Source organism: Actinomadura napierensis, assembly GCF_039529375.1.
GTDB classification, from domain to species: Bacteria; Actinomycetota; Actinomycetes; order Streptosporangiales; family Streptosporangiaceae; genus Spirillospora; species Spirillospora napierensis.
The window spans coordinates 1-99196 of record NZ_BAAAMR010000026.1; the positions used below are offsets into that span (position 1 = coordinate 1).

The 99196-nt window shown below is 72.7% G+C and carries 88 protein-coding genes and 1 tRNA gene; 38 read left to right on the forward strand and 51 right to left on the reverse strand.

The features are described from left to right. Window positions 1–712: 712 nt before the first annotated feature. Complete coding sequence (gene ychF, locus ABD296_RS16760) at window positions 713–1804, reverse strand: redox-regulated ATPase YchF (protein ID WP_344267494.1); 1092 nt, start codon at window positions 1802–1804, stop codon at window positions 713–715. Between the two features lie 154 nt (window positions 1805–1958). On the opposite strand from ychF, the gene rmuC reads away from it, so the two are divergent. Further along, window positions 1959–3308 (forward strand): DNA recombination protein RmuC, encoded by a 1350-nt coding sequence (rmuC, locus tag ABD296_RS16765; protein ID WP_344267496.1) that lies wholly within the window; start codon window positions 1959–1961, stop codon window positions 3306–3308. A gap of 56 nt (window positions 3309–3364) precedes the next feature. After that, a complete protein-coding gene (locus tag ABD296_RS16770) occupies window positions 3365–3913 on the forward strand; it encodes a DUF6542 domain-containing protein (protein ID WP_344267498.1) in 549 nt (182 codons plus the stop codon). A gap of 9 nt (window positions 3914–3922) precedes the next feature. Here ABD296_RS16770 and ABD296_RS16775 read toward each other — a convergent pair whose 3' ends face one another. Beyond that, on the reverse strand, window positions 3923–4888 hold the full coding sequence (locus ABD296_RS16775; RefSeq protein WP_344267500.1) for a 4-hydroxy-3-methylbut-2-enyl diphosphate reductase: 966 nt from the start codon (window positions 4886–4888) through the stop codon (window positions 3923–3925). Between the two features lie 239 nt (window positions 4889–5127). Here ABD296_RS16775 and ABD296_RS16780 point away from each other — a divergent pair, with 239 nt between their 5' ends. After that, a complete protein-coding gene (locus ABD296_RS16780; RefSeq protein ID WP_344267502.1) occupies window positions 5128–5955 on the forward strand; it encodes a hypothetical protein in 828 nt (275 codons plus the stop codon). 162 nt (window positions 5956–6117) lie between these two features. Here ABD296_RS16780 and ABD296_RS16785 read toward each other — a convergent pair whose 3' ends face one another. The 9 genes from ABD296_RS16785 to ABD296_RS16825 all read right to left on the reverse strand — a co-directional run bounded on the left by ABD296_RS16785 (window position 6118) and on the right by ABD296_RS16825 (window position 15526). After that, the gene (locus ABD296_RS16785) at window positions 6118–7368 is read right to left on the reverse strand and encodes a serine hydrolase domain-containing protein (RefSeq protein ID WP_344267504.1); all 1251 of its coding nucleotides are present in this window, start codon (window positions 7366–7368) and stop codon (window positions 6118–6120) included. A 169-nt stretch (window positions 7369–7537) separates the two neighbouring features. Next, window positions 7538–8764 carry a cytochrome P450 gene (locus ABD296_RS16790; RefSeq protein WP_344267506.1) on the reverse strand — a complete coding sequence of 409 codons (1227 nt, stop codon included), beginning with the start codon at window positions 8762–8764 and terminating at the stop codon, window positions 7538–7540. After that, a complete protein-coding gene (locus tag ABD296_RS16795) occupies window positions 8761–9423 on the reverse strand; it encodes a GTP-binding protein (RefSeq protein ID WP_407061480.1) in 663 nt (220 codons plus the stop codon). The genes ABD296_RS16790 and ABD296_RS16795 overlap by 4 nt, the downstream gene beginning before the upstream one ends. Next, window positions 9404–9766, reverse strand: coding sequence for a DUF742 domain-containing protein (locus ABD296_RS16800; RefSeq protein ID WP_344267508.1), 363 nt, complete (start codon window positions 9764–9766; stop codon window positions 9404–9406). The genes ABD296_RS16795 and ABD296_RS16800 overlap by 20 nt, the downstream gene beginning before the upstream one ends. Beyond that, complete coding sequence (locus tag ABD296_RS16805) at window positions 9763–10167, reverse strand: roadblock/LC7 domain-containing protein (protein WP_344267510.1); 405 nt, start codon at window positions 10165–10167, stop codon at window positions 9763–9765. The genes ABD296_RS16800 and ABD296_RS16805 overlap by 4 nt, the downstream gene beginning before the upstream one ends. Before the next feature lie 144 nt (window positions 10168–10311). Beyond that, the gene (locus ABD296_RS16810; protein ID WP_344267512.1) at window positions 10312–11997 is read right to left on the reverse strand and encodes a sensor histidine kinase; all 1686 of its coding nucleotides are present in this window, start codon (window positions 11995–11997) and stop codon (window positions 10312–10314) included. 236 nt (window positions 11998–12233) lie between these two features. Next, on the reverse strand, window positions 12234–13454 hold the full coding sequence (locus ABD296_RS16815; protein WP_344267514.1) for a cytochrome P450 family protein: 1221 nt from the start codon (window positions 13452–13454) through the stop codon (window positions 12234–12236). A gap of 355 nt (window positions 13455–13809) precedes the next feature. Continuing rightward, entirely contained in the window at window positions 13810–14985 is a 1176-nt protein-coding gene (locus tag ABD296_RS16820; protein ID WP_344267516.1) for an MFS transporter, read from the reverse strand. Window positions 14986–15100: 115 nt separating this feature from the next. Continuing rightward, window positions 15101–15526, reverse strand: a complete 426-nt coding sequence (locus ABD296_RS16825; protein ID WP_344267518.1) for a MarR family winged helix-turn-helix transcriptional regulator — start codon at window positions 15524–15526, stop codon at window positions 15101–15103. 118 nt (window positions 15527–15644) lie between these two features. Here ABD296_RS16825 and xseA point away from each other — a divergent pair, with 118 nt between their 5' ends. Together xseA and ABD296_RS16835 are read left to right on the forward strand one after the other, a co-directional pair. Further along, complete coding sequence (gene xseA / locus ABD296_RS16830; protein WP_344267520.1) at window positions 15645–16859, forward strand: exodeoxyribonuclease VII large subunit; 1215 nt, start codon at window positions 15645–15647, stop codon at window positions 16857–16859. 10 nt (window positions 16860–16869) lie between these two features. Continuing rightward, window positions 16870–17106 (forward strand): exodeoxyribonuclease VII small subunit, encoded by a 237-nt coding sequence (locus ABD296_RS16835; RefSeq protein WP_407061481.1) that lies wholly within the window; start codon window positions 16870–16872, stop codon window positions 17104–17106. 42 nt (window positions 17107–17148) lie between these two features. Here ABD296_RS16835 and ABD296_RS16840 read toward each other — a convergent pair whose 3' ends face one another. Together ABD296_RS16840 and ABD296_RS16845 are read right to left on the reverse strand one after the other, a co-directional pair. Beyond that, window positions 17149–17997, reverse strand: a complete 849-nt coding sequence (locus tag ABD296_RS16840) for a DUF4245 domain-containing protein (protein ID WP_344267523.1) — start codon at window positions 17995–17997, stop codon at window positions 17149–17151. A gap of 127 nt (window positions 17998–18124) precedes the next feature. After that, window positions 18125–18778: a TetR/AcrR family transcriptional regulator gene (locus ABD296_RS16845; protein ID WP_344267525.1), complete on the reverse strand. Its 654-nt coding sequence runs from the start codon at window positions 18776–18778 to the stop codon at window positions 18125–18127. A gap of 179 nt (window positions 18779–18957) precedes the next feature. Between ABD296_RS16845 and glpX the strand changes: the two genes are divergently transcribed. Beyond that, the gene (gene glpX, locus ABD296_RS16850; protein ID WP_344267527.1) at window positions 18958–19992 is read left to right on the forward strand and encodes a class II fructose-bisphosphatase; all 1035 of its coding nucleotides are present in this window, start codon (window positions 18958–18960) and stop codon (window positions 19990–19992) included. A gap of 10 nt (window positions 19993–20002) precedes the next feature. Here glpX and ABD296_RS16855 read toward each other — a convergent pair whose 3' ends face one another. Beyond that, complete coding sequence (locus tag ABD296_RS16855) at window positions 20003–20410, reverse strand: ASCH domain-containing protein (protein WP_344267529.1); 408 nt, start codon at window positions 20408–20410, stop codon at window positions 20003–20005. Between the two features lie 5 nt (window positions 20411–20415). After that, window positions 20416–21015: a DUF1707 SHOCT-like domain-containing protein gene (locus ABD296_RS16860; RefSeq protein WP_344267531.1), complete on the reverse strand. Its 600-nt coding sequence runs from the start codon at window positions 21013–21015 to the stop codon at window positions 20416–20418. Window positions 21016–21099: 84 nt separating this feature from the next. On the opposite strand from ABD296_RS16860, the gene ABD296_RS16865 reads away from it, so the two are divergent. The 3 genes from ABD296_RS16865 to ABD296_RS16875 all read left to right on the forward strand — a co-directional run bounded on the left by ABD296_RS16865 (window position 21100) and on the right by ABD296_RS16875 (window position 24160). Continuing rightward, entirely contained in the window at window positions 21100–22053 is a 954-nt protein-coding gene (locus tag ABD296_RS16865) for an ABC transporter ATP-binding protein (protein WP_344267533.1), read from the forward strand. After that, on the forward strand, window positions 22050–22847 hold the full coding sequence (locus ABD296_RS16870; RefSeq protein ID WP_344267535.1) for an ABC transporter permease: 798 nt from the start codon (window positions 22050–22052) through the stop codon (window positions 22845–22847). Before ABD296_RS16865 ends, ABD296_RS16870 begins: the two co-directional genes overlap by 4 nt. A gap of 83 nt (window positions 22848–22930) precedes the next feature. After that, window positions 22931–24160: an MFS transporter gene (locus ABD296_RS16875; protein ID WP_344267537.1), complete on the forward strand. Its 1230-nt coding sequence runs from the start codon at window positions 22931–22933 to the stop codon at window positions 24158–24160. 158 nt (window positions 24161–24318) lie between these two features. Here the strand turns inward: ABD296_RS16875 and ABD296_RS16880 are convergent, their stop codons facing one another. Continuing rightward, window positions 24319–24552: a hypothetical protein gene (locus ABD296_RS16880; protein ID WP_344267539.1), complete on the reverse strand. Its 234-nt coding sequence runs from the start codon at window positions 24550–24552 to the stop codon at window positions 24319–24321. A 29-nt stretch (window positions 24553–24581) separates the two neighbouring features. Then, entirely contained in the window at window positions 24582–26015 is a 1434-nt protein-coding gene (pdxR, locus tag ABD296_RS16885; protein WP_344267541.1) for a MocR-like pyridoxine biosynthesis transcription factor PdxR, read from the reverse strand. 113 nt (window positions 26016–26128) lie between these two features. Here pdxR and ABD296_RS16890 point away from each other — a divergent pair, with 113 nt between their 5' ends. From ABD296_RS16890 to ABD296_RS16905, 4 genes are all read left to right on the forward strand, one after another. Beyond that, window positions 26129–27058 carry a DMT family transporter gene (locus tag ABD296_RS16890; protein ID WP_344267543.1) on the forward strand — a complete coding sequence of 310 codons (930 nt, stop codon included), beginning with the start codon at window positions 26129–26131 and terminating at the stop codon, window positions 27056–27058. Between the two features lies 1 nt (window position 27059). Then, window positions 27060–28700 carry a fumarate hydratase gene (locus tag ABD296_RS16895; RefSeq protein ID WP_344267545.1) on the forward strand — a complete coding sequence of 547 codons (1641 nt, stop codon included), beginning with the start codon at window positions 27060–27062 and terminating at the stop codon, window positions 28698–28700. A 186-nt stretch (window positions 28701–28886) separates the two neighbouring features. Beyond that, entirely contained in the window at window positions 28887–30161 is a 1275-nt protein-coding gene (locus ABD296_RS16900) for a serine/threonine-protein kinase (protein WP_344267547.1), read from the forward strand. A 113-nt stretch (window positions 30162–30274) separates the two neighbouring features. Further along, the gene (locus tag ABD296_RS16905) at window positions 30275–31675 is read left to right on the forward strand and encodes a class II fumarate hydratase (protein WP_344267549.1); all 1401 of its coding nucleotides are present in this window, start codon (window positions 30275–30277) and stop codon (window positions 31673–31675) included. A gap of 152 nt (window positions 31676–31827) precedes the next feature. Here the strand turns inward: ABD296_RS16905 and ABD296_RS16910 are convergent, their stop codons facing one another. The 5 genes from ABD296_RS16910 to ABD296_RS16930 all read right to left on the reverse strand — a co-directional run bounded on the left by ABD296_RS16910 (window position 31828) and on the right by ABD296_RS16930 (window position 37081). Then, window positions 31828–32904, reverse strand: coding sequence for an aggregation-promoting factor C-terminal-like domain-containing protein (locus ABD296_RS16910; RefSeq protein ID WP_344267551.1), 1077 nt, complete (start codon window positions 32902–32904; stop codon window positions 31828–31830). A gap of 468 nt (window positions 32905–33372) precedes the next feature. After that, window positions 33373–34701 (reverse strand): PhoH family protein, encoded by a 1329-nt coding sequence (locus ABD296_RS16915; protein WP_344267646.1) that lies wholly within the window; start codon window positions 34699–34701, stop codon window positions 33373–33375. Window positions 34702–34863: 162 nt separating this feature from the next. Beyond that, the gene (locus tag ABD296_RS16920) at window positions 34864–35751 is read right to left on the reverse strand and encodes an isoprenyl transferase (protein WP_344267552.1); all 888 of its coding nucleotides are present in this window, start codon (window positions 35749–35751) and stop codon (window positions 34864–34866) included. A 115-nt stretch (window positions 35752–35866) separates the two neighbouring features. Next, the gene (locus ABD296_RS16925) at window positions 35867–36433 is read right to left on the reverse strand and encodes a hypothetical protein (RefSeq protein ID WP_344267553.1); all 567 of its coding nucleotides are present in this window, start codon (window positions 36431–36433) and stop codon (window positions 35867–35869) included. 126 nt (window positions 36434–36559) lie between these two features. After that, on the reverse strand, window positions 36560–37081 hold the full coding sequence (locus ABD296_RS16930; RefSeq protein WP_344267554.1) for a hypothetical protein: 522 nt from the start codon (window positions 37079–37081) through the stop codon (window positions 36560–36562). 115 nt (window positions 37082–37196) lie between these two features. Here ABD296_RS16930 and ABD296_RS16935 point away from each other — a divergent pair, with 115 nt between their 5' ends. Next, on the forward strand, window positions 37197–38729 hold the full coding sequence (locus tag ABD296_RS16935; protein ID WP_344267556.1) for an MFS transporter: 1533 nt from the start codon (window positions 37197–37199) through the stop codon (window positions 38727–38729). Then, complete coding sequence (locus ABD296_RS16940; RefSeq protein ID WP_344267558.1) at window positions 38710–39351, forward strand: acyl-CoA-like ligand-binding transcription factor; 642 nt, start codon at window positions 38710–38712, stop codon at window positions 39349–39351. The genes ABD296_RS16935 and ABD296_RS16940 overlap by 20 nt, the downstream gene beginning before the upstream one ends. A 224-nt stretch (window positions 39352–39575) precedes the next feature. Here the strand turns inward: ABD296_RS16940 and ABD296_RS16945 are convergent, their stop codons facing one another. Together ABD296_RS16945 and ABD296_RS16950 are read right to left on the reverse strand one after the other, a co-directional pair. Then, window positions 39576–40757: a C40 family peptidase gene (locus tag ABD296_RS16945; RefSeq protein WP_344267560.1), complete on the reverse strand. Its 1182-nt coding sequence runs from the start codon at window positions 40755–40757 to the stop codon at window positions 39576–39578. A gap of 193 nt (window positions 40758–40950) precedes the next feature. Then, window positions 40951–42936 carry a thioredoxin domain-containing protein gene (locus tag ABD296_RS16950; protein ID WP_344267562.1) on the reverse strand — a complete coding sequence of 662 codons (1986 nt, stop codon included), beginning with the start codon at window positions 42934–42936 and terminating at the stop codon, window positions 40951–40953. A 196-nt stretch (window positions 42937–43132) separates the two neighbouring features. Here ABD296_RS16950 and ABD296_RS16955 point away from each other — a divergent pair, with 196 nt between their 5' ends. Next, window positions 43133–44035 (forward strand): class I SAM-dependent methyltransferase, encoded by a 903-nt coding sequence (locus ABD296_RS16955; protein WP_344267563.1) that lies wholly within the window; start codon window positions 43133–43135, stop codon window positions 44033–44035. An 8-nt stretch (window positions 44036–44043) separates the two neighbouring features. On the opposite strand, the gene ABD296_RS16960 is transcribed toward ABD296_RS16955, so the two are convergent. Beyond that, complete coding sequence (locus ABD296_RS16960; protein ID WP_344267564.1) at window positions 44044–45402, reverse strand: dihydrolipoyl dehydrogenase family protein; 1359 nt, start codon at window positions 45400–45402, stop codon at window positions 44044–44046. A 31-nt stretch (window positions 45403–45433) separates the two neighbouring features. Next, window positions 45434–46387 carry a ribonuclease Z gene (locus ABD296_RS16965; RefSeq protein WP_344267565.1) on the reverse strand — a complete coding sequence of 318 codons (954 nt, stop codon included), beginning with the start codon at window positions 46385–46387 and terminating at the stop codon, window positions 45434–45436. 85 nt (window positions 46388–46472) lie between these two features. Here ABD296_RS16965 and ABD296_RS16970 point away from each other — a divergent pair, with 85 nt between their 5' ends. After that, the gene (locus tag ABD296_RS16970) at window positions 46473–46949 is read left to right on the forward strand and encodes a pyridoxamine 5'-phosphate oxidase family protein (RefSeq protein ID WP_344267566.1); all 477 of its coding nucleotides are present in this window, start codon (window positions 46473–46475) and stop codon (window positions 46947–46949) included. A 272-nt stretch (window positions 46950–47221) separates the two neighbouring features. Here the strand turns inward: ABD296_RS16970 and ABD296_RS16975 are convergent, their stop codons facing one another. From ABD296_RS16975 to mca, 4 genes are read right to left on the reverse strand one after another with little or no spacing between them, the layout of a single operon-like run. Next, window positions 47222–48064 (reverse strand): tetratricopeptide repeat protein, encoded by an 843-nt coding sequence (locus tag ABD296_RS16975; protein ID WP_344267567.1) that lies wholly within the window; start codon window positions 48062–48064, stop codon window positions 47222–47224. Window positions 48065–48105: 41 nt separating this feature from the next. Next, window positions 48106–49386 (reverse strand): low temperature requirement protein A, encoded by a 1281-nt coding sequence (locus ABD296_RS16980; RefSeq protein ID WP_344267568.1) that lies wholly within the window; start codon window positions 49384–49386, stop codon window positions 48106–48108. 19 nt (window positions 49387–49405) lie between these two features. Beyond that, the gene (locus ABD296_RS16985) at window positions 49406–49654 is read right to left on the reverse strand and encodes a hypothetical protein (protein WP_344267569.1); all 249 of its coding nucleotides are present in this window, start codon (window positions 49652–49654) and stop codon (window positions 49406–49408) included. Continuing rightward, the gene (gene mca, locus ABD296_RS16990) at window positions 49654–50517 is read right to left on the reverse strand and encodes a mycothiol conjugate amidase Mca (RefSeq protein ID WP_344267648.1); all 864 of its coding nucleotides are present in this window, start codon (window positions 50515–50517) and stop codon (window positions 49654–49656) included. The genes ABD296_RS16985 and mca overlap by 1 nt, the downstream gene beginning before the upstream one ends. 185 nt (window positions 50518–50702) lie before the next feature. Between mca and ABD296_RS16995 the strand changes: the two genes are divergently transcribed. Both ABD296_RS16995 and greA read left to right on the forward strand, forming a co-directional pair. Beyond that, on the forward strand, window positions 50703–51086 hold the full coding sequence (locus ABD296_RS16995) for a DUF4307 domain-containing protein (protein ID WP_344267570.1): 384 nt from the start codon (window positions 50703–50705) through the stop codon (window positions 51084–51086). Window positions 51087–51284: 198 nt separating this feature from the next. Further along, window positions 51285–51782, forward strand: a complete 498-nt coding sequence (greA, locus tag ABD296_RS17000; protein WP_344267571.1) for a transcription elongation factor GreA — start codon at window positions 51285–51287, stop codon at window positions 51780–51782. A gap of 197 nt (window positions 51783–51979) precedes the next feature. Here greA and ABD296_RS17005 read toward each other — a convergent pair whose 3' ends face one another. Beyond that, window positions 51980–52480, reverse strand: coding sequence for an Lrp/AsnC family transcriptional regulator (locus tag ABD296_RS17005; RefSeq protein ID WP_344267573.1), 501 nt, complete (start codon window positions 52478–52480; stop codon window positions 51980–51982). 136 nt (window positions 52481–52616) lie between these two features. On the opposite strand from ABD296_RS17005, the gene hppD reads away from it, so the two are divergent. From hppD to ABD296_RS17030, 5 genes are all read left to right on the forward strand, one after another. After that, a complete protein-coding gene (hppD, locus tag ABD296_RS17010) occupies window positions 52617–53708 on the forward strand; it encodes a 4-hydroxyphenylpyruvate dioxygenase (protein ID WP_344267575.1) in 1092 nt (363 codons plus the stop codon). 104 nt (window positions 53709–53812) lie between these two features. Beyond that, entirely contained in the window at window positions 53813–54805 is a 993-nt protein-coding gene (locus ABD296_RS17015) for an RDD family protein (protein WP_344267577.1), read from the forward strand. A 103-nt stretch (window positions 54806–54908) separates the two neighbouring features. Then, window positions 54909–55745: an RDD family protein gene (locus ABD296_RS17020; RefSeq protein ID WP_344267579.1), complete on the forward strand. Its 837-nt coding sequence runs from the start codon at window positions 54909–54911 to the stop codon at window positions 55743–55745. Window positions 55746–55800: 55 nt separating this feature from the next. Beyond that, window positions 55801–57390, forward strand: coding sequence for a M1 family metallopeptidase (locus ABD296_RS17025; protein ID WP_344267650.1), 1590 nt, complete (start codon window positions 55801–55803; stop codon window positions 57388–57390). A gap of 146 nt (window positions 57391–57536) precedes the next feature. Next, the gene (locus ABD296_RS17030; RefSeq protein WP_344267581.1) at window positions 57537–58964 is read left to right on the forward strand and encodes a M1 family metallopeptidase; all 1428 of its coding nucleotides are present in this window, start codon (window positions 57537–57539) and stop codon (window positions 58962–58964) included. Between the two features lie 205 nt (window positions 58965–59169). On the opposite strand, the gene ilvA is transcribed toward ABD296_RS17030, so the two are convergent. From ilvA to ABD296_RS17045, 3 genes are read right to left on the reverse strand one after another with little or no spacing between them, the layout of a single operon-like run. After that, window positions 59170–60396 carry a threonine ammonia-lyase gene (gene ilvA / locus ABD296_RS17035; RefSeq protein ID WP_344267583.1) on the reverse strand — a complete coding sequence of 409 codons (1227 nt, stop codon included), beginning with the start codon at window positions 60394–60396 and terminating at the stop codon, window positions 59170–59172. Window positions 60397–60422: 26 nt separating this feature from the next. Then, a complete protein-coding gene (locus ABD296_RS17040) occupies window positions 60423–61367 on the reverse strand; it encodes an ROK family protein (protein ID WP_344267585.1) in 945 nt (314 codons plus the stop codon). After that, entirely contained in the window at window positions 61364–62545 is a 1182-nt protein-coding gene (locus tag ABD296_RS17045) for an FIST signal transduction protein (protein WP_344267587.1), read from the reverse strand. Before ABD296_RS17045 ends, ABD296_RS17040 begins: the two co-directional genes overlap by 4 nt. Window positions 62546–62725: 180 nt before the next feature. Between ABD296_RS17045 and ABD296_RS17050 the strand changes: the two genes are divergently transcribed. From ABD296_RS17050 to ABD296_RS17060, 3 genes are read left to right on the forward strand one after another with little or no spacing between them, the layout of a single operon-like run. Next, entirely contained in the window at window positions 62726–64147 is a 1422-nt protein-coding gene (locus ABD296_RS17050) for a sigma 54-interacting transcriptional regulator (RefSeq protein WP_344267589.1), read from the forward strand. A 37-nt stretch (window positions 64148–64184) separates the two neighbouring features. Beyond that, window positions 64185–66266: a vWA domain-containing protein gene (locus tag ABD296_RS17055; RefSeq protein WP_344267591.1), complete on the forward strand. Its 2082-nt coding sequence runs from the start codon at window positions 64185–64187 to the stop codon at window positions 66264–66266. A gap of 27 nt (window positions 66267–66293) precedes the next feature. Continuing rightward, window positions 66294–66836 (forward strand): hypothetical protein, encoded by a 543-nt coding sequence (locus ABD296_RS17060; RefSeq protein ID WP_344267593.1) that lies wholly within the window; start codon window positions 66294–66296, stop codon window positions 66834–66836. 34 nt (window positions 66837–66870) lie between these two features. Here the strand turns inward: ABD296_RS17060 and ABD296_RS17065 are convergent, their stop codons facing one another. Together ABD296_RS17065 and ABD296_RS17070 are read right to left on the reverse strand one after the other, a co-directional pair. Continuing rightward, window positions 66871–68025 (reverse strand): alpha/beta hydrolase, encoded by a 1155-nt coding sequence (locus ABD296_RS17065; protein WP_344267595.1) that lies wholly within the window; start codon window positions 68023–68025, stop codon window positions 66871–66873. 148 nt (window positions 68026–68173) lie between these two features. Beyond that, on the reverse strand, window positions 68174–69322 hold the full coding sequence (locus ABD296_RS17070; protein ID WP_344267597.1) for a cystathionine gamma-synthase: 1149 nt from the start codon (window positions 69320–69322) through the stop codon (window positions 68174–68176). 209 nt (window positions 69323–69531) lie between these two features. Between ABD296_RS17070 and ABD296_RS17075 the strand changes: the two genes are divergently transcribed. After that, the gene (locus tag ABD296_RS17075) at window positions 69532–71643 is read left to right on the forward strand and encodes an MMPL family transporter (RefSeq protein WP_344267599.1); all 2112 of its coding nucleotides are present in this window, start codon (window positions 69532–69534) and stop codon (window positions 71641–71643) included. Between the two features lie 264 nt (window positions 71644–71907). On the opposite strand, the gene ABD296_RS17080 is transcribed toward ABD296_RS17075, so the two are convergent. Beyond that, window positions 71908–73296 carry a cystathionine beta-synthase gene (locus tag ABD296_RS17080; protein ID WP_344267601.1) on the reverse strand — a complete coding sequence of 463 codons (1389 nt, stop codon included), beginning with the start codon at window positions 73294–73296 and terminating at the stop codon, window positions 71908–71910. 187 nt (window positions 73297–73483) lie between these two features. Between ABD296_RS17080 and ABD296_RS17085 the strand changes: the two genes are divergently transcribed. From ABD296_RS17085 to ABD296_RS17095, 3 genes are all read left to right on the forward strand, one after another. Beyond that, window positions 73484–74503 (forward strand): SGNH/GDSL hydrolase family protein, encoded by a 1020-nt coding sequence (locus ABD296_RS17085; RefSeq protein ID WP_344267603.1) that lies wholly within the window; start codon window positions 73484–73486, stop codon window positions 74501–74503. 199 nt (window positions 74504–74702) lie between these two features. Next, window positions 74703–75923 (forward strand): acetyl-CoA C-acetyltransferase, encoded by a 1221-nt coding sequence (locus ABD296_RS17090; protein WP_344267605.1) that lies wholly within the window; start codon window positions 74703–74705, stop codon window positions 75921–75923. Window positions 75924–76112: 189 nt separating this feature from the next. Further along, window positions 76113–76340: a DUF4287 domain-containing protein gene (locus ABD296_RS17095; RefSeq protein WP_344267607.1), complete on the forward strand. Its 228-nt coding sequence runs from the start codon at window positions 76113–76115 to the stop codon at window positions 76338–76340. A 219-nt stretch (window positions 76341–76559) separates the two neighbouring features. Here ABD296_RS17095 and ABD296_RS17100 read toward each other — a convergent pair. Continuing rightward, window positions 76560–76632 (reverse strand) — tRNA-Leu (locus tag ABD296_RS17100). 41 nt (window positions 76633–76673) lie between these two features. Then, a complete protein-coding gene (locus ABD296_RS17105; RefSeq protein ID WP_344267609.1) occupies window positions 76674–78023 on the reverse strand; it encodes an NAD(P)/FAD-dependent oxidoreductase in 1350 nt (449 codons plus the stop codon). Between the two features lie 267 nt (window positions 78024–78290). Between ABD296_RS17105 and ABD296_RS17110 the strand changes: the two genes are divergently transcribed. Next, complete coding sequence (locus ABD296_RS17110; protein ID WP_344267611.1) at window positions 78291–78935, forward strand: DUF4232 domain-containing protein; 645 nt, start codon at window positions 78291–78293, stop codon at window positions 78933–78935. Between the two features lie 16 nt (window positions 78936–78951). On the opposite strand, the gene ABD296_RS17115 is transcribed toward ABD296_RS17110, so the two are convergent. Continuing rightward, on the reverse strand, window positions 78952–79749 hold the full coding sequence (locus ABD296_RS17115; RefSeq protein ID WP_407061482.1) for a uracil-DNA glycosylase: 798 nt from the start codon (window positions 79747–79749) through the stop codon (window positions 78952–78954). 173 nt (window positions 79750–79922) lie between these two features. On the opposite strand from ABD296_RS17115, the gene ABD296_RS17120 reads away from it, so the two are divergent. Next, window positions 79923–80681, forward strand: coding sequence for a DUF2510 domain-containing protein (locus ABD296_RS17120; protein ID WP_344267613.1), 759 nt, complete (start codon window positions 79923–79925; stop codon window positions 80679–80681). A 34-nt stretch (window positions 80682–80715) separates the two neighbouring features. Here the strand turns inward: ABD296_RS17120 and ABD296_RS17125 are convergent, their stop codons facing one another. From ABD296_RS17125 to eno, 4 genes are all read right to left on the reverse strand, one after another. Further along, window positions 80716–81666, reverse strand: a complete 951-nt coding sequence (locus ABD296_RS17125) for a Ppx/GppA phosphatase family protein (protein ID WP_344267614.1) — start codon at window positions 81664–81666, stop codon at window positions 80716–80718. Continuing rightward, entirely contained in the window at window positions 81663–82325 is a 663-nt protein-coding gene (locus ABD296_RS17130; RefSeq protein WP_344267616.1) for a DUF501 domain-containing protein, read from the reverse strand. Before ABD296_RS17130 ends, ABD296_RS17125 begins: the two co-directional genes overlap by 4 nt. A gap of 112 nt (window positions 82326–82437) precedes the next feature. Then, window positions 82438–82875: an FtsB family cell division protein gene (locus ABD296_RS17135; protein WP_344267618.1), complete on the reverse strand. Its 438-nt coding sequence runs from the start codon at window positions 82873–82875 to the stop codon at window positions 82438–82440. 7 nt (window positions 82876–82882) lie between these two features. Then, window positions 82883–84169 (reverse strand): phosphopyruvate hydratase, encoded by a 1287-nt coding sequence (gene eno, locus ABD296_RS17140; RefSeq protein ID WP_344267619.1) that lies wholly within the window; start codon window positions 84167–84169, stop codon window positions 82883–82885. Window positions 84170–84388: 219 nt separating this feature from the next. On the opposite strand from eno, the gene ABD296_RS17145 reads away from it, so the two are divergent. The 4 genes from ABD296_RS17145 to ABD296_RS17160 all read left to right on the forward strand — a co-directional run bounded on the left by ABD296_RS17145 (window position 84389) and on the right by ABD296_RS17160 (window position 88722). Then, window positions 84389–85438: an ABC transporter substrate-binding protein gene (locus ABD296_RS17145; protein ID WP_344267621.1), complete on the forward strand. Its 1050-nt coding sequence runs from the start codon at window positions 84389–84391 to the stop codon at window positions 85436–85438. Next, window positions 85435–86253 (forward strand): ABC transporter ATP-binding protein, encoded by an 819-nt coding sequence (locus tag ABD296_RS17150; RefSeq protein WP_344267623.1) that lies wholly within the window; start codon window positions 85435–85437, stop codon window positions 86251–86253. Before ABD296_RS17145 ends, ABD296_RS17150 begins: the two co-directional genes overlap by 4 nt. Beyond that, complete coding sequence (locus tag ABD296_RS17155; RefSeq protein ID WP_344267625.1) at window positions 86243–87157, forward strand: ABC transporter permease; 915 nt, start codon at window positions 86243–86245, stop codon at window positions 87155–87157. Before ABD296_RS17150 ends, ABD296_RS17155 begins: the two co-directional genes overlap by 11 nt. Window positions 87158–87375: 218 nt before the next feature. Beyond that, on the forward strand, window positions 87376–88722 hold the full coding sequence (locus tag ABD296_RS17160; RefSeq protein ID WP_344267627.1) for a sensor histidine kinase: 1347 nt from the start codon (window positions 87376–87378) through the stop codon (window positions 88720–88722). A gap of 169 nt (window positions 88723–88891) precedes the next feature. Here ABD296_RS17160 and ABD296_RS17165 read toward each other — a convergent pair whose 3' ends face one another. The 7 genes from ABD296_RS17165 to mfd form a co-directional block, all read right to left on the reverse strand. Further along, on the reverse strand, window positions 88892–89248 hold the full coding sequence (locus ABD296_RS17165; RefSeq protein WP_344267629.1) for a tetratricopeptide repeat protein: 357 nt from the start codon (window positions 89246–89248) through the stop codon (window positions 88892–88894). A gap of 66 nt (window positions 89249–89314) precedes the next feature. Beyond that, complete coding sequence (locus ABD296_RS17170; protein WP_344267631.1) at window positions 89315–89524, reverse strand: hypothetical protein; 210 nt, start codon at window positions 89522–89524, stop codon at window positions 89315–89317. Window positions 89525–89583: 59 nt separating this feature from the next. Next, entirely contained in the window at window positions 89584–90528 is a 945-nt protein-coding gene (locus tag ABD296_RS17175; protein WP_344267633.1) for an NADP-dependent oxidoreductase, read from the reverse strand. 81 nt (window positions 90529–90609) lie between these two features. Beyond that, window positions 90610–92994 (reverse strand): penicillin-binding protein, encoded by a 2385-nt coding sequence (locus ABD296_RS17180; protein WP_344267635.1) that lies wholly within the window; start codon window positions 92992–92994, stop codon window positions 90610–90612. Window positions 92995–93064: 70 nt separating this feature from the next. After that, the gene (locus ABD296_RS17185) at window positions 93065–94048 is read right to left on the reverse strand and encodes a MazG family protein (RefSeq protein WP_344267637.1); all 984 of its coding nucleotides are present in this window, start codon (window positions 94046–94048) and stop codon (window positions 93065–93067) included. Beyond that, entirely contained in the window at window positions 94045–94713 is a 669-nt protein-coding gene (locus tag ABD296_RS17190) for a hypothetical protein (protein WP_344267638.1), read from the reverse strand. The genes ABD296_RS17185 and ABD296_RS17190 overlap by 4 nt, the downstream gene beginning before the upstream one ends. An 86-nt stretch (window positions 94714–94799) precedes the next feature. Further along, window positions 94800–98426 carry a transcription-repair coupling factor gene (mfd, locus tag ABD296_RS17195; RefSeq protein ID WP_344267640.1) on the reverse strand — a complete coding sequence of 1209 codons (3627 nt, stop codon included), beginning with the start codon at window positions 98424–98426 and terminating at the stop codon, window positions 94800–94802. A gap of 251 nt (window positions 98427–98677) precedes the next feature. Here mfd and ABD296_RS17200 point away from each other — a divergent pair. Further along, window positions 98678–99196: class I SAM-dependent methyltransferase (locus ABD296_RS17200; protein ID WP_344267642.1), on the forward strand; the 519-nt coding region annotated here is incomplete at its 3' end.

Genomic DNA, 99196 nt, shown 5'->3' on the forward strand with positions numbered 1-99196 from the left:
CCCCCCCCCCCCCCCCCCCCCCCCCCCCCCCCCCCCCCCGCCCCCCCCCCCGCCCCCCCCCCCGCCCCCGCCGCCGCCGGAACCGCCGGAGCGGCCGCGGCGCCGTTCGGGCGCGGGCGCGTCCCACGGGTCGGCGGACGCGGCGAGCGCCGCGGGCGCCGCCGTCTCCTCGACCACGGCCGTGTCACGGCCGCGTCCTACGGCCGACCTGCGAGCCATCCTGCCTCCGCTCGCGCCTCGCCCCCGGTCGGCGCGGTCTGTTGCCTGGGTCCTGTGCGGGTGGTCCTTTCTGAACCCCACCCCGGGCCCAGCGTAACCACGAGCGTCAATTGTTCCAGCGCATCGCGGCGAAGCACACCCCCGGCGCGCGGTTGCGGATAATGCAATCCAGCTCAACAGGAACGGGGAAGATTGCCAAACGGTGACGATCCCCTATCCAAGGCTACGAACGGCGCGCCTGACCAGGTTTCCGGCAAGCGGCACGACTCGGCGGTTGCTTGGTTACCGGGTGACCGTTCCGACCGCAATCTGTTCCCGAGAGAATCCGGCAAAGTGTCGGCTTCGGGACATATCGCCACAGAACACCCGAGGCGGGCGGGGCGTGGCACCACATGCAACACCTGTATCGCAAATCACACAAGGCTCATGAGACGCCACAGGCCCCACCGGAACCCGGTGGGGCCTGCCTGTGGCCTACAGCGCGCGAGCCGCCTCAGACGTTGAAGCGGAACTCGACGACGTCGCCGTCCTGCATGACGTAGTCCTTGCCCTCCATGCGGACCTTGCCGGCGGTGCGGGCCGCGGCCATTGAGCCGGCCTCGGTGAGGTCGTCGTAGGAGACGATCTCGGCCTTGATGAAGCCGCGCTGGAAGTCGGTGTGGATAACGCCCGCGGCCTCCGGCGCGGTGGCGCCCTTGCGGATCGTCCAGGCCCGCGACTCCTTGGGGCCAGCCGTCAGGTAGGTCTGCAGGCCGAGGGTCGCGAACCCGATCCGGACGAGCTGCGACAGCCCGGACTCCTCCTGCCCCATCCCCTGCAGCAGTTCGAGCGCCTCGTCGTCGGGCAGCTCGATCAGCTCCGCCTCGATCTTGGCGTCCAGGAAGATCGCCTCGGCGGGCGCGACGAGGTCGCGCAGCCGGCCGCGCAGCGCCTCGTCGGTCAGCTCGCTCTCGTCGAGGTTGAACACGTAGAGGAACGGCTTGGCGGTGAGCAGGTGCAGCTCGCGCAGCAGCGCCAGGTCGATGCCGGCCTTCTCGGCGCCCGCGAACAGCGTGACGCCCTCGTCCAGCAGCTTCTGCGCGGCGTTGACGGCGTCGACGACCGCGAGCTTGTCCTTGTCCTTCCTGGTCCGGGCCTCCTTGTCGAGCCGCGGCAGCGCCCGCTCGATCGTCTGCAGGTCCGCCAGGATCAGCTCGGTGTTGATCGTCTCGATGTCGCGGGACGGCGCGACGTCGCCGTCCACATGGGTGACGTCGGGGTCCTCGAACGCGCGGATGACCTGGCAGATCGCGTTGGTCTCGCGGATGTTGGCGAGGAACTTGTTGCCGAGGCCCTGCCCCTCGGACGCGCCCTTGACGATGCCCGCGATGTCGAGGAACTCCATCGTCGCCGGGATGACCTTCTGCGAGTCGAACATCCCGGCCAGCACGCCGAGCCGCGGGTCGGGCACCCCGACGACGCCGACGTTGGGCTCGATGGTCGCGAACGGGTAGTTGGCGGCGAGCGCGTCGTTCTTGGTCAGCGCGTTGAAGAGGGTGGACTTGCCGACGTTGGGCAGCCCGACGATTCCGATGGAGAGGCTCACGGCGGTCAAGTTTACGGACCCCGCGGACCCGCCGGGCTGCCCGGACGGGACGCGCGTCCGGGGCCGTTGGCGAACAGTGGGACGATTGTCCGTTCCGGCGGGCATTCCGGCGCGTCGCGGTCGCGCTTCGCGAGTCCGCTGTCACGATGAAGTAATGGACCTCGCGCTGTTCGCCGGACTGCTCGTCGGCGCCGTCTTCGGCGCCGTCGCCGGGTACGCGCTGGCGACGGGCCGGCAAGGGTCGCTGATCGCGCGGGCGAAGGCCGCGGAGGAGAAGCTCGCCTACGCCGAGGAGCGGATGGCCGAGCACTTCGAGAACCTGTCGGCCAAGGCGCTGGACGCCAGCAACCAGCGGTTCCTGGAGCTGGCGGACGCCCGGCTGAAGGCGGCGGGCGTCGAGGCGGCGGGCGAGCTGCAGCGCCGCGAGCAGGCCGTCGAGCATCTCGTCGCGCCGCTGAAGGAGACCCTCGCGAAGGTGGAGGAGCAGCTCCGCGAAGTCGAGACGGGCCGCCGCGAGTCGCACGCGATGCTCGCCAAGCAGGTCGACTTCGTCCGGCAGAGCTCCGACCAGCTGCGCCGGGAGACGCAGGGCCTCGTCCGGGTCCTGCAACGGCCCGAGGCGCGCGGCCGGTGGGGCGAGCTCCAGCTGCGGCGCGTCGTGGAGCTGGCGGGCATGACGCACCACTGCGACTTCGACGAGCAGGCCAGCGCGGCGACCGTGAACGGAACGGTCCGTCCCGACATGGTGGTGCGGCTCGTCGGCGGCAAGAGCATCGTCGTCGACTCCAAGGTGTCGCTGGCCGCGTACCTGCAGGCCGCCGAGACCGGCGATCCCGTGCGGCTGGACGCGCACGCCCGCCATCTGCGCGACCACGTCGACCGGCTCGCCGCCAAGGCGTACTGGCAGGCGTTCAGCCCGGCGCCGGAGTTCGTCGTGCTGTTCATCCCCGGCGAGGCGTTCCTCGCGCCCGCCCTCGACCGCGATCCCGCACTGCTGGAGTACGCGATGCGGCGCCGGGTGCACATCGCCACTCCCACCACCCTGATCACCATGCTGCGGACGGCGTCGTACGCCTGGCAGCAGGCCGCCCTGTCGCGCAACGCCCGCGCCGTGTTCGAGCTGGGCAAGGAGCTGTACGAGCGGCTCGGCACCATGGGCCGGCACGTGGACGAGCTGGGCCGCGCCCTCACCGGCGCCATCAAGTCCTACAACCGGACGGTCGGCTCGCTGGAGACGCGCGTGCTGGTCAGCGCGCGGAAACTGAACGAACTGGGGGTCGTGGACGAGCTCCTCGACGGCCCCCGTCCGGTGGAGGAGAGCCCGCGCGCGCCCTCCGCCGCCGAACTCACCGCCCACGAGGACCGTCCCAATGGACAGGGCGCCTCGGGTCGCGGTGCCCCGGACGACGATGAGCGGCCTCCGCATGGCCCGGCCTCGGAACCGGTAGGTTTCGGCGGACGGGCCATCCCCGACCAGAGTGATCGTCGAGAGAGGTGGCCATGAGCTCATCGACGGCACGCGACGCGCCGGGCGGCGCCTCGCCGGCCTCAGGGGGTCCCGTGGGACGTCAGCGCGCCGGCTCCTCGCCGGGGTCGCACTCGGCCGCCGGGACGGGGCCCGTCACCCTCACCGGCCGCGGCGGTGTCGTGGTGATGTTCGGCGCGGGCCTGGTGTGCGCGCTGCTGTCGCGGTGGCTCGGCGTGCCGCTGCTGGCGGGCGCGGGCTTCGCGATCGGCTGCGCGCTCGCCGCGTTCGCCACCCGCCCGGCCGACCTGCTGACGGTCGCGGTGAGCCCGCCGCTGGTGTTCTTCTTCGCGACGGTCATCGCCGAGATCGCGGACGCGCTGGGCCACGGCTCGCTGCTGCGCGCCCTCACGGTCGGGCTGCTGACGTCGCTGGCGTCGACGGCGCCGTGGCTGTTCTTCGGCACGCTGCTGGTGCTGGTGATCACGATGGTCCGCGGGCTGCCGGCGAACGTCCGGGAGCTGCGCGGCAAGCTGGTCGGGGTCCGGTTGTTCGAGAAGGAGGACAACGAGAACCCCGTCCGCTGGGACGAGTCCCCCACCACGACCGCCGAGCGCCGCCTGCACCACGGCGACGTCGACTGACGGCGTCGACTAGACGGGCGTGATGCGGAGGTCCTTGCGGAGCTCCTTCGGCAGGGAGAAGCGCATCCGCTCCTGCACGGACTCGATCTCCTCCGCCTCGCCGAAGCCGCGCTCTGCCAGCCACGCCAGGACGCCCTGGACCAGCTCGTCCGGGACGGACGCGCCGCTGGTGACGCCGACGACGTCGACGTCCTCCAGCCAGGCCGGGTCGATCTGCTCGGCGTAGTCGACGAGGTGGGCGTCGTCGGCGCCGTGCTCCTTGGCGACCTCGACCAGCCGGACGGAGTTGGAGGAGTTCGTGGAGCCGACCACGATAACGAGCTGGGACTGCGCGGCCATCTCCTTGACGGCGGTCTGCCGGTTCTGGGTGGCGTAGCAGATGTCGTCGGACGGCGGGTCCGTCAGCTTGGGGAACCGCTCGCGGAGCTTGTCGACGGTGGCGATCGTCTCGTCCACCGACAGGGTGGTCTGCGACAGCCAGGCGACCTTCTCGGGGTCGCGGACGGTGATGTCGGCGACGTCGTCGGGGCCGTCGACGAGGTGGATGTGGTCGGGCGCCTCGCCGGTGGTGCCGATGACCTCCTCGTGGCCCTCGTGCCCGATGAGCAGGATGTCGTAGTCCTGCGCGGCGAACCGGACCGCCTCCTTGTGGACCTTGGTCACCAGCGGGCACGTGGCGTCGATGGTGCGCAGGTCCAGGCCGCGGGCCTCCTCGTGCACGACGGGGGCGACGCCGTGCGCGGAGAACACCACGATGGCGCCCTCGGGGACCTCCTCGGTCTCGTCCACGAAGATCGCGCCGCGTTCCTCCAGCGTCCTGACGACGTGGACGTTGTGCACGATCTGCTTGCGGACGTAGATCGGCGCCCCGTACTTCTCCAGGGCGATCTCGACCGTCTGGACGGCCCGGTCGACGCCCGCGCAGTAACCGCGCGGCTTGGCGAGCAGGACACGACGCTGGCTGTTGGCGGTCATGCCCCCATCGTACGAGTCGCCCCGCGCGTCCCGCGCCGCCCGTCCCGCGGCGCGCCGCACGGCGTGAGGCCTTTGCGGAAAGGGGGAAAGCTCTGGTGGAGCCCGCTGTGTGACCCACTCCACGCGGCTTTTGGACAGAAATCCATTAACCCGGGGTGACCCTGCTCGCACCCATGGGGCAGAGTGAGACACGAGCAGACGATTGCCGCATGACCCTGATCAGGACGGCAGGAAGAGGAATGACCATGACGAGATCGCCGCGCCGCCTCAAGCAGCAGGTCCAGGACGCGGTGGGCGAGCAGGTCCGCGATCTCCCGCTGCACGCCGTCCGGCTGGCGATGTTCGGCGTGGGCCGGGCGCTGCTGCTCGGCGACCGGGTCAGCCGCGACTACAAGGAGATCACCGAGGGCGACGGCGTGGGCCCGGTGATCGGGCGGCTGCGCCACGACGTCCGGCACACGGCGGAGAAGGTCGTCGGGAGGGTCGTGGAGACGGTCCGCGGCGGCGAGGAGCCCGAGCCGGAGCCGAAGCCCCGGCCGCGCACCCGTCCGGCCAGGCCGGCGGCGGAGCGCGGGACGGTCCGGACGGCGCAGCGCCGGGCGGCCGACGGGGAGATCTCCATCGGCAAGCCGGCCGCGAAGCCCGCTCCGAAGCCCGTCCGGGACGACGCTCCGGTGGCGAAGCCGGCGCCGGAGCCGAAGCCCGCCGAGCCGCGTCCGGAGCCGGAGGCGCAGGCGAAGCCGGCTCCGAACCCCGTCCCGGAGGCCGACCCGGCGCCCGCGCCGAAGGCCGCGGGCAAGCCGGAGAAGGCAGCGGCGGAGGAGGGCCCGTTCGAGCCGAAGCCCGAGCTCAAGCCCGCCGCGCCGGCGGAGGCCGCGCGGGCCGCGGAGGGCCTGCCGGTGCCGAACTACGACGAGGCCACGCTGCCGCAGCTGCGGGCCCGGCTGCGCGGCCTGTCGGCGGACCAGGTGAAGCTGCTGCGCGAGTACGAGCGCAAGCACGCCGCCCGCCCCGAAGTGATCAAGATGTACGAGAACCGCATCGCCAAACTGAACGGCCTGAACTGACCCGGGGCTTCTCCGGGCCACCGGTCACGGCTCTCCTTCAGAGGGCACCGCTCGGGCGGCGGGCGGGAGGCGCGGACCACGCGTCGACCGCCCGCCGCCCGACGTCCCGAACGCCGAGCTGGAGGAGAACTCGTGCCATCGGGCCGGCGCCGCCGGACGACCTCAGCCGCCTGATCCGCCGCCGGGCGTGGCCCCGGTGACGGCCTGTGCCTCCTGCCCGGCCATCTCCTGCAGCGGCACGCCGTCGATGTTGCTGAGGATGACGCCGACCCAGCCGGTGTAGGGGTAGATCGTCCAGTTTGCGCCGACGCCGGGATTGCCGCCGCCGCGACTCCACGCCCACTGGCCGTTGACGATACGGACCACGGGCCCGTAGGCGCCGAACGACGTCGGTCCGTGGGGGCTGTTGGCGGCGGTGAACACGTCGGCCCAGGGCCGGTCCAGGACCGTGCCGTCGCCCAGCGCGTGCGCGAACCGGACCAGGTCCGGCGCGGTGGTGAAGCCGCCGTCCCCGGGGGCATCGATGAAGGCGCGGCCCGGGTTCTTGCCCAGCGTGGACGGGTCCGGGCTGCTCTTGTCCAGGTTCCGGACGGCGTCGACCTGGCTGCCGTCGGCCAGTGTCATGTACGGGTGCGCGATGTGGGGGTCGGTGAGCCACTGCGGCCTGGTGGAGAACGCCGTGCCGGTCATGCCGCAGCGCTTGAAGATGTTCTCCTGGACGTAATCCCAGTACGTCTCGCCGGTGACGGCCTCCACGATCAGCGTGGCCATGGTGATGCCGGCGCCGGCGCCGTCGGTGTGGCCCTGGTTGCCCGAGCCGGGGACGCCCACCAGTTTCGCCTTCCGGGTCCACTGCTCGTAGTACTCGTGCACCTCGTCCCGGCTGGTGAAGATGCGTTGCAGGTCCAGCTCCGGGGCGTCCAGCCCGGCGGTGGCGGTGAGCAGGTGGTGGATGGTCACCTGCTCGGCGATGTCCGCGGGGTAGCCCTTCAGGTGGGTGCCCACCGTGTCCGCCAGCCGCAGCCTGCCCTGCTGGGCCAGCTGCAGGATGGCCACCGCGAGGAACGGCTTGCCCGCCGAGCTGAGGGTGAACGCGACGTCCTCGCCGTTGGGGATCTTCTTCTCCCTGTCGGCCATGCCGTAGCCGCGCGACAGCACGGTCCTGCCCTGGTGCGACAGCAGGACCACGCCGGAGAACCTGCCGTCGGCGGCCAGCTTCGCCACGTACCGGTCGTAGGCTCCGCCGGGCCTGGTGTCCGGCGGAATCGTGCCTGCCGGGGACGGGGCCGGGTCGGCGTGGCCGGGCCGGGCGCCCACCAGCTGCGCACCGGCCGCCACCGCGCCGGCGGCCGCCAGCCCGCTCCATCCGAGCAGCCGCCGCCGGTCGACACCACGTGCGGGATCCTCGTCCATGATCACGGCCTTCCTGGTCGACGAACCGGATCACCATCCGGCCCGCACCGTTCTAGCCAACGGGCGGTCACAGCAGGGCGCCGAAAGCTGTGACCCGGCTGTGACCCGGCTCGACGGGCTCGACGGGCTCGACCGAGCGGACGAGGGATCGGCGGCGGCGACCGGTGGGTCAGCCGGCGGCCGGGCTGAAGCGGACCGGCAGGGCCGCCAGGCGGCGCACCCAGAACGACGGGAGCCACAGGAGCTCGTCCGGCTTGACCGCGAGCTCGATGTCGGGCAGCCGGTCCAGCAGCACCTCCACCGCCGTCCTGGCGATGATCTCGGCGAGCTCCGGAGCGGGGAAGGGGCAGCCGTGGTCGCCGTGCCCGAACGACAGGTGGGCCCGGTTCCCGGCTCCGGCGCCGTGCGCGGGCGGCTGCACCTGCGGGTCCGAGTTCGCCGCGGCCCACCCGAGGATCAGCATGTCGCCGGGGCGGATCCTGCGTCCGGCCAGCTCGCTGGAGTGCACGGCGAAGCGGCCGATGTTGTTCTGCGACGGCGTGTCCTCCCACAGCACCTGGTTGAGCGCCTGGGAGACGCTGCCGCGGCCGCCCTGGAGCGTCACGGCGAACCGCTCGTCGACCAGCATCAGCCGCAGCGTGTTGCCGATCCAGTGGCCGGTGGGCAGGTGGCCGGCGCTCATCATCGGGATGAGGTCGCTGACCAGCTCGTCGACGGTGAGGTCCGCCGGGTGCTGCAGCATGCGCGAGGTGACGTCCGGGCCGGGACGCGACCGGCGCGCCTCGGCCAGCCGGCGCATGGTCTCCTGGAGCCGCTGGTACGCCGGGACGGCGTCCTCGTCGGAGCCCGCCACGGCCGTGACGTCCCGGATCATGTCGGGCGCCTCGGCCGCGGGCACCCCGAAGAGCCCGGCCATCACCAGCGGCGGGAGCCGGTCGGCGAACCGGGCGGCCAGGTCGGCCTCGCCGTCCCCGGCGAACTCGTCGATCAGCCGGTCGGCGATCCGCTCGCAGTCGCCGGCCAGCTCGGTGCGGTCGACGGCGTCGAGCGCGTCGCTGATCGCCGTGCTGCGCCGGTGGTGCTCCTCCCCCTCGGCGAGCATCACCGAGGGGTTCCAGCCGACGAACGGCAGCAGCGACCAGTTCTCCGGCACGGCGTCCCAGGCGTTCCAGCGGCGGGTGTCGCGCGCGAACAGCCCCGGGTTGCCGGTGACGTGGTTGACCTCCCGGTACCCGATCACGTACCAGGCGGGGACGTCGCCTTCGAGCAGGACGGGCACGACCGGGCCGTGCTCGCGGCGCATCCGCTCGAAGAAGTCCGCCGGCCGCTGGTCGAACTCCTCCCCGTACAGGCGGACGGCGCCGTCGGCGTGCGGCGCGGCGGTCTCGTCGGTCACTGCGCGGCCTCCTGGAGTGCGGCGGGGTCGTGGAGTGCGGTGAGGTGCCGGACGAGCGTGATCAGCACGTTCTTGGTGGAGTCGCGGAGCCGGGCGTCGCAGTCGACCAGCGGGACGTCCGCGGGGAGCGACAGCGCGTCGCGCACCCGCTCCAGGGAGGGCCGCGCGCCGGGGGCGTCGAACCGGTTGACCGCCACCACGAACGGCATCCTGTGGTGCTCGAGCCGGTCGAGCGGGTAGAAGGAGTCCTCCAGGCGGCGGGTGTCCACCAGGACCACCGCGCCCAGGCTGCCGGAGAACAGCTGGTCCCAGACGAACCAGAACCGCTTCTGGCCGGGGGCGCCGAACAGGTAGAGCACGCGGTGGGCGTCCAGGGAGATCCGGCCGAAGTCGAACGCGACCGTGGTGGTGCGCTTGTCGGCGACGCGGCTGGGGTCGTCGATGCCGACGCCGGCCTCCGTCATGACCTCCTCGGTGCTCAGCGGGCGTATCTCGGAGACCGAGCCGACCATGGTGGTCTTCCCGACCCCGAACCCGCCCACGATCACGATCTTCAGTGCGTCCCGCGCGGTGCGGCGCAGCGGCACGTCGTCCGCGGCCCCGGCCGGCGCGCCGCCGGGTCCGTGGTCCGCTGCCTGGTCAGAGGTCTTGGAGTCCAACGAGCACCTGCTTCAGCGTTTCCAGGTCGGCCATCCGGTTCGTCGCGGTGGCCGAGGTCGGATGGCGGACGGTGATGTGGCCGGCGTCGCGCAGGTCCAGCAGCAGGATCTTCACCACGCTCACCGGCAGCCTCAGATGGGAGGACAGCTCGACCACCGCCATCGGCTCGTGCCGGCACCGCCGCAGGATCGCGACGTGCTCGGACTGCATGCCGGGCGCCGGGTCGTTCTCGGCGCTGACGAGCGTGACGAGGTCGAGGGCGTCGTCGCCCGCGCGGCTGCGGCCACCCGTCACGGTGTAGAGCCGGTCGGGGTCGCCGAGGTCCAGGGGCTGGGGGGTCATCTCGGCGCGGCGGTGCGCGGTGCCGCGGTCAGGTAGCCGCCGATCTGCTCCACCAGCTCGTTCATGCTGTGCCCGACGAGGCCGACGTCGGCGTCCTCGTGGGCCACCACGGCCAGGTGCGCCCCCGCGCCCGCCGGGATGATCAGCAGCAGCCCGCCGGCGAACTCCATCATCGACTGGCCCGCGCCGACCCCGGTGCCGAACTCGTGGGAGGCGGTCAGGGACAGGCTCTGGATGCCCGAGGCGATGGCCGCCAGCTGGTCGGCCCTGTCCTCGTCCAGTCCGGGGGTGTGGCAGATCTTCAGGCCGTCCCTGGACAGCACCAGCACGTGCTGGATGCCGGGGGCCCGGTCCGCAAGGGACGTCAGAAGCCAATCGAGTTGGCGCTCATCGGTGCTCATCAAGATCACGGAACGGACCCCGCCGCGGCGCCCGCGGCGGATCGCGTCCCTGCCTCCTATCTGTGGATCCTGCGGTCCGGACGAGGGTGCCGGGACCGGCCGTCCCGGTGGCCCGTCCGCCGAACGGGCCGCGGGCCATGAGCCCTACTGATCGGGTTCTCGGGCGGATGCTGTGTCGTCGGGCGCGGTGTCGTCGTGCGCGGTGCCGTCCGCGGGATCGGACGTGCGATCGGTCATGGCGTCGTCGGTCGTTCGGTGGCGGCCCGAGGCGGACTCGCGGAAGGCGGCGAACCGCGCGCCCGGGTCGCGGGGCTTGGGCGGCGGGGCCGCGTGCTGCTCGACGGTCCCGGTGAGCGTGGCGCCGCGGCGGCGTTTGGGCAGGTGCTCCCCGTCGGCGTCGTCGGGTGCCTCGGCCAGGGCCACGGCCGTCGCCGCGGCGGGTTCACGGACCGCTGCAGGGGTGTTTCTGCGCGCGCTTCGCACGGGGTCGGCGGCGAAGGGTTCACCGGAGGCGCCGGCGGGGTGGCTGACGAGTCGGCGCGGGATCAGCACGACCACGCCGATACCGCCGCGGGAGGACGGCCGGAAGCTGATCCGCAGCCCGTGCTTGCCCGCCAGCCGCCCGACCACCGCAAGCCCCAGCCGGGTCCCGGGCAGCGAGGTCAGGTCGGCGGTCTCCGACACCAGCCGCTCGGCGCGCTCCCGCTCGCGCTGGCGCATTCCCAGCCCGCTGTCCTCGATGGTGACGACGACCCCGGCGTCCTCCTCCTCGGCGTAGACGTGCACGGCGGTGCCGTGCGGGGAGAAGTTGGCGGCGTTGTCCATCAGCTCGGCCAGCGCGTGCATGACGCCCTCGGCGGCGAACCCGGCGACGGCGGCGGTGCTGGTCGAGTGGTACTGGACGCGCTGGTAGGAGGCGATCCGGCCCATCGCGCCGCGGATGATGCTCTCCAGGACGATGGGCTTGGTCCAGCGCCGTCCCGAACGGCCGCCGCTGAGCAGCGCGATGCTGTCGGCCAGGCGTCCCATCTGGGAGACGTGGTGGTCGAGGTCGAGAAGGTCGCCGAAGACCTCGTCCTCGTTGTACTGGTCCTCCAGCTCCCGCAGCTGGGCGAGCATGCGGGTGGTCTGCGCCTGGATCCGCGCCGCGGCGCTCGCGCAGGACGCCATGGCGGCGGCCCTGGTGCGCTCGCCCGCGGCGAGGGTATCGCCGACGTCGTTGAGGAGCCGTTCCAGCGCCGCGTGGGAGGGCACCGGGAGCTCGGCGGGCGCGGACGCCGCCGAGGCGCGGTCGCCGCGGATCCGGTCGATCAGCGCGGGCAGCGTCGCGTCGGCCACCTGCGCGACCTCGTGCTCCAGGGCGGCCAGTTCGGCCCTGGCCCGGACCGCGCCGCGCTCGCTCGCGGCGACGCCTTCCGCCACCACGCGCACCAGCCGTCCCAGCAGGTGGTTCGGGACGGCCCGCACTTCGGCCAGGATCTCCTCCGGTGCCGCCCCGGCGTGCAGGCGCCCGATCAGCGCGGGCAGGGGCCCGTCGACCAGCTCCTGGAGCCGGCGCTCCAGCAGGCCGCTCTCGCTCTCCACCTGCGCCAGCCGGTCACGGACCTTCCGCGCGTACGCGGCGTAGTAGGCCGCGGCTCCGGAGGCGAGGACGAGGGCGAGCGCCGCGGCGCCGCCGCCCGCCGCGACCAGCGTGCGGGCCCGCTGGTCCACGGCCAGCAGCGCCCCCAGCCAGGCGGCGCCGGCGACGACCGCGACGACCAGCGCGACCCAGAGCGCGCGTTCCAGCGCCGCGCGCTCGATGCGTGCTCGACCGGCTTGAGATGCCATCCATCGTGTCCTTGTGAGCGTGGGTGACTGGCGCGCGGGAATCCTCGACGCGTCGCACGGGCGGCCATAACGGAATAAGGCGCGATAAGGATGCACCATAACGCTCGCGCGCGCAGGTATTTACCAAAATTGCTCGATAACGGACGCGGCGGCCGGCGCACCCGAGCATGGGCGCGCCGGCTGAACGCGCCGGTCGTCCGGCCCGGCGGACGAGCCGCGCGGGCCGCGGCGACGGGTCAGGACCGGACGGCGCCCAAGGTGACCGGAAGGGAGAGCGGGCCGACCGTGAAGAACGACGGGGAGTAGGGGATGTCGCCCGGGTCGATGGCCAGGGCGAGCTCCGGCAGGCGCCGGTACATCGTCGCGAGCGCCAGCCGGCCCTCCAGCCGGGCCAGGGACGCGCCGATGCAGTACCGCGGGCCGTGGCCGAAGGTGAGGCGCCCGTTCTGCTCCCGGGTGATGTCGAACCTGTCCGCGTCCTCGCCGTACTCGTCCGGATCGAGGCCGCTCGCCTGGTAGACGACGCCGACCGCCCGGCCCTGGGGAATGGGCACCCCGGCGACGGTCACGTCCTCCGCCGTGAAGCGGAAGCTCGTCATCATCACCGAGTGGCGGTAGCGCAGGGTCTCCTCCACCACGTCGCCCCAGCGGTCGCCGGCCTTGGCGAGTTCGAGCTGGCCGGGGTTCTGGGCCAGCGCCACGATCGCGTGGCCGAGCATGTGGACGGTTGTCTCGTGGCCGGCCACGAGCATCAGCCAGAGCACGCCGACCAGCTCGTCGGTGGTGAGCCTGTCGCCCTCGTCGCGGGCCTGGACCAGGCTGGAGGTGAGGTCGTCGCCGGGCTCCTCCTGCCTGCGCTCCACCAGCCCGTGCAGGTAGGACTGGAGGGCCCGCTGCGTCGCGAACGCCTCGTCCGGCGGGGTCGTGTGCGCCAGCAGCGCGGCGGTCCAGTCGCGCATCCGGGGCCGGTCCTCGGGCGGCACGCCGAACAGCTCGCAGATCACCCACATCGGCAGCGCCTCGGTGAAGGCGGGGACCAGGTCCACGCCGTCGCCCGTGGCGACGACGTCGTCGAGCAGGCCGTCCACGATCCGCTGGACGCGCGGCTCCAGCGCCTGCACCCGTGCGGGCGTGAACGCCTTGCCGACCAGGCCGCGCAGCCGCCGGTGGTCGGCGCCGTCCTTGGTGGACAGGTGACCGCCCTCGACGATGGCGCGCAGCGGCCAGTCCTCGGAGATCGATCCGTCGTGCAGGGCGGGCCAGTGCCGTGGCTCCCGCAGGAAGGTCCTGTTGTCGCCGGCGAGGATCTGCCGCACGGCGTCGTGGGTCAGCGCGAGGTAGGCGGGGACGCCGCCGGGGAACTCCACTTCGACCACGGGAGCGATCTCCCGCAGGCGGATACAGGTGTCGAGCGGCGCTTCGTCCGCGGCGGGGAAGGACGGCAGGTTGATTGTCATCGGTCCCATGGTGAGGTGAGGCCAGGAAGGCGGTGCATGACGGACGGGTACATCACTATCTCTTTAGATCACCCGTGACAAGTTATTCGGGGAAATAGGGAAATATGACGATTGTGCTGCATTCGTCGTCCTACCTCGACGACCTGCACAGACCCGGCGCACGGCCCCACGACGCCGGCCGGGCCCCCTTGAGCCCGGCCAGCGTGGACGGATCCGTCGCCTCCGCCGTATCGCATGAGAAACGACGGAAATGGCAGTTGAAATGTTCACCGCCCCGAACGGCGTCCTCTCTTTCCGGACCGTCCGCCCCCGCGGAGCGGCCGGGCCGAAGCCGAGGGACGCCGAGAGAGGGCGCCTAGGCCTGGGCCGGGACGGGGGCGTCCTGGAAGGTGTGGTCGATGTCGACCCGCTCCAGCGGCGCCATGTGGCGGCGGCGCGTCGCCAGAATGCCGATCGCGACGGCGCAGCAGGCCGCGCCGACGACGTAGGGCAGGTGCGGGTTCACCTCTTCGGCCAGCTTGGTGGCGAAGTAGGGGGCGAGGGCCCCGCCCATCCAGCGGACGAAGTTGTACCCGGCGGACGCGACGGGCCGCGGGTTGTCGGAGACCTCCATCGCCGCCTCGGTGAACGCGGTGTTGTTCAGCCCGATCGGGATGCCCGACAGGACCGTGCAGACGATGATCCCGTCGTGCCCGAGGAAGGCCAGGCCGAGCTGGAACAGCACCAGCAGGGCCAGCCCCAGGTACATGACCCGGACCGTTCCAACACGGCGCTGCAGCGCGGGCGCCCCGAACACCGAGGCCAGCGCGACCATCACGCCCCAGCCGAAGAACACCAGGCCGATGCCGTGCGCGCTCATCCCGAGCACGAACGGGGTGAAGGCGAGGACGGTGAAGAACGCGTAGTTGTAGAACAGCGCGGTGAACGCGGTGGTGGCCAGCCCGCCGTGCCCGAGGGCGCGGATCGGCGCGCTCAGCCGGGTCTTCTGGGCGGGCTTCGGCGGCGCCTTGAGCAGCGTGGCGATGAGCAGGAAGCCGACGGCCATCAGGACCGCGGTGCCGAAGAACGGGAACCGCCAGTTCAGGTCGCCGAGCAGCGCGCCGACGAGCGGGCCGAGCGAGATGCCGAGGCCGAGCGCGGCCTCGTACAGGACGATGGCCTTCTCGGCGCCGCCGGACGCCGCGCCGACGATGACGGCGAGCGCGGTGGCGACGAACAGCGCGTTGCCGAGGCCCCAGCCGGCCCGGAAGCCGACGAGCTGGCCGACGGTGTCGGACGTCCCGGCGAGCGCGGCGAACGCCACGACCAGGGTGAGCCCGATCATCAGCGTCCTCTTGCCGCCGATCCGGCTGGACACCCAGCCGGTGATCAGCATGGCCACCGCGGTGATCAGGAAGTAGCTGGTGAACAGCAGCGAGACCTGGCTCGGCGTCGCCCGCAGGTTCGTGGCGATCGCGGGCAGGATCGGATCGACGAGCCCGATGCCCATGAAGGCGACGACGGCGGCGAAGGCGGTGGCCCACACCGACATCGGCTGCCGGAGAATGCCGCCGCCCTTCGTGTTCGACGAGGGCAGCCTCGTGTTCGACGAAAGCCGACTCGTGTTCGACGAGGGCCGAGCGTGCATGGAGACCTTCCCTAAGGGGTCAAGGAGCGGCGAAGAGCTTGTCGAGGGCGGGCAGCGCCGCGGCGACCGCCGCGCGCTCCTCGTCCGTCAGCCCCGCGAACCGTTCGGCCAGGAAGCCGATCCGCTGCTCGCGCCCGGCGGCCAGCCGCTCGCGGCCGGCCGCGGTGAGCGCGGCGGTGACGACGCGGGCGTCCGAGCCGTCCCGGCCGCGCTCCACCAGGCCGTCGCGTTCCAGCCGGTTGATCTGCGCGGTCATGGTGGGGAGCCGGACGCCGTGCTCGGCGGCCAGCTCGGTCATCCGGCACGGCCCGTGCTCGAGCGAGCCGAGCACCGACAGCTGCTGGCTGGTGATCGCCTGGTCGGCGGTGGCGCGGCGCAGCATCAGCACGATGTGCCGGAGGCTGCGGTTGAGCTGTTCGGCCAGCGCTCGCTCGGAAACGGTCACGGTTGCTCTCCTCGAAATTACTTAGTCAGTCTAAGTTAGTGTGGCTAAGTATCAAAGCCGTCCGGCATGTCTCGTCCGTCACACGCGGCGGGGTCCGCGGCGCCCGTAGGCTTCGGGCATGGCGATGGAGACCACGGCCGAATCCCCCGTGCCGGTGCGGACCGTCCTGCAGGCGGTGGGCGGCTGGATCGGCCGCCTCGGCCGGATCTGGGTCGAGGGCCAGATCACCGACCTCAACGCCCGCGGCGGGACGGTCTACATGACGCTGCGCGACCCCGTCGCGAACATGTCGGTCCGGGTCGTCGGGCCGCGCGGGGTGTTCGAGGCCGCCGGGCCCGCCGTCACCGACGGCGCCCGCGTCGTCGTGCACGCCAAGCCGGACTTCTGGATCAACCGCGGGACGTTCTCGCTCAGCGCCATCGAGGTCCGCCCGGTCGGCGTCGGCGAGCTGCTGGCCCGGCTGGAGCGGCTCAAGCAGGTGCTCGCGTCCGAGGGCCTTTTCCGCCCCGAGCGCAAGCGGCCGCTGCCGTTCCTGCCCGGCAAGATCGGCCTGATCTGCGGACGCGACTCCGACGCCGAGCACGACGTCCTGGAGAACGCGCGGCGCCGCTGGCCCGCCGTGGCGTTCCGGGTGGAGAACACCGCCGTCCAGGGCTCCTACGCCGTCGGCGAGGTCATGGAGGCGCTGCGCAAGCTCGACGCCGACCCCGAGATCGAGGTCATCGTCATCGCGCGCGGCGGCGGCGCCATGGAGGACCTGCTGCCGTTCTCCGACGAGGCGCTGGTCCGCGCGGTCTCCGCCGCCCGCACCCCGGTCGTCAGCGCCATCGGGCACGAGCAGGACAGCCCGATCCTCGACCTCGTCGCCGACGTCCGCGCCTCCACCCCGACCGACGCGGCGAAGAAGACCGTCCCGGACGTGCGGGAGCAGCTCCAGCTCGTCCGGCAACTGCGCGACCGGGGCCGGCGCTGCCTGGGGGGCGCGGTGGAACGCGAGCTGCACTGGCTGAAGTCGGTCCGGTCGCGGCCCGCGATCGCCGACCCCGTGCGGGAGATCGAACGGCAGTCCGAGCAGGTCCTGGCGCTGCGCGACCGGGCCCGCCGGTGCCTGTCGTCCGCGCTGGACCGGGCCGGCGACGAGCTGTCGCACACCCGCGCCCGGCTGCTGGCCCTCTCCCCCGCCGCCACGCTCGACCGCGGCTACGCGATCGTCCAGCGCGAGGACGAGGCGGTCGTGCGCGAGCCGTCGGACGTCAAGGACGGCGAGAGCCTCCACGTCCGGCTGGCCGGCGGCCACCTCACCGCCACCGTCTCCGGCCGCGAGGAGCCCTAGAGTGGGGAAAGTGGCAGAAGAGAACGCGACCGAGCGCAAGCCCTCGTACGAGCAGGCGCGGGACGAGCTGACCGACGTCGTCAAGCGGCTGGAGGCCGGCGGGCTGACGCTGGAGGAGTCCCTCGCCCTGTGGGAGCGCGGCGAGAAGCTCGCCGAGGTCTGCGAGGAGTGGCTCGAAGGCGCGCGCGCGAGGCTCGCCGCCGCCATGCAGGGTCCGGAGGACGGCGAGGCCCCGACCCCGTTCTGACCGTAAGGGAACACTCACCTGAGGGTGAGCCCGCGGGCCCGGTCAGGAACCCTGGGTCGGCGACGCCGACGGCGCCGGGCCCCCGCCCTGCCGGGGCTGCGGCTTCAGCGACGCGGCCAGCACCGCCAGTTCCTCGTAGGACGCGGTGCCGGTTACCACGATGCTCATGCCCCCGGGGCCCGGCCGCGCCAGCGAGTTCGCCTTCTTGTCGTTGCGGTGGTACTTCGCCCACGACTCGCCGCCGACCAGCATCGTGCCGATCGGCTTGCTGCTGTTGGTCATCCGCGGGACGTACGCGTCCGCCTTCTCGTTGCTCTCCTCCAGCGCCGCGTACTCGCCGTCCGGCGTGACGAAGCCCAGGTGCCACGCGACCGGCTGCTTGCCGCCGGTGTCCAGGCCGTGCAGCCGCGAGCTGGTGGGACGCCAGCGCGCCGGCAGCCCCTCCGGCGCGTACACGGTGAACGGCGCGTCGCTGCGCAGCGCCCACAACTGCGAGGCGTAGTCGACGGTCGGCAGCACTTCCTTGTTGTCGCGCGGCGTGATCACGAAGATCGCCAGCACCAGCAGCAGGCACGCGCCCATCGCCAGCGTGAACCCGCCGAGCCCGGTGGTCAGCCGCTTGTACACCGCCGGGCTGACCTTGACCACGCCCCGCTCACCGGCGGACGCCGCGGCACCCTCCGCAGCGGCGGCCTCGGCCCGCGCCGGTTCGTCGACGGCCTGCTCGCCGCTCTCCGCCTGCGCGGCGCCGGCCGGGGCCTCGTCGCCTCCGGTGTCCGCGCGCGGCTCCTCCTGCGCGCCGGACGGCCCTTGCTCGGCGGTGGCGGGCTGCTCGGGCCCGGAGGCGGTGTCGGCGGCCTCCGGAGCGGGTGCGGGGCTCTTGTCGGTCACCCCTCCAGGATCCCGCACGGTCGGCGCTGCTCGGTACGGGGGTGGGAACCGGGCGCCCGCCGGAGGCCGATCGATCACACGTTCGAAAGGCCCGGGACATGGGTGCGAGCCCCTTCGCGGGGATCGTTCAGGGACGGTTCCTGATCGTGCCGACGATGCTCATGATCTTGTCCGCCAGGGTGCGGGCGGCGCCCTCGTCGTCCATCAGCGAGATCTCCGACACGGCGCCCGCCATCGCGCCCGTCAGCACCACGACCAGCGCCTCGTCCACGCCGCCGTCGGCGGTGTGGAAGAGCGCGGCGTTGCGGCGCGCCCACTTGTTGAGGCGCTGCCGCATCACCCGGTCGAACCCGGGCGGGCCGTCGCCGGAGATGAACAGCCGCGCGACGTCCCGCTCCCGCAGGCACCCGTCCAGGTAGGCGCCGGCGCCCGCGACGAACTGCCGCATCGGGTCGCCCTCGCCCGCGTCCCGCACCGCGTTGATCGCCTTGCGGGTGCGCTCCTGCTGGCGGCCCTGGAACTCCTCGAACAGCGTCAGGTACAGGTCGGCCTTGCCGTTGAAGTGGTGGTACAGGCTGCCGACGCTGGCCCCCGCCTTCGCGACGATGTCGGTCACCGCGGCCTGCGCGAAGCCCGCCTCGCAGAAGACGTCCCGGGCGGCCGACAGCAGGGCGCTGCGCGTGGCGGCCCCGCGGTCGGAGGTCCGGGCGGGCGCCTCCGCTGCCCCGGCGGCCCCGTCCTTGGCCGCCCCGTCGGACGAGACGTCGATGTCGCTGCTCATGAGCCCAGAGATTACGCCCTCTTCCCACGGGGAAACGATCCCTTGCCCGCGCGACGGTCAAATCGGCCCGCGCGCGGGCGGGACTCCCCGGCGCACCGGGCTGGTCTGGTCCAATTTGTGGCCCGGCGTCCGGTCCCCGGAGAATCCGAGTCACCATCGAACGAAGGGGCCGCCCCGTCATGTCCGAAGAGACCACCGTTTCCTCCCCGCTGACCACCGAGCCCTCGGCGCCGGACCGCAACCTGGCGATGGAGCTGGTCCGGGTCACCGAGGCCGCCGCCATGGCCGCGGCGCGCTGGGTCGGCCGCGGGGACAAGAACGGCGCCGACGGAGCCGCCGTCAACGCGATGCGGCAGCTGATCAACACCGTCTCGATGCGCGGCGTCGTCGTCATCGGCGAGGGTGAGAAGGACAACGCCCCGATGCTCTACAACGGCGAGGAGGTCGGCGACGGCTCCGGCGCCGAGTGCGACGTCGCCGTCGACCCGGTGGACGGCACCCGCCTCACCGCCCTCGGCATGAACAACGCCATCGCCGTGCTGTCGGTGGCGCCGCGCGGCTCGATGTTCGACCCGTCGGCGGTCTTCTACATGGAGAAGCTCGTCACCGGCCCCGAGGCAGCCGACGTCGTCGACATCGAGCGCCCCATCGCCGACAACATCCGCGCGATCGCCCGCGCCAAGGGCTCGTCCGCCAACGACGTGACCGTCTGCATCCTCGACCGCCCCCGCCACGAGGGGATCGTGAAGGAGGTCCGCGAGGCGGGCGCCCGGATCAAGTTCATCCTGGACGGCGACGTCGCCGGCGCGATCATGGCGTCCCGTCCCGGCACGGGCGTCGACCTGCTGCTCGGCATCGGCGGCACCCCGGAGGGCATCATCGCCGCCTGCGCGATCAAGGCCCTCGGCGGCGTCATCCAGGGACGGCTCTGGCCGCAGGACGACGCGGAGAAGCAGAAGGCGATCGACGCGGGCCACGACCTCGGCCGCGTCCTCACCACCGACGACCTCGTCACGTCCGACGATGTCTTCTTCGCCGCGACCGGCATCACCGACGGCGAGCTCGTCGACGGCGTCCGCTACAGCAAGGGCACCGCCGTCACCCACTCCCTGGTCATGCGCTCCCGCAGCGGGACGATCCGCACCATTTCCAGCGAGCACAAGCTCAACAAGCTCCGCGCCTACAGCGCCATCAACTTCGACACCGCGGTCTAGAGGGATGGATTCAGGGGTCCAGGCGGCGGAAGCGCTGAGCCACGACGAGGGTGTCGTCGGTGATGCCGGGCGTGCGGCCGAGGAACGCGGCCACGCCCTCACTCCGGAAGAAGCGCTCATGGTCGGCGCGCCATTCGGCGGCGCCGGCGTAGCCGCGGCCTTCGGCGCGGGCGTAGGCGTCGTCGATCTCCTTGATCGGGACGACGCGGACCTCGGTGAGCTCGATCGCGGCGGCGGGACGGCCGCCGGAGTCGAGGACGGCGAACCGGTCGCCCGGTGCGGGGACCGGTTCGCCCGCCTTCTCGTGGATCTCGAGGAGGCCGGTGAAGGCGGTCTTCTCGCCGTTGAGGACCGCGGCCACGCCGCGATCGCGTTCGGGGCCGGGGAAGGCGAGTTCGAGGGGCGGGAGGTCGTCCATGGCGGCTAGCGTCGCAGGCGGCCCTTGACGCGCTGGCGGAGGGTGCGTTTGGGGGCCCTGGCCTTCACCGAGCCGAGGACGAGGGTGCCGGCGATCTCGATGGTGGGGCCCTCGGCGGCCGGACGGGTGCGCAGCTCGCGGGTGCTGAGGATGGTGCGGCCCGTGATGTCGACGCGGACGCCCTCGGGGACGAGGAGGCGGACGCGGCCGGCGAGGACCATCGAGTCGAGGACGACGTGGCGGCGCTGCAGGACGGCCTCGCGCAGGTCGAGCTCGACGGTGCCGAAGAGGGCGAGCAGCGGCAGCTTCACGGGGACGACCCAGCGGCCGTCGCGGCGGACGCGGCCGAAGAAGACCGAGACCGGGCGGTCGTCCACGAGGATGGGCTGGGCCTCCTCGGGGCTGAGGTCGAGGGTGAGGCCGGTGAGCTCGCCGAGGGTGCGGGCGGCGAAGACGCGGGTCGTGCGGTCGGCGTGCTCCTGCATGGTCAGCCGGCCGTCCGCGAGGGCCTCGCCCAGCACCTCCGCGACGCGCTCCCGGTCGGCGTCGGAGGCGCGCAGGTCGCTCACGCGGGTCGCCTGTCCGGAGCGGCGGGGGATGTCCACGTTCCCGAGGGTAGCGGGCGCGCGGCGGGGTGCCCGGAGAAAAATCGGTGGGGTTCCGCCGGACCCGGTACGTAGGGTGATCGCATGACGGTGCAACGTGCGCAGCCCGCGGCCGGGGAGGGCGAGGCGGGGGCGGCGGCGATCAGCATGCGGGGGGTGGTCAAGCGCTTCGGCGGGTTCACCGCGGTGGACGGGCTCGATCTGGAGGTCCCCGCCGGGAGCTGTCTCGGGCTGCTCGGGCCGAACGGGGCCGGGAAGTCGACGACCATGAAGATGCTGACCGCGCAGGCGATCGCGGACGAGGGAAGCATCCGGGTGCTGGGGTTCGAGGTGCCCGCGCAGTCCAAGCGGGCGCGGGCGGCCATGGGCGTGGTGCCGCAGCAGGACAACCTCGACGAGGAGCTGACCGCCCGCGAGAACCTGGAGGTGTTCGCGCACCTGTACCGGGTGCCGCGGCGCGAGCGGGCCGAGGCGGTCGACGACGCGCTGGCGATCGCGCACCTGACCGAGCGGCAGCGCACGAAGGTGGACGACCTGTCGGGTGGGATGCGGCGGCGGCTGCTGATCGCGCGGGGGCTGGTGCACCGTCCGGCGCTGGTGCTGCTGGACGAGCCGACGGTGGGCCTCGACCCGCAGGTGCGGGCGGAGCTGTGGGGGCTGATCGACGGGCTGCGGTCGCGCGGGACGACGGTGCTGATGTCGACGCACTACATCGAGGAGGCCGAGCGGCTCGCCGACGCGTGCGCGCTGATGTCGCACGGCAGGGTGATCGCGCGTGGGGCGCCGGCGGAACTGGTCGCCGAGTACGCGGGCGAGCTGGTGGTGGAGCACTACGGGCCGCCGGACCGGCTCACGGAGGTGGAGCGGGCCGCGCGGGGCGCGGGGCTGCCGACCCGCCGGACGGGCCCGTCGGTGTCGGTGCTGAAGGCGGAGACGATCCCGCCGTCGCTGGAGGACGAGCTGGGCCCGGACGGCGTCCGGCGGGCGTCCAGCCTGGAGGACGTGTTCGTGGTGCTGACCGGGGAGCGGGTGGAATGACCGTCCAGGCGGAGCGCGCGCCGCGGCTGCGGCGGTTCGAGGTGGCGCCGGTGCGGGGCATCTGGCGGCACGAGCTGGCGCTGTACAAGCGGTACTGGATGACGCAGTCGTTCGCGTCGATGGTGGAGCCGACCTTCTACCTGCTGGCGTTCGGCTACGGGTTCGGGTCGATGGTCGCGATGGTCGGGCACTACCGGTACCTGGACTTCGTCGCGACGGGCGTGGTGGGGACGGCGGCGCTGTTCACCTCGGTGTTCCCGGGGATGTTCAACAGCTACATCCGGCGGTCCTTCCAGCACACGTACGACGCGATCCTGGCGGCGCCGGTGGACGTCCACGAGCTGGTGACGGCGGAGGCGCTGTGGATCGCGGCGAAGTCGTCGGTGTACTCGTGCACGCCGCTCGTGGTGGCGCTGTTCTTCGGGCTGGACGCCTCGTTCGGGATGCTGCTGGTGCCGTTCCTGGTGTTCTTCCTGGCGCTCGGGTTCGGGCTGTTCGGGATGTGGACGTCGTCGGTGGTGCCGTCGATCAACTCCTTCGACTACGTGATCACCGGCGTGGTGACGCCGCTGTTCCTGGTCGCCGGGACGTTCTTCCCGATCGACGCGCTGCCGGACTGGGCGCGGTACGCGGCGCGGCTGAACCCGCTGTACCACTGCGTGCAGCTGGTGCGGGACGCGGTGTTCGGGCTGCGGCCGCTCGCCGACCTCGGGCATCTGGGGGCGCTGGTGCTGTTCGCGGGCCTGATGTGGATACTGGCCGTCCGGGGTATGCGCAGGCGGCTCATCGACTGAGCCGGGTCATTGACCCGGCGCGTACCCTGTCTCTACGCTGACGCGAATCTTCTTCACGTTCGCTGCCAGAGAGGTCGGGCCGCATGAGCGAGCGCATCACCGAGCGGGACCGCCGGGCGCGGATCTCCGCCTATGCCGCTTTCGCCGTCCAGGGACTGTGCTTCGCCTCTCTGGTGACGCAGGTGCCGCAGATGCAGAAGGCGCACCACCTCAGCGACGCCACGCTGTCGCTCGTCCTGCTGATGGTGCCGCTGGTCGCCGGCGCCGGCAGCGTGGTGTCCGGCGCGCTGTTCAAGCGGCTCGGCAGCGGGCTCGTGCTGCGGATCGCCCAGCCCGCGGTGGCCGTCACCATCGTGCTGATCGGCGCCACCGGCGACAACGACATCGCCCTCTACGGCGCCGTCGCGCTGTTCGGCCTGTTCGTCGGCGCCGTGGACGCCTCCATGAACGCGCAGGCGATCGCGGTGGAACGCCGCTACGGAATGAGCCTGATCACCGGCTTCTACGCGGTGTGGAGCGTCGCCGGGATCATCGGCGGCCTGTGGGCGTCGGCGACCAACAAGCTGGACCTCTCGCTCCTCACCGGCTTCGGGATCGCCGCCGCCATCGGGATCGTCGCCTCCCTCGCCACCGGGCCCCGGCTCTACCGGCGCGAGGAGGAGGGCGACGGGCCGTCCGCCGAGGAGCTGAAGGCCGCCGGGCGCAGCGTCCCGTGGCGGCCGATCCTCATCGTCGGCGCCGCGATGGCCGTCGCCTACCTGGCCGACTCCGCGATCTCCAGCTACGGCGCCAAGTACCTGGACGACGAGCTGTCGGCCAGCGACTGGGTCGCGCCGCTCGGCTACGTCGCCTACCAGATCACCATGGTGATCAGCCGCGCGGTCGCCGACCTCGGCGTCCGCCGCTCCGGCCCCGTCCAGGTGGTGCGGCTGGGCGGGCTGATCGGCATCGTCGGCATGGCCGGCGTGGTGGCGGCGCCGAACGCGGCCGTCGCCATCGCCGCGTTCGCGGTCGCCGGGCTCGGCCTCAGCGTGATCGCGCCGGTGTCGTTCTCCGCCGCCGGACGCGTCGACCCGACCGGCCTCGGCGTCGCCGTGGCCCGCGTCAACATCTTCAACTACGTCGGCTTCGTGCTCGGCGCCGCCGTCGTCGGCGCGATCGCCCCGGTCAGCCACTCCCACGGCCTGCGCCTGGCGTTCATCGTCCCGACCGTGCTGATCGTGGTCGTCTTCGTCACCGCCAAGGGCTTCGCCCCCAAGCCGGTCGAAGGCGCCGACCCCAACACCCCGGCCATGGAACGCCCCATGGCGTAGTTATCCAGGGGGGCGACCCCCTGGAACCCCCGTTACGACGGACAAGGCGTTTCCCGCTCCGCTGGCGCTCCGCGCGAAACGCCTTGTCCGTCGTCGGGCAGGCCCGCTGCGCTCGCTGGCGCTCGCTCCGCGTGCCTGCCCGTGACCGGTGGCCGGGGCTACACGGGTTCCTCGAGGGCGGTTACGGCGCGTTCGCCTTCGGCTTGGGCCTCTTCCGGTGTCATGTCCGTGAGCGCACGGCTCAGCGCCACCTCGGCGGCGTCGGCGGCGGCGCGCAGGGTGACGGCGTGCTCCTGCGCGCGCTCGATGTCGCCCAGGCCGACGCAGTCGAAGGCCACCTGCGCGTCGTGACCGGCCATCTTCAGCTGCCGCGCGGCCTCTTCCAGACTCATCCATACCTCCTACACCGGGGACCTTGGTCCTACCCTTCCGTCTCCTCGGTAACCGCTTTGCCGAGCAGCTCCGCCGCCTTGACCAGGTGATTTTCGGCAAGCCGGGCATATCCCAGGACGAGGGCGGGGGGCGCGGCGGCGGCGCGTCCGGCGGACCACATCTCGCGGGCGCCGGCGGCCGACACCCCGGCCCGCGCGGCGCAGGCCAGGACGGCGTCCTCATCGCATCCGGACGGAAGCTCCACATAGAGGTGGATGCCCGCTGAGACGCCGCGAACCGTCGCGTGGGGCAGATATGCGGCGAGCGCCTCGGCGAGGGCGTCGCGGCGGGCCCGGTAACGGCGCCGCATGGTGCGCAGATGCCGGTCGTAGCCGCCGTTCCGGAGGAACTCGGCGAGCGCGTACTGCTCGAGGACGGGCGCGCCGAGGTCGGTGTGGCCGCGGTGCTCGCGCAGCCGCGTCGCGAGGGCCGGCGGGGCGACGGCCCAGCCGAGGCGCAGCGCGGGGGCGAGCGACTTGCTGACGGAGCCGAGCAGCACGACGCGGTCGGGGTCGACGCCCTGCAGGCAGCCGACGGGCTCGCGGTCGTAGCGGAACTCGGCGTCGTAGTCGTCCTCGAGGATCAGGCCGTCCACGTCCCGCGCCCAGGCGATCAGCTGGGCGCGGCGGGCCGGGGAGAGCACGACGCCGGTCGGGTACTGGTGCGCGGGGGTGACGAGGACGGCGCGGGCGCCGGTGCGGGCGAGCGCGGCGACGTCCACGCCGTCGCGGTCGACCGGGACGTGGACGAGCCGGATGCCGGCCGTCTCGAGCATCGGCACCTGCCGGACGCTGGTCGGGTCCTCGACGGCGAGGACGCGGTGGCCGTCGGCGAGCAGCAGCCGGACCAGCGCGGACAGCCCGTGCGCGACCCCGTTCATGATCACGACGCGGCCGGGGTCGGCGACGGCGGCGCGGACCCGGCCGAGGTAGCCGGCGAGCTCGGTGCGCAGCGGCCGGACGCCGCCGGGGTCGGGGTAGGTCAGCTCGTCGCTCGGGAGGGTGCGCAGCGCGGCGCGGGTGGCGGCGATCCACCGCTCCCGGGGGAAGGCGGACAGGTCGGGCTGGCTGGGCCACAGGTCGTACGGCACGCCGGGGTCGGGCGGGATGTCGCAGGACGGGAGCACGGCCGGGGCCGGTTCGGCGGTGCGGGGCTCGGGCGCGGCGTCGTCGGGGCGGGCCAGCGGTGCGATGCGGGTGCCGTCGCCGCGCCGGGCGATGAGGAAGCCCTCGGCGGTCAGCTGCTCGTAGGCGGCCACGACGACGCCGCGGGACACCTCGAGGTCGCGGGCCAGGTCGCGGCTGGAGGGGAGCCGGGTGCCGGCGGACAGCCGGCCGCTCCGCACCGCCGCGCGGAAGCCCGCGGCGATCTGGGCGGCGAGCCGTCCCGCACCGCGGTCCAGCGGGAGATGGAGGTCGGTCACATGACTCTCAGCGTCAACCGGGCGTTCATCCGTCACTAGGCCCGGATTGGACCAAGATTCTGCGGAGCTATTGGCTCTGTTTGGCGGTCCACGAGACTTCTAGCGTTCCTTCCATGAACCTGCACTCGTCTCTCCCCGGTGCCGGCGGGCGCGGCAGCGCCGCCGCCGGGACCGCGATGTTCCTCGTCGGCACGCTGACCGCGGTGTCGGCGACGATCTCGCACTACCCGGTCTTCGGCGGCCAGGCCGTCCGGTACGCGGTGGCCGCGCTGATCCTGCTGGCCGCCGCCCGGTTCCGGGGCGGCCCGGCGAGGCGTCCGGCGGCGCGGGAGTGGGCGCTGCTGGCGGCGCTGGCCGGGACGGGGCTGGTCGCGTTCAACGTGTGCATCGTCGCGGCGACGCGGGACACGAGCCCGGCCACGATCGGGACGGTGATCGGGACCGTCCCGGTGGTGCTGGCGGTCGTCGGACCGCTGCTGGAGGGCCGCCGCCCGGCGCCGTCCCTGGTCGCGGCGGCGTGCGTCGTGGCGATGGGGGCCGGGCTCGCCAGCGGGTTCGGCGGCGGCAGCGTCCGGGGGCTGCTGCTGTCGCTGGGCGCGCTCGGCGGCGAGATGTGCTTCTCGCTGCTGGCCGTCCCGCTGCTGCCGACGCTCGGCCCGTTGCGGGTGTCGGCGTACTCCGCCGCGCTGGCCGCGCCGATGCTGCTGGTGGTGGGCCTGGTCACCGAGGGATCGTCGGTGCTGCGGGCGCCGACCGGCGCCGAGTTCGCCGGGCTGGCGTACCTGTCGGTGGTCGTCACCGTGGTCGCGTTCCTGCTCTGGTACGGGGCGCTCGGCCGGCTCGGCGCCGACCGGGCGGGGCTGTTCGCCGGAATGATCCCGGTCAGCGCGGTGGTCACGACGGTGGTGCTCGGGCTGGGCCGGCCGGGCCCGGCGGACCTCGCGGGGGCGGCGCTGGTGGCGGCGGGGGTCGTCCTCGGGCTGCGGCGCCGGGTCGTACCCTGTGATGCGGCCCCCATCGGAATCGCGCGAGGATCTGCCTGAGATGCCTGAGTTCTCCTACACCGACCTGCTGCCGCTCGGCCCGGACGAGACCGACTACCGCCTCCTGACCTCCGACGGCGTGTCCACGTTCGAGGCGAACGGACGGACGTTCCTGCAGGTCGAGCCGGAGGCCCTCCGGCTGCTCACCGAGACCGCGATGCGCGACATCGCGCACCTGCTGCGGCCCGCGCACCTGGCGCAGCTGCGCCGGATCCTCGACGACCCGGAGGCGTCCCCCAACGACCGGTTCGTGGCGCTGGACCTGCTGAAGAACGCGGGCATCGCGTCCGGCGGCGTCCTGCCGATGTGCCAGGACACCGGCACCGCGATCGTGATGGGCAAGCGCGGCCAGCAGGTCCTGACCGACGGCAGCGACGAGGAGCACATCTCGCGCGGCGTGTACGACGCGTACACGAAGCTGAACCTGCGCTACTCGCAGATGGCGCCGCTGTCGATGTGGGACGAGAAGAACACCGGTAGCAACCTGCCCGCGCAGGTCGAGCTGTACGCGACGCCGGGCGACGCCTACAAGTTCCTGTTCATGGCCAAGGGCGGCGGCAGCGCGAACAAGTCGTTCCTGTACCAGGAGACCAAGGCCGTCCTGAACCCGAAGCGGATGATGTCCTTCCTGGAGGAGAAGATCCGCTCGCTGGGCACGGCCGCGTGCCCGCCGTACCACCTGGCGATCGTCGTGGGCGGGACGTCCGCGGAGTACGCGCTGAAGACCGCCAAGTACGCCTCGGCGCACTACCTGGACACGATGCCGACGGAGGGCTCGCCGCTGGGGAACGGCTTCCGCGACCTGGAGCTGGAGCTGCAGGTGTTCGAGCTGACGCAGAAGCTCGGCATCGGCGCGCAGTTCGGCGGCAAGTACTTCTGCCACGACGTGCGGGTGATCCGGCTGCCGCGGCACGGCGCGTCCTGCCCGGTGGCGATCGCGGTGTCGTGCAGCGCGGACCGGCAGGCCCTCGCCAAGATCACTGCGGAGGGCGTGTTCCTGGAGCGGCTGGAGACCGACCCGGCGCAGTACCTGCCCGACACCACCGACGCGCACCTCGACGACACCGTGGTCAAGATCGACCTGAACCGGCCGATGGCGGAGATCCGCGCCGAGCTGACCAGGTACCCGGTGAAGACGCGGCTGTCGCTGACCGGCCCGCTGGTGGTGGCGCGCGACATCGCGCACGCCAAGATCAAGGAGCGGCTGGACGCGGGCGAGCCGATGCCGCGGTACCTGCGCGACCACGCCGTCTACTACGCGGGCCCGGCCAAGACGCCGGAGGGCTACGCGTCCGGTTCGTTCGGGCCGACGACGGCCGGCCGGATGGACTCCTACGTCGAGCAGTTCCAGGCGGCGGGCGGCTCGCTGGTGATGCTGGCGAAGGGCAACCGGTCCAAGCAGGTCACCGACGCCTGCAACGAGCACGGCGGGTTCTACCTCGGCTCGATCGGCGGCCCGGCCGCGCGGCTCGCGCAGGACTGCATCAAGAAGGTCGAGGTCCTGGAGTACCCGGAGCTCGGCATGGAGGCCGTCTGGAAGATCGAGGTCGAGGACTTCCCGGCCTTCATCGTCGTGGACGACAAGGGCGGCGACTTCTTCGCCGACACGACCGGCCCCGTCCTCTCCATCGGCCGCCGCTAGGACCTCGCCCGGACGTTGCCAGGACGTCGTCCGGGCGTCGTCAGGGCCTCGCGTGCCCCGGAATCCGGTTCTCAGCAGCCTGATTCCGGGGCGATTCAGGGCGGCAGGTCACATATTGGGCCTAAATCCATCTTGGTGCCGACGTCTCCCCGATGACCGCGCGGCCACTCCGGTATCTTTTCCGCCATGTCTCAGTCAGAGCGCCTCGTGCTAGCGACGCGCTACCGGCTGGTCTCGGAAATAGGCCAGGGCGCCAACGGCACCGTCTGGCGGGGCCATGACGAGCTCCTCGATCGCGCGGTGGCGATCAAGGAGCTGCGGCTCCCCGAGGACCTTTCCCAGGACGACCGGGTGGTCTTCTTCCGCCGTACCCTGCGCGAGGCGCGCGCGCCCGCACAGCTGCGCACCCACTCCATCGTCGAGGTCTACGACGTCGTCACCGAGCAGGGGCGGCCGTGGATCGTGATGGAGATGATCGAGGCGCCCAACCTCGAGCAGCTCATCGAGCGCGACGGCCCGCTGCCGCCCGAGCGCGTCGCGCACATCGGGCGCCGGCTGCTGGACGCCCTCAACGCCGCGCACAAGGCCGGGATCGTGCACCGCGACCTCAAGCCGAGCAACGTGCTGCTGGACGGCGACCGGGTCGTGCTCACCGACTTCGGGCTGGCGTTCTCGTCCGGGTCGGCGAGCCTGACCAAGACCGGGCACTTCATGGGCTCCCCCGCCTACGTCGCGCCGGAGGTCGCCGCCGGCGAGAAGGCCACCCCGCGCTCGGACCTGTGGTCGCTCGGCGCGACGCTGTACGCCGCGCTGGAGGGGCATCCGCCGTTCGAGCGCGAGAACGTGATGGCGACGCTGTCGGCGCTGGCGAACGAGTCGACGCCGGCGCCGCAGAACGCCGGCGCGCTCGCGCCGGTGATCACCGGGCTGCTGGAGAAGAACCCGACCCGCCGGCTCAGCCACGCCCGCGCGGTGGACCGGCTGGAGCGGGCGATGGCCGGTCCGCGGGCCGGCCGCCGCCCGGCGACGCCCCGCTACCGGATGATGGCGGTGATCGCGCTGATCGGCGCGACCGTCGCGTCCTGCGGGATCGGGGCCACCGCGCTGATCGTCGGGATGATGCGGGAGAGCCCGGGGCCGTCGCCCACCACGCACGCCTCCACCCCGGCGGGCGGGCACGCGCAGGCGTCGCCGCCGCCCGGCGTCGGGGACAGCACGCTGGTCGTGCGGGCCCGCACCGGCGCCTGCCGGATCTTCGTGTCGGTGCCCGGCACCGCGATGAAGGTGCTCACCGACGGGACGATCCCGAAGGGCGAGGCGCGCCAGTACGGCGCGGACCGCATCAACGCGGTGATCTACGACGCGTCCGCCTGCGAGGTGTGGGTGAACGGCCGGGAGAAACCGCAGGGCAAGCCCGGCGAGCGCGTCAGCTACACGCTGAAGAAGGGCGCCGGAGGCTGACCCGGGCCCCTTCCCGACGGGAATGCGCGGACGCCCCGCGCCGCTGCCATGAAGGACGGCGGTGACGATTGCGCGGGGGCTCCCTGGGGACGTCCCCGCCGGGAGGTGTCCTCATGACCGAGCAGGAGTTCCGGATCGAGCACGACTCCATGGGAGAGGTCCGGGTGCCGGCGTCGGCGAAGTGGCGGGCGCAGACGCAGCGGGCGGTGGAGAACTTCCCGATCTCGGGACGGGGGCTGGAGCCGGCGCACATCGCCGCGCTGGGCCAGATCAAGGCCGCCGCCGCGGTGGTGAACGCCGAGCTGGGCGTCCTCGCCAAGGAGCCGGCGGAGGCGATCGCCGAGGCGGCGCGCGAGGTCGCGGACGGCCGGTGGAACGACCAGTTCCCGATCGACGTGTTCCAGACCGGGTCGGGGACGTCGTCGAACATGAACGCCAACGAGGTCGTGGCGACGCTGGCGCAGGAGCGGCTCGGTGAGCCCGTCCATCCGAACGACCACGTGAACGCCTCGCAGTCGTCCAACGACGTGTTCCCGTCGTCCATCCACATCGCGGCGACCGGCGCGGTCGTGCACGAGCTGATCCCCGCGCTGCGCCATCTGCACGACGCGCTGGCCCGCAAGGCGGAGGAGTTCGCGACCGTCGTGAAGTCGGGTCGCACGCACCTGATGGACGCGACGCCGGTCACGCTGGGGCAGGAGTTCGGCGGGTACGCCGCGCAGGTCGGGCACGGCGTGGAGCGGCTGGAGGCCGTGCTGCCGCGGCTGGCGGAGCTGCCGCTCGGCGGCACCGCGGTCGGCACCGGGATCAACACGCCGGAGGGGTTCGCCGCCCGCGTCATCGCGGAGATCGCGCGCGCCACCGGGCTGCCGCTGACCGAGGCGCGCGACCATTTCGAGGCGCAGGGCGCCCGGGACGGCCTGGTCGAGGCGAGCGGCGCGCTGCGCACGGTCGCGGTGAGCCTCAACAAGATCGCCAACGATCTGCGCTGGATGGGCTCGGGCCCGCGCGCCGGGCTCGCCGAGATCCGGCTGCCGGACCTGCAGCCCGGCTCGTCGATCATGCCGGGCAAGGTGAACCCGGTGATCCCCGAGGCGGTGACGCAGGTGGCGGCGCAGGTGATCGGGAACGACGCGGCGATCGCGTTCGGCGGCGCCGCGGGGAGCTTCGAGCTGAACGTGATGCTGCCGATGCTGGCCCGCAACGTGCTGGAGTCGATCACCCTGCTGGCCAACGCGTCCCGGCTGCTCGCGGACCGCTGCGTGGACGGCATCGAGGCGGACGTCGACCGGCTGCGCGAGTACGCCGAGTCGTCCCCGTCCATCGTGACGCCGCTGAACCGCTACATCGGGTACGAGGAGGCCGCGAAGGTCGCCAAGCAGGCCCTGGCGGAGCGCAAGACGATCCGGGAGGTCGTGATCGAGCGCGGCCACGTGGCCGATGGGAAGCTCACCGAGGAGCAGCTGGACGCGGCGCTGGACGTCCTCGGCATGACCAACGCGTCCCGCGGCTGAGCGCTTCAGCGTCCACTGGAGCGCCTTGCGCAGCCCGCGGCGACCGGAGGTGAGCCGGCCGGGGCTCGGCGCGCACAGACCGCTGTGGCGGCGCACAGACAGAAAGGGGCGGACCCGGCGGTCCGCCCCTCTTCGCTCGCGCTTCGTGCGGCCTAGTACCAGCCGCTGGACTCGGAATGCGACCACGCGCCGCACGGCGTGCTGTAGCGGTCCTTGATGTAGCCGAGGCCCCACTTGATCTGGGTCGTGGCACTGTTCTGCCAGTCGGGCCCCGCGCTCGCCATCTTGGAACCGGGCAGCGCCTGCGGGATCCCGTACGCGCCGGACGGGTTCGCCGCGTGGGTGTTCCAGTGGCTCTCCTTGTTCCACAGGTTCACCAGGCAGCCGAACTGGCCGGACCCGCTCATGCCGTAGCTCGGCAGCAGCTTCTTGGCGATCTGCTGCGCCTCGCCCGCCGGGACCGGGTCGCCGGAGGGGCCGCCGCTCCCGCTGCCGGAGTCCTTGGACTTCGTCGGGGTCGGCTTGGGGATCGGGTGGCCCTTCACGCGCAGCTTCGGTCCCTTGACCGGGTCCTCGCGGGTCGCGCGGGAGGCCCGCTCGTAGGCCTCCTTGCGGCGCATCTGCTCCATGACCATCGGGTCGACCTTGGGCGCGGCCGCGGCGTCCGCGAGCTTCGGCTGGACGGTCTTCGCGCCGCCGTCGCCGGAGCCGCCGGTCATCGCGAACGCGGCGGCGCCACCGCCGCCCACCACGACCACGGCGCCCGCGACCACCGCGGCGATCTTCAGGCCGTTGCGGCCGCCGCCCTTCGGGCCGGAGGAGCGCCGGGAGGAACGGGAGCCGCCGAGCCGGCGGGGGCCGGAGGACCGGGGGGCGGGCTCGGAGCCCGCGCCGAAGGCGACCTCGTCGCGGGACTCGCCCGCGGCGTCCAGGAGCTCGGTGCCCATGCCGGGGGCGCCCATGCCCGGGGATGCCATGGCGCCGGTGCCGATCGCGGGCTCGCCCGTCGCGACGGGCTGGAAGCCGAGGGTGTCGCCGGCCGGGGCCTGCGGGTACTGCGGCCCGGCGACCTTGATGTCGTCGCCGGACGGGACGGCCTGGCCGAGCGGGAAGGGCTCGGCGGGCCGGGGGGTCTCGGCGGCGGCCGGGGCCGCGTGCGACCACGGCTCCTCGGGGGCAAAGCTCTGTCGTTCGTCTCGCCTAGGGGACCCGGGACGGTCTCCGGACAAGGCGGTCCTTCCGACGGTCGCACGCGCATGGGCACGCGGGCGAACTGTTTCCACCCCGGCCCGGCGGCCCGTCCCGACTGCGGACGGCTCCGGGCCCCGAGCGGCCCGCGCCCGCGCGCTCGTTACAGGGGGGTGCGCGGCGGACGGCACCGTTCTGGGGGTGCTTACGAGGAGACACAATGCCCGAGCCCGAGCCCTGCTCCGCAACCGGAACGAGACGAATGCTGCTCCCGGTGCGCTTGTCAACTCCCCGTCCGCGTCCCCGAAAACACCCCGGGACCTGCGCTTCCACGGTGCCGCGAAGGTTGGTGTGACCTTCGTCACAACTCCACGGTACGGCGTTTACCGATCACGATCCGTAGAGCAATCCACAGGCTCGTCCACAGCCCGGCACGCGCGGACGCCCCGCCGGCCCGTCCTCGCGGAGGGGCCGGCGGGGCGCCGGACACGTCCCGTTCGTCCGGACCGTCAGACCCCGACGTCGCCGAGCATGTCGGTCACCAGCGCCGCGATCGGCGACCGCTCCGACCGCGTCAGCGTCACGTGCGCGAACAGCGGGTGGCCCTTCAGCTTCTCCACCACCGCCGCGACGCCGTCGTGCCGGCCGACCCTCAGGTTGTCGCGCTGCGCCACGTCGTGCGTCAGCACCACCCGCGAGCCCGCGCCGATCCGCGACAGCACGGTCAGCAGCACGCCGCGCTCCAGCGACTGCGCCTCGTCCACGATCACGAACGAGTCGTGCAGCGAGCGGCCCCGGATGTGGGTGAGCGGCAGGACCTCGAGCATGTCACGGTCCACGACTTCCTCGATGACCTCCGGGGTGGTCACCGCCGACAGCGTGTCGTAGACGGCCTGCGCCCACGGCGACATCTTGTCGTTCTCCGAGCCGGGCAGGTAGCCGAGCTCCTGCCCGCCGACCGCGTACAGCGGCCGGAAGACCACGACCTTGCGGTGCCGCCGCCGCTCCATCACGGCCTCCAGGCCCGCGCACAGCGCCAGCGCCGACTTGCCCGTGCCGGCCCTGCCGCCGAGCGAGACGATGCCGACGTCCTCGTCCATCAGCAGGTCGAGGGCGATGCGCTGCTCGGCGGACCGGCCGCGCAGCCCGAACACCTCCCGGTCGCCCCGCACCAGCTTCACCGACTTGTCGGGCAGCGTCCGGCCGAGCGCCGAGCCGCGCTCCGACAGCAGCCGCAGGCCGGTGTGGCACGGCAGGTCCCGCGCCTCCTCCAGCTCGGCGCCGCCCGCCTCGTACAGCTCCTCGACGACCCCGCCCGGCACCTCCAGCTCCCGCATCCCGGTCCAGCCGGACTCCACCACGGCCAGCTCCGCCCGGTACTCCTCGGCGGCGAGCCCGACCGCGGACGCCTTCACCCGCATGGGCAGGTCCTTGGAGACCAGCACCACGTCGCGTCCCTCGCGGGCCAGCCACGCGGCCACCGACAGGATGCGGGTGTCGTTGTCGCCGAGCCGGAACCCGTCCGGCAGCACGCTCGCGTCGGAGTGGTTCAGCTCGACGCGCAGCGTCCCGCCCTGGTCCCCGTTCGTGCCCTGCACCGACACCGCCTCGTCCAGCCGGCCGTGCTCCATCCGCAGGTCGTCCAGGGTGCGCAGGGCCTGCCGGGCGAAGTAGCCGAGCTCCGGATGGTGGCGCTTGGCCTCGAGCTCGGAGATGACGACGACGGGGAGCACGACCTCGTGCTCGGCGAACCGGGTCATCGCCCCCGGGTCGGCGAGCAGGACACTGGTGTCGAGGACGTACGTGCGCCGGTCCGGAACGGGCGTTCCGGCGGGGATCCCGCTGGCGGGACGGCGCGGGGAGGTTGTGGCCACTCGATCTCCCTGTTCATGGGGGATGTACCGGTGGCGCGACAGTCCGCCCCCGTACGGCCGCCGCCCCCGGACAGGGGAAGGCGACCTGGGGCGGTGGTCCCTGCGTCGGAGGCGTCAGGGAGACCGTCAGGTACCGTAGCGCCGGTGCCGCGCGGCGTAGGAACGCATGGCCCGCAGGAAGTCGACCTTGCGGAAGTCCGGCCAGTGGACCTCGCAGAAGTAGAATTCCGAGTGGGCGCTCTGCCAGAGCATGAAGCCGGACAGGCGCTGCTCCCCCGAGGTGCGGATGACCAGGTCCGGGTCCGGCTGGCCGCGCGTGTAGAGATGCTCGGCGATGTGCTCCACCTCGAGGACCTCGGCGAGTTCCTCGATGCTGGTGCCACGGCTCGCCTGCTCGATGAGCAGTGAGCGCACCGCATCAGCGATCTCACGCCTACCTCCATACCCAACGGCGACGTTCACAATCAGCCCGGGAGCGCCGGATGTCGCCTCACCCGCGTCTTTCAGGACACGGGCGGTCTTGTCGGGCAGGAGGTCGAGGGCGCCGACGGGCTTGACGTGCCATCCCTCGTCGGCGAGCTTGCGGACGGTCTTCTCGATGATCTCCAGCAGGGGGTCGAGCTGGTCCGCGGGACGGTTCAGGTTGTCGGTGGACAGCAGCCAGAGCGTGACGTGCTCCACCCCGGCCTCGGTGCTCCACTGCAGCAGCTCGGAGATCTTGTCGGCGCCGCGCTGGTGCCCGTGGTTGACGTCGGCCAGCCCCATCGACCTGGCCCAGCGCCGGTTCCCGTCGAGGATGACGCCGACGTGGCGGGGGGTGATGTCGGTGGGCAGCGACGCCTCGACGCGGTGCTCGTACATGCGGTAGACGGCGTCGCGGACGGCCGCGTACGGCCCGCTGTGGCGGATCGCGGCGGTCAGCCGGCTGCGGGCGGACGGGCTGCGGCGCGCACCGCCGCCCCGGGCCGCGCCGGCCTCGGCGCCGCCCTTCGCGGTCTCGTCGCGCCGTGACATCCCAGTACGCCGAACCCCCATGTGGGCATCCCTTCGAGCGATCCTCCCTGATGGGAACGGACGCTCAATTATGGCCCGACGGCGACACTTTTCCCGCCGTTCCGGTGATGTCAGGCTAGCGCGCAGGTCGGGAGGCCCTGCCGCGCCGCGCGTGCCCCGGGGTCCCGGCGCGGTCGGCGTCGGCGAGCACGCCGGCCAGGAACCGGGCCAGGTCGGCGGAGGTGAGCACGGCGCGCACGCCGCGTCCGCTCGCGCCCCACGCCTCGATGACGGCCCGGCGCGCCACCCGCCACCGTCCGGTGGCGGACTGCTGGCGCCCCACCCACATGGAGGACGTGCGCAGCGTGCAGCGCAGCTCGCCGGTGCTGATCACGTCGCCGCGGTCACGGTAGCGGAAGGCGAACAGCTCGGGTTCGCGGGCGGCGCCGCCGGGCGGCGGGTCGGGGAAGCGGTCGTCGGGGTCGGGCCAGCGGGCCGCCTGCGGCGAGCCGTCGGCGCGGGCGGCGGCGACCCGGCGGGCGAGGTCGGCCAGGAAGTAGCCGCACCGCTCGCCTACGGCGCCGAAGGTGTCGCCGTCGCGGCGCAGCTCCAGGGTGACCTCGAAGGGGATGCCGCCGCGGTCCAGCGAGGGGACCGGCACGACGTCCAGGACCGAGCCGTCCAGGCAGCGCAGCGTCCGCACCCCCCGTCCCCCTCCCGGCGTCGCCCGGCGCGGCGGATCCGCGCTTTCCCCGCACATTAGGCCAGGTCGGCACCATGATCACACCCATTGGACGTCGTGATCGCGTAATGATCGCCGGGGGGCCGATCAGGGGTTGGGGCCGGCGGCGCGGGCGCGCTCCACGTGTTCGAGGGCGCTGCGCAGCTCGCCGAGCCACTCGTCGGTGTTCTTGCCGACGAGCCGGACGCACCAGGCGAGCGCGTCGCTGCGGCTGCGGGCGACGCCGGCCTCGACGAGGGTGTCCAGGACGCGGCGCTCGGGCTGGCGGAGCCGGGTCATGACCGGCACCGACAGGGTCGTGAACATCTCCCGCAGGCCGCCGCACTCGACGCCCCAGGAGACCTTGTGGCCGAAGGCGTGCTCGGCCTCGCGCGCGATGGCGATGCGCTGGTCGCGGGTGTCCGCGCGGAAGCGCTGGACGTGCCCGGCGAGCAGCGCGTCGCGCTCGGCGTCCGCGACGTCGCGCGCGGCCTCCGGCTCGGGCAGCCGGCCGACCACGCTGACCTCCTCGCGGTCGACGACGACCTCGGGCGCGCCCTCGAACCAGCCGTCGGGCAGGCGCCCGGCGAACCAGCCGCGCAGCCGGTCCGCCGTTTCACTCGTATTCATGTAATCAAAATTACAACGCTCGGAGCCGCATCACCAGCATGCATCCGGATTGACATGGACCATCTTTTGAGAGTTACTCTCATTCCACATTGACTCGCAGTTGGAGGTGCGTCTCATGAGAGTGGGCAACGAGCGGCGCTGGTGGGGGCTGGGCGCGCTCGCGCTGAGCATGCTGGCGCTCGGGTTCGACATGACGATCCTCAACGTGGCGCTGACCACGATCTCGGAGAGGCTGCACGCCAGCACCAGCGAACTCCAGTGGATCGTCGACTCCTACCTGCTGGTCTTCGCCGCGCTGCTGCTCCCCGCCGGGCTGCTCGGCGACCGCATCGGCCGCAAGCGGACCCTGCTGGCCGGCATGGCGGTCTTCGGCGCCGCCTCGCTCGCCGGGGCGCTGGCCGGCGGCACCGGCGGCGTCATCGCCGCCCGCGCCTTCATGGGCCTGGGCGCGGCGATCATGATGCCGCTGTCGATGTCCATGCTCCCGGCCGTCTTCCCGCCGCACGAGCGGACCCGCGCCATCGCGGTGTGGTCGTCGGCGTCCGCCCTCGGGCTGCCGATCGGCCCGCTGCTCGGCGGCTGGCTGCTCGAGCACTTCTCCTGGGGCTCGATCTTCCTGGTCAACGTCCCGATCGTGGCGCTCGGCGGCATCGCCCTGGCGCTCACCATGCCCGAGACCAGGGACCCGGCGGCGCCCCGCGCCGACGGCCCCGGCTCGCTGCTGTCGATGGGCGGCCTCGTCGCCCTGGTGTACGGGGTCATCGAGGGGCCCGTGCGCGGCTGGAGCGACCCCGTCGTGGTCGGCGTCCTCGCCCTCGCCGCCGTCCTGCTCGCCTCGTTCGTGCTGTGGGAGCGGCGGGCGCCGCACCCGATGATGGACGTCCGGCTGTTCCGCGACGGCCGGTTCAGCTGGGCGATGGTCGCCGCCGTCGCGGCGAACCTGCTCATGGGCGGGCTGCTGTTCGTGTTCCCGCAGTACCTGCAGGCCGTCCTCGGCAACGACGCGTTCGGCACGGGCCTGCGGCTCATCCCGATGCTGCTCGGCCTGCTGGCCGGCGGCCTCACCACCGACCGGGTCGTCCCCCGCACCGGCCACAAGCCCGTCATCGTCACCGGCCTGCTCGTCCTCGCGGCGGGCCTCGGCTGGGGCGCGTTCACCGCCGCCGGCGACTCCTACGGCTCCATCGTCCCGTGGCTGCTGCTGATCGGCCTCGGCTGCGGGCTCTCGCTCATCCCCGCGATGGACGCGCTGATGGCCGCTCTCCCCGCCGACCAGGCCGGACGCGGGTCCGGGCTCGTCCAGACCCTCCGCCAGACCGGCGGCACGCTCGGCGTCGCCGGGCTCGGCAGCCTGCTGGCGGCCGTCTACCACGACCGCGTGGCCACCGGCGGCCTGCCCGGGGAGGCGGCGGACGCCGCGCACGACTCGGTCGGCGGCGCCGTCGCGGTCGCCGGGAGGCTCCACGACTCCGGCCTGCTCGCCTCCGCCCGCGACGCCTACGTCCACGGAATGGACGCGGTGCTCGCCGCCTGCGCCGCCGGGTCGCTGCTCGTCGCCGTCCTGCTCCTGCTGTTCCAGCCGGGCCGCCAGGGTGCGGACTCCGGCGCCGATGAACCAGAATCGACGCATGAGCACGTCGCACCCTGAGCACGCCCTCGACCGCCTGGACGACCGGCTCGCCCGGCTGCCGCTGAGGGAGCGCAAGAAGCTGAGGACCCGGAGGGCGATCCAGGACCACGCCCTCCGGCTCTTCAGCGAGCAGGGCTACGACCAGACCACCGTCGAGCAGATCGCGGCGGCCGCGGAGATCTCACCGAGCACGTTCTTCCGCTACTTCCCCACCAAGGAAGACGCCGTCGTCACCGACGAGTACGACCCGATCATGGCGGAGATCTTCCGCGACCAGCCGCCCGAGCTGTCCACGGTCGAGGCGCTGCGCGCGACGCTCCGCGAGATCCTCCCGCAGATGCTGGACCAGGACCTCGAGGTGATCAACACCCGGCTGCGGCTGACCGCCGAGGTCCCGGCGCTGCGCAGCCGGACCTTCGAGTCGATGCGCGAGGGCACCTCCGCGATGCTGAGCGAGGCCGTCGGCGCGCGGGTGGGGCGCCCGCCCTCCGACGGCGAGGTCCAGGCGTTCACCTGGGCCGTCATCGGCGTCATGCAGGCCGCGATGTACCAGTGGATCGACGGCAACGCCACCGCCCACGACATGCCGCACCTCATCGACCACAACCTGGAGTTCCTGTCCCGCGGCTGCCCGCTGTAATTCCCGGGGGGCGAGCCCCTGGAACCCCCGTTGCGACGGACAAGGCGTTTCCCGCTCCGCTGGCGCTCCGCGGGAAACGCCTTGTCCTTGCCGCTCGGCGGGCAGGCCCGCTCCGCTCGCTGCGCTCGCTCCGCGTGCCTGCCCGTGCCGCCGGCCGAGCCTCAACCTGCCGGGGCCGGGGTTCAAGCTGCCGGGGCCGGGGTTCAAACCGCTGGGGTCGGGGGTCAGCTCGCCAGGCGGGCGGCCAGTTTCGGGCTGACCCGGACGGCGCCCTTGAGGTTGCGGGTGTAGACGTTCTGGATCATGACGTCGAGGCCCGTGCGGGGCGCGACGACCATCTTGCCGTCGCCGATGTAGAGGGCGATGTGCGAGATGTAGCCGGGCGCGGTCGGGTCGTTGGCCCAGATCAGCATGTCGCCCGGGACGGCCTTGCTGTACGGGATGACCCAGCCGACGCGGGCCTGGTCGGCGGCGACGCGCGGGAGGCGGATGCCGGCCCGCGCGAAGGCGTACTGCATCAGGCCGGAGCAGTCGTAGCCGCCCTCGGCCTCCGACTCGCCGCCCCACACGTACGGCCAGCCGATCCGCGTGTAGGCGGCCTTGATCACCGTCTGCACCTGGCCGGCGGTCATCACCTGGCCGTGCGAGGTCGGCGCCTGGCCGGATCCGGCCTTAGGGAAGTCAATCTGCGGGTTGACCGCGACGGCCTTGGCGTGCTTCGGCAGCACCTTCTTCAGCTTCTTGACGAAGGCGGCCGGCTTGGTCTTCGGGACGCTGATCAGCATCGCGTTGCCGGTCGGCATGCCGAGGGCCTGCGCGGTCGCGTGCGAGATGACCGCGTCGACGTCGCTGACGCCCATCGTCGCGTACGCGCCGACGCGCAGGTTCGACTGGTGCTGCTTGCCGCCGACGGGCACCTGGCTGCCGAGCTTGACGCCGCCGTCGCTGCCCATCGTGAAGGAGATGGCGACGTCGCCGGACGCCACGTTGCGCCACAGGGCGTCGGACTGGGCGGTCGGCTTCGGCGTGTAGTTGCGGAACGTGGACGGGTCGACGCCCATCAGGCCGACGCGCTTGCCGGCGACCATGCCCTGCACCGCGTCGACGAGCTCGACGCCCTTCACGCCCTTGGCGTGGCGGATCTTGTCCACCGTAGCGGCGGGCAGCGTGGACGGGGCGGCGACCAGGACGTGCGGGGTGAGGCGCTTGCCGAGCGGGGCGACCGCACTGGGCGACAGGTTCGTGCTGCCGGACGCGGCGACGTAGCGGGCGTCCTTCTCCTGCGGGGACGGCGCGGGATCGCCGTCGTGGCCGCGGGCGATGAGCACCGCGGTGTTGGCCGCGAGCGTGGTCAGGACCGAAACGCCGATGATCGTCGGTAGGATCCGGCGGTTCGGCTTCCGCACTGCCACGCTCCTTTTAGGTCGGCCTGCCCGGCTCCCATGACTATGACCCAGAGGAGCGGCAACCGTCCAGATACCCGGCGCACCAGCGGGCACCCCGGCCCGTCATGCCCCATCGGGTCAGCCCCGTCTCCGCTACCCATTGGTAACACCATGCGGGAACGAGAGCAAGGTCACGCTGCCACAAAATGGACGGTTAATCCAATTGCCCACGTAGCTCGCGGGTCAGCTCGGCCGGCGTCGTCACCGGCAGGCGGCAGGTGAACATCCGGCAGACGTAGGCGGCGGGCGCGCCGTCCACCGGCTCGCGCCCCTCCAGCAGCGGGACGCCCTCCGCGCCGGGCTCGCCGACGCTCACCACCGCGCCCGGCGCGGGCGACATCAGCGCGGTCCGGTGCAGCGCCCTGGTCCGCTCGTCGTCGCGCCCGCCGATGATCGCGATCTCCACCGGCCCGGCCGCGTGCGCCTCCGCGACCGCGAGCCCCCACCCGGCGAACCGGGCGTGCTCGCCGGCGAGCGGGCCGACCGGTCCGAGCGCCGCCTCCGCCGCCTGCCGGTGCCAGTCCGACCCGGTCAGCGCCGCGAACGACAGCAGCGCGCCCGCCGCCGCGAACTGCCCGGACGGGGTGGCGTTGTCGGTCGGGTCCTGCGGGCGCCGGAACAGCCGCTCGGCGTCGTCAGCGGTGTCGTAGAAGCCGCCCGACCCGTCCGCGAAACGTTCGAGGACGGTGTTCAGCAGCTCGCCCGCGAGCCGCATGTGCACGGGGTCGCCGGTCACGGCATGCAGCGCGAGCAGGCCCTCCGCCACGTCCGCGTAGTCCTCCAGCACGCCGGCGTTGGCTCCCGCGACGCCGTCCCGCGAGGTGCGGGCGAGTCGTCCGCCGCTCTCGTGCACGTCGACGATCAGCCGCGCGACGTCCTCGGCCGCGGTGACCAGGTCCGGGCGGTCGAACAGCGCGCCGCACTCGGCCAGCGCCGCGACGGCCAGGCCGTTCCAGGCCGCGACCACCTTGTCGTCGCGCGCCGGGGGCACCCGGTGGGCGCGGGCCTCCAGCAGCAGCGTCCGGATCCGCTCGTACCGCTCGGGATCGTCCGGATCACCCAGCAGTTGCAGGACCGACGTGCCGTGCTCGAACGTCCCCGTCACCTCGAACAGCCGCTCGGCGTACGCGCCGTCGTCCTCGCCCAGGACCTCCCGCAACTGCTCCGGCGTCCAGACGTAGTACTTGCCCTCGACGCCCTCGCTGTCGGCGTCCAGCGCCGACGCCAGCCCGCCCTCGGGCGTCCGCAGGTCGCGCAGCATCCAGTCGCACGTCTCCAGCGCGACCCGGCGCGCGAACGGCGAACCGGTCAACCGCCACCAGTGCGCGTACACGCGCGCCAGCAGCGCGTTGTCGTACAGCATCTTCTCGAAATGCGGGACGACCCACTGCGCGTCCACCGAGTAGCGCGCGAACCCGCCGCCCAGCTGGTCGTACATCCCGCCCCGGGCCATCGCCTCCAGCGTGTGGCCCGCCATCGCGAGGGCCTCCGCGTCGCCCGTGCGCGTGTGGTGCCGCAGCAGGAACTCCAGCGCCATCGACGGCGGGAACTTCGGCGCGCCACCGAACCCGCCGCGCGCCGCGTCGTACGACTGCGCCAGCACCTTCACCGCATGCGCGAGCCGCTCCTCGCCGGGCGCCTCACTCCCCGGGAGACCGCTCCCGCGCGACGTCAGCGCCTCGACGACCTGCTGCCCCTGCGCGGCCACATCGTCGCGCTGCTCCCTCCACGCCTTGTGGACGGCCTGCAAGAGCGCCTGGAACTGGGCCCGGGGGAAGTACGTTCCGCAGTAGAAGGGGTGACCGTCGGGCGTCATGAACACGGTCATCGGCCACCCGCCCTGACCGGTCATCGCCTGCGTGGCCTCCATATAGACCGCGTCGATGTCGGGACGTTCCTCCCGGTCCACCTTGACGCTCACGAACATCTCGTTCATGAGCCGGGCGGTCTCACCGTCCTCGAAGGACTGGTGCGCCATCACGTGACACCAGTGGCAAGCGGCATATCCGACGGAAAGGAGCACCGGAACGTCCCGCCTGCGCGCCTCGGCGAACGCCTCGGCGCTCCACTCCCACCAGTCCACCGGGTTCCCGGCGTGCTGCAGCAGGTACGGGCTGGTCGCGTCCTTGAGGCGGTTCATGCCCCGATCCTGCCCCATCCGGCGGCCGGTTCACGGGCCGGACCGTCCCGTTTCGGCGGGTTGCCGGTGAGCAGGCCGCCCCTATGATGACGCGCGGTGATCCGGTCCGCCCCCACGGACCCTCGACTGCACGATCCGCACCGCTTCACCTCGTGCCCCCCGCTCCCCGCACACGATGATGTTGGAGCTTCACATCATGATCGAATCCCGGCCCTCCCTCCCCGCCACGCTCGACGACGTCGACGGCTGGTTCCCCAAGGTCGACCAGCGGCTGTTCACCTGGTTCCTGGAACGCCAGGACCGGCTCGGGCAGTCCGGCGACCTGGTGGAACTCGGCTCCTACCTGGGCAAGAGCGCCATCCTCATGGGCCGCCACCTGCGCGACGGCGAGAACTTCACCGTGTGCGACCTGTTCGACTCGGAGGCGCCCGACGACTCCAACCAGGCCGAGATGGAGGGGTCGTACGCCACGCTGACCCGCACCGCCTTCGAGGCCAACTACCGCGCCTTCCACGACGGCCTCCCGCAGATCGTCCAGGCCCCCACCTCGGCGATCCTCGACCACGTCCAGCCGGAGAGCTGCCGGTTCGTGCACGTGGACGCCTCCCACCTGTACGAGCACGTGCGCGGCGACATCCAGGCCGCGCACGTCATGCTGCCCGTCGAGGGCGTCATCGTCTGCGACGACTACCGCTCCGAGCACACCCCGGGCGTCTCCGCCGCCGTCTGGGAGGCGGTGGCCGTCGACGGGCTGCGCGCGGTCTGCGTCACCCCGCAGAAGTTCTACGGGACGTGGGGCGACGCGAAGCCCGTCCAGGACGACCTGCTGGAGTGGCTCGGCGCGCAGGACGACCTCTGGCACGAGACGCAGGAGGTCGCCGGGCGGCGCCTCGTGCGCGTCAAGGGCAGGCCCGCACCGAAGCCGAAGAAGAAGAACCAGGTGCGCGAGCTCAAGGAGCGCCTCGCCCGCATCGAGGACCAGCGGGCCCGCGCGCAGCACGAACTCGACTCGGTCCGGAACTCGGTCAGCTTCAAGGTCGGCCGGGCCGCCACCGCGCTGCCCCGGGTGATGCGCCGCAGGCGCCCCCCGCAGGGCTAGCCGCAGCGCTAGCCGTCCAGGGCGGCGAGGGCCGTCTCGATCGTGCGGTGGAAGGTGGGATAGGCGTAGATCATCTCGCGGAGGGCGGCGGTGGGGGCCTCGGTGTGCACGGCGACGGCGAGCGCGCCCAGGACCTCCCCGCCGGACGGCCCCGCCGCGGTGGCGCCCACCAGCACCCCCCACTCCGCGCTCTCCACCAGCTTGACGAAGCCGTCATTGCCCGCCTTGTGGATCCAGCCGCGCGTCGAGTCGGGAATCCGCGCGACGCCCGTGCGGACCGGCAGGTTCTGGTCGCGGGCCTGCGCCTCCGTGAGGCCCACGGCGGCGATCTCGGGGTCGGTGAACGTCACGCGCGGCACGGCCCGGTAGGCGGCCTGCGGGCCCTCCTCACCGAGGATGTCCCGGACGGCGACGGACGCCTGGTACATCGACACGTGCGTGAACGCGCCCTTGCCGGTGATGTCGCCGATCGCCCAGACGCCGTCGGCGGCGCGCATGTGCCCGTCCACGTCGATCTGCCGGGCGGTCTCGTCCAGGCCGACGGCCTCCAGGCCGAGGCCCCTGAGGTTGGGGCGGCGGCCGGCCGCGACGAGCAGCCGGTCGGCGGTCAGGGTCTCCTCGCCGAGATGGAGGTGGAACTCGCCGCCGGCGTAGGACGCGCCGGTGACCTTCGCGCCCGTCCGCACGCCGATTCCCTCGCGCTCGAAGACCTCGCGGAGCAGGTCGCCCGACTCCGGCTCCTCGTTCAGCAGCAGCCGGTCGGCCGCCTCCACGACCGTCACGCGGCTGTCGAAGCGGGAGAAGACCTGGGCCATCTCCACGCCGACGACGCCGCCGCCCAGCACCAGCAGCGACTCCGGCACCTCGGTGGCCTGCACGACCTCCCGGTTCGTCCAGAACGGGACGTCCGCGAGCCCGTCGACCGGCGGGGCGGTGGGCGAGGTGCCGGTGTTGATCAGGATGCCGCGGCGGGCCCGGAACACCTCGTCCCCGACCGTGACCTCGCGCGGCCCGGTGATGCGGCCCTCGCCGCGCACCAGCCGGGCGCCCCGCCCGGTGAGCCGGTCGGCGGCGGCGGTGTCGGTCCACGAGTCGGTCGCCTCGTCGCAGATCCGGGCCGCGACCGGGGCCCAGTCGGGCCGGGTGATCGAGTCGCCGGCCATCCCGGGGATGCGGGTGCCGTCGGCGAGCAGGCCCGCGGCGCGCACCATCATCTTCGTCGGGACGCACGCGTAGTACGGGCACTCCCCGCCCACCAGCCGGGACTCCACGGCCGCCACGGACAGGCCCGCCTCGGCCAGCCGGCCCGCCGCGTCCTCCCCGCCGGGCCCGAGACCGATCACGACGACATCGACTTCTTCCGCCATGCCCGGTGTTCTGCCCCGTCGCGGCGCCGTGTCACTGTGGCGGACGAGGTTTTGCCACCCGCCTCGGCGGCAGCGGGATCCGGTCCAGGTCGTGGACGAGCGACACCTCGCCGCCGAACACCGCGGCGGCCTCGTCGCGGAAGCGGTGCTCGTCCTCGGGCCGGTACCGCTCGGAGAAGTGCGTCAGGACCAGGTGCCGGACGCCGCCCTCCTTCGCGACCCGGCCCGCCTGCCCCGCCGTGAGGTGCCCGTACTCGGCGGCCAGCGCGGCGTCCTCGTCCAGGAACGTCGACTCGATGATCAGCATGTCGACGCCGTCCGCCAGTTCGCCGACGCCGTCGCAGAGCCGGGTGTCCATCACGAACGCGACCTTCTGGCCCGGCCGCCGCGTACTGCACTCCTCCAGCGTCACCGTGCGGCCGTCCGGCGCCGTCACGCGGCCGTGCTCCTGCAGTTCGCGGACGAGCGGGCCGCGCACACCGCGCTCGGCGAGCCGCTCGGGCAGCATCGTGACCCCGTCCGGCTCCTCCAGCCGGTACCCGTACGCCTCCACCGGATGCGACAACCGGCGCGCGACCAGCGAGAACGGCGCGTCGCCGGTGTCGAGCGCCATCCACTCCCCCGACACCGGCCGCTCCCGGATCACCTCGGTGTCCCGGAACACCGACGCGTGCCGCAGCCGCTCCCAGTACGGCAGGCCGCTCGCGGGGAACGCCGCGTCCACCGGGTGCGCCACCCCGTCGCGCGCGATCCGCTGCACGATCCCGGGCACGCCGAGGCAGTGGTCGCCATGGAAGTGCGTCACGCAGATCCACGTCACGTCGTTCGCGGCCGCGCCGGCGTGCGCCATCTGCCGCTGCGTCCCCTCGCCGGGGTCGAACAGCAGCCCATGGCCGTCCCAGCGGAGCAGGTAGCCGTTGTGGTTGCGGGCCTTGGTGGGCACCGCGCTGGCGGAGCCGAGGACGAGCAGATCGCGGACCGACATCCCTCCATGGTGCCGGGTGCCGGACGTTGCAAGCGCTTGGTTATTCTGGCCGCGTCCTGGACCGATGCGAGCAGAGGAGAGCCGCGTGGCCGGAAGCAAGCGCGACAAGATCAAGATGACTCCGGACGAGGTCGCCGCCTACCTCGCCGCCAACTTCAAGGTCCAGGTCGCCACCATCGGCAAGGACGGCGAACCCCACCTGGTCACCATGTTCTACGCCCTGCTCGACGGCAAGATCGCGTTCACCACGTACCACTCGTCGCAGAAGGTCGTGAACCTGCGCCGCAACCCCACGATGACCTGCCTCGTCGAGGACGGCGTCGAGTACAACGAGCTGCGCGGCGTCGCGCTCTACGGCCGCGGCCTCGTCATCGAGGACCGCGACGAGCTGCACAAGATCGGCTACGTCGTCGGCTCCCGCATGGCCGGCCTGCCCGTCCCCGAGGTCGGCGAGCCCATCGACCCCGCCATGGCCGCCGGCATCGAGCAGGCCATGTCCAAGCGCGTCCTCGTCGTCATGGACCCCGACACCATAGTCAGCTGGGACCACAGGAAGTTCTAAGCACCGCCCTAGGCGGTCGGGCCCTGGAGGCCCTCCCTTCAACGGGCGATGCGTGCGATCGCTGTGTTGATTGCACCGCCCTTGGCGGTCGGGCCCTGGGGGCCCTCCCTTCGGCGGGCAATGCGTGCGATCGCTGCATCGCTCCGACTCGGCCCTGGGGGCCTCGCTGCGCGATCGGATTCTTGCTTCGCTCGAATCCGGCTTCGCTCGCGATCGCGACGGCTTGGGTCGGCGCGTGGCTGGGGACGACCTCTCGCCCCTGTTGGGGTAGGTCAGGGGTTGAGGTTGTTGCGGCGGCGTTGTAGTTGGTCGGCTTTGGGCGTGGGGACCTTCTGGTAGAGGGCCAGCGCGTGGTCGAGGGCGGCGGCCTCGGCTGCGGCGTCGCCCCGCTCGCGGGCGGCGTCGGCGATGTGCACGAAGGCGTCGCCCTCCTGCTCCGCCGACTCCTCCCCCCGGACGATCTCCAGCGCCTGCCCGAAGAAGTTGGTCGCCGCGACGGGGCGCCCGGCGCGCAGGTACGCCTCGCCGAGCGTGGTGAGGGCGCGGGCCCGGTCGTGGTCGTCGGAGAGCGCGGCGAACTCGTCCGGGAGCGGCCCCAGCAGCCGGATGGCGCGGTCGAGGGCGCCGGTCTCCAGCAGCGCGCGGGCGAGGTTGTGGCGGGCCAGCAGGACCGTGCGGCGGTCGCCGTCCCGCTCGGCAAGCCGCAGCCCCTCTTCGAGCGCCTCGGCGGCCTCCGTCCAGCGTTCCCGGTGCAGCAGCGCGAGGCCCTCCGCCTGGAGTCCGGCCTCGCCGGAGGCGCCGCCGGCGAGGTAGTGGTCCAGGACGCGGTGGAGCGCGGCGTCCCGCTCCTGCCCGGTGTCCTCCCGCGCGGACCATTCGCGCGCGTAGTCGCCGACGGGCCCGCGCAGCCGGTACCGGCCGCCGCCCGCGTCGTCCACGAGGCCGTGTTCGGCGAGCGTCCGGAGCAGGTCGCGGGCGCCGGCCTCGGGGACGTCGGCGAGGACGGCCGCCGCGGCGGGGCCGAAGTCGTCGCCGGGCTGCAGGCCCAGCAGCCGGAGCAGCCGGGCGGCGTCCGGCGGGAGCGCCCGGTAGGAGTCCTCGAATTTCGCGCGCACGCCGGGGTCCTTCCCGGCGCGCGGCGCCGAAACCGGCAGGCTCAGTGCTCGGCCAGCGGCGCTTCCGCCTCGCGGAGCGGAGCGGACGGCATCGCGGGGACGCCGAGGTCGCGGTGGCGCAGCCGGTAGGCGCGGACGTCCCACAGCGCCAGCGCGGCCACCACGACCGTGGCGCAGATGTGCAGGGTCAGCGGGGTGAACGCGAAGGCGATCGCGGCCAGCCCGGCGAGGGCGAGCAGCGCGGTGAGGCGGGCCCGGGTGAACTCGCCGAAGACGGCCCGCTTGAACAGCGCGTGCCCGAAGACGAACAGGGCCGGGCCGCCCGCCGCGACGGCGGCGAAGCCGGTGGTCATGTGGCCGCCGGGATGCGCCATCACCAGTTCGTCCGCGACGGCGCCGACGATGATGCCGGCGACCATCACGATGTGGATGAAGGTGTAGGCGGACCGGCCGAGCCGTCCCGGGTCGGCGGACGAGGCGATCCGCTCGGCGGCCTTCTCGGCGGTGTGGTCGAAGTAGATCCACCAGAGCGCGACGGCGCCGGCGAAGGCCGACACGAACCCGGCCGCGACCCCGGCCGTGGGCGTGTGCCCGCCCAGCGTCGCGCCGGTGACCAGGACCGACTCGCCCAGCGCGATGATGATGAACAGCTGGCAGCGTTCGGCCATGTGGCCGCCGTCGATCGTCCATTCGGCGGTGCTGGACCGGCCGAGCAGCGGCGTGGCGTACCCGTGCCACGGGGCGAGGTACTCCAGGGCCACGGCCAGCAGCCACAGCCCGGCGCGGGCGCCCGGGTCGTGGACGAGGGCGCCGCCGATCCACAGGGCGGCGGCCACCACCAGCCAGAACAGGACCCGCTGGAAGTTGCGGCCGAGCTCGTGGTTCCAGGTGGCGGCGACGACGAACAGGGTCCGCCCCACCTGGATGATCACGTAGGCGGCGGCGAACCACATCCCGTTGTGCCCGAACGCGCCGGGCAGCATCGCCGCCATGAACAGCCCGGCGATCATCACGCCGGCCAGCATCAGCCGGATCGCCGGATGGTCCGGGTCGAACCAGTTGGTGGTCCAGCAGGTGTACATCCACGCCCACCAGACCGCCAGCAGGAGCAGCAGCGTCTCGGCGGCGCCGCGGGCGGTCAGGTGCTCCAGCAGCCGGTGCGACAGCTGGGTCACCGCGAAGACGAAGACCAGGTCGAAGAACAGCTCGAAGAAGGTGACGCGCGCCGCGCCGGCCCGCGGCCGCAGCAGGGCGTCCGCCCTGGACGGCCGGTCGGCGGGCACGGCTCCGCGCGCGGCGTGCTCGGGGTGCGCGTCGCTCATGGGCCGTGGTCCGCCGGGCTTAGGCGGAGCCGGCGGGCTCCTCGCCCGCCTTGTCGGCGGCCGCCGCCGCCCTCGCAGCCTGCGCCCGCTCCCACTCCTGCTGCTTGAGGTCGGCCTCGCGGGGCGCCTGGATCCTCTTCATCTGCTTGTTCATCGAGCGGACGAGGAACACCAGCGCGACCAGCAGCGCCAGGAAGACCCCGAAGCCGAGCAGGCCGGGGCTGACCGTGTCGTTGTTGAGCGGAATGGCGTGAGCGAGCGGAAGCACTAGAGACACACCTTCTCCCGGATGCCGGCGAACAGGTCGCCCTCCGGCACCTCGGTGTCGACCAGGGACCTGGCCAAATGGTAGTCCTCGGTCGGCCATGCCTCGCGTTGGACGTCCAGCGGGACGCGGAACCAGAACCCGTTGGGGTCGATCTGGGTCGCGTGGGCCAGCAGCGCGCGGTCACGGGTCTCGAAGAAGTCCGCGCACGGCACCCGGGTCGTGACCTCCCACTTCGCGCGCTTCTCCTTCTCGTCCTCGAAGCCCGCGATCCACTCGTGGTACGGCGACTCGAGGCCCGCCTTCTCCATCGCGGCGTGCAGCGCGAGGATGCGGTCCTTGCTGAAGGTCATGTGGTAGTAGAGCTTGAGCGGCTGCCACGGCTCCCCCGCGTCCGGGTAGCGCTCGGGGTCGCCGGCGGCCTCGAACGCCTCCACCGACACCTCGTGGCACTTCACGTGGTCGGGGTGGGGGTAGCCGCCCTTCTCGTCGTAGGTCAGCATCACATGCGGGCGGAACTCGCGGACGGCGCGCACCAGCGGCTCGCTCGCGGTCTCCAGCGGCTCCAGCGCGAAGCAGCCCTCGGGCAGCGGCGGCAGCGGGTCGCCCTCGGGGAAGCCGGAGTCGACGAAGCCGAGCCAGTGCTGGCGGACGCCGAGGATCTCGCGGGCCCGGGCCATCTCGGCCTCGCGCACCTTGCCGATGTCGGCCTTGATCTCCGGGCGGTCCATCGCCGGGTTCAGGATGTCGCCGCGCTCGCCGCCGGTGCACGTGACGACCAGTACCTCCACGCCGTCGGCGACGTACCTGGCCATCGTGGCCGCGCCCTTGCTGGACTCGTCGTCGGGGTGCGCGTGCACCGCCATCAGGCGCAGCGGCTGCGCGCCCCCGTCGGGCCCGGCGCATGTCGTACCGTCGATGACCTCGGACACCTGGGGATCTCCCTCTCAGCGAAAATTCCAGCGCAGGCGCACCCCGGTGCGGAGCACGCGATCGCATGGACGAGAATTGTCCCTGACAACGTCCGCACCTCGCACGGAGATTCCCCGCCATGACAACGAGTGTGTCGGAGCCGGCGGCGCCCGCCGAGCCGAAGCGGGGCCGGCTCGGCCTTGTGATCATCGGGATCGTGTGCGCGGTCGCCGCGGGCGGCTTCGGGTTCATCGCCGCGCATGTCGGGCAGACCCCCGGCATCGACGCGCAGCTGATCACCTACGACGCGCGCCCCGGCTCCATCGAGGTGAACTTCTCGATCGCCAAGCCGAAGGGGGACGTGGTGCACTGCACCCTGACCGCCTTCGACGAGAACATGACGACGATCGCGAAGAAGGACGTGACGGCGCCGGCCGGGACGTCGAAGGCGGGCCTGTCGGAGACGCTGCCGACGCCGGGCAAGGCGACCAGCGCCCAGCTGCAGGACTGCCGCAAGGCGTGAGGCCGGCCGGGCCCCGAACGCCCGGTTCGCCCCATCGGCGGGCGAAACCCGATTGGCCGGTTGCGCACGCCGAGTTCAGGGAACCTTTACCCGCACACACCGGATAGGCTTGAGGTTTCACCCGGCCGCACTTCATGTCGATGTGGCGCCCGCCCGCGAGGGCCGGCGAGGATCGCAACATGTGGATGAGGAGTACCCGTGACCGAGACCCGCGCTGACAACGTCACCTGGCTGACCCAGGAGGCGTACGACCGGCTCAAGTCCGAGCTGGACCACCTGTCGGGCCCGGGCCGCATCGAGATCGCTCAGAAGATCGAGGCGGCGCGGGAGGAAGGGGACCTGCGCGAGAACGGCGGCTACCACGCGGCCAAGGAGGAACAGGGCAAGATCGAGGGCCGCATCCTCCAGCTCCAGGGCATCCTGGAGAACGCCCGCGTGGGCGAGGCGCCGCGCACCGAGGGCGTGGTCGGCCCGGGCATGACCGTCACGGTCACCTTCGAGGGCGACGACGAGGAGGTCACGTTCCTGCTCGCCTCCCGCGAGGAGGTCGGCGCCCCCATCGACGTGTACTCGCCGAAGTCGCCGCTCGGCGCCGCGATCAACGGCAAGAAGGTCGGCGACAAGGCCACCTACACGCTGCCGAACGGCCGCAGCATGACCGTCGAGATCCTCGACGCGACCCCCTACGGCGGCTGACGCCCTATTCATTGCTTTGCCCTCGGCGTCAGGCGCTGGGGCGCCTTCCTTCAACGGGCAAAGCGGCGATCGCTGCATCGCTCCGGCTCGGCCCTGGGGGCCTCGCTGCGCGATCGGATTCTCGCTCCGCTCGAATCCGGCTTCGCACGCGATCGCAACGCTGAGGTAGTCGTCCGGCCGGGCCGCGAACAGTGTTTTCAAGGTGTCCTCGAAGGCGCACACGTGTGCGCCTCCGAGGACACCTTTCGCACGAGGGGGAGGGTGCGGTACGGGATCTGGTTGGCGAGCGAGATCACCGAGGAGGCGCGCTCGACGCCCGCCACGTCCACGACCACGTCGATGACGCGCTGCAGGTCGGCGTTGCTGCGCGCGACGATGCGGCAGAGCATGTCGCCGGGGCCGGTGATGGTGTGCGCCTCGATCACCTCGGGCACCTGGGCGAGGCGGCGGGCGACGGGGTCGTGCCCGCCGGCCTGCCGCAGCTGCAGGGTGACGAACGCGGTGACGCCGTAGCCGAGCGCGGCCGGGTCGATCTCGGGGCCGAAGCCGGCGAGGACGCCGTCGCGCGCCAGCCGGTCCAGGCGGGCCTGGACGGTGCCGCGCGCGACGCCGAGGCGGCGGGACGCCTCCAGCACCCCGACGCGGGGCTCGGCGGCGAACATCTCGATCAGCCGGCCGTCCAGCTCGTCGATGGGCACGGTGTCCTCCCGGCGTCGTGTGGCCCTGGTCACGCTGTACAGGGCGACCGGCCGTTTCCCTCGATGACTGTACAGATTGCCCAGTAGTTTCGGCGACTGTTGCGCACCTTGTAGGCGTATGCCCAGATTAGTGGGCATGGATGAGTTTCCGGTCAAGGGCATGGACGCCGTCGTCTTCGCCGTCGGCAACGCCAAGCAGGCGGCGCACTACTACTCGACCGCCTTCGGGATGCGCCGGGTCGCCTACCGCGGCCCGGAGAACGGCAGCCCGGACGAGGCGGTGCACGTGCTGGAGTCGGGCGGCGCCCGGTTCGTGTTCCGCGGCCCGGTGAAGGCGGGGACCGCGATCGGCCGGCACATCGCCGAGCACGGCGACGGGATCGTCGACCTGGCGATCGAGGTGCCGGACGTGGAGCACGCGTACCGGCACGCGCTCGCCAAGGGCGCGACGGGCGTCGAGGAGCCGCACGTCCTGGAGGACGAGCACGGCAAGGTGACGATCGCGGCGATCGCCGCCTACGGCGAGACGCGGCACTCGCTGGTCGACCGCTCCAACTACTCCGGCCCGTACCTGCCGGGCTTCGAGGCCGCCGACCCGATCGTCGAGCCGCCGGACAAGAGGTTCTTCCAGGCGATCGACCACTGCGTCGGCAACGTCGAGCGCATGGACGAGTGGGCCGAGTTCTACCACCGCGTCATGGGCTTCACCGACATGGCCGAGTTCGTCGGCGACGACATCGCGACCGAGTACTCCGCGCTGATGTCGAAGGTCGTCGCGGACGGCACCCGGAAGGTGAAGTTCCCGCTGAACGAGCCGGCGGAGAGCAGGCGCAAGTCGCAGATCGACGAGTACCTGGAGTTCTACGGCGGGCCCGGCGTCCAGCACATCGCGCTGGCCACCAACGACATCCTGGCCTCGGTGGACCGGATGCGCGCGGCCGGCGTGGAGTTCCTGGACAGCCCCGACTCCTACTACGAGGACCCGGAGCTGCGCGAGCGCATCGGGCAGGTGCGGGTGCCGATCGAGGAGCTGAAGGAGCGCCGCATCCTGGTGGACCGGGACGAGGACGGCTACCTGCTGCAGATCTTCACCAAGCCCGTCCAGGACCGTCCGACGGTGTTCTTCGAGCTGATCGAGCGGCACGGGTCGCTCGGCTTCGGCAAGGGCAACTTCAAGGCGCTGTTCGAGGCGATCGAGCGGGAGCAGGAGCGCCGCGGCAACCTGTGACGCTCCGCCGGCGCGCGGCTTGACCGGTCCCGGGACGGCGGTGTCCAGGGCCGGTCAGGGCGCCGGCGAGCGGACGCCGGCCGGGACGGGCACACTGTGGGCTCATGACCGAACCGCCGCAGAACGCCGAGCCGCCCAAGGATTCCGGGGCGCCGCCGAGCCACGAGCCGTCCGACCAGGGCTGGGCCTCCCCCGACGCGGCGGCCGCGCCGCCTGCGGAGGCCGCTGAGCCCGCCCGGCCGGACGTCCCCGCGCCGGCGGAACCGGCCGACGACCGTCCTCCGCCGTACCAGGGGTCGTACGGCGCGCCCCCCGGAGCCCCGCGGCCCGGGTTCGCGCCCCCGCCCGGTGGCGCTCCCGGGCCCGGCTACGGCCCGCCGCCCGGCGGGGCTCCCGCACCGGGTTACGGCCCGCCGCCCGGAACCGGCCAGGCCGGATATGGCCAGGCTCCCTACGGGCCGCAGGCGCCGTACGGGCAGGCGCCGCCCGGTTACGGGCCCTACGGAGGCGGCTACGGGCCGGGCGGTTACGGCCAGCCGCCCTTCGGCCCCGGGCAGGCGAACGTCCTGGCCGGGCGCGGGCTGCGGTTCGTGGCCGGGCTCCTCGACAACCTCATCGTCGGGATCTTCGGGCTGCCGGTCCTGCTGCTGTCCATCCGCTGGGACCGGATGCGGGAGGTCACCGAGAGCGGACGGACCCTCGACGACCCGCTGGACATGTACAACCTCCCGCGCCTGTTCGCCGGCTACGTCGTCGTGATCCTGCTCGGCTTCGCCTATTACACGATCCAGCACGCCAGGTGGGGGCAGACGCTCGGCAAGCGCGCGGTCGGGATCCGGGTGGTGCGGGCCGGCGACCACACGGCCGCCGGCTGGGGCCAGATCATGGTCCGGCAGGCGTTCATCTACCTGGGCGCGATCCTCACGACGGTGCTGAACATCCTGCTGCCGTTCGGCGGGCTGTTCGGGCTCATCGTGATGCTCGACGACGCGTGGATCCTGTGGGACGGCGACCGGCAGGCCGTGCACGACATGGTGGCCGGGACGGTCGTGGTGCGTGCGCCCGCATGGGCGCCCGACCCGTACGCGCGTACCTGATTCCCGCGCCGGGGGCAACCCTCGATCATCCGCGCGGTAAACATTGCGGTGCCCGAAGCGGCGGCGAGGTTTGGACGGACGCGGCGCGGCGAACCTCTCAGGCATGACGCAACCGCCCAATGACCCCCCGTCCGGGGACCAGCCGGAAGACCGGCCGCACGGGCAGCAGCAGCCCGGACCGTATGGCGGTCCGCCGTACGGCGGGCAGCAGCCGTACGGCGAACAGCCGGGCTACGGCCAGCCCGGCTACGGCCAGCCGGGCCAGGAGGGCCAGCCCGGCTACGGCCAGCCCGGCCAGGGCCAGCCCGGTTACGGTCAACCGGGTTACGGCGACCAACAGCAGTACGGACAGCAGCCCTACGGCGGCCAGCCGGGCTACGGGGAGCAGCAGCCCTACCCCGGCTACGGCGACCCCTACGGAGGACTGCCCAGGTACCAGGGCGGCGGGCAGGGCGAGTACGCCGACCCGTCCGCGGGGCTGGCCAGCCGCTGGGCGCGCCTCGGCGCGGCCGTCATCGACGCGATCATCATCGGCGTCGTCACCGGGCTGATCTCTCTGCCGTTCATCAACTGGGACAACGTGGTCAACAACAACGGGAGCATGTACAACGGCGCCCGCGTCGGCACCAACGCCGTCAGCATCGTGCTGAGCTTCCTCTACTTCTGGCTGATGACCGCCAGGTGGGGGCAGACGCTCGGCAAGATGCTGCTGAAGATCCGGGTCGTCCGGCAGGACGACGGCCTCGCGGTGAGCACCGGGCAGTCGGCGGCCCGCGCGGCGTTCTACAACATCCTCGGCGAGATCTGCTGCCTGATCTGGCTCATCGACGTGCTGTGGATCCTGTGGGACCCGCGCAAGCAGGCGCTGCACGACAAGGTCGCAAGGACGGTGGTCATCAACGCCGGCTCGCATGTTCCCAACCCGTACATGCGCAACTGAGGCGTCCCGGAGTTGCCCGGCACGGCCCGGCACGGGCAGGCTGGGCGGCGTGCATATGGCCGGATACTCCCCCAGTCCCCGCCGCGGCCGGGGCACCGCGCTCCGCGGCGCCGCCGGGCTGGCGGCGCTCGCCGTCGCGGGCTCGCTGACCGCCTGCCACGTCACGATCGGCGACGGCGACTCGGGGTCCGGGCCGTCCTCGGCCTCGTCCGCCGCCGCGGGCCCCGCCGGCCCGACGACCGCCGGCGACCCGTACGTCCCCGGCGACGGGAACGGCGGCTACGACGTGCAGAACTACAGCCTGAAGCTGAACATCACGCCGGACGCGTCCACCCAGCTGGACGCCACGGCGACGATCACCGCGACGGCCAAGGAGCAGCTGGGCCGCTTCAACCTCGACCTGACCGGCCTCACCGTCTCCTCCATCACCGTGAACGGCAAGCCCGCGCGGCAGCAGCGGGCGGGCAGCGAGCTGGAGGTCTCCCCCGCCAAGGAACTGCCGAAGGGCGCGAAGTTCACCACGGTGGTGAAGTACTCGGGGACGCCGCGCACCATCTCCGACCCGATCCTCGGCACCTACGGGTGGGTCCGCACGTCCGACGGGGTCTTCATCGCCTGCGAGCCGAGCGGCGCGCACACCTGGTTCCCGGCCAACGACCATCCGAGCGACAAGGCCACCTTCGACTTCGAGGTCACCGTGCCGCAGGGGCTGACGGCGATCGCCAACGGCGAGCCGACGACGCCCGTGACGGGATCGGGGGGCGGCGGCGCCCCCACCCTGCCCGGCGGACCCGGCGGTGGCGGGGGCGGCGGCGAGTCGCCCGGCGGCGCATCGCCGATCGGCGGCCCGTCGGTCGTCCCGGCCGCCGACCGCCGCGCCGCGACCACCACGACCTGGCACGTCAAGGAGCCGATGGCGACCTACCTCGCGACGGTCGACGTCGGCCGGTTCGAGGTCCGGACGGGCAAGACCGCGAGCGGCATCCCGGTCATCACCGCGGTCGACCCGAGCGTGCCGGGCGTGAACGTGGACGCGTTCGCCAAGCTGAACGCCGACGTCATCGACCAGTGGTCCAAGCTGTTCGGCCCGTACCCGTTCGACTCGGCCGGCGGGCTGATCGACAACGCGCAGGTCGACTTCGCGCTGGAGACCCAGACCCGGCCGGTGTACGGGGCGTTCGGGCTCCAGCCGACGGTCGTCGCGCACGAGCTGTCGCACCAGTGGTTCGGCGACAGCGTGAGTGTCGGCCGCTGGCAGGACATCTGGCTGAACGAGGGCTTCGCGACGTACGCGGAGTGGCTGTGGGGCGAGAAGTCCGGCGGGCCGAGCGTCAAGGAGCAGTTCGACGAGCGGTACCGCGAGGGGTCGGCCGGCGAGCTGTGGAGCGTCCCGCCGGGCAACCCGGGGCGCCGCCAGATGTTCGGGCGCTCGGTGTACGACCGGGGCGGCATGACGCTGGTCGCGCTGCGCGACCGGATCGGCGAGGACGCCTTCTACCGGCTGCTCCAGACCTGGACCAAGGACCGCAAGTACTCGACGGGCACGACGCAGCAGTTCATCGCGATGGCGAACAAGGTCTCCGGCAAGAGCCTGGACGCCTTCTTCGACGCCTGGCTGTACAAGAAGGGCCGCCCGGCGCGGTGAAGGAACGGTAAGACTCCCGGAAAGCCCCGGTTCCGCCGCGAAATCCGTCCCTCGGCGACGAATTCGAGATGGAAACGCGCTTGAACACCGCCCCGGCACGGGAAAGTCTTGATCCACTTGTGTCGTCTCACCCGAGGACGAGGTCGATGAGCAGATCCCCCAGAGCCCTGGCCGTCGTGGCGCTCGGCGCCGCGGCGGGCCTCCTGGTGTCGGCGGCGGCCCCCGCCGGCGCGGACGCCGTACGGTTCACCCCGGGGGCGCCCGGCGCGGGCGACCCCTATTTCCCGGACATGGGCAACGGCGGCTACGACGTCGCCCACTACGACATCGCGCTGCGCTACGACCCGAAGACGAAGGCGATCCAGGCCGTCACGACGGTCACCGCGCGGGCCACCCAGGACCTGTCGCGGTTCGACCTGGACTTCCAGGGCCCGCTGAAGATCTCGTCGCTGACGGTGGACGGGCACCCGGCGTCCTACAAGCGGACCGGGACGCAGGAGCTGGTGATCACGCCGCGGAAGGGGCTGCGCGAGCACCGCCGCTTCCAGGTCCGGGCCGTCTACTCCGGCGTCCCGCAGACGATCAACGATCCGGCGCTGGGCGTCTCCGGGTGGATCCCGACGGCCGACGGCGGGATCATGCTGAACCAGCCGATCGGCGCCGCCACCGTCTACCCGGTGAACGACCACCCGACCGACAAGGCGACGTACTCCTTCACGCTCACCGCGCCGAAGGACCTCACCACGCTCGCCAACGGCGACCTGACCGGCAGGCGCACCAGCGGCGGGCTGACCACCACGCGCTGGGAGGCGCGCAACCCGATGGCCAGCGAGCTGGCCATGGTCGCGTTCGGCAAGTACGACGTGGTCAACGGGCGCACGAAGGGCGGCGTCCCGAACCTGACCGCGACCGACCACGCGATGGGCATCTCGGCCGCGGACGCCAAGAAGTTCAACGAGCAGACCGCGCAGGTCGTGGACTTCGAGGCCGGGATCTACGGCCGCTACCCGTTCACCTCCACCGGCGGCGTCACGGTGAAGGCGGGCGTCGGGTACGCGCTGGAGACCCAGGGCCGCCCGGTGTACGACCTCGGCCGCCACCCGGGCGCGATCCCGAGCGGCGACCTGCTCGCGCACGAGCTCGGCCACCAGTGGTTCGGCGACGCGGTGTCGCCGCAGCGGTGGGCCGACATCTGGCTCAACGAGGGCTTCGCGACCTACTCGGAGTGGCTGTACTACGAGAAGTTCACCGGCAAGCCCGTCCAGGACAGCTTCAACGCCGACTACGCCACGCCCGCGAGCGACGACCTGTGGAAGGGCAAGGTCGCGGACCCGGGCCGCGACCACATCTTCGACGGCCTGGTCTACGACCGCGGCGCGATGGCCATCCACGTCCTGCGCACGACGATCGGCGACAAGGCGTTCTACAAGCTGCTGAAGGCGTGGCCCACGAGCCACCGCTACGGCAACGCCTCGACGAAGGAGTTCGTCGCGTTCGCCGAGAAGATCTCGCACAAGAACCTGGACGACTGGGCCACCAAGTGGCTCTACTCCGAGGGCAAGCCCGCCCTCTGACGAGTGCTGCGGCGAGGGAGCCCTGCTCCCTCGCCGCAAGCCCGACCACCCACGACATCAGCGTTGCGATCGCGAGCGAAGCCGGATTCGAGCGGAGCGAGAATCCGATCGCGCAGCGAGCGCTAGCGAGTCGGAGCGATGCAGCGATCGCCGCATCGCCCGTTGAAGGAAGGCGCTCCAGCGCCTGACGCCGAGGGCGGTGCAATCAACTGAGCGTGAGGGTGTAGCCCTTTTCGCGGAGGCGGCCGATGACGTCCTCGGAGTGGTCGGCGCCGCGGGTCTCCAGGTGCATCAGCACCTCGGCCTCCTCGACGTGCAGGCGCGCGGCGACCCGCTCGTGCATCACGTCCAGCACGTTGACGCCCAGCTCGGCGAGCTCGCTCAGCAGCGTGACGAGCGCGCCGGGACGGTCCTTGAGGCGGCACCGGACGACCAGGTACCGGCCGGCGCCCGCCAGGCCGTGACGCAGCACCTTCGACAGCAGCAGCGGGTCGATGTTGCCGCCCGACAGCAGCACCACGGCCGGCGGCTTCACCGCGTAGGAGTGCTCCAGCAGCGCCGCGACCCCGGCCGCGCCCGCCGGCTCGACGACCTGCTTGGCGCGCTCCAGGCACAGCAGCAGCGCCTGCGAGATCGACTCCTCGGTGACCGTGACGACGGCGTCGACGAGGTCGGTGACCAGGGCGTAGGTGAGGTCGCCGGGGCAGCCGACCGCGATGCCGTCCGCCATCGTCGGCTGGAGCTCGATGCGGGTGGGCCGGCCCGCCGCGAGCGAGGGCGGGAACGCCGCCGCCCGCTTGGCCTGCGCGCCGATCACCTTGATGCCCGCGTCGCGGCCGAGGTCCTTCGCCGCGCCCTTCAGCGCCGCGGCGACGCCGGACATCAGCCCGCCGCCGCCGACCGCGCCGACGACGGTCGCGACGTCCGGGCACTGCTCCAGGATCTCCAGCCCGATCGTGGCCTGACCGGCCACCACGTCCGGGTGGTCGAACGGGTGGATGAAGACGGCGCCGGTCTCCTCGGCGTGCTTCCGCGCGGCGACGAGGCAGTCGTCGACGGTCGGGCCGGGGAACAGCACCCGCGCGCCGTACCCCTTGGTGGCCGCGATCTTCGGCAGCGGCGCGCCGACCGGCATGAACACCGTCGACGCGCAGCCGAGCATGGACGCGGCGAGCGCGACGCCCTGCGCGTGGTTGCCGGCGCTGGCCGCGACGACCCCGCGGGCGCGCTCGGCGTCGCTCAGCCGGGCGATCCGCACGTACGCGCCGCGGATCTTGAACGAGCCGGTGCGCTGCAGGTTCTCGCACTTGAGCAGCACCGGCCCGCCGAGCAGCTCCGACAGCACCCGGGACGGGATCAGCGGGGTGGGCACCGCCACCCCGCGGAGCAGGTCGCGCGCGGCGCGGACGTCGTCGACGGAGACGGTGCTCATGCCACGATCTTCGCACGGCGCGGGGCTCAGCCGGCGCTCCAGTAACGATCTTGGGCGAAGATCAGCGCGGCGGCGCCGATCAGCCCGGCGGTCTGCCCGAGCGCGGCGGGGACGATCTGCGTCTTGCGCGCGAAGGCCATCCGGGCGTGCGCCCGGAACGCCTTGTCCAGCGGGTCGAACAGCAGCGCGCCCGCCTGCGACACCCCGCCGCCGATCGCGACGACCTCCAGGTCGCACAGGTGGGTCGCCGACGCGACCGCGACGCCGATCGCGTGGCCGGCGCGGCGCATCGCGGCGACCGCGACCGGGTGGCCGCGGCGCGCGTCGGAGGCCAGCTCGACGCCGGTGACGTCGTGGCCGCCGGGCCGCCAGCCCTCCCCGCGCGCCCACGCGACCAGGCCGGGGCCGCGGGCGATCGCCTCCAGGCAGCCGCGCCCGCCGCACTCGCACGGCGGCCCGTCCGGCTCGACGACCACATGGCCGATGTGCCCGGCGTTGCCGCTCGCGCCGTCCACGAGCCGGCCGCCGAGGATCAGGCCGCCGCCGACGCCGGTGGACACCACCATCCCCAGCAGGTTGCCGCGGCCGCGCCCGGCGCCGCGCCAGTGCTCGCCGATCGCGACGCAGATGGCGTCGTTGTGGACGTGGACGGGCAGCCCCGGGTGGCGGGCGCGCAGCCGCTCGCGCAGCGGGAACCCCCGCCACGCCGGGATGTTGAGCGGCGACACCTCGGCGGCGGGCCAGGTCATCGGGCCGCCGCAGCCGACGCCGACCCCGGCGAGCGGCGGCGACCCGGCGTCGGCGTGCACCTTGTCGAGCAGCCCGGTCAGCGTCCGCCACAGGCCCTCGGCGTCCAGGCCCTCGCCCTTCGGGGTCGCGACCCGGTCGTAGGCGGCGACCCGCCCGCCGGGCTCGACGACCGCCGCGGCCAGTTTCGTGCCGCCGATGTCCACCGCCAGCACCCGGCTCATTCCGGGTGCCCCGCGCCTTCGCGGTCCTCCGCGCGGCCGAAGGCCAGGATGGACGCGGTGAACCCGTGCACGTGGTTGCGCCCGGCGACCGGGCCGATCTCGCCCGCGGCGAAGAACCCGCCGACCCCGGCCGGCCCGAACGCCCGGTCGAGCACCTTGGCGTCGTGGTCGGAGTCGGGGAACATCGCCTGCCCCCGGCCGTTGCAGGAGATCAGCAGCGCGCCCTCGACGGGCGCGAGGTCGAACCGGTCGAGCAGCGCGCTCAGCTCCTCCTCGGCGGCGCCCGCGTCGCGGACCTGGAACCGGACGGTCCGCCCGACGTCCACCACGTCGCCGATCGCGATGGCGCCGCTGTCGGTGTCGGCGCCGACCACGCCGCGGACGAGGAAGTCGCCGCGCTCGTGCTCGTCGGCGTACTCGTCCATCGCCACGCCGATCAGCAGGCCGCTCCCGGCCAGCTCCTGCTCCTCCTCCGGCAGCTCCAGGACGATCTGCTCCAGCTTCTCCAGCGCCGGCACGCCCGCCAGCTCGTACAGCACGTTCTCGTCGGCCTTCGTGACCACCATGTCCGGGCCGATCGGGCGGGCGCCCTGGCTGACGACGGTCGCCGCGCTGACGGCGCCGCCGATGACCACGCCGACCGCGCCGTCCTCGTGCACGTCGCCGTCCACGAACAGCCGCGCGTCGCCGTGCTCGCCCGCCTCGGCGAGCCCGCCGACCAGCGCGAGCCCGGGCAGCGCGTCGTCGGAGCGCTCGACGAACGCGTCCACCGGGAAGCTGTAGGGGTCGGCCAGCAGCAGCCCGACCACGTCGTCGTCCTGCCCCTCCGGCATGCCGACCACGATCAGCTTGTCCTCGGCCTTCAGGGTCTCCAGCCGGAACGCCTCCAGCCGCGCGCCGGGCAGCACCGCCGCCCACGCGCTGACCGCGCCCGCGTCCTCCACGCCCCGGCCCCCGCCGATCACCCCGGACGCGCTGCAGCCGATCATCAGCGCGGGCGCCGCGGACAGCGCCGCGCGCCGGGCCGCCGCCGCGATCTCCTCCGGGTCGTCCCCGGAGATGAAGACGCAGACCAGGTCGGGCGCCGCGGACAGCGGCGCGAGCGCCTGCTCGACCGCGGACACGGCGGCACTGGACAGATCGGGGCCGAGGGCCAGGCCGTCACCGAATCGCGCCATCGGCGCCGCCTCCCTCACTCCGTTCACCGGGTCGCATCACATCTCCCAGTCTCCCCCGCCGGGCGCATCTGACCCAACACCCGGGTCTCGCTCGCGTCCCGGCGCGCCCGGTCGCGGGGGGCGAAGGAATCCGCGGCGGACGGGTGCGATCGCGCGCATCGGCGACGTAGTGTCGATCGCGTGCGTTCATCCACACCACGCGAGACCACACTGGGCGAGCTGCGCACCAGCGGCCACGTCCAGCGATCGGTGAAGGCCGAGATCCGCCACAACCTGCTCGCCCGGCTGAGATCCGGCGAGCCGCGCTTCCCCGGCATCCTCGGCTTCGACGACACCGTTCTCCCCCATCTCGAGCGCGCCCTGCTCGCCGGGCACGACCTCGTTCTCCTGGGCGAGCGCGGGCAGGGCAAGACGCGGCTGATCCGCACCCTCGGCGGGCTGCTGGACGAGTGGACCCCGGTGGTGGCCGGCTGCGAGATCAACGACCATCCCTACGACCCGGTGTGCGTGCGCTGCCGCCGGCTCGCCGCCGAGAAGGGCGACGAGCTGCCGGTCGAGTGGCGGCACCGCGACGACCGCTACGGCGAGAAGCTCGCCACCCCCGACACGAGCGTCGGCGACCTCATCGGCGACGTCGACCCCATCAAGGTGGCCGAGGGCCGCACCCTCGGCGACCCGGAGACCGTGCACTTCGGCCTCGTCCCGCGCACCAACCGCGGGATCTTCTCCATCAACGAGCTGCCCGACCTGGCCGAGCGGATCCAGGTGTCGCTGCTGAACGTGCTGGAGGAGCGGGACGTGCAGATCCGCGGCTACGCGCTGCGGCTGCCGCTGGACGTGCTGCTCATCGCGTCCGCCAACCCGGAGGACTACACCAACCGCGGCCGGATCATCACCCCGCTGAAGGACCGCTTCGGCGCGGAGATCCGCACCCACTACCCCCTCGAACTGGACGCCGAGCTGGCGCTGATCCGGCAGGAGTCCGACTTCGCGGACCTGGCGGGGCTGCCGGCCGAGGTGCCCGACCACCTGATCGAGATCATCGCCCGGTTCACCCGGCTCGTCCGGGAGTCGACGGCGGTGGACGCGCGGTCCGGCGTGTCGGCGCGGTTCGCGCTGGCGGGCGCGGAGACCATCGCGGCGGGTGCGGTGCGGCGCGCGGCGCTGACCGGCGAGGAGCGCGCCGTCGCGCGCGTCTGCGACCTGCCGGCCGTTGTGCCGTCGCTCATGGGCAAGGTGGAGTTCGAGGTCAGCGAGGAGGGCCGCGAGCAGGAGGTGCTGGAGCACCTGCTGCGCCGCGCCGTCGCCGAGACCTACCGGCGCACGCTCGGCCCCGCCGACCTGACCGGGCTGCTGGACAAGTTCGACTCCGGCGACACCGTCGAGTCGGGCGAGCTGGTGCCCTCCACCGAGCTGCTGCGGCGGATCGGGCAGGTGCCCGGGCTCGCCAAGATCATGGAGCGGCTCGGCATGTCCGGGGAGTCCCCCGAGCAGGCCGCGGCCGCACTGGAGTTCGCCCTGGAGGGGCTGTTCCTGACCCGGCGGCTGTCGAAGGACGTGCAGGGCGGCCGGTCCGACGGGACGGCGACGTACCGGACCTGAGCGCGGGTCCTGGAGGCGCCATGTCCGAGGAGGTTCGATGAGCCGGTACAGGTACGGCGCGTACGAGGACGGGCCCGACCCGCTCGCCCCGCCCTACGACGTCCGCGACGCGCTCGACGCGATGGGCGACTCGGTGCTGGACGGCACCCGTCCCGACGACGCGCTGCGCGAGCTGCTGCGCCGCGGGCTGCCGAACGCGCAGGGCCGCCGCGGGCTGGACGACCTGCTGCGGGAGGTGCGCGAGCGGCGCCGGGCGCTGCGCGAGCGCGGCCGTCTCGACGGCACGCTGGAGGAGGCGCGGGCGCTGCTCGACACCGCGATCGGGCAGGAGCGGGCGGAGCTGTTCCCCGACCCGTCCGACGACGCGCGGCTGCGCGAGGCGGAGCTGGACACGCTGCCGTCCGACACCTCGCAGGCGATCCGGCGGCTGTCGGACTACCAGTGGCGGTCCGACGCGGCGCGGCAGACGTTCGAGCAGCTGAAGGACCTGCTGCGGCGGGAGGTGCTGGATTCGCAGTTCCAGGGCATGAAGCAGGCCCTGCAGAACCAGGACCCGGCGGCGATGCAGCGCGTCAAGGACATGATGGCGTCGCTGAACGAGATGCTGGAGAAGGACGCGCGCGGCGAGCACACGCCGGCCGACTTCGACCGGTTCATGGACGAGTACGGGGACATGTTCCCCGAGCGTCCGGAGAACCTGGAGGAGCTGGTCGACCAGCTCGCCCGCCGCGCCGCCGCGATGGACCGGCTGCTCGCCTCGCTCAGCCCGGAGCAGCGCGCCGAGCTGGCGGGGCTGATGGAGCAGGCCATGCAGGACGCGGGCCTGGCGATGGAGATGACGCGGCTCGGTGACGCGCTGCGCGCCCGCCGTCCCGACCTCGGCTGGGGCCAGCCCGAGCAGATGGACGGCGACAACCCGCTCGGGATGGGCGACGCGACGACCGCGCTGGCGGAACTCGCCGACCTGTCGGAGCTGGAGGCGGCGCTCGGCCAGGACTATCCGGGCGCGCGGCTCGACGACGTCGACGAGGAGGCGATCCGGCGGGCGCTCGGGCGGCAGGCCGTCGACGACCTCGACGCGCTGCGCCGCATCGAGAAGGAGCTGGAGAAGCAGGGCTACCTGCGGCGCAACCGCGGGAAGCTGGAGCTGACGCCGAAGGCGGTGCGGCGGCTCGGCGAGACGGCGCTGCGCCGGGTGTTCTCGCAGCTGACGTCCGGCCGGCAGGGCGACCACGACCAGCGCGACGCCGGCCAGGCCGGCGAGCTGACCGGATCCAGCCGCGAGTGGCGGTTCGGCGACGAGCAGCCCCTCGACGTCGTCCGGACGGTGAGCAACGCGATCCGCCGCAGCGCGATGGAGGGCCCCGTGCTGGAAGACGCGGCAGGGCTCGTCGCGGCTCCCGCCCCCTCGCCCGAGGGCCTGGCGGCGGCCGAGGTGCTGGAGCCGGTCGGCGCGAACGTCGTGGAGCTGCGGCGCCCGGCACGTCCGGCGAAGGTGCGGCTCGGCGTCGACGACTTCGAGGTGCACGAGACCGAGCGGCGCACCGGCGCGGCCGTGTGCCTGCTGGTCGACCTGTCGTACTCGATGGTGCTGCGCGGGACGTGGGCCGCCGCCAAGCAGACCACGCTCGCGCTGCACACCCTCGTCACCAGCAAGTTCCCGCAGGACGCCATCCAGATCATCGGGTTCTCCAACTACGCGCGCACGCTGCACCCCGAGGAGATGGCCGGGCTCGACTGGGACATGGTGCAGGGCACCAACCTGCACCACGCGCTGATGATCGCCGGGCGGCACCTGGACCGGCACCCCGACTTCGAGCCGATCGTCCTCGTCGTCACCGACGGCGAGCCGACCGCGCACCTGCGCCCCGACGGCCGCTCGCTGTTCGACTACCCGCCGTCCACCGACACGCTGGTGCTCACGCTCGCCGAGGTCGACAAGATGACCCGGCGCGGCGCCACCATGAACTTCTTCATGCTGGCCGACGACCGGCGGCTGGTGTCGTTCGTGGAGGAGGTCGCGCGCCGCAACGGCGGCCGGGTGTTCGCGCCCGCCGCCGACCGGCTCGGCGAGTACGTCGTCAGCGACTACCTGAGGGTCCGCCGGGGCCGCCGCTAGCCGCCGTCCGGGAATAGGGTCGGCACCATGTCGACCTCCGACCGCATCCTGCTCATCCTGCACATCGGCTTCGCCATCTTCACGCTGGGCCCGCTGACGGCCGCGACGATGTCCACGCCGCGCTACATCCGCAACCGGAACGCGACGGTGGTGCGGTACCTCAACCGCACCACCCAGATCTACGGCGCCGGCGCGCTGCTGATCTTCCTGTTCGGGCTGTGGCTGGCCGAGGGCCACCTCGCGGAGGTGTGGCTGTCGGCGTCGATGACGCTGTTCATCGTCGCGCTGGTGCTGCTGCTGATCGTGGAGCGGGACCAGCGGAAGGCCGTCAAGCTGCTGGACGAGGCGGGCCCGGCACCCGCGCCCGCCGTTCCCGCCGCTGCGCCCGCGGAGGCCGAGAAGCCCGGTGAGACCGGCGGCACGGCCGCCGAGGAGACGCCGGTGGCCGGGAAGGCCGCCGCGGCCGCCCCCGAGGTCGCGCAGGTCGAGCGGGGCCGCATCGCCGCCATGTCCGGCGTCGTCGCGCTGATCTGGCTGGTGATCCTCGTCCTGATGGTGTGGAACGGCTGAGGCCGTCCGGGGGCGCCGCGGCGCCGTCCGCCGGTCAGGCGCGCGCCTTCGTGCGGGCCTTGATCCACCGGAGGATCTCCGGGGTGATGCCGGGCACGTTCAGCATGTCCGAGGCGTGCATGTCGCCCCTGACCGTCTGCACCTTCACCTGCACCCCCGAGGCGCGCAGCGCGCTCGCCAGGCCCTGGCTCTGCGTCACCGGCACGAAGTCGCCGGTGGCGTGCAGCAGCAGCATCGGCGCGTCGCCGGCGGAGGCGTGCGTCGCGCTGTCGGCGTCCTCGACCCGCTTCCAGCAGCCCGCGGCCGCCGGGGTGGCCTGCGCCGAACCGGGCGCGCAGTGCATGAGGCCGGCGACGGCGCGGCGCAGCTTGCGCTGCCTGGCCGACGCGGTGGGGTCCGCGCCGACCTTGTAGGCCAGGAACGGGTTGTTCGGCGGCGACAGCGCCACCACGCCCCGCACCAGGTCGGTGCCGGTCCCGTGGGTGCCGATCTGCGTCGCGAGCTGCCCGCCGGACGACGAGCCGAGCACCACGATGCGGTCCGGGTCGAGGTTCCACGTCGCGGCGTGCTTCTTCATGAACGCGAGCGCGCCGAGCGCGTCGTCGCGCTGCGCGGGCCACTGCGCCTTGGGCGCGAGCCGGTAGTTCGCCGCCAGCACCACGTAGCCGGCGTCGCTCAGCTTCCGCGCGAAGTACTTCCAGCTGTCCTTGTTACCGCTCAGCCAGTACCCGCCGTGGACGATCAGCACGCCCGGCCGCGCCGCGCCCGCGGCACGCGCCTGCCGGCCCGCCCCGGCGCTCCCGGCCGCGGACGGCCGCCAGTAGGCGTCGACGCGCTGGCTCGCGGACTTCCCGTAGGAGTACGTCGCGAACCGCGGGAGCTTCGGGGTGACCATGACGGCCTTCGCGCGGACGACGCCGTCGGTGTCCGTCCCGCCGGCCGGCGGCTCCCCGTCCGGGGTGCCCGTGGAGGGCGTGCCCGACGGCGAGCCCGTGCCGGGCGTCTCGGACCCGGGGGTGCCGGACCCGGGCGTGCCCGTCGGCCCGTCCGTCCCCGGGACACCCGTCGGAGCCGACACCGAGGGCGTCGGGCTCGGGCCGGGAGGGGTGGCCTGGGCGGCCATCGGCACGGCTACGGCGGAGACACACGTCGCGGCGAACGCCGCCCCACTGACCAGTACTTTGCGCACCCCGGGCCCTTTCGTGAACGAACCTGGCGGGCCGAGTATAGATGTTTGATCAACCGCATCGCGGGAACGGCACGGCGTTTCCCCCTTCTCGCCGCCCGCGCGGACGTCGTCCGCCCGCGCGGGTGACGGCGTTCCCGCAGGTCGCAGGCTAGCCGAGGGCGAGTTCGAGGTCACGCAGCAGATCGTCGGCGTCCTCGATGCCGACCGACAGCCGGACCAGGTCGGACGGGACCTCCAGCGGCGACCCGGCGGCCGAGGCGTGCGTCATCCGGCCCGGATGCTCGATCAGCGACTCGACGCCGCCGAGCGACTCGCCGAGCGTGAACAGCTTCGTCCGCTCGCACACCCGGACGGCGGCCTCCTCCGACTCCATCCGGAACGACACCATGCCGCCGAACCCCCGCATCTGCTTGGCGGCGATCTCATGGCCGGGATGGTCGGGCAGCCCCGGGTACAGCACCTGCCGGACGGCGCCGTGCCGGACCAGCATGCCGGCGACCTTCTCGGCGTTGGCGCAGTGCCGGTCCATCCGCACGCCCAGCGTCTTGATGCCGCGCAGCGTCAGCCAGGCGTCGAACGGGCCCGCGACGGCGCCCATCGCGTTCTGGTGGAACGCCAGCCGCTCGCCCAGTCCGGCGTCCGCGGCCACCAGCGCGCCGCCGATGACGTCGGAGTGCCCGCCCATGTACTTGGTGGTGGAGTGCACCACGACGTCCGCGCCGAGGTCCAGCGGCCGCTGGAGGTACGGGGACGCGAAGGTGTTGTCGACGACCAGCAGCGCGCCCGTGTCGTGCGCGACGGCCGCCAGCGCCGCGATGTCGGCGATGGCGAGCAGCGGGTTCGTCGGCGTCTCCACCCAGATGAGCCGCGTGTCCGGACGCACCGCCGCGCGCACGGCCGCCACGTCCGCGAGCGGAACCGGGTCGAACGTCACGCCCCACGGCTCGGCGACCTTCGCGAACAGCCGGTAGGTGCCGCCGTAGGCGTCGTTCGGGATGATCACATGGTCGCCGGGCCGGCAGACGGTGCGGATGAGCGCGTCCTCGGCGGCGAGCCCGGACGCGAACGCCAGCCCGCGCGCCCCCGCCTCGATCTCGGCGAGGCATACCTCCAGCGCGGTACGCGTCGGATTGGCCGATCGGGAGTACTCGTAGCCGCCGCGCAGCCCCCCGATGCCGTCCTGCTTGTACGTGGAGACCTGGTAGATCGGCGGGACGACCGCCCCCGTGGCGGGGTCGGGCTCCTGCCCCGCGTGGATGGCCAGGGTCTCGAACCCCCGGTGAACCTCGTTGTCCATGGGTACGAGGCTATCCACCCGCCGCCCCTCCTCTGGGAGGAGGCACTCCCCCGCAGGTATCAGCCGCTAATTCAGCACGCGGGTTGACCCCAACGGCATGGGCGATCTCTACCGTTTTAGAGGTACCCCGAGTTGACCCTTGATCTAAGGAAGCCCCCATGTTCGCTGGGCTCGCGCGCTTCGTCGTGAGACACCCTTGGTGGACCATCGTGGCCTGGTTGGTGGCCGCCGGTCTCATCATCACGCTGTCCCCCAAGCTCACCACCGAGTCCGACCAGGGCGACTTCCTGCCCTCCAAGTACGAGTCGGTCCAGGCGGCCAAGATCGCCCAGCAGGCGTTCCCCCAGCAGGAGGACACCTCGTCGATCGTCGTCGTCAAGCGCTCGGACGGAGGGAAGATCACACCGGCCGACACGCGGGTGATCGACAAGGCCGCCGCGTCACTGAACGCGCACAAGCCGGCCACCGTGCAGAACTTCCAGACCGGCGCGCAGTCGGTCGCGCCCAACAAGGCCGTCCAGGTGATCATGGTCCCGATGAAGGGGACCGACCAGGCGGCCAGCGAGAAGCAGGGCGACGCGGTCAAGCAGATCCGCAAGGACCTGCCGGCGCTGCTGAAGAGCGGCGGCCTGGAGGCCAAGGTCGGCGGTGACGTCGCCGGCTTCGTCGACAACGAGGACTCCTTCAACCAGTCCTTCGAGATCGTCGGCATCGCCACCTTCGTGCTGATCATCGGACTGATCCTGCTGATCTTCCGGGCCCCGATCGCCGCGATCCTGCCGATCGTCGTGATCATGCTGACCATGCAGGTCGCGCTCGGCCTGATCGGCATCGCCTCGAAGATCTTCGGCTTCTCCGGCGACGACAGTCTCAGCACCATCATCCTGATCGTCCTGTTCGGCATCGGCGCCGACTACTACCTGTTCGTCATGTTCCGGTTCCGCGAACGGCTACGCGCCGGCGAGGACAAGAAGACCGCGATGATCCACGCGGTGGAGCGCGTCGGCGAGGTCATCTCCTCGGCCGCCGCCGCCATCGCCGTCACCTTCCTCGTGCTGCTGCTGGCCACGTTCGGCGTGTTCAGCGCCTGGGGCCCGGCCCTGGCGATCTCCGTCGTCACCATGGGCATCACCTCGCTGACCCTGTTCCCGGCGATCGTGTCGCTGCTCGGCACCGCGGTGTTCTGGCCGTCCAAGGCCTGGAAGAAGCAGCCGAAGGAGCGGATCTCCGGCGCGATCGGCCGCGGCGTCGGCCGCCGCCCCGTGGTGGCCGCGCTCGCCGCCGGCGGCGTGATGGTCGTGCTCGCCATCGGCGCGCTCGGCTTCAAGTCCGACTACGACTTCGCCGCCGGGTTCCCGCAGGACACCGAGTCCGCGCAGGCCACCAAGGACATGGAGCGGGGCTTCCCGCCCGGCCTGACCCAGCCCGTCCAGGTGTTCATCAAGAGCCAGAACGGGCAGCCGATCGGCAAGCAGCAGATCGCCGAGTTCAGTAAGAAGGCCGCGGGCGCGCCCGGCGTCGGACGCGTCAACGAGGCCCTGCCCGGCAAGAACGGCGTCGTCCGCGTCGACCTGGTGCTGAAGAAGAACCCGGCGTCCAACGACGCGATCAGCCTGGTCAAGAACGACCTGGCACCGGCCGTGCACAAGATCGAACCGCCCGGGACGCGCGCCTACGTCGGCGGCGCGACCGCGACCTACGCCGACATCAACGCCGTCAACAACCGCGACCTGTCGGTGATCCTGCCGGTGGCGGCGGTGCTGATCGCACTGATCCTGGCGCTGCTGCTGCGGTCGGTGGTCGCCCCGCTCTACCTGGTCGTGTCGGTGCTGCTCGGCTTCGCCTCCACGCTCGGCTCCGCGGTGTACGTCTTCCAGTACGGGCAGGGCGAGGAGGGCGTGATCTTCCAGCTGCCGATCATCCTCTACCTGTTCGTGCTGGCCATCGGGACCGACTACAACATCCTGATGACGGCGCGGCTGCGCGAGGAGGCCAAGGAGGGCCACAGCCCCCGGGAGGCGGCGTCCCGCGCCGTCCGGCACGGCGGCCCGACGGTCGCCGCGGCGGGCCTCATCCTGGCCGGCACCTTCTCGGTGATGCTGCTGGCGCCGGTGTCGATGCTGAAGCAGATGGGCTTCTCCGTCGCGATCGGCATCGCGCTGTCGGCCTTCGTGATGTCGACCTTCCTGGTGCCGGGCATCACCGCGATGCTGGGCCACCGCGCCTGGTGGCCGGGCCACGGCGACCAGCCCGACAAGAAGCTCGGACGCCCCGACCCCATGCAGGACGACCAGTTCGCCCGCTCGGGCTACCCGTCCTAGGACGGCACGCCCCTCAGAACGTCGGGTTGCGGAGCCCCGGTCAGAAATGCCGCCCACGGACCGGGCCCCGCAACCCGACTCTTTTCTATTGCATTGCCCTGGGCGTCAGGCGCTGGAGCGCCTTCCTTCGGCGGGCAAGGCGGCGATCGCTGCATCGCTCCGACTCGCCCAGGGGGCTCGCTGCGCGATCAAGTTCTCGCAGGCTCGAACTTGGCTTCGCACGCGATCGCAACGCTCGGGTCGTTCGGCGCTGGGGCAAGGGCACTACGCGTGCGCGTCGGCGAGGTAGGCGAGGAGGTCCTGGCGGGTGATGAGGCCCTTCGGCTTGCCGTCGACGAGGACGACGGCGGCGCCCGACTTCTCCAGGACGCCGACGGCCTTGCTCACCGGCTCGCCGGACCCGATCGTCGGCAGCGGCGCCGACATGTGCGCCTCCACCGGGTCCATCAGGCCGGTGCGCTCCTTGACCAGGACGTCGAGCAGCTCGCTCTCGACGACCGAGCCGATCACCTCGGCCGCCATCACCGGCGGCTCCTCCTTCATCACCGGCAGCTGCGACACCTCGTACTCGCGCATGATCGAGATCGCGGTCTGCACGCTCTCGTGCGGGTGGACGTGCACGAACTCCGGCAGCGCCCCGCCCTTGCGGGTCAGCACCTCGTTCACGCGGGCCTCTTCGGTGGAGGAGGGCAGGAACCCGTAGTCCTCCATCCAGCTGTCGTTGAAGATCTTGCTGAGGTAGCCGCGGCCGCCGTCGGGCAGCAGCACCACGATGACGGCGTCCGGGCCGGCCTGGGCGGCGACGCGGAGCGCGGCGACGACGGCCATCCCGCACGAGCCGCCGACCAGCAGCGCCTCCTCGCGGGCCAGCCGGCGCGTCATCAGGAAGGAGTCCTTGTCGGACACCGCGATGACGTCGTCGCAGATGTCGCGGTCGTAGGTCTCCGGCCAGATGTCCTCGCCGACGCCCTCGGTCAGGTAGGGGCGGCCCGAGCCGCCGGAGTAGACCGAGCCCTCCGGGTCGGCGCCGATGATCTGGACGCGGCCGCCGGAGACCTCCTTGAGGTACCTGCCGGTGCCGCTGATGGTGCCGCCGGTGCCGATGCCCGCGACGAAGTGGGTGATGGCGCCCTCGGTCTGCTCCCACAGCTCCGGGCCGGTCGTCTCGTAGTGCGACTGCGGGTTCTGCTGGTTGGTGTACTGGTTCGGCTTCCACGCGCCGGGGAGCTCGGCGGCGAGCCGGTCGGAGACCGAGTAGTAGGAGTCCGGGTGCTCCGGCGAGACGGCCGTCGGGCACACGACGACCTCCGCGCCGTACGCGCGCAGCACGTCCACCTTGTCCTTGGCGACCTTGTCGGGGCAGACGAAGACGCACTTGTAGCCGCGCTCCTGGGCGACGATGGCCAGCCCGACGCCGGTGTTGCCGGACGTCGGCTCGACGATCGTCCCGCCCGGCTTCAGCGCGCCGGACTCCTCCGCGGCGTCGATCATCCGGACCGCGATGCGGTCCTTCACCGAGCCGCCGGGGTTGAAGTACTCCACCTTGGCCAGCACCTGCGGGCCGCGGTCCTCCGGCGAGCCGCCGGTCACCTTGCGCAGCCGAACGAGAGGGGTGTTGCCCATCAGCTCGACGAGCGAGTCGTGTACGTGCACCGCGACGTCCTTGTCGTTCAGTCTTCGGAATCGAACGGGTCGCGCCCCGGTTCCACCAGCGGGTACCGCGGGGGAGCGGACGCGTCATCGGGAGGGATGCCCCGGCTCCGACGGTAGCCGAGATCGGCGGCCCCGGGCATCAACCGCCGCCCCCGCGGGTACAACTCAATCACGGAGGGTCAACAGGATGCTGAGAGCGTTCACGGCGCGCCGGATCGCGGCGGCCGCGGCCTATGGAGGCGGTGGCATCACCGCCCTCGGCGGGATCACGTTCGGGCTGGTGGTGGCGGAGGCCAAGCTCGCCCGCAAAATCATCCAGGCGACGCCGAACGGGGACCCGCCGGTGGCGGACGGCCTCTACGGCGGGACGCTCCCCGGCCCCGCGCTGTCCCTGGTGATGCTGGGCGACTCGACGGCGGCCGGGCTCGGCGTGCACACCGCGGAGGAGACGCCGGCGGCGCGGCTGGCCGCGGGGCTGGCGGCGATCGCGGGGCGGCCGGTGCGGATGACGAACGTGGCCCGCTCGGGCGCGCAGTCGGCCGCGCTGGACGGCCAGACCGACCAGGCCCTGCAGGTCCGCCCGGACCTCGCCGTCGTCATGATCGGCGCGAACGACGTGACCGGCCGGGTGCCGCCCGGGACGTCGGTCCGGTACCTGTCGGACTCCGTGGAGCGGCTGCGCGCGGCGGGCTGCCAGGTGGTCGTCGGCACCTGCCCCGACCTCGGCACGATCAAGCCGCTGATGCAGCCGCTGAGGTGGATCGCGCGGCGCGCGAGCCGGCAGCTGGCCGCCGCGCAGACGATCGCGGTGGTCGAGCAGGGCGCTCGGTCGGTGTCGCTCGGCGACCTGCTGGGCCGCGAGTTCGCCGCCGACCCGATCTCGATGTTCAGCGAGGACCGCTACCACCCGTCCGCGCGGGGGTACGCGGCCGCGGCGGCGGCCGTGCTGCCGTCGATGGCACACGCGCTCGGCCTGCAGCCCGGCCTGGACGCGCTGCCCGAGGCGCGGCTCGGCGAGGGCGTCCTGCCGGTCTACCTGGCGGCGGCCGAGGCCGCGGAGATCTCCGGCACCGAGGTGTCGGGGGCGTCCGTCGCGGGCCGCGACCGGGGTCCCCGGGGCCGGTGGGCGACGCTGCTGCGCCGCCGTTCCGCGCCGGCCGCCGACACGCCGTCGCCGTCCACGGCGGTGGCCCCGGACGTCGCCTGACGCGCCGGGAACCGGCCGGGAGCCTTCGCGCAGGTGAGTAAGCAGGCACTTATTGGACTCACCGTCAACACAGCCGGGGGGCCGGATTGTACGCGGGTGCGAGGCGGGAGCTAGATTGCTGGTGACCGGCGAGTAACACCGTCCGCCCGCGGCGGCGCGCCGGGGACCGGAGACGGCCGCTGAGACAGGAGACCCGCACATGCCCGAGGCAGTCATCGTCGCCACCGCGCGCTCGCCGATCGGACGCGCCTTCAAGGGGTCGCTGAAGGACATCCGGCCCGACGACCTCACCGCCCAGATGATCACCGCCGCGATGGCGAAGGTCCCCCAGCTGGACCCCTCGCAGATCGACGACCTGCTGCTCGGCTGCGGGCTGCCCGGCGGCGAGCAGGGCTACAACATGGCCCGCGTGGTGTCGGTGCTGCTCGGCTGGGACAACGTGCCCGGCGCGACCGTCACCCGGTACTGCTCGTCCTCGCTGCAGACCACCCGGATGGCGCTGCACGCGATCAAGGCGGGCGAGGCCGACGTGATCATCTCGGCCGGCGTGGAGACCGTCAGCCGGTTCGCCAAGGGCAGCAGCGACGGGCTGCCCGACACCCAGAACCCGGTGTTCGGCGACGCGCAGGCCCGCACCGCCAAGGCGGCCGAGGGCGGCGCGCCGGTGTGGCACGACCCGCGCCAGGACGACCAGGTCCCCGACATCTACATCGCGATGGGGCAGACCGCCGAGAACGTCGCCGCGATCCGCGGCGTGAGCCGGCAGGCGCAGGACGAGTTCGGCGTCCGCTCGCAGAACCTGGCGGAGAAGGCCCTCTCCAACGGGTTCTGGGAGAAGGACATCACCCCGGTCACCCTGCCCGACGGCACCGTGGTGTCCAAGGACGACGGCCCGCGGCCCGGCACCAGCTACGAGAAGGTGTCGCAGCTGCAGCCGGTGTTCCGCCCGGACGGGACGGTCACGGCGGGCAACTGCTGCCCGCTGAACGACGGCGCCGCCGCGGTCGTCATCATGAGCGACGCCAAGGCCGCCGAGCTCGGCCTCACGCCGCTGGCCCGGATCGTCTCGACCGGCGTCACCGGCCTGTCCCCCGAGATCATGGGCCTCGGCCCGGTGGAGGCGTCCCGCAAGGCGCTGGCCCGCGCCGGGATGACCATCGACGACATCGACCTCGTCGAGATCAACGAGGCGTTCGCCGCGCAGGTGCTGCCGTCCGCCGAGGACCTCGGCATCGACCTCGACAAGCTGAACGTCAACGGCGGCGCGATCGCGGTCGGCCACCCGTTCGGCATGACCGGCGCCCGGATCACCTCCACGCTGCTGAACGGCCTGCAGTTCCACGACAAGCAGTTCGGGCTGGAGACCATGTGCGTCGGCGGCGGCCAGGGCATGGCGATGGTGCTGGAGCGGCTCTCCTAAGCAGAGGGCCGAGGTGGCCCGCACCGGCGCGCTCCGCGCGGCCGGTGCGGGCCACCTGCGCTTTTCCGGGGGACATCCCCGTTACGAATGATCTACGTAACGTGATAGATAGGTCCCCGTTAGGGGGTTGTCACATACGGGCCGGTGTTGCAGAGTGCCAGCAAGAGCCCCGCGACCTGGAGGTGCCAATTGTCACTGAACCACTCGCCGGAGACGCACAGCAAGCTGATCGCCCGCATCCCGTTGGTCACAGGACGTGACCTCCCCGAGTGGTTCTCCACGATCGAGAACGGCCCCTCGTTCACCCGCTGCGAGGAACGGAGCACCTGGCTGGCCGAGGAGCACAACCTCTCCCACGGCTACGCCGCGGCTCTCGTCCGAGAGCACGAGCGGGCGCGCCGCGAGCGCCACTACTGAGGGCCTCCGCGAGCCGCCACAACCGCATACGGACGAACTTCCCACTGACGTGCTCTCCGCATGGATGTGCTTCGCGCACGGACCAGGTGGGATCCCGCCAACGGATGCCCCCGCCGTCGTGCCGCTGCGCCCGAGCAGCCGCCGCGACCCCGGCGCCGAGATCCCACGCGCGATCAGCCCCCCGCCGGCCGCGGCGGGGGGCTGATCGGTGCGCGCAGGTGCCCCTGGTCGGACTCGAACCGACACAATGGCTCTTTTAGGGAGCCCGCCTCTGCCATTGGGCTACAGGGGCGGCGTCATCATACCGGGACGGTGACCTCGGGCACCGGGCCTCTAGCCGGACTCCGTCTTCCTGCCCGCCGCGAGCTCGAACTCCTGGCGCGGCCACTCCAGCTCGCCGAGCGAGACGATCTCGCGCCGGAAGAACAGCGCGAGCGTCCAGTCCGCGGTGATGCGGAACTTCCGGTTGACGGTCGGCATCCGCGACAGGTGGTAGGTGCGGTGCATGACCCAGGCGGGCAGCCCGCGCAGCTTCAGCCCGTAGACGTTCGCCACGCCCTTGTGCAGCCCCAGGCTGGCGACGGACCCGACGTACTTGTGCTCGTACCGCTTGCGGGGCCGGCCGTGCACGTCCGCCGCGATGTTGTCGGCCAGCCGCTTGGCCTGCCGCACCGCGTGCTGGGCGTTGGGCGCGGTGAACTCGGCGAAGCCGGACCGGTCCGGGACGGCCGCGTTGTCGCCGGCCGCGTAGACGCCGTCGAGCCCCTCGACGGTCAGCTCGTCGGTCGTCCTGATCCGGCTCTTGTCGTCCAGCGGCAGGTCGCTGTCCTTGACGACGGGGTGCGGCTTCACCCCGGCCGTCCACACGAGGGTGCCCGCGTCGAACTCCTCGCCGTCGCTCAGCACGATGTGCCGCTTCTCGGCGGACTTCAGCAGCGTCTCGAGCTTCACCTCGATGCCGCGGCCGCGCAGCGCCTCGGTCGTCCACCGGCCCATCTCGGGGCCGACCTCCGGCAGGATCCGGTCGGTCGCCTCGACCATCATCCACCGCATGTCGGACGGCTCGATGTCCGGATAGAACCGGCAGGCGTCGCGGGCCATGTCCTCCAGTTCGGCGAGCGCCTCGATGCCCGCGAACCCGGCGCCGACGAACACGAACGTCAGCGACCGCCTGCGGACGTCCTCGTCATCGGGGTTGGAGGCGGCGATGTCCAGCTGGTGCAGCACGTGGTTGCGCAGGAAGATGGCCTCTTCCACGGTCTTGAACCCGACCCCGCACTCGGCGAGGCCCGGGATCGGCAGCGTGCGGGAGATCGAGCCGAGGGCCACCACCAGCCGGTCGTAGCCGATCGTCCGCTCCGGCACCCCGGCGGTCTGCGCGCCGGCCGGCCGCACGGTCACGCTGCGCGAGGCGTGGTCGATCCTCGTGACGTACCCGTTGACGATCCGGCAGTGCGGCAGGACGCGGCGCAGCGGCGCCACGACGTGCCGCGGCTCCAGGTTCCCGGCCGCCGCCTCCGGGAGGAACGGCTGGTAGGTCATGTAGGACTGGGGGTCGATGACGGTGACGGCGATCTCGCCGCGCCGCAGCTCGCCGCGCAGCCGTTTCTGCAGCCGCAGGGCCGTGTACATGCCGACGTAGCCGCCGCCGACGATCACGATGTGCTTGCGCTCGGAAGGCATAACGGGAGCGATACCCGCATACGCCTTCGGATCACCGCTGCCCGCGTCACATCGGAGAGATCATCCGAAGGCGCGAACTTCCCCGGGCGCCCCGGCATCTCACCGTACGTATCAACAGAAGGACGACGGACCGGGACAGGGCCCAACGGGGGCGCCCAGCGGCCGCGGACGGTGACCGGACAGGGCCGGTCACGACCGGACGGGACCGCTTGGCCAAGGCCCTGCCCCACCGTCGATGACTCCCACCACGAAGGGGAATGCGCGAACATGAAACGAATCATCTGGGGAACCGTGGCGGCCGCAGCACTGACCGCCGCTCTGACCGGATGCGACGCCAGCTTCAGCGCCAGCCCCAGCTCCGCGAACGGCAGCACGACCCCCAGCTCGTCCACGCAGGACGGCGGGTCCCCCAAGGGTAACGCACCCGGCGGGGGCGGCGGTACCTCCACCACGACCGGAACCGGCAACGGTTCGCGCCCCAACGGCGCCTCCGGGACGCGGCACTGCACGACCTCCGACTTCAATGCGTCGGTGTACTCCAACGGCAACCCGGGTGCCGGCCAGCGGTACGCCACGCTCCAGCTCGAGAACCACTCCGGGTCGTCCTGCGTGACCGGCGGCTGGTCCGGGCTCGGCCTCGTCAACGCCAACGGCGCGCTCCCGACGAACGTCGTCCGCGAGGGCACCGCCCGCACGATCACGATCCCGGCCGGCGCCTCCGCCTACGAGCAGCTGCACTGGGGGGTCGTCCCTGGCGACGGCGAGGGCGGCGCCCAGTGCGAGCCCACCGCCAAGGCGCTGCACATCATCCCGCCGAACCAGACCACGCACATCACCGTGGACTGGGTCGGCAGCCCCGTCTGTCAGCACGGCCAGATCCGGCTGTCGCCGATCGAGCTCGGCAAGCTCTGACCCTCGCCGCCGCGCGCTAGGCGTAATCGCGGGCGCGGACGAACACCGCGTCCAGCATGTCCTCGGTGACCCGGCCGGTGAAGGTGTTCTGCTGGCTGGGGTGGTAGCACCCCAGGAGCAGCACCGGATCGCGGCGGGCCGCCGAGGGCGGCGGCGCCAGTTCGACCTCCGCGCCGTGCCCGAACTTCGGGCGCGGCCGCGGCACCTCGAATCCGGCCTGCTTCAGCGCCGGCCACACGCCCTGCCAGGCGAAACCGCCCAGGCACACGATGCAGCGGACGCTCGCGACGACGTCCTCGACCTCGCGCGCGAGCCACGGCAGGCACGTCGTGCGCTCCAGCGGCGTCGGCTTGTTGTCGGGCGGCGCGCACCGCACCGTCGCGGCCATCCGCGCCCCGGTCAGCCGCTGCCCGTCGCCCGCGTGGACGCTCGTCGCCTGCGACGCGAGGCCGACCCGGTGCAGGGAGGCGAACAGCCAGTCGCCCGACCGGTCGCCGGTGAAGATCCGGCCGGTGCGGTTGCCGCCGTGCGCCGCGGGCGCCAGCCCCACGATCAGGATGCGCGGCTCCGGGTCGCCCCACCCGGGGATCGGACGCCCCCAGTACTCCTCGGCGGCGAACGCGCGGCGCCGCTGCACCGCGACCTTCTCCCGCCACTCCACCAGCCGGTCGCACGCCCGGCACACCGACTGCCGGGCGCACAGCTCGTCCAGGTCCGGCGCCCCGGCGGCCAGCTCGATCACCTCGCCGGCGCCGTGCGCGACGGGCGTGTCCCGCGCGGCGGGGTCCTCGGGCCATCCCGTCCCAGGTGGCACATAGGGCGGGTCATTCTGGGGGGACGACCCCCCAGACCCCCCGGCACCAGCCTCTGGAGCATCCGTCATGCCCTCGATCCTCGCACGCCCCGCGGGCGCCCTCGGTACGATGCGTTCCGCCGGTCGGGGACGCGGGGCGTCCGGCGTGCGCCAATGCCGAGCGGAGGCATGCCTTGTCGCAACCGGGCTGGTATCCCGACCCGTACGGAACCGGCAGCCTGCGCTGGTGGGACGGCCGGGCCTGGACCGACCGCCTGAACCCCGAGCCCGACCGCCCGCCGCGTCCGCGCACGTCGGAGCAGGCGTACGGGCAGCCGTACGGGCAGGGGCCCGGGCAGGGCGCCGGCCCGGGGTGGCAGCCCTCGTGGGTCGGGCCGCCCGCCATCCCCGCCGTGGACGCCACCGTGCACGGGCTGCGCCTGCAAGCCAACGAGCAGGGCGTCGCGTACGGGCAGGCGTGGCTGGCGTGGCCGCACGTCGAATGGGTCGCCTACTGGGCCGCGCAGCTCCCGGCCGGATCCGGCCAGGCCCCCGGCACCCGGTGGATCTTCCAGGCCGGCCGGTACCCGTTCCACGGCGGGCCGCGGGTCGAGGTCGTCATCGAGGCGGACGGGGTCGCCGAGCCGGAGACGGTCTGGGGGCGGCTGATCCGGCTCTGCCAGGCGTGCGCGGAGCCGCGGCTGGTCGGCGAGCTGGCCGCGCACGTCCGGGCGGGCGAGTCGGTCGACGTCGCGCAGGGCCTCACCGTGCACCCCGGCGGCGTGCGGGGCGACCGGGTGTCGCTGAGCTGGGCGTCGATCTCCGGCGCGATCGTGGACGGCGGGCGGGTCTGGATCCGGCAGGCCGGCGGCCCCACGCCCGTCCTCTACGTCCCGCAGCAGAACCCGAACGCGGTGCTGATCCCCGCGCTGCTGTCCGACCTGAAGAGCTGACCGCCGCGGGCACCGGGCGCCGCGCGGCCCGGGGTCAGACCAGCGACCAGGCGATCCCGTCGAGGATGTCGCGCTCGCTGACGACGACCGCGCCGAACCCGTACTCCCGCATGATCCGGTCGAGGATCAGCGCGCCCGCGCCGATCACGTCCACCCGGCCCGGGTGCATGACGCCGATCTCCGCCCGCTCGGCGCGCGTGGCGTGCAGCAGCCGCCGCGTCACCTCGTGCACCTGCGCGGCGGTGATCCGGGACAGGTGGATGCGGTCCGAGTCGTACTCCGGCAGGTCCATCGCGATCCCGGAGACCGTCGTGACCGACCCGGCGAGCCCGACGAGCGTGCGCGCCTCGTCTACCGGCACCGTCCGGCGCACCTCGGCCAGCGCGGCGTCGATGTCGGCGACCGCGTTGGAGATCTGCTCGGGCGACGGCGGGTCGCCGTCGCGCAGGTGCCGCTCGGTCATCCGGACGCAGCCGATGTCGATCGACCGGGCCGCCTGCACCGCCGAGCTGCCCAGCACGAACTCGGTGGACCCGCCGCCAATGTCGACCACCAGGTAGGGGCGGGCGGGGCGCAGTTCGGCGAGCTCGCGGGTGGCGCCGGTGAACGACAGCGCCGCCTCCTCGTCCCCGGTGATCACCTCGGGGACGACGCCGAAGATCTCGACGACGCCGCTGACGAAGTCGGCCCGGTTCTCGGCGTCGCGGGTGGCGCTGGTCGCGACCACCCGCGTCTTGATCGGGCCCTCCCCCGTCTCCGACCCGTGCCGCTCGATCAGCTCGGCGTACCCGCGCATCGCGGTGAAGGTGCGCTGCAGCGCGGCGGGCGACAGCCGGCCCGTCTCGTCGACGCCCTCCCCCAGCCGGACGATCTCCATCCGGCGCTCGACGTCGGTGAGCCTCCCGCCGTCCGGCCCGGTGACGATGTCGGCGATCAGCAGGCGGACCGAGTTGGTCCCGCAGTCGATGGCGGCGACGCGCGTCACTTGGCCTCCTCGGCGTCGGGGGCGTCCTGGGCGGCGGGGTCGGGGCGGGCGCCGGAGGCTCTGTCGGAGGTGCCGTCGGCGCACGCGCACGGCCCGGAGCGCCACCATTCGGGCAGCGCCGCCAGGGCCTCGCGGCCGAACGGGTTCGCGCCCGGCACCGCCAGCTCGTGCGCGATCAGCGCGTGCAGGCACTTGACCCGCTCGGGCATCCCGCCGGCGCTCTGCATGCCGTCCGGGAGCGGTTCGAGGCCGTCCGCGCGGGCCGCCTCGGCGCGGCGGTGCAGGTAGTCCTCGTGGGCGGCGGTGTACTCGGCCCGGAGCGCCGGGTCGTCGGCCAGCCGCGCCTGCATGTCCCGCATGACGCCCCTCCCCTCCAGCGTGCCGATCGCCGACGCCGCCTTCGGGCAGGTCAGGTAGAACAGCGTCGGGAACGGGGTGCCGTCCGGCAGCCGCGGCGCCGTCTCCAGCACGGCCGGCAGCCCGCACGGGCAGCGGTACGCCACCCCGCGGACGCCGCGCGGCTCCCGGCCGAGCTGCTCCGCCACCGCGGCGAGGTCGCGCCCGGACGGCGGTTCGCTCGCGGCGGCCGCCGGCCCGGCCGTCCGGGTCGTCCCGGGGGACGCGCCCCCGGATCCCCCTGTGCAACGTTCGTCGATCATCCGTCCCCACCCGCGACCTGGATCCGTCCGCGCCGCGCCGCCGGTCCGCCCGCGCCCGGCCCCACCCGCCGGTCGCGGCCGTCCGTCCCGCCCGCCGTGCCGCGGGACGGGATCAGCGCGGCCTGTCGGCGGCCTCCACCGACCGCCACAACGTCTCATACCACGGAGGCCTGTTCGCCGGGCCGCCCTTGCGGGCGGTGCGCCCGTCGTCTCCGCCGCCGTCCAGCACGATGTAGCACGTCACGTCCGGGCGGCAGTAGTGGAGCCTCCGCGTCGCCTCACGCTCAATGTACGACTTGTCCCCCAGTTGCCGCTTGCGTTGGGCGAGTTCGTCCACCTTCTTGCGGGCGGCGGCCTGCTTGCGCTGCAGATCGGAGATCTCCTTGCGCTGCGCGATGTACTCGCGCACAGGGTAGGCGAGGCTCAGCGCGATCGCGCACATCACCACCGCGAGGATCGCGGCGCGGCTCGTCAGCGCCGGGCTGGCGCGGCGCGCACCGGCCCCCGGGGAGTCCTCTCCCCGGGGGTCGTCCCGCTCGTCCCGGGACACGGGGCGGTCAGGCGCCCTGCGCGTCGAAGCGCGGGAACGCGGCGGCGCCGGCGTAGCGGGCCGCGTCGTCCAGCAGCTCCTCGATGCGCAGCAGCTGGTTGTACTTGGCGACGCGGTCGCTGCGGGCCGGGGCGCCGGTCTTGATCTGGCCGCAGTTGGTGGCGACGGCGAGGTCGGCGATCGTGGTGTCCTCGGTCTCGCCGGACCGGTGGCTCATCATGCAGCGGTAGCCGCTGGTCTGCGCGAGCGACACCGCGTCGAGGGTCTCGCTGAGCGTGCCGATCTGGTTCACCTTCACCAGCAGCGAGTTCGCGGCGCCTGACGTGATCCCGCGGCCGAGGCGCTCGGGGTTGGTGACGAACAGGTCGTCGCCGACGAGCTGGACGCGCTCGCCGATGGCGGCGGTCAGGCCCTCCCAGCCGGTCCAGTCCTCCTCGTCGAGGGGGTCCTCGATGGAGACGAGCGGGTAGTTGCCGAGCAGCTCGCCGTAGTAGGCGGCCATGTCGTCGGACGAGCGCTTGGTGCCCTCGAAGGCGTACTGGCCGTCGGCGCAGAACTCGCTGGCGGCGACGTCCATGGCGAGCGCGATGTCGCGGCCGGGGGTGAAGCCGGCCTTGCCGATGGCCTCGACGATCAGGTCGAGCGCGTCCCGGTTGCTCGGCAGGTCGGGCGCGAACCCGCCCTCGTCGCCGAGCCCGGTGTTCAGGCCGCGCGACTTCAGTACCGCCTTCAGCGCGTGGTAGGTCTCGGCGCCCCAGCGCAGCGCCTCGGCGAAGGTCGCCGCGCCGATCGGCGCGATCATGAACTCCTGGACGTCGACGTTGCTGTCGGCGTGCGCGCCGCCGTTCAGGATGTTCATCATCGGGACGGGCAGCAGGTGCGCGTTCGGCCCGCCGACGTAGCGGAACAGCGGCAGCCCGGCGGAGTCGGCGGCGGCCTTGGCGACGGCGAGGCTGACGCCGAGGATCGCGTTGGCGCCGAGCTCGGACTTGGCCGGCGTGCCGTCGAGGTCGATCAGCAGCTGGTCGATCAGCCGCTGGTCGGAGGCGGGGTAGCCGACGAGCTTCTCGTCGATGGTCTCGTTGACGGCCTTCACGGCGTTCCGCACGCCCTTGCCGCCGTACCGCTCGCCCTTGTCGCGCAGCTCGACCGCCTCGAACTGCCCGGTGGACGCGCCGCTCGGGACGGCGGCGCGGGCCTCGGTCCCGTCGGCGAGCAGCACCTCGACCTCGACGGTCGGATTGCCGCGGGAGTCAAGGATCTCCCGGGCGAGTACGGCCTCGATGGACGACACGGGCAACCCCCTGGTGGTGCGGGACGAATCGGTGCGGTCACCGAGCCTATCCCGCGGGGCCCCCGCGCCGCCCCACTGGCTCGCTGTTGCGGGCGCGACCGCCGCCGCCGGGGGCGGCGGCCGCTAGCGGACGGTGCCGCGCAAGCGACTTGACGAAATCATTGCCGACCTTATCTACTAAGCACGTCAAACACACTTGATAAGTAGGGATTACTGACAATGCAGCGCAGACTCCGGTGGCGCGCGGTCGCCGCGGCCCTGATCGTCCTGGCCGGCGCGGGGACGCTCGGCGCCTGTGGTGACGACGGCGACGGCGGCGGATCCGGGGCGAACCCCCAGCTGCGGCTCGGCTACTTCCCGAACATCACGCACGCCACCGCGCTGGTCGGCGTCGAGAAGGGCATCTTCGCCAAGCACCTCGGCAAGGCCCCGAAGACCGCCACCTTCAACGCCGGGCCCGCCGCGGTCGAGGCGCTGTTCTCCGGCGCGATCGACGCGACCTTCGTCGGGCCGAACCCGTCCATCAACGCCTGGGCGCAGTCCCACGGCAAGGCGGTGCACATCATCTCCGGCGCGGCCTCCGGCGGCGTCGCGCTCATCGTCAAGCCGGGGATCAAGAGCGCGCAGGACCTCAGGGGCAAGAAGATCGCCACCCCGCAGCTCGGCAACACCCAGGACGTCGCCGTCCGCTACTGGCTCAAGCAGCAGGGGCTCACCGCGAACAAGGACGGCAGCGGCGACGTCAAGATCGTCCCGCAGGAGAACGCGCAGACGCTGCAGACCTTCCAGCAGGGTTCCATCGACGGCGCCTGGGTCCCCGAGCCGTACGCCTCCCGCCTCATCCTGGAGGACAAGGGCGTCAAGCTGCTGGACGAGGCGTCGCTGTGGCCCGGCGGCAAGTTCGTCATCACGAACCTGCTGGTCAGCCAGGAGTTCGAGAAGAAGCACCCGGACGAGGTGAAGAAGCTCCTGGCGGGCGTCGTCGAGGCCACCGACTACATCAACCAGCAGAAGGCCGACGCCGAGAAGGTCGCCAACGACGCGCTCGCCAAGCTGAGCGGCAAGCCGCTCAAGCAGGACGTCCTGGACGCGGCGTTCAAGTCGATCACCTTCACCGTCGACCCGGTCGCCTCCTCGCTGACCGCGGGCGCGCAGCACGCCGAGCAGATCGGGCTGCTGGAGAAGACCGACCTGGGCGGGATCTACAGCCTCGGCCCCCTCAACGACGTGCTCAAGGCGAGCGGGAAGGCACAGGTCAGCGACAAATGACAGAAGCCGTCCGTCAACAGGAACGACGGGCCGCCCCGGGCCGGACCGCCGCCGCGGTCCGGCTCGAGGGCGTCTCGAAGGCCTTCGGCTCCAGCAAGGCCCGGCTGCTCGCGCTCGACCAGGTGTCGCTGGACGTCGCCCCCGGCGAGTTCGTCTGCCTCCTCGGCGCGTCCGGCTGCGGCAAGAGCACGCTGCTCAACCTGGTCGCCGGCCTGGACCAGGTCAGCGCCGGGACGATCGACACCGGCGGCGCGCGGGTCGCGCTGATGTTCCAGGAGCCCGCGCTGTTCCCGTGGCTGACCGTCACGGCGAACATCGAGCTGGCGCTGAAGATGCGCGGCGTCCCCCGTCCGGACCGCCGCCCCCGCGCCGCCGAGCTGCTCGACTCCGTCCACCTCGGCGGGTTCGCCAAGAAGCGGCCGCACCAGCTGTCCGGCGGGATGCGCCAGCGCGTCGCCCTCGCCCGCGCGCTCGCGCTGACCGTGGACGAGACGGACAGCGCCCAGGGCACCGTCCTGCTGATGGACGAGCCGTTCGGCGCGCTCGACGCGATGACCCGCGACCTGCTGCACGACGAGATCGAGCGGATCTGGCGCGAGCGCGCCCTGTCGGTGCTGTTCGTCACGCACAACGTCCGGGAGGCGGTGCGGCTCGGCGACCGGGTCGTGCTGCTCAGCAGCCGCCCGGGCCGGGTCGTGGAGGAGTTCCCCGTCCCGATGGTGCGGCCGCGCCGCATCGACTCGACCGAGGTCGCGACGCTCGCCGCGACCATCACCGACCGGTTGCGCGAGGAGGTCGGCCGCCATGGCGCATGACACGACCAGCAGGCACGACGCACCACCGGACACCGCACCCGCACCCTCGCCCGCGCCCGGCGACCGGCTGGACCGGGAACTCGCCGGCCTCGACGCGCTGGAGCTCGGCGGCGGCACCGGCCGGCGGCTGCTGCAGCGGACCTGGTCCGCCGCGTGGCCGATGGTCGCCGCCGTCCTCATCGCGCTGCTCGCCTGGCAGGTGGTGGTGTGGAGCGGCTGGAAGAAGCCGTGGGTGCTGCCCGGCCCGCTCGACACCTTCCCCGTGCTGTGGGACCAGGTCACCTCGGCGCGGTTCTGGAAGGCCGTGGCGCTGACGATGCAGCGCGCGATCATCGGGTTCGCGGTGTCGATCGCGGTCGGCGTCCTGGTCGGCGGGCTGGTGTCGCAGTTCCGGGTGCTGCGCCGCGCGTTCGGCTCGCTGATCACCGGGCTGCAGACGATGCCGTCGATCGCCTGGTTCCCGCTGGCGATCCTGCTGTTCAAGCTGAGCGAGAGCGCGATCCTGTTCGTGGTGGTGCTCGGCGCGGCGCCGTCCATCGCCAACGGGCTGATCGCGGGCGTCGACTACACCCCGCCGATCCTGCTGCGCGCCGGGAAGGTGATGGGGCTGCGCGGGCTGAACCTGTACCGGCACCTGGTGCTGCCGGCGTCGCTGCCGTCGTTCGTCGCGGGGCTGAAGCAGGGCTGGGCGTTCGCCTGGCGCAGCCTGATGGCCGGCGAGCTGCTGGTGATCATCGGCAGCACCACCTCGCTGGGCGTGCTGCTGTCGCAGGCCCGCGAGCTGAACAACACCGCCGACATGATCTCCTACATGATCGTCATCCTGGTGATCGGGATCGTGATCGACCAGCTGTTCGGGGTGGTGGACCGGGCCATCCGCAGCCGCTGGGGGCTGGACGACTGACCGGCCGGGCGATCACCCTCGGCCGGGCGGGGGCAACCGATCTTTTACCCGCCGCCCACGGTCGCGTTTGCCCTGCTCAGGCAAGAAACACCGGGTATCGGCAACCTACCCGGGAGGTCGTCATCGGTGTCCGGTCCCGCCGACTCCCAGCGGTCCTGACCCGCTGGGTGTGGCGGGTCGCGCTGCACGGCCCCCGGATCCGGACCCGGGTGACGGCGATGGCGGCCATGGTCGCGCTGCTGCTGACCACGCTCGCCTACGTGGCCTGCCTCTGGCTGATCAGGCGGGACGTCAGGACCGACACCGGCGACGACCTGTCCCGCGAGGGCCGCCGCATCGCGACGCTGATCCACGCGAACGCGCTGCCGGCGCCGCACGTCTACACGGCCACCGACAACACGCTCGCCCAGGTGGTGAACGACCGGCACCGCGTCATCGCGGCCAGTCCCGCCATGGAGGGCCGGCCCCCGCTGGCCTTCCCGCGGCCCCCGCCGGGCGACGACCGGCGGGACGGCACCAGCTGCGCCGTCGACGCGCCCGGCGGCCCGTGCTTCCAGATCGTGGAGTACCGGGTGGGGCTGCCGGGGCCGGGCCAGGACTTCGTCTTCACCCTCGCGCCCGAGCCGGGCCTGTTCCCGCGTCCGCTGCTCGCGGCGCTGCTGGCGCTCGCCATCCCCGCGGTCACCGGGCTCGTCGGCTATGGGACGTGGCTGTCGGCGGGCCAGACGCTGCGCTCAGTGGAGGCGATCCGCCGGGAGCTGGACGAGATCACCGCGACCGACATCCAGCGCCGCGTCCCGGTGCCGCACCGACGCGACGAGATCGCGGTGCTCGCCGACAGCATCAACGCCACCCTCGACCGGCTGGAGGAGGCGGTGGCGCGGCAGCGCGCGTTCGTCGTGGACGTCTCCCACGAGCTGCGCAGCCCCCTCGCCGGCCTGCGGATGGAGCTGGAGCTGGCGCTCGCCGACCCGGACGCCACCGACCTGCCCGACACGCTGCGCGCCCTGCTCAGCAACACCGACCGCGTCGGCGCCGTGGTGGACGACCTGCTCGCGCTCGCCCGGCTGGAGGCCGACCGCAACTTCCCGCGCGAGACCGTGGACCTGACCGAGCTGGCGGACGAGGAGGTGCTCCGCCGCCCCCGCCGCGCCCGCGTCACCGTGCTCTCGGAGGGCCCGGTGACGGTGTCCGGCGGGCGCTCCGAGCTGTCCCGGCTGCTCACCAACCTGATCGACAACGCCGACCGGCACGCCGGATCCGCCGTCACCGTGATCGTGTGCACCGAGGAGCCCGCCACCGCTGTGGTCGAGGTGATCGACGACGGCCGCGGCATCGACCCCGAGGACCGCGAACGCGTCTTCGAGCGCTTCACCCGCCTCAACGAGGGCCGGCACCGCGACGCCGGCGGCACCGGCCTCGGCCTCGCCATCTCCCGCGACATCGCCGCCGCCCACGGCGGCTCCCTCGTCCTCGCCGACCGGCAGACGGACGAGGAGGGCGCCCGCTTCGTACTGCGTTTGCCCAGGGAGGGCGACCCCCCTGGAACCCCCCGTCACGGTTGACGGGCTGTTTTGGCCCAGGGGGACGACCCCCTGGAACCCCCGTCACGGTTGACGAGCTGTTTCCCGCTCCGCTGGCGCTCCGCGCGAAACAGCCCGTCAACCGGCGGGCGAGCCCGCTGCGCTCGCTGCACTCGCTCCGCGTGCTCGCCCGTGAGCCGGTCGGGCGGGGTCAGGCGAGGTTGGCGGCGGTCAGGGAGACGTCGACCTTGTCGGCCGGGTTCACTCCCATGGCCTGGGCCATGTTGCGGTAGGTGCGGGCCTCGTCGTGGCGGCTGCGGCGTTCGAGGGTGCGGGCCAAGGCCTCGTGGGCCCAGCCGTTGCAGGGGTCGAGGTCGACCAGGCGGCGGAAGGCCGCCTCCGCGCGGCCGAGCTGGGCGCTGTGGAAGTAGGCGCGGGCCAGCAGTTCCAGCACGGCGCGGTTGCCCGGGTTCTCGGCGGCGATGGGGGCGAGCAGGCGTGCGGCGCCCGCATAGTCCTTGGCGTCGAAGAACAGGGTGGCGCGCTGGAAGTCCTCGTAGGTGGTCATGGGGCCCCCTTCCGGGTTGCTCGACGCAACTCGAAACCGGGCGGCGGGGCCGTTTGTTCCCGCGGGTCAGGTCATCCCGAGCTGGTCGCGGAGCTGCTGCCGCTCGTTCTCCAGGGACTCGATCTGGCCCGCGAGCTCCTCGCGGGCGGCGAGGTTCTGGCCGGCGTCGACGAAGTCGGCGGCGTCGCCGTTCGGCGGGGGCAGCTCGGCGCGGAGCCGGGAGATGTTCGCGTCCAGGTCGCGGAGCCGGGCGCGCTTCTCGTCGTCGTCGTTCATGGGGCCCTCCTTGTCGGGGTTCGGCAGTGCCTGCATGCCCGCTCGGCCGCCGCGATCACCTAGATCCTGATCACGGTCTTGCCGCGCGCGCCGCCGGCCCGGTTGTCGGCGAGCGCGTCGCCCGCCGCCTCCAGGGGGACCTCCCGCTCGACCATCACCCGCAGCTCGCTCGCGTCGATCAGGTCGGAGAGCCGGTCCAGCACGTCGGCGGACGGTTCGCCGGTGTGGTTGATGCCGCGCAGGCCCTGGGCCTGCATGGCGTCGGGGTTCACCGCCCAGGTGGTGCTGAGGTAGGCGCCACCGGGACGCAGGAGCTGCGCGAGGCGCTCGGTGCCCTGGGTGTCGCTGACCACGTCGAGGACGGCGTCGATGCCGTCGTTGTGGACGCGGAGCACCTGATCGTTGAGGTCGCCCATGGAGTGGTCGACGGTCTCGGCGGCGCCGAGGCGGCGGATCGTGCCGGTCATGTCGTCGCGGGCGGTGGCGATGACCTTGGCGCCGGTACGGGCGGCGAGCTGGACGAGCGCCTGCCCGACGCCCCCGGTGGCGCCGACGACGAGGACGGTCTGGCCGGTGTCGAGGTTCGCCTCGTCCACCATCGCCAGGGCGGTGGCGCACGCGGTCGGCACCGCCGCGGCCTGCGTGTAGATCATGCCCTCGGGCATCCGGGCGACCGGGCCGTCCTCGGAGGCCAGCGCGTACTCGGCGTAGCTGCCGATGCCGCGCTCGACGTCGCGGAACATCCCGTACACCTGCTCGCCGTGCCGCAGCCGGGTGACACCCTCGCCGGCGGCCTCGACGACGCCGGCGCCGTCCTGGCCGACGATCAGCGGGAACCGGGCCTCGGCGGAGTCCTTCAGCATCCCGTCGGCGATCTTCCAGTCGACCGGGTTGAGGCCCGCCGCGATCATCTTGATCAGGATCTCGCCGGGCCCGGGCTCCGGGCGCGGCAGGTGCGTGGGCGCCGGTGTGGCGCCGTATTCGGACACGGCGATGGCTCGCATGACGTCCCCCCGATGGACTGCGTTCTGGGATCCCCGCCAGATGATCTACCCCGGCGGCCGACGATCACACAGGTGCGCAGGTCAGCCGGGTAGTCCGCGGCGCCGGCCGCCCGCCTCGTCGCGGTGCTTCTGCTTGCCGCCGCTGGGGCGCAGCGTGATCGTGTCGCCGGGCCGGGGCGACGACGGGGAGACGTCGGCGACCGTCCCCTTCGGGTAGTCGGACTTGACCGGCGCGCCGATCCGCACCTTGAACCCGGCGGCGCGCAGCTTGGCGGCGGCGTCCCCGACCTTCAGCCCGCGCACGTCCGGCAGCTTGGCGCGCTCCTCGCCGGAGCCCTTGCTGAAGAAGTGCGAGGACGGCTGGACGAACGGCGACTCGGCCGTGCCCTCCAGCGCGCCGATCATGCTCTGGTGCCAGATCGGCGCGGGGATCGTCGCGCCGTAGACGGGGCCGTAGCAGCGGCCGTCCATGCACAGGTCGCTCATCGGGTGCTTGTAGCCGCCGCGCGGGTCGCCGACCCAGACGGCGGACGCCAGGTCCGGGGTGTAGCCGGCGAACCAGGCGGCGGAGAAGTCGTCGACGGTGCCGGTCTTGCCGGCGGCGGGACGGCCGATGCCCTGCCCGGCGGCGGTGCCCTTGGTGAGCACGCCGCGCAGCACGTAGTTGACGGCGTCGGCGGTCTCCTTGTCCACGGCCTGCTCGCAGTGCGCGCTCGGCACCTTCAGGCGGTGCCCGGACGCGTCGGTGATCTGCGCGATCGCGACCGGCGAGCAGTACTTCCCGCGCGCGCCGAACGCGGCGTAGGCGGCGGCCAGCCGGACCGGCGAGACCGGGTTGATGCCGAGCGTGAACGACGGGTACTGCTGCAGCGCCTTGCCGGTGGCCTGCTTCATGCCGAGCTTCTCGGCCATCCTGACGGTCGGGCACAGCCCGACCTTCTTCTCCAGCGCGAGGAAGAAGGTGTTCACCGAATGCTGGGTGCCGGTGACGATGCTGAACGGCTTGCCGCCCTCGCCGTCGCCCGCGTTGTGCAGCGAGGTGCCCGGATCGCCGACCCGGTTGCCCTTGCAGTCGCGGTAGCCGACCGGCGTGAACTCCTTGGGCGCCATCAGCCGGGTTCCGAACGGCAGGCCCTCGTCGAGGGCGGCGGCCAGCGTGAACACCTTGAACGTCGACCCGGCCTGCATGCCGATGCTGGAGCCGTGGTCGGCGTCGGCGGCGAAGTTGATCCAGGTCTTGCCGCGCACCTTGTCGGAGCCGAGCCTGCGGTCGACGACCATCGCCTTGATCCTGCCGGTGCCGGGTTCCACCATCGCCTCCGCGGCGGCCTTGTGCGCGGAGTTCTTCGCCGGGACGTGCGCGTCGACGGCGCGCTGCGCGGCCTTCTGCGCCTTCCGGTCCAGCGTGGTGCGGATGGTGAGGCCGCCGCGCTTCAGCAGCTTCTCCCGGTCGCCGGCCGTCTTGCCGAACACCGGGTTCGCGAGGATGTCGCGCTGGACGTAGTCGCAGAAGAACGGCGCCTCGCTGGTGACGCAGCCGCTCTTGACGTCCTGGACGTGCAGCTTGATCGGCTGCCGCTCGGCCGCGCTCGCGGTGGTCTGGTCGATGTAGCCGAGGTCGGCCATCCGCTGCAGGACGGTGTCGCGCCGCTTGCGGGCCGCCTCCGGGTGCCGGGTCGGGTCGTAGGCGAACGGGTACCGGACGATCCCGGCGAGCAGCGCCGACTCGGCGAGGTTCAGCTGCGAGGCGTGCTTGGAGAAGTAGCGGCGCGACGCCGCCTCGATGCCGTAGGCGCCCGCGCCGTAGTAGGCGATGTTGAGGTAGCGCCGCAGGATCTCGTCCTTGGAGTAGCGCTTCTCCACCGCCACCGCGTACCGCAGCTCGCGGATCTTGCGGGCCGCGGAGATCTCCTTGGCGGCCCTCCGCTCGGCGACCGAGTCGGCCTGGGTGAGCAGCAGGTTCTTCACGTACTGCTGGGTGATGCCGGACCCGCCCTGCGTGACCGCCCCGCTGCCGAGGTCGCTGACCAGGGCCCGCAGCGTGCCCTGCGCGTCGATGGCGCCGTGCTCGTAGAAGCGGCTGTCCTCGATCGCCACGACCGCCTTGCGGACCATCGGCGCGATCGCGTCGAGCCGGACGTCCACCCGGTTCTGGTAGAAGAACGTCGCGACGGGGGTGCCGTCGGCGGCGAGGATCCGGGACCGCTGCGGCACGCCGGAGGTGTCGAGGTCGGCGGGGACGCCGTCGAACCAGCGGGCCGAGTCGCGGGCGTTGACCCCGGCCGTGCAGGCGGCCGGCAGCACCATCAGCGCGACGATGAGCCCGGCGAGCCCGCCGAGGACGCCCAGGCCGCGCAGCGCGCGGAGCTTCTCGGCGGGGGTCGTGTTCGCCGTCAGCACCCGGCGGCGACGGCGCACCGGTGACCGGTTCCCGTTCCCGCCGCCGTCCTCGGCCCCGTTCGGCACGCGCTCACTGTAAACGTGCGTCTCCGGCCGGACCACCCCATCGGCGATGTTCCGCCCGGATTTCCCCGAATCAGTCGCGCTGCCGCCGCCGTTCCCACGCTCTGACACGATCGCGGAATACCCGGGAAACGGCCCGCAACTCCGCCTCGGCGTCGAGTCCGCGATCAGCGGCCTCCCGGACCAGGGCGAATAGGCGTATTCCCAGGTCGTTCCCGGTGCCGGCGTCCTGGCCGGTGGCCGGCGCGAGATCGTCCGGGGCGCCCATCCGGCCGGCGCGGCGCTGCAGCTGCGCGGCCAGCGACAGCGACGGCTGCCCCATCGCGACGCCGTCCAGCGCGGAGGCCTCCGTGCCGCTCTTCTCCGCCCGCTCCGCCGCCTTGATCTGCTCCCAGTTCGCGTTGACCTCGTCGGCGCCGGACACCGACACGTCCCCGAACACGTGCGGATGCCGCCGGACGAGCTTGTCGACGATCCCGGCGGCGACGTCGTCGACGGTGAACGCGGTCTCGTCGGTGCGCTCGGCGGCCACCACCGCGTGGAACGCCACCTGCATCAGCACGTCGCCGAGCTCCTCGCGCAGCGCGCCGTAGTCGCCGTTCTCGATCGTGTCGAGGACCTCGTAGGCCTCCTCGAGCAGGTACGGGACGAGGGTCTCGTGCGTCTGCTTGCGGTCCCACGGGCAGTCGCGGCGCAGCGTGTCCATCACCGCGACGAGGTCGAGCAGCCGCGCTCCGGGCAGGTCGTAGGAGCCGTGCAGCACCTCGACGTCCAGCGGGTCGTTCACGACGAGGGCGCCGATCTCGCGCATCAGGTCCTCGTCGCCCTCCGGCGCCGCGACCCACACCACGTCCCCGTCCCGCGCGGCGGCGACCAGCGCGGCCGGGTCCGGGACGGCCGTCTCCTCGGCGGCGACCCCGGCGTCGCGCAGGTACGGCAGCAGCGGATGGCCGGGCCGGACGAGCACCCGCCCCGCCGAGCGGAGCACGTCCCACGCCTTCCAGGTCAGCAGGCCGGGCGCGACCCGGTGCGTGGTCGCGAGCAAGGTCAGGCTCATGTGTCGGCGGTACCCGTTTCGGCCGAGGACAGCTCGTACGCGACCGGGCCGATGTCGACCTTCGTCGGGTCGTACCGGCCGAACCGCGGGTTGATCTTGATGTGCATGCCGTCCGCGGTCTGCTGGAACAGCTGCCCCCACTGCTGCGCGGCCCGCTGCGTCAGCGGGCTCTGCGCGTTGTTCAGGTCGGCGCCGAACTTCTGCATCACCACGGTCTGGGTGGCGATGAAGCGCGCCAGGTCGCGGGTGCGCGACCGCGGCAGCCCGCTGGCCAGGGTGATCGACGCGGCGCCGCCGCGCTGGTCCATGAGCGCCGCGGTCTGGTCGGCGAGCCCGTCCGGCACCGACACCCCCGCCCGCCGGGCGACCCGGTCGGCGACGCGGAAGTTCACCAGCAGGCTCAGCGCGCCCTGCATGTCCGTCTCGGAGTCCTGGCCGCCGATGCCCGGCGCGAGCCCCCCGGCGTTCGCCCGGATCTGGTTCGCGATCGGGTCGTCCTTGAACTGGCCGCGCCAGTCCCGGACGGTCCGGTCGAGGGAGGTGACGGTGATGCGGTCGCCGCCCACGAGGGCGGCGCTGCCGACGCGGGTCTGGCCGCCGCAGCCGGCCAGCGCGCCGGCCGCCACGACGGCGGTCACCGCTACCTTCAGGGACTTACCGGGCACGGAATCCTCGTCTCGTCGTTCGTCGCCGTACGTCGCCCAGCGCCGCCGGGACCGCTGCGTTCCCGATCACTGGGGTCCGGGGCAGCCTATCCCCGCCCGGCGGGCGCGGGCGAGGCCTCCAGGAACAGCGCCTCGACCAGGTCGGTCGCCCACTTCAGCAGCTCCTGGTCGCGCAGCGGGCGGCCGCCGAGCGGCGCCGTCTTCGGCGCGGGCACCAGCAGCGTGTCGGTGGCGGGCTTCAGGATGCTCTTGGGATAGAGCCGCTGCAGCCGGACCTGCCGGGACTCGGGCAGCCGGGCCGGCATGAACTTGATGTGGTTGCCCTGGACGGTCACGTCGGACAGCCCGGCCCTGCGCGCCCTGGCCCGGAACCGGGCGACCTCCAGCAGGTTCAGCACCGGGACGGGCAGCGGCCCGAACCGGTCCTTCAGCTCGTCGTGCACGGCGCCGATCTCGTCCTCGGACGTGATCGCCGCGATCCGCCGGTAGGCGTCCAGCCGCAGCCGCTCCCCCGGCACGTACTCGTGCGGCAGGTGCGCGTCGACGGGCAGCTCGACCTTGGTCTCGACGGCCTCCGGCGCGGCGCCGCCCTCCTTCAGGTCCCGGACGGCCTCGCCGACCATCCGGACGTACAGGTCGAACCCGACGCCCGCGACGTGCCCGGACTGCTCGGCGCCGAGGATGTTGCCGGCGCCGCGGATCTCCAGGTCCTTCATCGCGACGTACATGCCGGCGCCGATCTCGGTGTGCTGCGCCAGCGTCGCGAGCCGCTCGTGCGCGGTCTCGGTCAGCGGCTGCTCCGGCTGGTACAGGAAGTAGGCGTAGGCGCGCTCCCGGCCGCGGCCGACGCGCCCGCGCAGCTGGTGCATCTGCGACAGCCCGTACATGTCGGCGCGGTCGACGATCAGCGTGTTGGCGTTCGGGACGTCCAGCCCCGACTCCACGATCGTCGTCGCGACGAGCACGTCGTAGTTCTTCTCCCAGAAGTCGACCATGACCTTCTCGAGCTCGTGCTCGTTCATCTGGCCGTGCGCGGTCGCGACCCGCGCCTCCGGGACGAGCCGGGCGAGGTTCGCCGCGACCTTGTCGATCGACCGGACCCGGTTGTGCACGAAGAACACCTGGCCCTCGCGCAGCAGCTCGCGGCGGATCGCGGCGGCGATCTGCTTCTCCTCGTACGGGCCGACGAACGTCAGCACCGGGTGCCGCTCCTCCGGCGGCGTGAGGATCGTGGACATCTCCCGGATGCCGGTGAGGCCCATCTCCAGCGTCCGCGGGATCGGCGTCGCCGACATCGCCAGCACGTCGACCTGCGTGCGCAGCCGCTTCAGCTCCTCCTTGTGCTCGACGCCGAACCGCTGCTCCTCGTCGATGATCACCAGGCCGAGCTTCTTGAACTTCGTCTGCGCCGACAGGATGCGGTGCGTGCCGACCACCACGTCGACGGTGCCGTCGGCGAGGCCCTGCAGCGTCGCGTCGATCTCCCCGTCGGTCTGGAACCGGCTGATCGGCTTCACCACGACGGGGAACGCCCCGAACCGCTCGCTGAACGTCGACAGGTGCTGCTGGACGAGCAGCGTCGTCGGCACCAGCACCGCGACCTGCATCCCGTCCTGGACGGCCTTGAACGCCGCGCGCACCGCGATCTCGGTCTTGCCGTAGCCGACGTCGCCGCAGATCAGCCGGTCCATCGGGACGGGCTTCTCCATGTCGCCCTTGACCTCGTCGATGGCGGCGAGCTGGTCGGGCGTCTCCACGTACGGGAAGGCGTCCTCCAGCTCCCGCTGCCACGGGGTGTCGGCGCCGAACGCGTGCCCGGGGCTCGCCATCCGCGCCGAGTACAGCCGGATCAGCTCCCCGGCGATCTGCTTGACCGCCTTGCGGGCGCGGGACTTGGCCTTCTGCCAGTCGGCGCCGCCGAGCCGGTGCAGGCTGGGCGCCTCCCCGCCGACGTAGCGGGTCAGCTCCTCCAGCTGGTCGGTCGGGACGAACAGCCGGTCGCTCTTGGCGTACTCCAGGATCAGGTACTCGCGGGTGGCGCCCTGCACCGTCCGGCTGACCATCTCCACGTACCGTCCGACGCCGTGCTGCTCGTGGACGACGTAGTCGCCGGTCTTGAGCTGGAGCGGGTCGATGCCGCCGCGCCGCCGCGACGGCATCCGGCGGACGTCCTTGGTGGAGGACTTCTGGCCGGACAGGTCCGTCTCGGTCAGCACCACCAGCTTGACCGACTCCCAGACGAAGCCGTTCTCCAGCAGCCCGGTCGCGACGTTGACGACGGACGGCTCGGGCGCCCCGGGCAGGTCGGTCAGCCGCGCGCCGAGGCCCTCCTCGCCGACGAGCTGGACGAGCCGCTCGGCCGGGCCGTGCCCGGCGGTGACCATGACGACCCGCCAGCCGCCGTCGATCCAGCCCTTGACGTCGCCGACGACCCGGGTGGTGTCGCCGCGGTACGCCTCGGCCGCGTGCACGCCGAGGGCCGGCGCCTCGTCCTGCTCCTCCACGAGGGACGGGCCGCCGGGCCCGCCGGTGCCGTCCCCGCCGCGCATGCCGGGGTTCAGCGCGGTGACGCTCCAGCGCGGCAGGCCCAGCTCGGTGCTGTGCAGCCGCACCTCCTCCAGCGACCGGAACGCGGCGGCGCCGAGGTCGATGGGCGCCTCGCCGCCGGCGGCGGCGTTCACCCAGCTCGCCTCGAGGAACTCCTGGCTGGTGCGGACCAGCTCGACCGAGCGGGTGCGGATCCGCTCCGGCTCGCACACCAGCAGCGCCGAGCCCTTCGGCAGCAGGTCGGTGAGCAGCTCCATGCTCTCGGCGAGGACCGGCGAGAACGCCTCCATGCCCTCGACGGTGTCGCCGTCGGCGATCCGGCCGAGGATCTCTTCCAGCGCCGGGTGCTCCTGCGCCAGCAGCCTCGCGCGCTCGCGGACCTTCTCGGTCAGCGGCAGCTCGCGGCAGGGCGGCGCCCACAGCCCGTCCTGCGCCACTTCAAGGGACCGCTGGTCGGCGGCCTTGAAGTAGCGGATCTCCTCGACGGTGTCGCCCCAGAACTCCACCCGGAGCGGGTGCTCCTCGGTGGGCGGGAACACGTCCAGGATGCCGCCGCGCACGGCCAGCTCGCCGCGCTTCTCGACCAGGTCGACGCGGTGGTACCCGGCGTCCACGAGGCGGCGGACGGTGTCGTCCATGTCGGCGTCCTCGCCGGACACCAGCCGCACCGGCTCCAGGTCGGCGAGGCCCGACACGATCGGCTGCAGGACGGCCCGGACCGGCGTGACGACGACGTCCAGCGCGCCGCCCTTGCCGGCGACGTCCGCTCCCGCCTCCTCCTCGGTGGGCGCGTCGGCCTCGTTCGGGTGGACGAGCCGGCGCAGCACCGCTAGCCGCTGCCCGACCGTGTCCGAGCGGGGCGACAGCTTCTCGTGCGGCAGCGTCTCCCACGCCGGGAAGTGCGCCACCCGGCCCGCGCCGATCAGGCTGGTCAGCGCGGCGGTGAGGTCCTCGGCCTCGCGGCCGGTCGCGGTCACCGCCAGCACCACGCCGTGCCGCCCGCCGGGGCCGCCGGAGGCGGCACCGACCGCGCGGCTCAGCGCCGCGGCGAGGATCGGCCAGGTGGCGGGGGGCGCGACGACCTCGGTGTCGAGGCCCGCCTGCTTCAGCGCGCGGTCCAGTTCAGGGTCGGCGCACGCAAGGTCAACAAGTCCAGAAAGCGTCATATTCGCCCGTAAGTTCGCATTCACCCCGAGGGGCAGGGCAGCCCGAAGCACCGGAAATCCGCAAGCGGATCCGGTACCCGTACCAGACTACGCGCCCCCCGGCGGCCCTCGCGCTGGCGATACCGCAGGCGGGGCGCGGGACGGCCGCCGGCCGGGCGCCGGACGGGGCGGTTCGCGGAGGGCGACACGGCGGTTACCAAGAATGGGCAAATAGCGGACAGAGCGCAGTCGGGCGATTACGCTGCGAGATTGTGACCGATCTGCGTACGCCGCCGGTCAACGACGGCGATCTCTTCTCAGAACGCGCGAGGCAGTACGCACTGGAGAAGCCCCTGCAGCGGATCCACATCCTGGAAGCGGGCTGCGGCTGGGGCACCGGACTGGACCTCGGCGGCCGCGACCGCCTGGTGACGGGGGTCGACCTGGAGTCCCCGGAGCTGCGCGCGCACACCTGCGAGCGGCCCGACCTCGACGAGTGGCACCTCGGCGACCTGCGCACGGTCCCGATGCCGCCGCGCGCCTACGACATCGTCCACGCGAGCTACCTGGTCGAGCGGATCCCGCACGCCGAACTCGTCCTCGACCGGTTCGTCGCCGCGCTCAAGCCCGGCGGGCTGCTGCTCGTCCACCTGCGCGACCGCGACACCGCGTTCGGCTTCCTCGACCGCCACCTGCCGCGCTGGATGCACGCCGCCGGCCGGCGCAGGCGGGCGCGTCCCGCCCGGGCCGCGCGCGGCGCGCACGCCCGCGTCCCCGCCCCCGCCGAGGGC

Excerpts from the sequence above, each read along its gene's own strand:
- rmuC (WP_344267496.1), top strand. The coding sequence starts at position 1,959 with ATGGACCTCGCGCTGTTCGCCGGACTGCTCGTCGGCGCCGTCTTCGGC.
- ABD296_RS16775 (WP_344267500.1), bottom strand. The coding sequence starts at position 4,888 with ATGACCGCCAACAGCCAGCGTCGTGTCCTGCTCGCCAAGCCGCGCGGT.
- ABD296_RS16780 (WP_344267502.1), top strand. The coding sequence starts at position 5,128 with ATGACCATGACGAGATCGCCGCGCCGCCTCAAGCAGCAGGTCCAGGAC.
- ABD296_RS16785 (WP_344267504.1), bottom strand. The coding sequence starts at position 7,368 with ATGGACGAGGATCCCGCACGTGGTGTCGACCGGCGGCGGCTGCTCGGA.
- ABD296_RS16800 (WP_344267508.1), bottom strand. The coding sequence starts at position 9,766 with ATGACCCCCCAGCCCCTGGACCTCGGCGACCCCGACCGGCTCTACACC.
- ABD296_RS16805 (WP_344267510.1), bottom strand. The coding sequence starts at position 10,167 with ATGAGCACCGATGAGCGCCAACTCGATTGGCTTCTGACGTCCCTTGCG.
- ABD296_RS16810 (WP_344267512.1), bottom strand. The coding sequence starts at position 11,997 with ATGGCATCTCAAGCCGGTCGAGCACGCATCGAGCGCGCGGCGCTGGAA.
- ABD296_RS16815 (WP_344267514.1), bottom strand. The coding sequence starts at position 13,454 with ATGACAATCAACCTGCCGTCCTTCCCCGCCGCGGACGAAGCGCCGCTC.
- ABD296_RS16820 (WP_344267516.1), bottom strand. The coding sequence starts at position 14,985 with ATGTCGGTGTGGGCCACCGCCTTCGCCGCCGTCGTCGCCTTCATGGGC.
- xseA (WP_344267520.1), top strand. The coding sequence starts at position 15,645 with ATGGCGATGGAGACCACGGCCGAATCCCCCGTGCCGGTGCGGACCGTC.
- ABD296_RS16845 (WP_344267525.1), bottom strand. The coding sequence starts at position 18,778 with ATGAGCAGCGACATCGACGTCTCGTCCGACGGGGCGGCCAAGGACGGG.
- glpX (WP_344267527.1), top strand. The coding sequence starts at position 18,958 with ATGTCCGAAGAGACCACCGTTTCCTCCCCGCTGACCACCGAGCCCTCG.
- ABD296_RS16855 (WP_344267529.1), bottom strand. The coding sequence starts at position 20,410 with ATGGACGACCTCCCGCCCCTCGAACTCGCCTTCCCCGGCCCCGAACGC.
- ABD296_RS16865 (WP_344267533.1), top strand. The coding sequence starts at position 21,100 with ATGACGGTGCAACGTGCGCAGCCCGCGGCCGGGGAGGGCGAGGCGGGG.
- ABD296_RS16870 (WP_344267535.1), top strand. The coding sequence starts at position 22,050 with ATGACCGTCCAGGCGGAGCGCGCGCCGCGGCTGCGGCGGTTCGAGGTG.
- ABD296_RS16875 (WP_344267537.1), top strand. The coding sequence starts at position 22,931 with ATGAGCGAGCGCATCACCGAGCGGGACCGCCGGGCGCGGATCTCCGCC.
- ABD296_RS16880 (WP_344267539.1), bottom strand. The coding sequence starts at position 24,552 with ATGAGTCTGGAAGAGGCCGCGCGGCAGCTGAAGATGGCCGGTCACGAC.
- ABD296_RS16890 (WP_344267543.1), top strand. The coding sequence starts at position 26,129 with ATGAACCTGCACTCGTCTCTCCCCGGTGCCGGCGGGCGCGGCAGCGCC.
- ABD296_RS16895 (WP_344267545.1), top strand. The coding sequence starts at position 27,060 with ATGCCTGAGTTCTCCTACACCGACCTGCTGCCGCTCGGCCCGGACGAG.
- ABD296_RS16900 (WP_344267547.1), top strand. The coding sequence starts at position 28,887 with ATGTCTCAGTCAGAGCGCCTCGTGCTAGCGACGCGCTACCGGCTGGTC.
- ABD296_RS16905 (WP_344267549.1), top strand. The coding sequence starts at position 30,275 with ATGACCGAGCAGGAGTTCCGGATCGAGCACGACTCCATGGGAGAGGTC.
- ABD296_RS16920 (WP_344267552.1), bottom strand. The coding sequence starts at position 35,751 with ATGTCACGGCGCGACGAGACCGCGAAGGGCGGCGCCGAGGCCGGCGCG.
- ABD296_RS16930 (WP_344267554.1), bottom strand. The coding sequence starts at position 37,081 with ATGAATACGAGTGAAACGGCGGACCGGCTGCGCGGCTGGTTCGCCGGG.
- ABD296_RS16935 (WP_344267556.1), top strand. The coding sequence starts at position 37,197 with ATGAGAGTGGGCAACGAGCGGCGCTGGTGGGGGCTGGGCGCGCTCGCG.
- ABD296_RS16940 (WP_344267558.1), top strand. The coding sequence starts at position 38,710 with ATGAGCACGTCGCACCCTGAGCACGCCCTCGACCGCCTGGACGACCGG.
- ABD296_RS16950 (WP_344267562.1), bottom strand. The coding sequence starts at position 42,936 with ATGAACCGCCTCAAGGACGCGACCAGCCCGTACCTGCTGCAGCACGCC.
- ABD296_RS16955 (WP_344267563.1), top strand. The coding sequence starts at position 43,133 with ATGATCGAATCCCGGCCCTCCCTCCCCGCCACGCTCGACGACGTCGAC.
- ABD296_RS16960 (WP_344267564.1), bottom strand. The coding sequence starts at position 45,402 with ATGGCGGAAGAAGTCGATGTCGTCGTGATCGGTCTCGGGCCCGGCGGG.
- ABD296_RS16965 (WP_344267565.1), bottom strand. The coding sequence starts at position 46,387 with ATGTCGGTCCGCGATCTGCTCGTCCTCGGCTCCGCCAGCGCGGTGCCC.
- ABD296_RS16980 (WP_344267568.1), bottom strand. The coding sequence starts at position 49,386 with ATGAGCGACGCGCACCCCGAGCACGCCGCGCGCGGAGCCGTGCCCGCC.
- mca (WP_344267648.1), bottom strand. The coding sequence starts at position 50,517 with ATGGCGGTGCACGCGCACCCCGACGACGAGTCCAGCAAGGGCGCGGCC.
- ABD296_RS16995 (WP_344267570.1), top strand. The coding sequence starts at position 50,703 with ATGACAACGAGTGTGTCGGAGCCGGCGGCGCCCGCCGAGCCGAAGCGG.
- hppD (WP_344267575.1), top strand. The coding sequence starts at position 52,617 with ATGGATGAGTTTCCGGTCAAGGGCATGGACGCCGTCGTCTTCGCCGTC.
- ABD296_RS17015 (WP_344267577.1), top strand. The coding sequence starts at position 53,813 with ATGACCGAACCGCCGCAGAACGCCGAGCCGCCCAAGGATTCCGGGGCG.
- ABD296_RS17020 (WP_344267579.1), top strand. The coding sequence starts at position 54,909 with ATGACGCAACCGCCCAATGACCCCCCGTCCGGGGACCAGCCGGAAGAC.
- ABD296_RS17025 (WP_344267650.1), top strand. The coding sequence starts at position 55,801 with ATGGCCGGATACTCCCCCAGTCCCCGCCGCGGCCGGGGCACCGCGCTC.
- ABD296_RS17030 (WP_344267581.1), top strand. The coding sequence starts at position 57,537 with ATGAGCAGATCCCCCAGAGCCCTGGCCGTCGTGGCGCTCGGCGCCGCG.
- ilvA (WP_344267583.1), bottom strand. The coding sequence starts at position 60,396 with ATGAGCACCGTCTCCGTCGACGACGTCCGCGCCGCGCGCGACCTGCTC.
- ABD296_RS17040 (WP_344267585.1), bottom strand. The coding sequence starts at position 61,367 with ATGAGCCGGGTGCTGGCGGTGGACATCGGCGGCACGAAACTGGCCGCG.
- ABD296_RS17045 (WP_344267587.1), bottom strand. The coding sequence starts at position 62,545 with ATGGCGCGATTCGGTGACGGCCTGGCCCTCGGCCCCGATCTGTCCAGT.
- ABD296_RS17055 (WP_344267591.1), top strand. The coding sequence starts at position 64,185 with ATGAGCCGGTACAGGTACGGCGCGTACGAGGACGGGCCCGACCCGCTC.
- ABD296_RS17060 (WP_344267593.1), top strand. The coding sequence starts at position 66,294 with ATGTCGACCTCCGACCGCATCCTGCTCATCCTGCACATCGGCTTCGCC.
- ABD296_RS17070 (WP_344267597.1), bottom strand. The coding sequence starts at position 69,322 with ATGGACAACGAGGTTCACCGGGGGTTCGAGACCCTGGCCATCCACGCG.
- ABD296_RS17085 (WP_344267603.1), top strand. The coding sequence starts at position 73,484 with ATGCTGAGAGCGTTCACGGCGCGCCGGATCGCGGCGGCCGCGGCCTAT.
- ABD296_RS17090 (WP_344267605.1), top strand. The coding sequence starts at position 74,703 with ATGCCCGAGGCAGTCATCGTCGCCACCGCGCGCTCGCCGATCGGACGC.
- ABD296_RS17105 (WP_344267609.1), bottom strand. The coding sequence starts at position 78,023 with ATGCCTTCCGAGCGCAAGCACATCGTGATCGTCGGCGGCGGCTACGTC.
- ABD296_RS17110 (WP_344267611.1), top strand. The coding sequence starts at position 78,291 with ATGAAACGAATCATCTGGGGAACCGTGGCGGCCGCAGCACTGACCGCC.
- ABD296_RS17130 (WP_344267616.1), bottom strand. The coding sequence starts at position 82,325 with ATGATCGACGAACGTTGCACAGGGGGATCCGGGGGCGCGTCCCCCGGG.
- ABD296_RS17145 (WP_344267621.1), top strand. The coding sequence starts at position 84,389 with ATGCAGCGCAGACTCCGGTGGCGCGCGGTCGCCGCGGCCCTGATCGTC.
- ABD296_RS17150 (WP_344267623.1), top strand. The coding sequence starts at position 85,435 with ATGACAGAAGCCGTCCGTCAACAGGAACGACGGGCCGCCCCGGGCCGG.
- ABD296_RS17155 (WP_344267625.1), top strand. The coding sequence starts at position 86,243 with ATGGCGCATGACACGACCAGCAGGCACGACGCACCACCGGACACCGCA.
- ABD296_RS17160 (WP_344267627.1), top strand. The coding sequence starts at position 87,376 with ATGGCGGCCATGGTCGCGCTGCTGCTGACCACGCTCGCCTACGTGGCC.
- ABD296_RS17165 (WP_344267629.1), bottom strand. The coding sequence starts at position 89,248 with ATGACCACCTACGAGGACTTCCAGCGCGCCACCCTGTTCTTCGACGCC.
- ABD296_RS17170 (WP_344267631.1), bottom strand. The coding sequence starts at position 89,524 with ATGAACGACGACGACGAGAAGCGCGCCCGGCTCCGCGACCTGGACGCG.
- ABD296_RS17175 (WP_344267633.1), bottom strand. The coding sequence starts at position 90,528 with ATGCGAGCCATCGCCGTGTCCGAATACGGCGCCACACCGGCGCCCACG.
- ABD296_RS17185 (WP_344267637.1), bottom strand. The coding sequence starts at position 94,048 with ATGAGCCTGACCTTGCTCGCGACCACGCACCGGGTCGCGCCCGGCCTG.
- mfd (WP_344267640.1), bottom strand. The coding sequence starts at position 98,426 with ATGACGCTTTCTGGACTTGTTGACCTTGCGTGCGCCGACCCTGAACTG.